Origin of the sequence: Flavobacterium salilacus subsp. salilacus, assembly GCF_004634195.1 — a bacterium.
GTDB lineage: Bacteria > Bacteroidota > Bacteroidia > Flavobacteriales > Flavobacteriaceae > Flavobacterium > Flavobacterium salilacus.
In genome coordinates this window covers 57,672-152,130 of sequence record NZ_SKBP01000007.1, presented here as the reverse complement: position 1 = coordinate 152,130, position 94,459 = coordinate 57,672, and the positions used below count along the sequence as shown (strand labels likewise).

Annotated in this window: 77 protein-coding genes and 1 pseudogene; 35 read left to right on the top strand and 43 right to left on the bottom strand. The window is 39.8% G+C overall.

Annotation, left to right across the window (positions count from 1 at the left end):
* The coding region (locus E0W68_RS10125; protein ID WP_135219313.1) for a choice-of-anchor L domain-containing protein at positions 1-6,059 on the bottom strand (6,059 nt) is incomplete at its 3' end.
* A gap of 443 nt (positions 6,060-6,502) precedes the next feature.
* On the opposite strand from E0W68_RS10125, the gene E0W68_RS10120 reads away from it, so the two are divergent.
* Both E0W68_RS10120 and E0W68_RS10115 read left to right on the top strand, forming a co-directional pair.
* Positions 6,503-7,765, top strand: a complete 1,263-nt coding sequence (locus tag E0W68_RS10120; protein ID WP_135219312.1) for a putative DNA modification/repair radical SAM protein — start codon at positions 6,503-6,505, stop codon at positions 7,763-7,765.
* Between the two features lie 2 nt (positions 7,766-7,767).
* A complete protein-coding gene (locus tag E0W68_RS10115; RefSeq protein ID WP_135219311.1) occupies positions 7,768-8,544 on the top strand; it encodes a TIGR03915 family putative DNA repair protein in 777 nt (258 codons plus the stop codon).
* Positions 8,545-8,713: 169 nt separating this feature from the next.
* Here the strand turns inward: E0W68_RS10115 and E0W68_RS10110 are convergent, their stop codons facing one another.
* Complete coding sequence (locus E0W68_RS10110) at positions 8,714-10,351, bottom strand: hypothetical protein (RefSeq protein ID WP_135219310.1); 1,638 nt, start codon at positions 10,349-10,351, stop codon at positions 8,714-8,716.
* A 223-nt stretch (positions 10,352-10,574) separates the two neighbouring features.
* On the opposite strand from E0W68_RS10110, the gene E0W68_RS10105 reads away from it, so the two are divergent.
* Positions 10,575-11,051 carry a DUF1572 family protein gene (locus E0W68_RS10105; RefSeq protein WP_135219309.1) on the top strand — a complete coding sequence of 159 codons (477 nt, stop codon included), beginning with the start codon at positions 10,575-10,577 and terminating at the stop codon, positions 11,049-11,051.
* A gap of 3 nt (positions 11,052-11,054) precedes the next feature.
* Here the strand turns inward: E0W68_RS10105 and E0W68_RS10100 are convergent, their stop codons facing one another.
* A complete protein-coding gene (locus tag E0W68_RS10100) occupies positions 11,055-12,053 on the bottom strand; it encodes a sterol desaturase family protein (RefSeq protein WP_135219308.1) in 999 nt (332 codons plus the stop codon).
* Between the two features lie 195 nt (positions 12,054-12,248).
* Between E0W68_RS10100 and mce the strand changes: the two genes are divergently transcribed.
* The 4 genes from mce to E0W68_RS10080 all read left to right on the top strand — a co-directional run bounded on the left by mce (position 12,249) and on the right by E0W68_RS10080 (position 15,935).
* Positions 12,249-12,650 (top strand): methylmalonyl-CoA epimerase, encoded by a 402-nt coding sequence (mce, locus tag E0W68_RS10095; RefSeq protein WP_135219307.1) that lies wholly within the window; start codon positions 12,249-12,251, stop codon positions 12,648-12,650.
* Positions 12,651-12,728: 78 nt separating this feature from the next.
* Positions 12,729-13,121 carry a 30S ribosome-binding factor RbfA gene (rbfA, locus tag E0W68_RS10090; RefSeq protein ID WP_135219306.1) on the top strand — a complete coding sequence of 131 codons (393 nt, stop codon included), beginning with the start codon at positions 12,729-12,731 and terminating at the stop codon, positions 13,119-13,121.
* Between the two features lie 9 nt (positions 13,122-13,130).
* On the top strand, positions 13,131-14,336 hold the full coding sequence (locus E0W68_RS10085; RefSeq protein ID WP_135219305.1) for an ABC transporter permease: 1,206 nt from the start codon (positions 13,131-13,133) through the stop codon (positions 14,334-14,336).
* A 186-nt stretch (positions 14,337-14,522) separates the two neighbouring features.
* On the top strand, positions 14,523-15,935 hold the full coding sequence (locus tag E0W68_RS10080; RefSeq protein ID WP_135219304.1) for an MATE family efflux transporter: 1,413 nt from the start codon (positions 14,523-14,525) through the stop codon (positions 15,933-15,935).
* A 16-nt stretch (positions 15,936-15,951) separates the two neighbouring features.
* Here E0W68_RS10080 and E0W68_RS10075 read toward each other — a convergent pair whose 3' ends face one another.
* From E0W68_RS10075 to dusB, 3 genes are all read right to left on the bottom strand, one after another.
* Positions 15,952-16,440: a hypothetical protein gene (locus E0W68_RS10075; protein ID WP_135219303.1), complete on the bottom strand. Its 489-nt coding sequence runs from the start codon at positions 16,438-16,440 to the stop codon at positions 15,952-15,954.
* Positions 16,441-17,757, bottom strand: a complete 1,317-nt coding sequence (locus tag E0W68_RS10070) for an AAA family ATPase (RefSeq protein WP_135219302.1) — start codon at positions 17,755-17,757, stop codon at positions 16,441-16,443. It abuts the gene before it with no gap.
* 73 nt (positions 17,758-17,830) lie between these two features.
* On the bottom strand, positions 17,831-18,823 hold the full coding sequence (dusB, locus tag E0W68_RS10065; RefSeq protein WP_135219317.1) for a tRNA dihydrouridine synthase DusB: 993 nt from the start codon (positions 18,821-18,823) through the stop codon (positions 17,831-17,833).
* Positions 18,824-19,198: 375 nt separating this feature from the next.
* Between dusB and lepA the strand changes: the two genes are divergently transcribed.
* From lepA to thiL, 4 genes are all read left to right on the top strand, one after another.
* Positions 19,199-20,995 carry a translation elongation factor 4 gene (lepA, locus tag E0W68_RS10060; protein ID WP_135219301.1) on the top strand — a complete coding sequence of 599 codons (1,797 nt, stop codon included), beginning with the start codon at positions 19,199-19,201 and terminating at the stop codon, positions 20,993-20,995.
* 629 nt (positions 20,996-21,624) lie between these two features.
* Entirely contained in the window at positions 21,625-23,121 is a 1,497-nt protein-coding gene (locus E0W68_RS10055; RefSeq protein ID WP_135219300.1) for a hypothetical protein, read from the top strand.
* Between the two features lie 185 nt (positions 23,122-23,306).
* Positions 23,307-24,035, top strand: coding sequence for a YoaK family protein (locus tag E0W68_RS10050; RefSeq protein WP_135219299.1), 729 nt, complete (start codon positions 23,307-23,309; stop codon positions 24,033-24,035).
* 97 nt (positions 24,036-24,132) lie between these two features.
* A complete protein-coding gene (thiL, locus tag E0W68_RS10045; RefSeq protein WP_135219298.1) occupies positions 24,133-25,185 on the top strand; it encodes a thiamine-phosphate kinase in 1,053 nt (350 codons plus the stop codon).
* A 69-nt stretch (positions 25,186-25,254) separates the two neighbouring features.
* Here the strand turns inward: thiL and E0W68_RS10040 are convergent, their stop codons facing one another.
* From E0W68_RS10040 to E0W68_RS10030, 3 genes are all read right to left on the bottom strand, one after another.
* On the bottom strand, positions 25,255-26,007 hold the full coding sequence (locus tag E0W68_RS10040; RefSeq protein WP_135219297.1) for a hypothetical protein: 753 nt from the start codon (positions 26,005-26,007) through the stop codon (positions 25,255-25,257).
* 327 nt (positions 26,008-26,334) lie between these two features.
* The gene (locus E0W68_RS10035) at positions 26,335-26,997 is read right to left on the bottom strand and encodes an energy transducer TonB (protein WP_135219296.1); all 663 of its coding nucleotides are present in this window, start codon (positions 26,995-26,997) and stop codon (positions 26,335-26,337) included.
* A gap of 123 nt (positions 26,998-27,120) precedes the next feature.
* Entirely contained in the window at positions 27,121-28,662 is a 1,542-nt protein-coding gene (locus E0W68_RS10030; protein WP_135219295.1) for a glycine--tRNA ligase, read from the bottom strand.
* 188 nt (positions 28,663-28,850) lie between these two features.
* Here E0W68_RS10030 and E0W68_RS10025 point away from each other — a divergent pair, with 188 nt between their 5' ends.
* Together E0W68_RS10025 and E0W68_RS10020 are read left to right on the top strand one after the other, a co-directional pair.
* Positions 28,851-29,534: a ComF family protein gene (locus E0W68_RS10025; RefSeq protein ID WP_135219294.1), complete on the top strand. Its 684-nt coding sequence runs from the start codon at positions 28,851-28,853 to the stop codon at positions 29,532-29,534.
* Positions 29,535-29,620: 86 nt separating this feature from the next.
* Positions 29,621-31,243 carry an Ig-like domain-containing protein gene (locus E0W68_RS10020; RefSeq protein WP_135219293.1) on the top strand — a complete coding sequence of 541 codons (1,623 nt, stop codon included), beginning with the start codon at positions 29,621-29,623 and terminating at the stop codon, positions 31,241-31,243.
* On the opposite strand, the gene E0W68_RS10015 is transcribed toward E0W68_RS10020, so the two are convergent.
* Entirely contained in the window at positions 31,227-32,000 is a 774-nt protein-coding gene (locus E0W68_RS10015) for an amidohydrolase (RefSeq protein ID WP_135219292.1), read from the bottom strand. The genes E0W68_RS10020 and E0W68_RS10015 overlap by 17 nt on opposite strands.
* Positions 32,001-32,041: 41 nt before the next feature.
* Between E0W68_RS10015 and E0W68_RS10010 the strand changes: the two genes are divergently transcribed.
* Complete coding sequence (locus E0W68_RS10010) at positions 32,042-34,195, top strand: KAP family P-loop NTPase fold protein (RefSeq protein ID WP_135219291.1); 2,154 nt, start codon at positions 32,042-32,044, stop codon at positions 34,193-34,195.
* A gap of 57 nt (positions 34,196-34,252) precedes the next feature.
* Here the strand turns inward: E0W68_RS10010 and E0W68_RS10005 are convergent, their stop codons facing one another.
* From E0W68_RS10005 to E0W68_RS09990, 4 genes are all read right to left on the bottom strand, one after another.
* Positions 34,253-34,996: a succinate dehydrogenase/fumarate reductase iron-sulfur subunit gene (locus tag E0W68_RS10005; protein ID WP_135219290.1), complete on the bottom strand. Its 744-nt coding sequence runs from the start codon at positions 34,994-34,996 to the stop codon at positions 34,253-34,255.
* A 75-nt stretch (positions 34,997-35,071) separates the two neighbouring features.
* Positions 35,072-37,072: a fumarate reductase/succinate dehydrogenase flavoprotein subunit gene (locus E0W68_RS10000; RefSeq protein ID WP_135219289.1), complete on the bottom strand. Its 2,001-nt coding sequence runs from the start codon at positions 37,070-37,072 to the stop codon at positions 35,072-35,074.
* Between the two features lie 4 nt (positions 37,073-37,076).
* Positions 37,077-37,919, bottom strand: coding sequence for a succinate dehydrogenase cytochrome b subunit (locus E0W68_RS09995; protein ID WP_135219288.1), 843 nt, complete (start codon positions 37,917-37,919; stop codon positions 37,077-37,079).
* 165 nt (positions 37,920-38,084) lie between these two features.
* Positions 38,085-38,936, bottom strand: a complete 852-nt coding sequence (locus tag E0W68_RS09990; RefSeq protein ID WP_135219287.1) for a ChaN family lipoprotein — start codon at positions 38,934-38,936, stop codon at positions 38,085-38,087.
* A 177-nt stretch (positions 38,937-39,113) separates the two neighbouring features.
* Here E0W68_RS09990 and E0W68_RS09985 point away from each other — a divergent pair, with 177 nt between their 5' ends.
* Positions 39,114-40,475, top strand: coding sequence for a hydroxymethylglutaryl-CoA synthase family protein (locus E0W68_RS09985; RefSeq protein ID WP_135219286.1), 1,362 nt, complete (start codon positions 39,114-39,116; stop codon positions 40,473-40,475).
* Positions 40,476-40,478: 3 nt separating this feature from the next.
* On the opposite strand, the gene E0W68_RS09980 is transcribed toward E0W68_RS09985, so the two are convergent.
* Positions 40,479-40,892, bottom strand: a complete 414-nt coding sequence (locus E0W68_RS09980; protein WP_135219285.1) for a hypothetical protein — start codon at positions 40,890-40,892, stop codon at positions 40,479-40,481.
* 155 nt (positions 40,893-41,047) lie between these two features.
* Between E0W68_RS09980 and E0W68_RS09975 the strand changes: the two genes are divergently transcribed.
* The 3 genes from E0W68_RS09975 to E0W68_RS09965 all read left to right on the top strand — a co-directional run bounded on the left by E0W68_RS09975 (position 41,048) and on the right by E0W68_RS09965 (position 44,167).
* Positions 41,048-42,340 carry an aminopeptidase P family protein gene (locus tag E0W68_RS09975; RefSeq protein WP_135219284.1) on the top strand — a complete coding sequence of 431 codons (1,293 nt, stop codon included), beginning with the start codon at positions 41,048-41,050 and terminating at the stop codon, positions 42,338-42,340.
* Between the two features lie 349 nt (positions 42,341-42,689).
* On the top strand, positions 42,690-43,154 hold the full coding sequence (locus tag E0W68_RS09970) for a DUF305 domain-containing protein (protein WP_135219283.1): 465 nt from the start codon (positions 42,690-42,692) through the stop codon (positions 43,152-43,154).
* A gap of 233 nt (positions 43,155-43,387) precedes the next feature.
* Entirely contained in the window at positions 43,388-44,167 is a 780-nt protein-coding gene (locus tag E0W68_RS09965) for an alpha/beta fold hydrolase (protein ID WP_135219282.1), read from the top strand.
* A gap of 80 nt (positions 44,168-44,247) precedes the next feature.
* Here the strand turns inward: E0W68_RS09965 and E0W68_RS09960 are convergent, their stop codons facing one another.
* The 11 genes from E0W68_RS09960 to E0W68_RS09910 all read right to left on the bottom strand — a co-directional run bounded on the left by E0W68_RS09960 (position 44,248) and on the right by E0W68_RS09910 (position 57,032).
* Positions 44,248-44,631: a hypothetical protein gene (locus E0W68_RS09960; RefSeq protein ID WP_135219281.1), complete on the bottom strand. Its 384-nt coding sequence runs from the start codon at positions 44,629-44,631 to the stop codon at positions 44,248-44,250.
* A gap of 56 nt (positions 44,632-44,687) precedes the next feature.
* Positions 44,688-45,122 (bottom strand): hypothetical protein, encoded by a 435-nt coding sequence (locus E0W68_RS09955; protein WP_135219280.1) that lies wholly within the window; start codon positions 45,120-45,122, stop codon positions 44,688-44,690.
* Between the two features lie 56 nt (positions 45,123-45,178).
* Positions 45,179-45,622, bottom strand: a complete 444-nt coding sequence (locus E0W68_RS09950; RefSeq protein ID WP_135219279.1) for a DUF5004 domain-containing protein — start codon at positions 45,620-45,622, stop codon at positions 45,179-45,181.
* A gap of 64 nt (positions 45,623-45,686) precedes the next feature.
* On the bottom strand, positions 45,687-46,148 hold the full coding sequence (locus E0W68_RS09945) for a hypothetical protein (RefSeq protein ID WP_135219278.1): 462 nt from the start codon (positions 46,146-46,148) through the stop codon (positions 45,687-45,689).
* A 60-nt stretch (positions 46,149-46,208) separates the two neighbouring features.
* Positions 46,209-46,910, bottom strand: coding sequence for a hypothetical protein (locus tag E0W68_RS09940; protein ID WP_135219277.1), 702 nt, complete (start codon positions 46,908-46,910; stop codon positions 46,209-46,211).
* An 86-nt stretch (positions 46,911-46,996) separates the two neighbouring features.
* Positions 46,997-47,749: a hypothetical protein gene (locus tag E0W68_RS09935; protein WP_135219276.1), complete on the bottom strand. Its 753-nt coding sequence runs from the start codon at positions 47,747-47,749 to the stop codon at positions 46,997-46,999.
* Positions 47,750-47,858: 109 nt separating this feature from the next.
* On the bottom strand, positions 47,859-50,630 hold the full coding sequence (locus E0W68_RS09930) for a PD-(D/E)XK nuclease family protein (protein ID WP_135219275.1): 2,772 nt from the start codon (positions 50,628-50,630) through the stop codon (positions 47,859-47,861).
* A 44-nt stretch (positions 50,631-50,674) separates the two neighbouring features.
* Positions 50,675-50,944, bottom strand: coding sequence for a hypothetical protein (locus E0W68_RS09925; RefSeq protein WP_135219274.1), 270 nt, complete (start codon positions 50,942-50,944; stop codon positions 50,675-50,677).
* A gap of 121 nt (positions 50,945-51,065) precedes the next feature.
* Positions 51,066-52,463: an OmpA family protein gene (locus E0W68_RS09920; RefSeq protein ID WP_135219273.1), complete on the bottom strand. Its 1,398-nt coding sequence runs from the start codon at positions 52,461-52,463 to the stop codon at positions 51,066-51,068.
* A gap of 112 nt (positions 52,464-52,575) precedes the next feature.
* Positions 52,576-53,769, bottom strand: coding sequence for a glycine C-acetyltransferase (kbl, locus tag E0W68_RS09915; RefSeq protein ID WP_135219272.1), 1,194 nt, complete (start codon positions 53,767-53,769; stop codon positions 52,576-52,578).
* A 125-nt stretch (positions 53,770-53,894) separates the two neighbouring features.
* Positions 53,895-57,032, bottom strand: coding sequence for a UvrD-helicase domain-containing protein (locus E0W68_RS09910; protein WP_135219271.1), 3,138 nt, complete (start codon positions 57,030-57,032; stop codon positions 53,895-53,897).
* 121 nt (positions 57,033-57,153) lie between these two features.
* Here E0W68_RS09910 and E0W68_RS09905 point away from each other — a divergent pair, with 121 nt between their 5' ends.
* A complete protein-coding gene (locus E0W68_RS09905) occupies positions 57,154-57,762 on the top strand; it encodes a superoxide dismutase (protein WP_135219270.1) in 609 nt (202 codons plus the stop codon).
* A gap of 921 nt (positions 57,763-58,683) precedes the next feature.
* On the opposite strand, the gene E0W68_RS09900 is transcribed toward E0W68_RS09905, so the two are convergent.
* The 11 genes from E0W68_RS09900 to E0W68_RS09855 all read right to left on the bottom strand — a co-directional run bounded on the left by E0W68_RS09900 (position 58,684) and on the right by E0W68_RS09855 (position 70,763).
* Positions 58,684-59,559 (bottom strand): cation diffusion facilitator family transporter, encoded by an 876-nt coding sequence (locus tag E0W68_RS09900; RefSeq protein WP_135219269.1) that lies wholly within the window; start codon positions 59,557-59,559, stop codon positions 58,684-58,686.
* Between the two features lie 434 nt (positions 59,560-59,993).
* On the bottom strand, positions 59,994-61,892 hold the full coding sequence (locus tag E0W68_RS09895; RefSeq protein ID WP_135219268.1) for an amidophosphoribosyltransferase: 1,899 nt from the start codon (positions 61,890-61,892) through the stop codon (positions 59,994-59,996).
* 64 nt (positions 61,893-61,956) lie between these two features.
* Complete coding sequence (locus E0W68_RS09890) at positions 61,957-62,892, bottom strand: PfkB family carbohydrate kinase (RefSeq protein WP_135219267.1); 936 nt, start codon at positions 62,890-62,892, stop codon at positions 61,957-61,959.
* Positions 62,893-63,686: 794 nt separating this feature from the next.
* Positions 63,687-64,034: a hypothetical protein gene (locus E0W68_RS09885; RefSeq protein ID WP_135219266.1), complete on the bottom strand. Its 348-nt coding sequence runs from the start codon at positions 64,032-64,034 to the stop codon at positions 63,687-63,689.
* A gap of 519 nt (positions 64,035-64,553) precedes the next feature.
* Complete coding sequence (locus E0W68_RS13995; RefSeq protein ID WP_255508586.1) at positions 64,554-64,685, bottom strand: hypothetical protein; 132 nt, start codon at positions 64,683-64,685, stop codon at positions 64,554-64,556.
* Positions 64,686-64,703: 18 nt separating this feature from the next.
* Positions 64,704-66,110: a hypothetical protein gene (locus tag E0W68_RS09880; protein ID WP_135219265.1), complete on the bottom strand. Its 1,407-nt coding sequence runs from the start codon at positions 66,108-66,110 to the stop codon at positions 64,704-64,706.
* A 166-nt stretch (positions 66,111-66,276) separates the two neighbouring features.
* Positions 66,277-67,707, bottom strand: a complete 1,431-nt coding sequence (pyk, locus tag E0W68_RS09875) for a pyruvate kinase (RefSeq protein ID WP_135219264.1) — start codon at positions 67,705-67,707, stop codon at positions 66,277-66,279.
* A 4-nt stretch (positions 67,708-67,711) separates the two neighbouring features.
* Positions 67,712-68,203 (bottom strand): IPExxxVDY family protein, encoded by a 492-nt coding sequence (locus tag E0W68_RS09870; protein ID WP_135219263.1) that lies wholly within the window; start codon positions 68,201-68,203, stop codon positions 67,712-67,714.
* 113 nt (positions 68,204-68,316) lie between these two features.
* Positions 68,317-69,060, bottom strand: a complete 744-nt coding sequence (rnc, locus tag E0W68_RS09865) for a ribonuclease III (protein ID WP_135219262.1) — start codon at positions 69,058-69,060, stop codon at positions 68,317-68,319.
* Positions 69,061-69,069: 9 nt separating this feature from the next.
* A complete protein-coding gene (fabF, locus tag E0W68_RS09860) occupies positions 69,070-70,323 on the bottom strand; it encodes a beta-ketoacyl-ACP synthase II (RefSeq protein ID WP_135219261.1) in 1,254 nt (417 codons plus the stop codon).
* Between the two features lie 203 nt (positions 70,324-70,526).
* Entirely contained in the window at positions 70,527-70,763 is a 237-nt protein-coding gene (locus tag E0W68_RS09855) for an acyl carrier protein (protein ID WP_026980165.1), read from the bottom strand.
* A gap of 176 nt (positions 70,764-70,939) precedes the next feature.
* On the opposite strand from E0W68_RS09855, the gene purN reads away from it, so the two are divergent.
* From purN to E0W68_RS09830, 5 genes are all read left to right on the top strand, one after another.
* Positions 70,940-71,509 (top strand): phosphoribosylglycinamide formyltransferase, encoded by a 570-nt coding sequence (purN, locus tag E0W68_RS09850; protein WP_135219260.1) that lies wholly within the window; start codon positions 70,940-70,942, stop codon positions 71,507-71,509.
* 6 nt (positions 71,510-71,515) lie between these two features.
* The gene (locus E0W68_RS09845) at positions 71,516-72,121 is read left to right on the top strand and encodes a hypothetical protein (RefSeq protein WP_135219259.1); all 606 of its coding nucleotides are present in this window, start codon (positions 71,516-71,518) and stop codon (positions 72,119-72,121) included.
* A gap of 3 nt (positions 72,122-72,124) precedes the next feature.
* Entirely contained in the window at positions 72,125-72,604 is a 480-nt protein-coding gene (gene rnhA, locus E0W68_RS09840; protein ID WP_135219258.1) for a ribonuclease HI, read from the top strand.
* Between the two features lie 132 nt (positions 72,605-72,736).
* Entirely contained in the window at positions 72,737-73,504 is a 768-nt protein-coding gene (locus E0W68_RS09835; RefSeq protein WP_135219257.1) for a Bax inhibitor-1/YccA family protein, read from the top strand.
* A gap of 36 nt (positions 73,505-73,540) precedes the next feature.
* Complete coding sequence (locus E0W68_RS09830) at positions 73,541-73,999, top strand: hypothetical protein (protein WP_135219256.1); 459 nt, start codon at positions 73,541-73,543, stop codon at positions 73,997-73,999.
* A 54-nt stretch (positions 74,000-74,053) separates the two neighbouring features.
* On the opposite strand, the gene dinB is transcribed toward E0W68_RS09830, so the two are convergent.
* Complete coding sequence (dinB, locus tag E0W68_RS09825) at positions 74,054-75,148, bottom strand: DNA polymerase IV (RefSeq protein WP_135219255.1); 1,095 nt, start codon at positions 75,146-75,148, stop codon at positions 74,054-74,056.
* Between the two features lie 326 nt (positions 75,149-75,474).
* Here dinB and E0W68_RS09820 point away from each other — a divergent pair, with 326 nt between their 5' ends.
* From E0W68_RS09820 to E0W68_RS09780, 9 genes are all read left to right on the top strand, one after another.
* The gene (locus tag E0W68_RS09820; protein WP_135219254.1) at positions 75,475-78,108 is read left to right on the top strand and encodes a TonB-dependent receptor; all 2,634 of its coding nucleotides are present in this window, start codon (positions 75,475-75,477) and stop codon (positions 78,106-78,108) included.
* 154 nt (positions 78,109-78,262) lie between these two features.
* Positions 78,263-78,703 carry a hypothetical protein gene (locus E0W68_RS09815; RefSeq protein ID WP_135219253.1) on the top strand — a complete coding sequence of 147 codons (441 nt, stop codon included), beginning with the start codon at positions 78,263-78,265 and terminating at the stop codon, positions 78,701-78,703.
* Positions 78,704-78,739: 36 nt separating this feature from the next.
* On the top strand, positions 78,740-79,156 hold the full coding sequence (locus tag E0W68_RS09810) for a septal ring lytic transglycosylase RlpA family protein (protein ID WP_135219252.1): 417 nt from the start codon (positions 78,740-78,742) through the stop codon (positions 79,154-79,156).
* Positions 79,157-79,164: 8 nt separating this feature from the next.
* Positions 79,165-79,563 (top strand): septal ring lytic transglycosylase RlpA family protein, encoded by a 399-nt coding sequence (locus E0W68_RS09805; RefSeq protein ID WP_135219251.1) that lies wholly within the window; start codon positions 79,165-79,167, stop codon positions 79,561-79,563.
* A 205-nt stretch (positions 79,564-79,768) separates the two neighbouring features.
* On the top strand, positions 79,769-80,290 hold the full coding sequence (locus E0W68_RS09800; RefSeq protein ID WP_135219250.1) for a GbsR/MarR family transcriptional regulator: 522 nt from the start codon (positions 79,769-79,771) through the stop codon (positions 80,288-80,290).
* A 3-nt stretch (positions 80,291-80,293) separates the two neighbouring features.
* Positions 80,294-81,433, top strand: a complete 1,140-nt coding sequence (locus E0W68_RS09795) for an efflux RND transporter periplasmic adaptor subunit (protein ID WP_135219249.1) — start codon at positions 80,294-80,296, stop codon at positions 81,431-81,433.
* A 9-nt stretch (positions 81,434-81,442) separates the two neighbouring features.
* A complete protein-coding gene (locus E0W68_RS09790; protein WP_135219248.1) occupies positions 81,443-84,592 on the top strand; it encodes an efflux RND transporter permease subunit in 3,150 nt (1,049 codons plus the stop codon).
* A gap of 10 nt (positions 84,593-84,602) precedes the next feature.
* Positions 84,603-86,003, top strand: coding sequence for an efflux transporter outer membrane subunit (locus E0W68_RS09785; protein ID WP_135219247.1), 1,401 nt, complete (start codon positions 84,603-84,605; stop codon positions 86,001-86,003).
* A 150-nt stretch (positions 86,004-86,153) separates the two neighbouring features.
* Entirely contained in the window at positions 86,154-86,624 is a 471-nt protein-coding gene (locus E0W68_RS09780; RefSeq protein ID WP_135219246.1) for a CHAP domain-containing protein, read from the top strand.
* Positions 86,625-86,681: 57 nt separating this feature from the next.
* Here E0W68_RS09780 and E0W68_RS09775 read toward each other — a convergent pair whose 3' ends face one another.
* Positions 86,682-87,005: a hypothetical protein gene (locus E0W68_RS09775; protein WP_135219245.1), complete on the bottom strand. Its 324-nt coding sequence runs from the start codon at positions 87,003-87,005 to the stop codon at positions 86,682-86,684.
* A 123-nt stretch (positions 87,006-87,128) separates the two neighbouring features.
* On the opposite strand from E0W68_RS09775, the gene E0W68_RS09770 reads away from it, so the two are divergent.
* Positions 87,129-88,181, top strand: a complete 1,053-nt coding sequence (locus tag E0W68_RS09770; protein WP_135219244.1) for a PA0069 family radical SAM protein — start codon at positions 87,129-87,131, stop codon at positions 88,179-88,181.
* A 399-nt stretch (positions 88,182-88,580) separates the two neighbouring features.
* Here the strand turns inward: E0W68_RS09770 and E0W68_RS09765 are convergent.
* A pseudogene (locus E0W68_RS09765) lies at positions 88,581-89,546 on the bottom strand (YpdA family putative bacillithiol disulfide reductase).
* Positions 89,546-90,016, bottom strand: a complete 471-nt coding sequence (locus E0W68_RS09760; protein WP_135219243.1) for a CYTH domain-containing protein — start codon at positions 90,014-90,016, stop codon at positions 89,546-89,548. The pseudogene E0W68_RS09765 and the gene E0W68_RS09760 overlap by 1 nt, the downstream one beginning before the upstream one ends.
* Positions 90,017-90,104: 88 nt before the next feature.
* On the opposite strand from E0W68_RS09760, the gene E0W68_RS09755 reads away from it, so the two are divergent.
* The gene (locus tag E0W68_RS09755; protein ID WP_135219242.1) at positions 90,105-91,235 is read left to right on the top strand and encodes a hypothetical protein; all 1,131 of its coding nucleotides are present in this window, start codon (positions 90,105-90,107) and stop codon (positions 91,233-91,235) included.
* 336 nt (positions 91,236-91,571) lie between these two features.
* Here the strand turns inward: E0W68_RS09755 and pgi are convergent, their stop codons facing one another.
* Both pgi and E0W68_RS09745 read right to left on the bottom strand, forming a co-directional pair.
* On the bottom strand, positions 91,572-93,215 hold the full coding sequence (pgi, locus tag E0W68_RS09750) for a glucose-6-phosphate isomerase (RefSeq protein WP_135219241.1): 1,644 nt from the start codon (positions 93,213-93,215) through the stop codon (positions 91,572-91,574).
* A gap of 2 nt (positions 93,216-93,217) precedes the next feature.
* The gene (locus E0W68_RS09745) at positions 93,218-94,450 is read right to left on the bottom strand and encodes a peptidoglycan DD-metalloendopeptidase family protein (protein ID WP_135219240.1); all 1,233 of its coding nucleotides are present in this window, start codon (positions 94,448-94,450) and stop codon (positions 93,218-93,220) included.
* Positions 94,451-94,459: the final 9 nt, after the last annotated feature.

The following is a 94,459-nucleotide window of genomic DNA, read 5'->3' as shown; positions in this document are numbered from 1 at the left end:
TCTTGTTCATCGCCCGGGTTGTTGATGTCGCACAGGGTGTAGGGTGCGGGGTTGTTGACTACGGGCAGCGGGTTGACGATGAGTTCCAGCAGCACGATGTCGTAACAGCCGGTGGCGTTGTTGGTTACGCGTACGTAGATAGTGGCGGTAGGGCTGCTGTAGTTGGCAGGCGTAGTTATAGCTGCTGTACCTGCTTCGGCGGCAGCTAGTGTTTCGTGATAGGTAACTGTAAACAGAGCAGGGCTCATACCGTCAAGTACTTCTTCGTCTTTTGTAGTAAGGTCAAAGATGGTCAGACCATCGGTATCATCAATACCTGCATCGCACAGGGCGTAGTCCTGGGGTGTAGCAGCCTGAGGACGTGGGTTTACAATTAAATCTAACTCTACAATTGTATAACATGTAGATACTATATCGGATTGTAGCCTTATATATACTGTTTGGTTGTTTGCCACAATATTAGCATAAGCCGTTGTATTTCCTATAGGTGCGTTATTAAACTCAGCATCTATAAGTGTTTCGTGTACTGTTGCCAAAACGTTTGCCTGCCCTCCCAAAGCAACTTGTATAGATGGAACGAGGTTAAATATACCATGTCCTAAATCATCTATTCCGCAAGTTGTAATTGGTTCCGGCTGTACAAATGTTGGCGGATAAACAACGGTAACCTCAAAATCGCTTTCGGCTGTACAAACAGGAACTGTATTAGTTTCTGCATATATGTATATTGTGCTTGTTGTGGTTATTTCGGTACCTGCAGGCAGCAATGTACCTGTACCTCCCGGAGCAGTGAAATAGTTGCCTACTGCCAACGGAGGCAACACGTAAGCTTCGCAAGCTGCAAAATCTTCAATTTCAGGAACGTAAACAGAGTTTACTGTTATGATGAAGCTTCGCTCATCTGAACAGGTAACAAAGGCATCTCCTGTAGCTTCATAAATGTATATTTCCTGTGTTGATGTTATAAGATCTCCTGCATTTAGCATTGTGCCTGTTCCGGCAGGGCCTGTATAATAATTTCCTACGGTAAGCTGGGGCAGCACATATTGAAAACATACTGATTCGCTTACGGGGGCAGCATCTACTGTTGGGGTATCGAATACTGTAATTATAAATTCGTTTTCGTCATTACAGTTTACCCTTCCTCCCAACTCGGCATATACATATAGTGTTTGTGATGCTGTTATAACATCGCCTGCTTCAAATAATACCTGACCGGGTACATCAGGACCTCCCGGCAATGTGTAATAGTCACTTATTTCAAGCTCAGGAAGTGTATAACTGTCACAAACAGATATTGCTCCATTTTCAGGATCTTCTGCTGTTATGGTATATATATCTATATCAAAGCTATTTTCGGCAGAACAATTTGGTGTTGTACCCGACTCTGCATAAATATACATTGTCATGGACTCTGTAATTACATCGCCTGCAAAATACTGCTGCTGACCGGGAACATCAGGACCTCCCGGCAATGCATAATAGTCTCCCACAATAAGCTCATCCAGTACATACTCGTCACATCTTTCTACTGTAGAACGTGCATCAGGAATTGGTGTATAGTTAACTACTACTTCAAAACTATCCTGTGCAGTACAGTTTGGATTCGTGCCTGTTTCGGCATACACGTAAACTGTTTGTGTGCTGGTTATTAATTCACCTGCGTTAAGTAATGTACCTTCGCCATCGGGCTGTGTATAATAATTTCCTACTAAAATTTCAGGTAGCTCATAAAAATCACATACCGGGTCTAATACCGGCACCGGAGCTAATATGGGCGACTGATTTACTGTTACTGTAAAGAAGTTATTATCAGTACAGTTAGGCACTGTCTCAATTTCTATATACACATAGATATCTTGAGTAGATGTTATTACATCGCCGGCATTAAGCTGAAAACCGGTTCCTGCAGGACCTGTATAATAGTTTCCTACCGGAAGCTCGGGAAGCACATAGCTATCACAAACTGTTGAGCTAACGGGTGCTTGCGGATTAATAAATACTGAGAACATATGCTCTGCAGCACAGTTAGGAGTACCTCCTGTTTCAGCATAAACATAGATATCCATATCAGCACTTATTACCTGACCTGCAAATAGCTGAGTACCTGTCCCTCCGGTACCGGTATAATAGTCGCCTATTGTTAAAGCCGGCAGGGTATAAGTTCCGCACGAACCTACGTTGGCAGGCGTATCTATAGCCGGTGCAGGCTTAATGGTTACGGTAAAACTTTCTTCATCCGTACATACAGGCAACGTATTTGTTGTTGCATATATATAAACAGTTTCGTCAGTATCTATAAGATCGCCTGCTTCATATTGTACCTGACCCGGTACATCAGGACCTCCCGACAGCATGAAATAATTGCCTATTTCCAGTTCAGGAAGTACATAGCCACCACACACTAACTGGTCAGCAGGGTCATCTATATCAAGGTCATTAATTGTAATGATGAAAGAATTATTTTCAAAACAGTTCGGTACCGAATTATTTTCAGCATATACATACAATGTTGTACTTGTACTTATAATATCACCGGCATTAAGCATTGTCCCTGTTCCGTTCGGTCCGGTATAATAATCTCCATTGGTTAACGGCGGTAATTGATATTCAACACACGATGTAACATTTACCGGATCGTCTGCTACAGGCTCTTGGGTAATAGTAACGGTAAAGCTGTCATCGTCTGTACAGTTGGCACCATCGGTAACAGCAACATAGGTATAAATAGTTTGTGTGCTTGTTATAGTTGTACCTTCATTTAAAACAGTACCGCCACCGGCAGGTGCTGTACGATATTCTCCTAAAGGTAATTCAGGAAGCGTATAGCTACCGCACGCATTAACATCTGCAGGGGCTGTCGAACCGTCTATTATAGTTATATTAATGCTCCTCTGCCTGGTACAACCTTCAGGCGATACTGCGTAAACATATACTAACTGGCTGGAAGTAATAGCGGTTCCCGCAGGCAGTAATGTACCATTACCATTGTTACCTGTATAATAATTAGCATATGACGGAAGGATATCCGGCAAGGCATAACTTGTACAGGCAACAACAGGCGAAGTAAAATCTAAAAAAGGAGCCGGATTAATAACAACCTCAAAACTATCTTCGGCAGTACATACCGGTGTGGTATTAGACTCTACATATACATATATAGTTTGGCTTGATGTAATATTTGCACCCGGTGTCAGCTGCGTACCTGTACCTCCCGGACCTGTAAAATAGTCGCCTATAGGTAATGAAGGTAATACATAACTTATACACTCTTCCACATCATCAGGAGCAAGGGCATCTAAATCTATAATGTTTACCACAAAACTTCTTTGTCTGGTACAACCTTCGGGCGATACAGCATATGCATATACTGTTTGTGTTGCAGTTATAACAGTGCCTGCCGGCAATACTGTACCTGTACCGTTAGTGCCCGTATAATAATCAGCGTAAGACGGAAGGATATCCGGCAGTGTATAACTTGTACACGCCGTTACAGCAGGAATAGCTGCAAGTACAGGAAATGGGTTTATGGTTACCGAAAAGTCTTCCTGATCGTTACATGCCGGATTGGTAGGGCTAACGGCATATATATAAATAGTTTGAGAAGTTGTAATTGGTGTTGATACAGGTAGCAGAGTGCCTGTACCATTAGGACCGGTATAGTAGTTTTGACCCGCAGGTAATGCCGGCAATACATAGTTACCACAACGGGTAACGTCTGCCACATCATTTACTTGTATGTTATTTATTGTAATAGTAAAACTTTCCTCTGAGCTACAATCAGGATTGGCAGCATCTACACTGTAAATATAAAGTGTTTGGCTTGTGCTTATTACAGCTCCAGCAGCTATTTGTGTGCCTGTACCTCCTGTGCCTGTATAGTAGCTTTGTCCGGCAGGTAATGCCGGTAATGTATAAGGGCTGCATTCATTTACATCCGCAGGGTCGGTTATAACCGGAGGGTTGGTAATGGTAACCGTAAAGTTATTATTTTCAGTACACGATGCCGCAGCCGGTATATAGAAATATATAACCTGAGTAGCGGTAATTGCAGTACCTCCTGCAATTTCTCCGCCTGTACCGCCGGGACCGTTATAGTAAAACTGTCCGTCGGGCAATACCGGAAGAGTATATGCTCCGCAAGAGGAAACATCCTCAGGTGCTGTAGCCGAAGTAATAATCTCAATGTTGAAGTTTACCTGATTTGCACAGTTTGTAGTACCCTGTGTGTTTACAGCATATATGTAAAGCGTTTGTGATGTTGTTATTTCATCTCCGGCATTCAGCATAGTACCTGTACCGCCTATACCTGTATAATAGTTACCTACAGCAAGCGCAGGCAATGTATAAGTATTACAAGCCTGTACATCGTCAGGGGTTGTTAATACCGGAAGCGGCACAACAATAATTTCGAAGGATGTTAATGTATAACAGTTGGGGTCAAAATTACGTTGTACTCTTGCATATATGGTTTGGCTACCGCTTGTGTAGCTTGATGGTATATCTATAGGATCTGAACCGTCTTCAGCGGCAGCCATAGAGGTGAAGTATAATATTGTGTTTTCGTTTACCGGCTGTGAACCCAATATTGTTCCGTTTTGCAATGATAGGTTGAAGATTGCTTCTCCTGAACCTTCCGCATTTTCACATAAAATAAGGTTATTAGGTTGTGTAGCCACAGGCGCAGGCGCAGTAAGCAACTCAAAAGAAACTACATCATAACAGTTACTGTTATGGCTTTTAACCCTTACCCATATTGTTTCGTTACCCGGACCTGTGTATGTATTGCCTAAGGGCAATACATTATTTTCGGCATTGGCTTGTGTGGCATGGTAAGATACTACTGTAGCAGGATTAAGCCCTTGTTTAACTACAGGTGTGTTTTGTGCAAGGTTGTAGGTATAGCTACCGGAACCATCCTCGCAAGCATAAATATCATTCGGAATGTTGGCTACAATCGGTGGTGCATATTCTATTTCAATATCCTGTGTAACGGTACAGTTAATATCATTTCTTGTTACAGTAACGGTATATGTACCGGGTTGGTTATCGGTTATAACCGCACCTCCGGGTATGTTGATGTCATTTCTTGTCCATGCAAATGTATATAGAGCCTCGTTTGGTTCCAATCCTGTATCAAGGGTAAAAGTATCGCCTTCGCACAATGCGGTATTATTTACTAATGTAAGGTCTAACCCCAACAGTTCCTGACCTAAGTTGAAACCGCCCTGCGGGAAAAATACAGCCGAGTCATATTCACCATCTGTATTATCAGCCCCGCCATCATCAGCAATAACTATCTTTAAATGGTAGGTATTTCCGGGTATAAGTGTTGCCGAAGCATTCATCAATACACTACGCCCTTCATAATTAATAGGTGCTGTGGCAGCATTACCTCCTCCGTAAAAAGCTCCGAAGTATTCGGGGTTTACAGACGGACAGGCTGAGTTGTTTATCTCGTCTTTAATTGTATTTATAGATATTGGCTGCCCTGTTACCGGTATTAAAGCTACGTTTTGGGGTGCTCCGCCTCCAGTAACATCGGTAAGCAACATGGCAAAACCATCGTTAGACTCACACTGGTATGTACCATATTCTTCTGATGCAAAAATATAATCAATAGAAAAAGTTGCTGTTGCCGGAATAAAATCAAACTCAAGTACAGTGGCATTCTTAGAATTTATGGAAATTTCGGCATTTATTGCGGCATCTCCTGCCCATGCCGGCGAAGAGAAGCTGGACGTATTAGTATTAGGTCCTTGTGCTGCTAAAGCATTCCCTGATGTTAACACCACACCTCCTGTAAAAGGAAAAGCAGCATTGGAATTCGTAAACGTACCTATACCATTACCCTGAGAGTAACCAAAATCAGTACCTGTACTTTTTGTAACATTAGAAATTTGCGCCAAGCAGGCATCGTCTGCATTCAATAAAACATTGGTAACTAACTGCGTGTTAGCAGCAGGATTGTTTGTAGGATGTGGCGTGACCACAATTCCCTGCGAAAAAACGTTTATTGATACTACCAATAAAGCAAAAAGGAGTAAATTCTTTTTCATAAATTTAAGTTATACACCATTTATATAATATTGGAAAGCAGTATTTACCACTTTCCCCCCGAACGTTAAAAACTTAATTTACAGGTTTTTAAATAAACCGCAAATATAAAACTTATCCTTCAATTTTACATCTCAATATAATTATTGAGTATATTGAACCTATTTAACTAACACTTCATACATTTTCGATATAATTATGCTTTTTTATTATAATTATATAACAATTCTCTTATCTAAACGATAGATTTTCAGCGCACATAACGTTTTATTTTTATATACTACAGGTAAAATCACCTGTCGAAACAAGGCAACGTCTGTTAAAATCGACCATGTGCTAAATAAAACAGCTAAATAACAAAAAACCCCCATCATATAAATTTATCAAATCATTAAGTTATAATTAATTAAGATTATTTTCTTATTTTTGAAGAAAATAATAATATATGTCAGAAAGGATAAGGGAAAAACTGAGCATATTGGCAGATGCAGCAAAGTATGATGTATCATGTTCAAGCAGTGGCGGCAACCGAAAAAACACTAATAAAGGTATAGGCGACAGCAGTAGCAGCGGTATTTGCCATACCTATACCGAAGACGGGCGATGCGTGTCATTGCTCAAAATTTTGCTTACTAACCATTGCATATACGACTGTGCTTTTTGCGTATCGCGAAAAAGCAATGATGTAAAACGTGCTGCTTTTACGGTAGATGAAGTGGTGGAGCTTACCATGAGTTTTTACCGTCGTAATTATATAGAAGGACTCTTTTTAAGTTCGGGTATTTTTAAAAATGCCGATTTTACTATGGAGCGACTGGTGCGCATTGTTAAGAAATTGCGTACTGAAGAACGGTTTAACGGCTACATCCACCTAAAAACCATACCCGGCGCGAGCGAAGAATTGCTTACGGAAGCAGGGTTGTATGCCGACCGAATGAGTATTAACCTCGAAATGCCTACCGAGAGCGGACTAAAACTATTAGCTCCTGATAAATCGCATGAGGATGTAAAAAAACCACTGGGTTTTATACAAAACACCATTACGCAATATAAAGAGGAGAAAAAAACAGGGCTTATAAAAAGCATCCCCAAGTTTGTACCCGCAGGGCAAAGCACCCAAATGGTTATTGGTGCTACGCCCGAAAGTGATATGGAAATTATGTACAGTGCCGCACAGTACTACAGCAATTTTAACTTAAAGCGGGTGTATTACTCAGGCTACATACCCATAAGTTATGATACCCGAATGCCCGTAATAGGCAGCCAGCCACCCTTACTACGGGAAAACAGGCTATATCAAACCGATTGGCTTATGCGGTTTTACGGGTTTAACGTACAGGAATTGCTGAATCCGAAAAACCCGCACCTTGATACGGATATTGACCCGAAGCTAAGCTGGGCACTGCGCAATATGGAACATTTTCCTATAGATATTAATACTGCCGATTATAAAATGATTTTGCGCATACCGGGTGTGGGCGTTCGGTCGGCACAAAAAATAGTGCAGGCACGCAAGTTTGGCAAACTACGCAGCCACCAGCTTCAAAAAATAGGTGTTGCCTATAACCGCGCCAAACACTTTATACGCTGTGCCGACAGCCCCTACCTACTGCATGAACCTGATGCCCCGCATGTAAAAAACCTCATCCTGGCAGAAAGCAGCAGTAAGTACTTAAAGACAGCCCAAAACCAGTTAAGCCTTTTTTAAATATGGTTACGTATGTTTTTGACGGTTCGCTGGAAGGGCTGCTTACAGCTATTTTTGAGTTTTATGAGCAAAAGCCCGACACAATACAGCTTGTGTGGCAAAAGCTGCACCAGCCTGCCATGCTGGAGGAAACCGTTATTATTGTAAACGACGAGGCAAAAGCAAAGCGTGTTTGGAAAGGGCTGCAACAAAAGCTATCGCCCGAATGGTTAAAACAGTTTTATACGGCATACTTATCAGAGCAGCCACAAACTTTTCAGGATTTGTTTCATTTTGCCTGTTATATTTTTGATAATCCAAAGGGTTCCGAGAAAAACTTTGGCAACCCGCATGTTATAGCCGTATCTAAAATGGTAAAAAAAGTAGGCAGGGAACGCCACCGCATGAAGGCTTTTATCCGATTTCAGAAAACAGCCGACGGGATGTATTATGCTCCTGTAGAACCCGACTTTAATGTGCTGCCATTGATTGTTTATTTTTTTAAAAACCGCTATGCCGACCAGCAATGGATTATATATGATGTGAAGCGCAAATATGGGCTGTATTATAACCTGCACACTGTTACCGAAATTACTTATGAATTTGTATCAGCGATAGACACGAATAAAGTTAACCTGCCACAGGAACTGACTGATAGTGGTGAGGAACTTGCCTCACTACTTTGGAAAGATTACTTTAACAGTACAAATATTCCGGCACGTAAAAACATGAAACTGCACATACAGCACGTACCCAAACGCTATTGGAAATACCTGAATGAAAAGGATGGGAAAAATTAACAGGAAAGGGGCTGCCTCAAAAGTGCTTAAACAAGTATTTTTGTCATTCTGACGAAGGAAGAATCTTTTGTTTATCAAACAATTGAGATTCTTCACTTCATTACATTGCGTTCAGAATGACACTTTTGAGACAACCCCCTTCGTGTTATAGAACTTAAGTTAATCCGTTCTATTCAAAATCAAGCCATTCTATAGCTTCCAGTTTATCAGAACGCACAGGTCTGTCGTTACCTTCAATGCCTAATTCTTTATATACTTCTTTAATAGGCTCTTCTAATAGCCCTAACGATTTAGCCTTGTTAAGTGTATCATTAAGCCTTTCTTTTTCCTTAATGTTTCTGTATGCAAAAACTGTCGATTGTGCCTGTAGTGTAGGATCTACATTCTCAGGCTCCTCTACCCTTATGCGTAGAGCCTGTGGCTCAAAATCCGTAGGGTCTAAATTTGAAATCTTAGTTTTTAGTGTTTCGATGGTCTTATTAATCTCACTAAATGTGTTCTGATTTATATTTTGAGGCACGGGCAGCAATTTAATTAAATCGCTGTCATTAATACCTATACCCGAAATTTCGTACTCAACATTACCTAAGTTCAACTCAGCAATAGCCCCTATGTTGGCAAAGCTGATATCAGTACCAAATTCTGTATTGGAAATTTTCATAATAATACGAATACCCACACCGTAGCGTGTTTCTATAACTTTGCTGCCCGGTTCAGGGTTATCATTCGTATCCATATAATGCACAATACGCCTGCCCAAAGTATAGGTATTAAACGCTGATGAGGCATTGAGCATGGCTCCTATTTTAATTTCGGAGGAATAGTTAGCACTGATTTCGAAATTTTCATCTTCCAGTACTTTTGCTGCCTGTGCCCAGTCAGCAGGAACAGGGTGTGGCTTATACACACTGTCTTCGCTAAGGGTGTAGGTATATGCCGAGTCTATTTCAACCCAGGTACTGTCGATAGTATTTTCTACTTTATTATATTGACCCGAAATCCACTTGGCAGCATCCTGCCTTTGTGTAATCGATGGGGTAACATAGGCATCCTTAATACCAAAATAACTGTACATAAACTGGATTACATTATCGTTTATATTCAGGTTTTTTTGTTGGTACAGTTTTATACAATCTGATAAACTTTTGTTGGATGCAATACAGTGGCTCGCAAAATAAATGGATACCGTGTGCGATTTATCAGGAACTATTTGTGTATTCTTTATTATCTCTATCGGGTATAGCGCAGCCTGTGTCATGTCGCCGATATGCTCTTTAGCCTTTGCAAAAAAATCCTGAATTTTAATAAAGATATCGTTTGTAAAATCGCCTTCCTGTTTTGGCAAGTACTGCGTTAACTCAGGAGTTAAAACACCATATACCGAAATTTTATAGGCTACTTTAGAGAGGTCTAAAGCTCCTGCGGCGGCCACAACACCATAATTGGCATTTATCTTGGTTTCTACATCTTTAACTTCCAGTGTTAAGGCAAAGCCTATACCGTATCTTCTTAAAGCCAGTACTTCGCCATTATTACCCATTAACGGTTTATAACGGTTAGACATTAATGCTGCCATGTAGTAGGTTTTCAGCGATTTAATTTTAGAGTTAGAGTTTACAAACCCTCCAAAACTAAACTCTGAACTGGCATCGATGCTTGCTATTTTCTGCTCAACTTTAAACTCCGTCAGTTTGTCATCAGTATCGGCAACTCCGGTTTCCAGTTCCGCTGCAATTTCCTGAAATACATTATTGTCTAAACTTTTATTTACAATCCCGGCTATGGATATCGATTCAGCTTTTTTCATGATTTTTAGTTGTTATGATTTTTAGAGGTACTAAGTAAGTGATTTTAAAAACAATAAAAATACCCACAAACAGGTATTTGCTAACAATTTACATAAATTTAAAGATAGGCAAATGGAGGAATCGTTAAAATCATCGAAAAAACTTATTACATTTATCCTGCTATGCCCGATGGCATTTATCTATTATCAGCATCTGTATAAAAAAGAGTGATATACTAAAGTTATGGGAAACAAACACGAACTGGCAAAACGTTTCAGAGAGGTAATTTTGAACGGAACGTGGGTGGCAAATACAAATTATAAAGACCAGTTAGCCACCCTTAATTGGGAGGTTGCAGTCACTAAGCATCAATCGCTCAATACTATTGCCGTTTTGGCACAGCATATACATTATTATATAAAAGGTGTAAGTAACGTATTTAAAGGAGGGAATCTGGAAATACGGGATAAATACAGTTTTGATTTCCCTCCTGTTGAATCGCAGGTGCAATGGGAAACTTTCCTAACCAAATTTTGGCAGGATGCAGAGGAGTTTGCTCTTTTAATTGAACAAATGCCAGAAGAGAAACTGCATGAAAAATTTGTGGATGAAAAATACGGAACATACCAAAGAAACATTGATGGAATGATTGAGCACTGCTACTACCATTTAGGGCAAATAGTACTACTCAAAAAAATTTTAGTACAACAGATCAATTAATTATTATACTCTAACGGAGTTATGCTCCGGCTGTGGTACTTTCAGCTTAATATCAGCTTCTTTTTTTACCTGTTTTATCGGGTTGTTTCCCTTTCGTAACGCTTCGCGCATTTGTTTTACCGTTTTAGTACTGCCATCGTGGCTCCAGCCGGGCGGACCAAAAACATACATAAACTTGTGTTTCCAGTTTTTAGATTTTTTCATATCCCGCCAGATATTAACATACTCATGGGTTAGTATGGTATAGGGGTTATATGAATCAGGTGGCGAGGTTACTCCAAACTCAATATCCACATCATCATCATAATCTTTCCACGTCCCGAATATCTTGTCAAAAATATTAAGGAACCCCCCATGATTCTTATCCATATACTCTAAGTTTTTAGAGTGGTGTACCTGGTGCATTTTGTGAGTATTAAATATTTTTTCTGCAAAACCCAATTTTGGAACATATAATGAATGAAGCTGAAATTGCCATAACGACTCTATACCCAAACATACCAAAAGCATTTCGGGCGGAAAACCTATGGCAACAATCCATATATAAAACAACGGTTTGTAAAACAAAGTAAACCACCCATTGCGCACCGCAGTTCCTAAATTGAATTTATGGGAAGAATGATGCACGATATGGGCTGCCCAAAAAAACCGAACCATGTGGTTTTGCCTATGAAACCAATAGTAACTGAAATCATCGGCAAGCTGGCACAGCAGCCATATATACCAGGCATACCCAAAAGATTCCCAACCAAATATGTTGGTACGAACCCCATTTACTACAGGGTTAAAAATATCATATACAAAGGTAAAAACAACAATAGCCGTAACCGTTTTAAGCAAAGCGGCAAGCACAGCCGAGCCCAACCCTATGCTAAGGCTGGAAGCAAGATCCTTCCAGTTATAAAGACTTTTTCGGGTTGTAAGTTTACTATAGCTGAGTTCGAGGAGTATTAAGCCCAAAAAGCATGGCACCCCATATACCAACGGGTTAGTGAAATTCATTAAAACATTAATTATTAGCGAATTATAGCAATTTTAATAAAATTAAGGTTTTAAAAACGGCTTAGCGGATATATACGAAAGGTTTAGGATAAGTTTAACGAGGACACGCAGAATCTTTTACTAATAGTTTTTGTACCGTTCCTGCTGTAAATGGTAAAATCACTATTTTTACAAACCGCATACAAAATAACATTTATGAGAAAAATAGAACACATAGGCATTGCCGTAAAAGACCTCGAAGCATCCAACCGTTTATTCGAAAAACTATTGGGTACACCCGCCTATAAAATGGAAGAAGTAGCCAGCGAAGGGGTAAAAACCTCTTTTTTTATGAACGGACCCAACAAAATAGAACTGCTGGAAGCTACTAACCCCGATAGTCCTATTGCCAAATTTTTAGAGAAAAAAGGCGAGGGCATACACCATATAGCCTTTGATGTAGAAGATATTGTTGCCGAAATAGCCCGCCTTAAAAATGAAGGCTTTACCGTGCTGAACGAAACCCCGAAAAAAGGAGCAGATAACAAACTGGTAGCTTTCCTGCACCCAAAAGGCACAAATGGTGTGCTGGTAGAACTGTGTCAGGAAATAGTCTGAGTGATATATTGCAGTCACGTGTGCAACTTTGCACAGCGAACTGTAAACCCGAAACCATAAATTGAGTACTTTTGCACTATGGAAACAAACAGGCAGAAAAAAATAGGCACACTGCTGCAAAAGGATTTAGTAGATATCCTTCAGGGCGAGGTGCGCAAAAACAACATTAGCAACCTCATCATATCAATATCAAAAGTAAACGTTACCAGCGACCTTTCTATAGCAAAGGTATATCTCAGCATTTTCCCTACCGATAAAGGAGCTGAACTGCTGGCAGCAATACGGTCTAACACGCCGCTCATAAAACACGACCTTTCGCAACGCGTAAAAATGCAATTGCGCAAAGTGCCGAACCTTATTTTTTATATCGACGACACACTCGACCAGATAGAAAAAATAGACAACGAGCTAAAAGGCGAAAACAACCCTATTACCAACCCGGAATTGCTGGACAGACGCAAAAAATCATAACAACCCAATTTGAGCTTCTCCCTATACATAGCCAGACGATACACTATAAGCAGGAGTAAAAGCTCTGCGGTAAATATTATTACCGCCATTGCGGCATTGGGCATTATAGCCAGTACCGCAGCACTGTTTATAATAATGTCGGCATTTAGCGGACTGCGGGAGTTTACCGTATCCTTTACCAACGCTACCGACCCGGAACTAAGGGTTGCCCCCGCGTTGGGAAAATCGTTTACCATATCGGCACAGCAGGAACAGGAGCTGAAAAAAACGGCAGGAATAACCCACTACACCAAGATAGCCGAAGAGCGCGTACTTTTTTATTATGACGGTAAAGAACAGGTCGCCTACCTGAAAGGTGTTGACAGTATATATACTGACGTAAACCCCATTAAAGAAAAGGTAATACAAGGCAACTGGCTGCAACCCGAAACCAGCCAGGTAGTGATAGGCTATGGCATTATGTCGAAACTGTCTATGGGGTTATTCGACTTCAATAATGCATTGGAGGTATATGTACCCAAACCGGGTAAAGGACTTATAAAGTCGCCCGAAGACGGTTTCAAAAAAGCTACGCTTATACCCATAGGCATATACTCTGTAAACGATGATGTGGACAGCAAATATGTATTTGCCGATCTTGGGCTTACACAGGAATTATTGCAGTTTAAACCGGAACAAATAACGGCAATAGAACTGAAACTTACTCCCGGTGCTAATGAGGAAACGGTAAGAGAAAAGCTAAACACCATATTTAAAGGAAAAATAGCCATTAAAAACCGAATACAGCTAAACGCTTCACTCTACAAAATGCTGAATGCCGAAAATTTGGTTACCTACCTGTTTTGTTCACTGGTAGTGGTAATGACACTGTTTTGCCTTGCCGGCGCACTCATCATGCTGATACTGGACAAACGCGAAAACATAAAAACACTCTACAGCCTGGGTACAACCGTAACCGAGCTGCGCAACATCTTTTTATATCAAGGTATATTTATTACCACACTTGGGGTACTCATAGGGCTTGCCATAAGCGTTAGTGTGGTACTGGCACAACAGCATTACAGCCTTATTATGCTTACTGATACTCTTGCCTACCCGGTACAGTTTACTTTTGTTAATATACTCATAGTCATAGCCACTATATACACACTGGGCATACTCGCCTCCTGGCTTGCTGCCAACCGCGTGAATAACAAATTGCTTGAAAATTCATAGAACTTTTAGATTGATTTTTATATTTTCTTATATTTTTGCAGTCATATACTTCCGAATTATGATAGTTTTTGCTGTCCGTACCCGATAATGTAAGGACAAACACTTTTCGCAAAAAACAAGTAGGCATTATCTTTTATTGCCTGTTATACTATTATTAATTTTTTTCAATCAACATACCAACAAAAAATGGCACAAATTATACAGGGGAAAAGTACGTTTTCCCGATTTTTCACCTTACTGAAACAGTCGCTTACAGGCGGCAATATCGATTTTACACAAGGAAGCATTCGCAGGGCGGTACTATTGCTGGCTATACCCATGATGCTCGAAATGATGATGGAATCAGTATTTGCACTGGTCGATCTTTATTTTGTGGGGCATCTGGAAAACAGCAGTTTTGCAGTACAAACCGTAGGGCTTACCGAGTCGGTACTTACTATTATATATTCCATAGCCATAGGGATGAGCATGGCTGCCACGGCAGTAGTGGCGCGCCGTGTGGGCGAAAAAAATCCTGAAGCGGCAGCACGCGCCGGCATGCAGGCTATAATAGTAGCCGTAGCCGTAAACGCCGTTATTGCTTTTTTCGGGTTTATATATGCTACCGATATTTTACTGTTGATGGGTTCATCGCAAGCATCGGCAGAGTTTGGAACTGACTTTGTCCAGATAATGATGGGTGGCAGTTTTGTTATTATGCTGCTGTTCCTCTTCAATGGTATATTTCGCGGGGCGGGTAATGCTGCCATAGCCATGAAAAGCCTTTGGATAGCCAATATTTGCAACATTATACTATGCCCTATCTTTATTAATGTACTGGGCTACGGGCTTACGGGTGCTGCTATTGCAACCACCATAGGGCGGGGTATTGGCGTAAGCTATCAGCTCCATAACCTGTTTAACGGCAAAGGCATGCTCAAGGTTGCAGCTTCCTACTTCCTTCCGCATTGGGAACAAATAAAAGCATTGGTAAAAATTGCTGCTCCGGGTGTAATGCAGTTTGTAATTGCATCGTGCAGTTGGATATTTTTGGCGCAATTAGTGGCAACTACGGGTGGCGATGAAGGCTCGGCTGGCTACCAGAGTGCCTTGCGCATTATGATGTTTTTCCTGCTGCCCGCATGGGGGCTAAGTAATGCTGCTGCCACACTGGTAGGGCAAAACCTTGGTGCAAAACAGGTAGATCGTGCCGAACGTTCGGTATTTGTAACGGCAAAATATAACATTATTTATATGGCTTCTATAACAGGGATAACTTTCCTTGCTGCCGAGCCTATTATGTGGTTTTTTACCAACAATGCCCACGTGCACGATATAGCCGTACAGGCTATTAAAATATTGAGTGTGGCTTTTGTGTTTTATGGTGCAGGTATGGTACTGATAAACGCCTTTAACGGGGCGGGCGATACCAAAACGCCTACACGCATTAACTTCTTTGGGTTCTGGCTGTTCCAGATACCGCTTGCCTATATGCTGGCAAAGGTTTTTGAGCTTGGTCCTGTAGGAGTTTTTATAGCCATTCCGGTTTCGGAAACCGCTATTACGATAGCGAGTATTATCCTTTTCAGAAGGGGAAAATGGAAAGAAGTCGAGGTTTAAATAAGCAATTTCAAGCTTAAGAGAAAAAATCTGTTTTTAATTCCGTGACATCTTTCACAAGATAATTCTTGGGCATTCTTAAATTTCTATAGAACAGGCTTCTTGCCTGTTCTTTTTGATTAGATTGAAATATAAAAAGGTACTCTGAGTTAAGTTCAACTTTACCTTTTAGTGTTGTTATAGAGCCTTCTACCTTATGTATTAAGTCTACTTTACTAATATTTGTAATCTTTTTATAATTAAAACGTAACTCGGCTAAAACATATTTTTCAGAAGGTGAAGAGATTCCAAAACTAAAATCCATTGAACTCCTTTCATTTCTTTTCTCCTTTTTAGCAAAATACGTTTCAACATGATCCATATTTACTACTAAATGTTCTGTATCAGTAAAAGGATTAGCCCCTTTTAAGCCTTCATTTACAAGTAATTTTTCTATTTTTATTAGAGAATTACTACATTCCATGATAAAAGGATGGGCTTCAGTTATATTTTTACAATATTTCATTTATATCCCATATTTATTAATTCTATCTAATGCAATATTAAAAGACTCAAATATAGGCTCAATGTCAGTTCCTAAATGAATATAATCATATTGGTACTCTTTTTCTTCTGTTTTAGCAATATAAAAGTTAACCTCATCGAGTATACCTTCTTTTTCGGAAATAGATTTTATTGCACTTACCATATCAGGATTATGACTTGGAATAAAAAATTTAACTCCTATTTCTTTATTCAAAAGAACTATCAATCTAGCATATTCAATAATCCATTGGGGATGAAGATGAGATTCAGGCTCATCTATGATTAATAGCGTTTTATCTGTTAAGCTACCATTCTTTAATAGTAATTGGATAATTCCAAATGACTTGATACCTGTAGCACAATCTAATAAATTATAAATAGAACCATCTGCCCTCTTATAAAAAAAATCACTGATAGAAAAATCATTATCTTCTATAGAAATGTCTCCTTTTATTATTTCCTTACTAATAAGTTGAGAAATTTGAGAGTTATTAAGTTTTCCTTTTTTTCTCAACAACTCATTTAAATCTTCCCAATATTCATTATCAGAGCTGCTACCTATTACCATTGGTGTGTCTATATAAATAGCATTTTGTATAGAATAAGGAATTGCAAGTCGGTCTTTATCAGATGAAAATATTGTTTCTCCATATTCCTGAACTTCAAACTTTTCAGGCAAATTTACTATACCAAAAACTGTTTCTAATTCATCAATGAATAATGAACTGGGTCTAAATTTCTTTTTATTAAAAGCATCATCGAAAATAGATTTAACGAGATCAATGATTTTTTGAAACTGTAACTCTGTATTCTCTGATTCTATCGATATATTATTATCGTCTAAAATATCCTTTAAAATAAACTTAAACCTTGTCAACCTAGTAAAACTCTTTATATTTCTATGTTGAGTATCTTCAGAGTAAAAAATTCTATATACTTTATCTAATACAGACACCCATTTATTCATGCGTTCTTCTGTTAGCATATTTCCTTGAAATAGTGAATAATAATCTCTTATAAGTTGTTCTTCTTCTAATTCATTTTCTTTAGAAGAATGACGCTCAAAAGCAATTATTTCCAAAAAACGGCTTACATCCCTTAACTTATCCTCTAAATCCTTACTAATAAGGTTGTTATAATTTGATACTGTTTTATATAAATAATATAAAAGTTTAGACATAGTACTTTTACCACTCCCATTCTCACCTGCTACAACAGTAATTCCATCAATAATTATATCTGCTTTATTTATTGCTCTAAAATTATGTGTCTGTATTTTTATCTGTGAGGTTTTCATGTAAAATTGTAGAATAAATGTTCAAATATTCGTGTAAATATACAACTATTATAATTTGAGGTATTAATTTTATTTAAACTGTTTGGGTATTGCTAAACTTCTCCAATACCTCATCCATTACCGCATATACATCGGCGGGGTTATCCAGCGTTACCATACGTTGTCGGTATTCTTTAAAGTGCGGTATGCCTTTAAAGTAGTTGGTATAATGCCTGCGGGTTTCTACCACACCTACGCGTTCGCCTTTCCAGTCTATCGACCATGTGAGGTGGTTGCGGGCTGCCTCTACCCTATCCTCTATAGTTGGGGCAGGCAGGTGTTCGCCTGTGGCAAAAAAGTGTTTTATCTCGTTAAATATCCAAGGGTAGCCTATGGCAGCACGCCCTATCATGATACCGTCCAGTCCGTATTTGTTTTTATATTCTAATGCTTTTTCGGGGCTGTCTATATCGCCATTACCAAAAACAGGCATAGTTATGCGCGGGTTATTCTTTACTCGGGCAATAGGTTCCCAGTCGGCTTCACCCTTATACATTTGCGCACGTGTACGCCCGTGTATTGTTAGTGCCTTTATGCCTACATCCTGTAATCGTTCGGCAACCTCATCGATGTTAATCGAATTTTCGTCCCAACCCAGTCGGGTTTTTACCGTTACCGGAAGGTGAGTACTATCTACCACCGCCTTAGTAAGGCGCACCATAAGGTCGATATCCTTTAGCACCCCTGCGCCTGCGCCTTTGCACACCACTTTTTTTACGGGGCAGCCAAAGTTGATATCTACAATATCGGGGTTTACGGCTTCGACTATTTTTGCCGAGAGCGCCATTGCCTCTTCATCACCGCCAAATATCTGTATGCCCACAGGGCGTTCATAGTCAAAAATATCCAGTTTTTGTCGGCTTTTCATCGCATCACGAATTAATCCTTCCGACGAAATGAACTCGCTGTACATAAGGTCGGCACCATGCAGCTTGCACAACCTGCGAAACGGCGGGTCGCTCACATCCTCCATTGGTGCAAGCAACAACGGAAAATCGGGCAATTCTATATTTCCTATCCTGATCATCTCTTTCATTTTGTGCAAAATTACAATATTTTACAATAGTAGTATTTACCATTGCCAAACGGCTATACTATTTTTCGATAATTGTATCGATTAATACAATAGGATAATCGTAAAAATCAATTTTATTGCACCTACATTTGCAGTGTAAGAAAGACAATACATCTGAATCCAATAAACAAAATTAATTTTTTTACTTTCTATTTTTTTTACGAAACACTTGTTCCCCCAACAAGTGTTTTTTTATGCCTTATCATTAAATTTTTTATTGCGCTAAAGGCTGCTTTGTAACTCACTAACTTTAACTATATTTGCCGATTAATTGGCTCCCTTTAGCATAGCCGCTTCGGGCATGCCCGCAACTGATAAACGACGAAGATGAAGAACATAAGGAATTTTTGCATTATTGCCCATATCGACCACGGTAAAAGTACCCTGGCGGACAGGCTGCTGGATGCCACACAAACGGTAACCGCGCGCGAACAACAGGCGCAGCTTCTGGACAATATGGATTTGGAGCGTGAGCGTGGTATTACCATAAAAAGCCATGCCATACAGATGGATTACATGCACAATGGTGAAAAATATACCCTTAACCTTATAGACACTCCGGGACACGTAGATTTCTCTTACGAGGTATCGCGCTCTATAGCAGCTTGCGAAGGCGCGCTGCTTATAGTAGATGCCGCACAAAGCATACAGGCACAAACCATAAGCAACCTGTACCTTGCGCTGGAAAACGACCTTGAAATTATACCCGTACTTAACAAAATAGACTTGCCAAGTGCCAACCCCGAAGAGGTGAGCGATGATATTGTCGAACTGTTGGGCTGCGATTATGAAGACATTATACCCGCCAGTGGTAAAACAGGGCTGGGTGTAGATAAAATACTGGAGGCCATCATCAACCGAATTCCGCCACCAAAGGGTGTGGAAGACGAGCCGTTACAGGCTTTGATATTCGACTCGGTATATAACCCGTTTCGAGGCATCGAAGTTATATTCAGGGTTATAAACGGCTCGATAACCAAAGGGCAGAAAATTAAGTTCATGGCTACGGGCAACGAGTATTTTGCTGACGAGGTAGGAACATTGAAACTAAACCAAGTACCCAAACAGGAAATAAAAACCGGCGATGTGGGTTACCTTATATCCGGTATAAAAGAAGCTCGCGAGGTAAAAGTGGGCGACACGATTACCGATGCCAAAACGCCTACTCAAAACATGATTGGCGGTTTCGAAAATGTAAAACCAATGGTATTTGCAGGTATTTACCCTGTAGATACTGAGGATTATGAAGAGCTGCGCAACTCGATGGAGAAATTGCAGCTTAACGATGCCTCGTTGGTATTTGCGCCCGAAAGCTCGGCAGCGTTGGGCTTTGGTTTCCGTTGCGGATTTTTGGGAATGCTGCACATGGAGATTATTCAGGAGCGACTGGAGCGCGAGTTTGACATGACGGTTATTACTACCGTACCCAACGTGTCGTACCATGCCTATACCAAAAAAGATCCTGACACGATTATTATAGTAAACAACCCAAGCGACTTGCCTGAGCCAAGCAAAATGGACCATGTGGAAGAGCCGTACATCAAGGCAACCATAATTACCAAAAGTGATTTTGTGGGGCAGGTAATGAGCCTGTGTATCGAAAAGCGCGGTATTATTACCAACCAAACCTACCTTACGCCCGAGCGTGTTGAGCTTACGTTTGATATGCCCCTTGCCGAAATTGTATTTGACTTTTATGACCGACTGAAAACGGTATCGAAAGGGTATGCTTCGTTTGACTACTCGCCTATAGGGATGCGTACGTCTAACCTTGTGAAGGTTGATATACTGCTAAACGCCCAGCCTGTGGATGCGCTTTCGGCACTGATACATGCTGATAATGCTTACCACATTGGTAAAAAAATGTGCGAAAAGCTAAAGGAGCTTATACCGCGCCAGCAGTTCGATATTCCTATTCAGGCAGCTATCGGGGTTAAGGTTATCAGCCGAGAAACTATTAAAGCACTCCGTAAAGACGTTACCGCAAAATGTTATGGTGGCGATATATCGCGTAAGCGTAAACTACTGGAAAAACAGAAAAAAGGTAAAAAACGTATGCGCCAAGTGGGTAACGTAGAGATACCGCAGGAGGCATTTATGGCGGTGCTTAAGCTTAACGACTAAGCCCTGCCCCTCCCAGCCTCCCCATAAGGGAGGAGTAAGCCCCACCCAGCCTCCCCAAAGGGGAGGAGTAGAAAAAAGATAATAGATTTTAGATAATAGAACCCGTGCAGATGTGCCGGGTTTTTTGTTATATTGCGCTTATGGACAAAGGAGCAGATATAGCATTAGGATGTATTCCCACAATCATAGTAGTTTGGCTATTATCTCTATTAATTAACTTCTATGATCATATATATATTTTCATTTTAATTTCATTGCTTTTATGCCTAAAGGTGGGAATATTTTTAATTAAAAAGGAAGGCTATAAGAATATTGGCATTGGAGTTATTGTTGGACTTATATCCTACTACTTTTTTCTGTTGATGTTTTATTATATGATGCTAGGTCCAATGTAAAAATATTTACTTACATACAAGGGTGGCTTTTCATTTCTGGCACATAGCCCCACCCTCCCTCCTCAAAGGGGAGGAGTAAGTATAAAGAATTAAGATTTTAGATAATAGAACCCGATACTGATGTATCGGGTTTTTTGTTAAAAACACAAAAGAACTCTTGTTAAATAAATTTTAAATATGTTAATTTTTTCACTACATTGGTAATCAAATTACTAAACATTTAAATTTTATATAATGGGAATATTCGGAAGTGAAAAAACTGACAAAAAAATCGTATCATTAGAAAATAAAATCGAAAAACTAGCTAAAGACGATATTCATTTTTTAAATAAACTTAAAGAACTACAAAACTCCATTACCGAAGCTGAAAAACGCTCTCCTGATTATGAAAGAGAAGCTAAACAAGCTTCTAAGAAAACTTCTGAATACAGAAATAAAGCCTTAGAAACGCAAGAAGAAGCCTCATCTATACTTGAAAATATTAATGGTCAAAAAGAAGAAATCTCAAACATAAAAAATGAATTATCAACTCTTAAAAATGATATAGAGGAAGAAATTATAGACGTTCGAGAACGAAAACAAGAAATTTATGATGCAAAAAGCGATATTCTTAGTAAAATCGATTTAATTGAAGAAAGAATAGAACAGATAACTCAAATTTTTAACAAGTATCCAGATTTATCAAGCAGTTTAGAAAATTTAGAAAATTTCACTACTCAAGTTGAAGAAAATCAAAATAAATCAAACCAATTATTACGAGGTATTACTTCCAGAAAAAATGAAATAGATAATATATATCGAGAAATATCTGGCTTTGAGCAAGAAAATGAAGAAACAGGTGAAACATCACACATTCCGGGAATTAAGGATGAGTTGGAAGAAACCTATACAGAACTTGAAATCAAATCTAACTCTTTAACAAAACAAATATCTTTAATTGAAAAAACAACAAGTGATAATTATGAAGCCTTTATTAAATCTAGTGCAGAGAAGAATCTTAAATTAGAAAATGAATGGAAAGAAAAGCATTCTGAAATCAATGATAAAATAAAGAAGTTGCTTCCAAACGCTTTAACTGCTGGATTAAGTTATGCTTTCTCCAAGAAAAAAGAAGATGAAGATTCAAGCTATGAAAAACACAAGAAACAGTTTGGAAACGGTATAATTGGACTTGTTCTTGTTTCTTCTATCCCATTTATTTTGAGTATCGTTTTTTTGAATCAGAATAAAACGTTAGATGATGTGATAGACCGAATACCTCGTATTGTTTTAGCCATAATACCTCTATATCTTCCTGTTCTGTGGCTTGCATTTTCTTCCAACAAAAAAATGAATTTATCCAAAAGATTAATTGAAGAATATTCTCACAAAGAAGTTTTAAGTAAAACTTTTGAAGGTTTATCTTCCCAAATAAACGACCTAGATGATAATCCTATATCTAATGAATTAAGAATAAAATTACTTCAAGACTTCATGCAAGTTTATTCTGAAAATCCAGGTAAATTAATATCAAATTACGAAAAATCGGATCATCCTATAATGGATGTTTTGGAACAAAGCCATAAATTAGAATCTGCGGTAGAAAGACTCAAAAAACTTCCTGGGATTGATAAAGTAACTAGAGTTTTAGAAAAGAAGTCTGAAAAAATATTAGATAAAGGAGAAGAGATGGTAGAACGAGGTTTAGAAAACATGGAGAAACTCGAAAATAATGAAGATGAGGATGTATAATAATATAGTTTCAATAAAATTTATAGATCCAAAAACTACTAAACAAAGATTGCCACGCTCCGTTGCACTACGCTCGCAATGACAGAGTGCAAGAGTAAAACTATTGCATTACAAAAATATAGTATAAAACCCCTACATAGTACAACCAAATCCGGTAACTTTGTTATAGTTTTTACCCTACACCAATGCTCAGAAACAGAGGCAATAAAAGAGCGTATCGGCACAACTTCAGGCTTGCTGCAATACTATCGTTTGTGGCAGGTATTGTTAATATATGCGGGCTGCTGGCATTAAACACGCTCACGACCAACTTAACGGGGCATTTTGCGTTTTTTTCGGAAGCCTTTATCAACAATAATTATAAAATAGCCGTAATAAGCATTTTCTATGTAGTATGTTTTCTGGCAGGTTCGTTTATTTCGAACCTTACCGTTGAACTCGTTTCCCGAAAAAAACCATCATTAGCCTATGCCGTACCCATAATCATTGAAATACTGATTATTGCCGGAGTAGCTCTTTTTATAAACCCCAAAGCACTGCAACACCCCGAATATGTTGCTGCCATACTGCTTTTTGCAATGGGGCTGCAAAATTCGCTGGTTACAAAAGTTTCACAATCCGTAGTCAGGACAACGCATTTAACAGGCTTGTTTACCGACTTGGGTATCGAACTGTCGCAACTATTTTTTTATAAAGAAAAACGCGAACTGCAACAGCTTAAACGGGGTATTTATCTAAAGCTTTCTATTATCCTGTTTTTCTTTGCCGGCGGAATTGCAGGGGGCTTGCTGTATAAAGAAACAGCGCTAAAAACATTGCTTGTTGCCTGCTGCTTTTTAATACTCGCATTGCTGTATGACAGTTTGTTACTGCGCTATTACTCCTTGAAACATAAAATAACCCACAAACCCTAAGCGTTTTAAACTTTACGAGTTTATGACTTTATGACTTTCTAACTAAGTTGTACCTTTGCCTTTTACAACTTTATAAACTTTACGACTTTCGACTGCTATGTTAGAAGATAAAAACCAAGAACGCACCAGCCTTTCCAGCTTGGGCGAGTTCGGACTGATAGACCACCTTACCAAAGATATCGAGATAAACCAGCCCACCACCCTGAAAGGTATTGGCGATGATGCTGCCGTGCTGGACTTTAAAGACAAGCGCACGGTAGTAAGCACCGATATGCTGGTAGAGGGTGTACACTTTGACCTTGCCTATATGCCCCTAAAACATTTGGGCTACAAAGCGGTAGTAGTAAACCTGTCGGACATTTGCGCCATGAACGCCAAGCCTACACAAATAACAGTAAGCATAGCCGTATCCAACCGTTTTCCGCTGGAAGCATTGGAGGAGTTGTATAGCGGTATCCGTCATGCGGCAAAAGTATATGAAGTGGATATTGTGGGGGGCGACACGACCTCATCGCAAAAAGGGATGATAATCTCGATAACTGCCATTGGCGAAGCCGAAGAAGATGATATTACCTACCGTGTGGGTGCGGGCAGTACCGACCTGCTTGTGGTGAGTGGCGACGTGGGCGCAGCCTATATGGGACTTCAGGTATTGGAGCGCGAAAAAGAGGTGTTTAAAGTAAACCCGAACAATCAGCCCGACCTTGATGCGTACACGTACCTGATAGAACGCCAGCTAAAACCCGAAGCACGCAAGGATGTAAAAGAGCTGCTGAAAGCGTTGGAAATACAACCTACGGCGATGATTGATATTTCTGACGGGTTATCGTCAGAGATATTGCACCTGTGCAAGCACAGCAATGTGGGCTGTAACCTGTATGAAGATAAAATTCCTGTTGACCCGCAACTGATAAACGTATGCGAGGAGTTTAATATAGATATTACTACCGTTGCCCTAAACGGTGGCGAAGATTATGAGCTGCTGTTTACCATAAAAATGGAGGATTTTGAGAAAATTAAGGCGAACCCTAATTTTACCATCATCGGGCACATGACGCAGGAAAGCGAAGGCGCACACCTGATAACCCGCGCTAACACCAAAATTGCGCTTAAAGCGCGCGGTTGGGATGCTATAAGTATGGAAGAATAGTTTTAAAACTCAGCTAAAATTAAAAAAGCTCCCGATTGGGAGTTTTTTTAATTTTTATGCTATTCCGCTTTACTGTTTGTATGTATAAGCAGCAGTATAAGTATATATATCGTTATACCTGTCTTTCTCTGTAATTTCAACAATTACAGGATAGTTGTCGCTGTTGTATTGATATACAGCCGTCACCTGACCGGTAACCTCGTTAGTATCTTCATCGCGAATAATCACTTTTGAAGGATTATTTACCGGTAAAAGTTTTTTAGCGAGTACAATTTCTTCTGCCTGTGGTGTCATGCTAAAGTTAAGCTCTACATTATCAAGCACATCAATAATACCGGCAGCCTCAAGCGTATAAAAATAAGGGTTCGGCTTAGCGTCATAAGTAATGGTTGCCGTGTATGAAGCATAGATACTTCCATCATAATCTCTTTCAAAAAGTCTCAGCTTTGTTGGGTTACCGGCATTGTCATATTCCAATACCTCGCCCACTTCATACCCGTCATATACTGTATTCATAACATCATTCACGATAAGGTTATCACCGGATCCTGTTATAGTAGTAAGCTCTCCGCCTTCGTAGCTGAAAAGATTGGTTTCCGTACCATCAGATGCCGTGTTTACAGTGCCGTCTGCATTGTAGGTTACAATTAGTGTTTCGGTTTGTAAAGATTCTTCGTTAGCTGTTGCTACTACTTTGGTAATATAACGCTTGGCAGTATCGCCGTTTACTCCGTTAAAATTGTCCGAAGAGTCATCATCGCTGCAACCTGTAAAAGCTAAAAACGATAGTACGGCAAGAGCCGAAAGGAGTTTATTTTTCATAGAAATAAGTAATTTTTATTTTACATTAAGTGGGTGCGAATATAGTATATCTTTCTGTTATAAATGAGAGCAAAAGCTAATTTATATTCTGTAAAAAAGAGGCTGTCTCAAAAGTGTCATTCTGAACGGAATGTAATGGAGTGAAGAATCTCAATCGTTTAATAAACAAGAGATTCTTCCTTCGTCAGAATGACAAAAATGCTTGTATAAGCACTTTTGAGAAAGCCCTTTTTATTGTGCTTTTATCGGGAAATTGCTCGGTTGTAGCTTCTCGTGATGGCGTGGGGCATGTAGTGTGAGTTTAGTCTAACTCTCTAATGGTTAATCCTAATTTATAGTTATCGGAATAATATAAGGACATTTTACAAAAGCTCCCGCCTGATGCCCCGGCTGCCATCTGGGCAGGATGCTTACCAGCCTTTTGGCTTCTTCATTCAGTTTGGGGTTGGTACTTTCTATAACTTCAATTTCTGAAGTTTCCCCGATGGCATCTATAACAAACTTTACTTTGATCTTACCCTTGTTGTTTTTAATTGACTTGCGGTTTACATTTTCACCTATAAATTTATACATCTCAGCTTGCCCTCCATAATACATAGGCATTATCTGACCTGAATCAGAAAAGTATTTCATGACGCTGCTTTCTATCTCATTACCGTCAATATCTACCAATGCTCGTCTTCCGTCGGGGCTTCTGTAATAGTCGGCTATATACGTTTTACCATCTTTATAAATTTCAAATCCATCTTCATAAGTGTAAACGGCTATAAGTGTATCGCCTTTATAGTATTTTGTAGGGGCAACGGGAATACCGTTTTCAAATTCTGTAACAATCATAAGTTGTTTTTCCTCATCATACAATTTCCACACTCCGGTAGGTTGATGATTTTCGTCTAACGCATTAATTTTTTCGCCTTTATATTCAATTACATTTTGAGCTATCGAAAATGTACTCAGGAATGTAAGCGCAATTACAATTAGTGTTTTCATAGGTTAATTTTTGGGTATATACTTAACGTTATTGAAGGCAAATATATCTGATTTATATTAACAAAAAAGCGGTTAAGAAAAATATTCTTAACCGCTTTGTATATAGTTTTATAATCTTTTTTATTACATCTTCATTAACCATTTCCTTACGGAAACCTCTTCGTTGATTATTCCTCTCAGTTCAGATATGGCAACTCTGTCTTGTTTCATACTATCACGATGGCGAATAGTTACCGTTTGGTCTTCCAGCGTTTGGTGGTCAACGGTAATGCAGAAAGGCGTACCCAACGCATCCTGCCTGCGGTAACGGCGACCTACAGCATCTTTCTCGTCATAAGCCACGTTAAAGTCCCATTTCAGGTCTTCAATAATTTCGCGTGCTACTTCGGGCAGTCCGTCTTTTTTAACCAATGGCAGTACCGCAGCTTTGGTTGGGGCTAATACAGCCGGAAGACTCAACACAGTACGCTCGGAGCCATCTTCCAGTGTTTCTTCTTTTAATGAAGAGGCGAATACTGCAAGGAACATCCTGTCCAGCCCTACAGAGGTTTCTACTACATAAGGTACATAGTTTTGGTTCAGTTCAGTATCAAAAAACTGTAGTTTTTTACCACTATGCTCCTCGTGTGCTTTCAGGTCAAAATCCGTACGGGAGTGGATACCCTCAAGCTCTTTAAACCCGAACGGGAAGTTAAACTCAATATCGGCAGCGGCATTGGCATAGTGTGCCAGTTTATCGTGGTCGTGAAAACGGTAATTTTCCTTACCAAGTCCTAACGACATGTGCCATTTCAGGCGGGTTTCTTTCCAGTACTCATACCATTTCATTTCATCGCCGGGACGTACAAAAAACTGCATTTCCATTTGTTCAAACTCCCGCATACGGAAGATGAACTGACGCGCTACAATTTCATTACGGAACGCTTTACCGGTTTGTGCAATACCAAACGGAATTTTCATCCTGCCTGTTTTTTGCACATTCAGGAAGTTTACAAATATACCTTGTGCCGTTTCGGGGCGCAGGTACAAATCCATAGCGTGTGCTGCCTCAGCACCCAGCTTTGTACCAAACATCAGGTTAAACTGGCGCACCTCTGTCCAGTTCTTGCTACCCGTGTCAGGGTCAGCAATTTCCAGCTCTTCAATCAGGGCTTTCACATCAGCAAGGTTCTCTGTTTCCAGCGAGTGTCCCATACGTTTCAGTATTTCCTCTCTTTTAGAGAGGTAGCCCACTACCCTTTCGTTAGTAGTAACAAACTCTTCTTCGTTAAAGGCTTCACCAAAACGTTTTTGGGCTTTTTCTATTTCTTTTTGGGCTTTAATGTTCAGCTTCTCGGCATAATCCTCAATAAGCACATCTGCCCTGTATCTTTTTTTGCTGTCTTTATTGTCTATCAACGGGTCGTTAAACGCATCTACGTGACCGGATGCCTTCCACGTGGTAGGGTGCATAAATATAGCGGCATCTATACCCACTATGTTTTCGTGCATTTGCACCATTGCTTTCCACCAGTACTCGCGGATGTTCTTTTTCAACTCGGCGCCGTTCTGCCCATAGTCATACACTGCGCTCAATCCGTCATATATTTCGCTGGATGGGAATATATACCCGTATTCTTTTGCGTGCGAAATTACATTCTTAAAAATATCTTCTTGTTTTGCCATGATGCAAAAATATAAAAAGCGATTATATATCATAGCAGTAAATCAGTAGAAAAAAGTAAAAGCAGTATCTTTTTACAGGATTTATAGCATTCTCAAAATACTGTTGGGAGAGCTTAAAAATATTCAATTAAAAAACCTGATAAATCGTGTTTTTTATATCTTTAAAACCGCTAAATAATTACTTTATTATGCTAAAAAGCCTTGCCAACATACTCTTCCCGAAAACCTGCCCCGGTTGCAGCAACATTTTACTGGAAAATGAATATACAGTATGTATTGCCTGTATGCACAATATGCCTTATACCCAACATCATTTATCAGCAGAAAACGAAACTTTTAAGCGGTTTTACGGCAGGCTGCCACTGGAGCACGCTTCGGCGTTACTGTATTTTCATAAACAGGGATTGGTACAACAGCTTATTCACAACCTCAAGTACAAAGGGCAGCAGGACATTGGTAAACTCATGGGACAATGGTATGCTCAGGAACTAAAGGGTGTACCCGCACTGCAATCGGTTACCGATGTGATACCCGTACCGCTACACCCTAAAAAGCTTCGCGAACGCGGGTACAATCAGGTTGCCGAATTTGGTAAGGCTTTAGCCGAAGGGCTGAATGTAAACTATAACGAAGATATACTGCTGCGTACTACCTACAACAAAACGCAAACCAAAAAGAACCTCGCGGCAAGGGCAGCCATTATAGGCAGTGCTTTTGATGTTGACTTTACCGATGCCGACAGCGGTAAACACTTTTTGCTTATAGACGACGTTATCACTACAGGAGCAACGCTGGAGTCGTGCGGAAAGGCTTTGCTGAAAGTCCCCGACAGCAAACTGAGCATTGTAACTATTGCCTATGCACATTCCTAACCCCTCTCCGAAAGAGAAGGGAAAGTGTAAAAAAATTTTAATTAAACTGAATATAATCGTTATTTTGTGCAGTTAAAGAATATACCATGCTGAAGAACCGATTTCTGCTTTATATATTATTTATTGCCCTGTCGCTAACAGGTTGTGCCAAAAGAGGCTCTATAACAGGCGGTTCGATGGATACTATTGCACCGGTGCTGGTAAGCAGCTCGCCACGCAACATGAGTACCCAGTTTAACGGTACTGAAATACGTGTCGATTTTAACGAGTACATCAAAATAAAGGATGTAAACAAACAGCTCATTATTTCGCCGCCTATGGAAAACCAACCCCTTATTACCCCCACAGGCAGCGCAAGTAAATATATCCGTATAAAAATAAAGGACACACTGCAACCCAACACTACCTACAGTTTTAACTTTGGGCAAAGCATTACCGATAATAATGAGGGTAACCCCTACTCGCAGTTTAAATTTGTATTCTCGACAGGAACATACATTGACTCGCTCACACTGGGCGGAAAAATTAAGGATGCCTTTAGCCAAAAAACTGATAATTTTGTTACCCTAATGTTATATGAGGATAACGAAACGTATAACGACTCTACCGTGTTTAAAGAGCGTCCGCGTTACGTTACCAATACCCTCGACAGTATGACGATGTATTCGTTAGAAAACCTTAAAGAAGGCAGGTATCGCTTGTTTGCAATAAAAGATGATAACAATAACTACCGTTATGACCCAAAGAGCGACAAAATTGCTTTTCTGCCCTATACTATAACCGTACCTAACGATACATTGTATCAGTTAGAATTATTTAAGGAAAAATTACCCTTTAACGCCAAAAAGCCGAAACAGGAAAACGCTAACAGGCTCATTGCCGGGTATGAAGGAACAGCAATAGGAAAAGACATTAAAATAAAAGTAGCCAATGCCGCTACCAACGAAGCTATAGAAACCCTAACTACCAACGTGAAGGATAAAGACTCGGTACAGGTATGGTTGCCCCGCAACATTACAGCCGATTCGCTTAGCGTGAATATGGCTTACCGCGACTCGATAAAGGATTTTGTTATTAAATTTAAAGAAATGAAGGCTGCCGACTCGCTTTTGGTAACTGCCGTACAAAAGGGCGGACTACATTTTCGTGAAAAGTTTACCCTGAATACCACGACACCCTTAACCGCTATAGACAGTACCAAAATAAGCCTTATCCGTAAAGACTCTACCGCTGTGCCCTACACCTATGTGTATGACGATTTTAAGCAGGAACTGGTATTTGATTTTGAAAAGGAAGAAGACCAAAAATACGCCTTTACGCTGATGCCGGGTGCGCTGCGCGATTTTTATGAAAAAGAAAATGACACGCTCACTTACAACCTCAGCACCCGAAGTTTGAACGACTACGGAAACCTGCGAATAAAGCTGGCAAACGTAAACCGATTCCCCCTGATATTACAGGTATTAAACGCCAGCGAGGAAGTAAAAGCCGAATATTATTCGGAAGGCGAAACGCAAATAAACTTTGATGCCATGCTGCCCGACCAGTATATACTGCGCGTAATTTATGATGATAACGGCAATGGCGAGTGGGATACGGGCAATTACCTCGAAAAAAAGCAACCGGAACAGGTTATTTACAGAAAAGGCGAGCCTATAAAACTACTTGCCTTATGGGATGTAAACGAGGAGTTTAACCTTGGAGGGTAAAACTATCCCTGTCATGAAGAAACCCGAACTTTTTACGGGCTTTGTCCAGCTCGGTTTTGTCCAGTTCAACAGTCAAAACATCTTCGTAGGCAAAAGGCTCTAACAAGTAGTCGCCTAAACCATCTACCACTTGCGAGTGACCGCTGTAATTGTGCCCGTTATTGTCCTGCCCTATACGGTTTACGCCTGCTGTATAACACATATTTTCAATGGCGCGCGCTTTTAGTAAAGCATCCCAAGCCTGTATGCGCACTTGCGGCCAGTTTGCCACATACAGCAACAAATCAAAATCTACCGTATTACGAGAGAAAACAGGAAACCGAAGGTCATAACACACCAGCGGGCATATCTTCCAGCCTTTGTATGCTATAACAAGCCTGTCGCTGCCTGCGGTATAATGCTTCTCCTCGCCCGCAAGGGTAAACAGGTGGCGTTTGTCATACGTTGTATAACTCCCGTCAGGATACACAAATAACAACCTATTGTAATAGTTACCGTTTTCGGCAATAACCAAACTCCCCGTTATGGCGCAGTCTTTCGCTACCGCCATTTCCTGCATCCACTGTACCGATTTGCCGCTCATGGTTTCGGCTACGCCTTCGGGCTGCATGGTAAACCCTGTGGCAAACATTTCGGGTAGCAGTATCAGGTCGGTACTTTCTATACTGTTTATCTTTTCGGTAAAGTTGTCGCGGTTCGCTTGATGGTTTTCCCAAGTGAGGGAGGTTTGTATCAGGGAGGTTTTTAATATACTCATGGCAAGATTTTATTTTATAAATTTAGCTAAAATAAAATCCAATGACAAAAAAGGAATACCTACTAAACGATTCTCCTATATCATCAATAGAAGAGGACATTTTTAACTTTAGCCACTATGCCGAAAAAGTAAATACAATAATTCAGAAAAATACGGAAAATCCTGAATGTATCGTAATTGGTATTCAGGGTAAATGGGGTGACGGGAAAACCTCATTCATGAATTTGATCAAAAACAAATTAGCAGAGTTTGAAGACGAAGAGGGTAATAAAAGAATTTTAAAATATGAATTTAACCCTTGGCGTTACTCTACTGAGGATGAAATGCTATTTGATTTTTTTGATGGACTATCTAAAAAATTACTCCTTGATAAAAAAGATAATTTTAAAAAGGCTGGTAGATACATTCGAAAGTTTAGTCGTTATATGAAAGCCATTAAACTATCCGCCTCGATAGGGGCGATGAGTAATAATGCTAAAATTACTTTTGAGCCTCATAGAATTCTGGAAGCCTTAGGCGAAGATCTGGAAGGAGAAAAGCCAACTCTTGAAGATATCAAAGAAAAAATAGATAGTGAATTGGAAAAGTCTGACTATAAAATTGCTGTTTATGTTGATGATATTGACCGCCTTGATAAAGATGAAATATACACCCTCCTAAAAATAATAAAACTAAACGCTAACTTTAAAAACCTTATTTACATTATAACGCTTGACCCTGAACAGGTTGCAAAAGCAATACACCATAGGTATGGAACAGACAAGCAAGACGGTAAGCTGTTTCTTGAGAAAATTATAAACATACCCATAGTATTACCCAAAATTGAAAAAGAGGATTTACAGTTGTTTTTCGAAATGAAATTTAAACATACTACTTCTTTGCTTAATTTTCTAGATAAGGAAGATGAATATAAAGACATTTTACACAATTATAATAATCTCTCCTTTAAAAGTCCTAGAGAAGTACTTCGTTTATTAAATAGCTTTTTTATAAGTGCTTTTGCTATTGGAGAAGAAGTTAACTTGAGAGATTTATTCTTACTTGAATATTTGAAAATAACTGATGAAGAATGTTATAATGAAATCAAAAAATATGACTATCAATCTTCGGTTATTTTGTCCTCATTTATACAAATAATTGATTTTAATGACGAATTTGAATCGTCAGAACCAATTAAGGGTTATCGAAAAATATTGGACGAGAAACATAAAAGTTCAATGAAAATAATTGATTTACTTTTTCCATCAATAGATAGTATGGAAAGAGGTACATTATCTGAAAATAAAGACAAAGTATCGAGTGAACTAAGAATTAACTCAGCAAACCATTTCGAAAAGTACTTTTCATACCATACAGAAAGAAAGATATCTCAAGCTAAAGTAAAATCTTTGTTCAAGTTTATTAAAGAAGATAATGAACAAGAGTCTTTAGAGGTATTAGAGCAGTTAATACAAAAAAATCCCATTCACACATTTACATTCCGATTAGAAGATATAATTTCCAATACTGAAAAAATCAACGAAAGAAATAAATTACTTTTATTTCTGGCAAAGCATAATATTGTAATTCCCACTACTGGAGACAACAGAATTATAGAAAACAGTAGAGAACGAATATTCAATAAAATTGCTAAAGTATTGGATAGGGATTCGGCAAATGACAATGCTGAAATTGCAACTAAAATTGGAAAACAATTAGATTTAAAGACTTTATGTCGTTATGTATTGCATTTCGATAAAGATACACCCTATAATAATGAGCTGTATGCAATAATAGTTCAAAAACTAAAAGAAGAAAAAAGTGACACCCCTTTTTATGAAAATCCTGAAAACCGAGAGAACGGAATGATTATATATGCTTGGAGCTTTAGTGACAAAGAAGAGTTTAACTCCTTTATTGAAGAAAGTGTCTCTAAAGAAAATATAATGCTATTAATTAGAAATTTTGCTCCATACTGGAATAACACTCATTTTGGAGCTTTATCAGAAGATAGTTATGATAATCTAAAAGCAAGACTTGATGTTGATTTTGTATATCGAAAATTATTAGAATTTTATCCTGAATACATACCAAATAGTAAAGGAATCAATTCACATCCTGACTCAGATATACATTATTCTTCAGAAGAAGAAAATGCTTTACAATTTATTTATTGGTATAGAAAAGATAAAGAGGAAGAAGAGCCAAAGAACTAAACAAACAAGCGCATCCTGTTCAGGATGCGCTTTTTAAATATAAAAAGTTATTCTTTCTTATTTAAGGCTTGCAAACAGGTATTCCCTGTTCATACGGGCAATGTTTTCAAGCGAAATACCTTTAGGGCATTCTACCTCACAGGCACCGGTATTGGTACAGTTACCAAAGCCTTCTTCGTCCATTTTTTTAACCATGTTAAGTACACGCTCGGTAGCTTCTATCCTGCCTTGGGGTAACAGTGCAAACTGCGATACTTTAGCCGAAACGAAAAGCATAGCCGAAGCATTTTTACAGCTTGCCACACATGCACCGCAACCAATACAGGTAGCAGCATCAAAAGCAAGGTCGGCATTGTGTTTTTGGATCGGGATAGCGTTGGCATCCTGCGTATTACCTGATGTGTTTACCGATATAAAACCACCGGCTTGCTGTATCCTGTCAAAAGCAGACCTGTTTACAACCAAGTCTTTTATTACAGGAAATGCCTTAGCGCGGAAAGGCTCTATGTAAATAGTATCGCCGTCTTTAAACTTCCTCATGTGAAGCTGACAGGTGGTTATACCCCTGTCCGGTCCGTGAGGTTCACCATTAATGTGAAGCGAACACATACCGCAAATACCTTCACGGCAGTCGTGGTCAAAAGCAACAGGGTCTTCTCCTTTATTGTTCAGATCTTCGTTTAAAACATCGAGCATTTCAAGGAAAGACATATCCGGAGAAACATCGCTGATGTTATAATCAACCATTCTCCCTGCATCTTTTGCGTCTTTCTGACGCCATATTTTTAATTTAAGATTCATCTTTTATCAGTATTAAGTATTAAGTATTGAGTATCAAGATTTATATCTAACATCTCAATGCTCTGTACTAAAATCTTATTTATAACTACGTTGTACCAGTTTAACATTATCAAAAACAAGTTGTTCTTTATGAAGCACTGCCTCGCTTGGCTTGCCTTTATATTCCCAAGCAGCTACATAGGCAAAGTTTTCGTCATCACGTTGTGCCTCTCCTTCTTCGGTTTGGTACTCTTCTCTGAAGTGACCTCCGCACGATTCGTTTCTGTGCAGCGCATCTTTGGCAAACAGTTCTCCCAGTTCCAGGAAATCGGCAACTCGCATTGCTTTTTCAAGCTCTTGGTTAAAGCTGTCCATAGTGCCCGGTACTTTTACATCTCTGTAAAATTCTTCGCGCAATGCTGCTATTTCGTTAATGGCTTCGTTAAGCCCTTGAGCATTACGTGCCATACCTACTTTATCCCACATAATTTTGCCTAAACGCCTGTGGAAATGGTCAACTGTATGTGTACCTTTATTATTAATGAAACGCTCAAGCTGTGTCCTTACGTTATTTTCTGCCTCTTCAAATTCGGGCAAATCGGTAGGTATTTTACCTGTACGGATATCTTTTGCCAGGTAATCGCCTATGGTGTAAGGCAATACAAAGTAACCGTCGGCAAGCCCCTGCATTAATGCCGAAGCACCAAGACGGTTAGCTCCGTGGTCGGAGAAGTTTGCTTCGCCAATGGCGTAACAACCTTCTATCGTAGTCATAAGGTTATAATCTACCCAAACGCCGCCCATAGTGTAATGTACCGCAGGGTATATCATCATTGGGGTTTGGTATGGGTTTTCATCTACAATTTTTTCATACATCTGGAACAGGTTACCGTATTTGTTTTCAATAACTTCTGTACCCAGTTTTTTAACCAAAGCTGCATCACTGTCATCAAAACCTTTTATTCTTGCCTGCTCTTTACCATAACGCATTATAGCTGATGCAAAGTCAAGATAAACGGCTTCGCCTGTTTTGTTTACACCATAGCCGGCATCACATCTTTCTTTTGCCGCGCGCGATGCAACATCACGGGGCACAAGGTTACCAAATGATGGATATCTTCTTTCCAGGTAATAATCTCTGTCTTCTTCGGCAAGTTGTGTCGGTTTCAATCTGCCTTCACGTATTGCCTGTGCATCTTCCAGTTTTGCAGGAACCCATATACGTCCGTCATTACGTAACGACTCTGACATCAGGGTTAGTTTTGACTGGTGGTCGCCCGATACCGGAATACAGGTTGGGTGAATTTGGGTATAACATGGGTTGGCAAAAAATGCTCCTTTTTTATGTACTTTCCAAGCTGCGGTAGCGTTACTGCCCATAGCGTTGGTAGATAGGAAGAATACGTTACCGTAACCTCCTGATGCGATTACTACAGCGTGTGCCGAGTGGCGCTCAAGCTCACCCGTTACAAGATTACGTGCTATAATACCTCTTGCTTTGCCGTTTACTACAACAAGATCGAGCATTTCGTGGCGGTTATACATTTGTATCTTTCCACGACCTATCTGGCGGTTCATTGCTGAGTATGCTCCTAACAGTAATTGCTGCCCGGTTTGTCCTTTTGCATAAAACGTACGTGATACCAGTGTACCTCCGAAGGAGCGGTTATCCAATAGTCCGCCGTACTCTCTTGCCAATGGCACACCTTGTGCCACACACTGGTCGATAATATTAGCCGAAACTTCGGCAAGGCGGTGTACGTTTGCCTCACGAGCGCGATAGTCACCTCCTTTTACAGTATCGTAAAATAACCTGAAGGTAGAGTCACCGTCACCCTGATAGTTTTTGGCTGCGTTTATACCTCCTTGTGCAGCGATTGAGTGCGCACGACGCGGAGAATCCTGAAAACAAAATGCCTTAACGTTATATCCCAGCTCGGCAAGTGTTGCCGCAGCAGAGCCTCCCGCAAGCCCCGTACCTACAATAATAACATCTATATTACGCTTGTTGGCAGGGTTTACAAGGTTAATGTGGTCTTTATAATCGGTCCATTTATCAGAAATGGGTCCGTTTGGTATTTTAGAATCTAAAGCCATAATACTATACTTTTAGTATGAAATGAATGTATAACGGAATGATGGCGAACAGTAGTGGTACTACTATTGAGAAAGCCTTTCCGAAATTTCTAATAAATGGTGAGTGCTTAGGGCTGTTTACTCCCATAGACTGAAACGCACTGCCAAAACCATGATACAGGTGAAAACCCAGTACCACCATAGCCAGCGCATACAGTATAGAAGCTATTAAACCGTAATCGGGATTTTTAAAGAACGCTACTGTAATTTTGTATAAATCTTTATAGCCTTCATTTATTTTTACGCCTGCCGCAGCATCATAAAATTCTGTTCGGTTTTTTATCTCTATAACATTTTGATCTACTCTCGATTTTGGCAAATAATCGCCATTGGTAGTAAGATAAAACTCCATATCAGTACCGCCGGCATTAATGGTAACGGTTTGTAAAGGCATTTTTTCGTCAAAATGCATCTTTGCCCAAAAGTTTACCATGTGTGTAACGATAAATACTAATATAAGCGTACCTAAAACAGCCATGTTTCGCGATGCCCATATTGTATTGGCAGAAGGATTGTTTTTTACATAACCCTTTGGTCTTGCCTTACGGTTTTGTACGGTAAGCACTATCCCGTCAACAGCATGGAACAGAATTGAAAAATAAGTTAGGTATGATAGTATTTTTACCGCAGGATTGCTTGTCATAAAAAGCGCATACTGGTTAAAGTGAAGCGCAGCATCCTTACTGCCGGAAAGTAACTGTAAGTTACCCAATAAGTGCCCTACAAGAAAAAGACACAAAAATAAACCTGTCAAAGCCATCCAGTATTTTTTACCCAGAGAAGACTTTAATAGTGCAGATTTTGCCATAGTGTTTGTTTAAAATAAATAAGTTTCTTAAAAATTTAAACAAAAATAAAGCTAAAACCCAATTGCTACAACCATTTCGCACTAATTTATAATCAATATAAAATAGTGGCTTTATAGCGTAAAAATTATGTGTTTTTTGTATTATTATGAGGTACCGGCTGATAACTAATACGTCTTGGTCATATCCTCATCTATTACCAGTATAAAATCGGCTTTTTGCAAATGCTCTTTTTCCAGCTTGTCCACGTCTTTTTGCGATACCGCTGCAATAGTAATAATTTTAACTTCGGGCTTTTCTCGCTTTAAGTACCAGTTAATCCCTTCAAAATTATCGCTGTGGTAGGTACCGTTGTAGTGGATGAATACTTTGCCCGGCTGTAGGTTTTTCGCTATAAAGTAGCCCATGGTAGCATCTTTTACCGCCTGCGCTTTCGGCAGGTTATCGCCACCGTGACCGCCCATCATTTCCAGCATTTTTACATAGCCCGGCAATGTAGCGTCATACGCTATCGGTAGCGGGGCTATCCAGCTTTTTTCCTCATCCGTAAGGGCATCAAGCTCGCCAAAGCCTTTTTTATATACCATGCTGGCATAGCGGCGGGGCACATTGGTAGCAATAAACGGTATATTATTTTCTTTGGCAAAATCTACCAAAGGCTTATAGTCTGTTTTATAATTATTCCAAAGGCGCGCCACAGTATCAAACGCTTTTTGGTCTATTTCGCCTTTCAGGTATTGGTTCAATTCATCCTGATTGTCGGCTTCTATCATTTCCGCACCCATTACCAATCCTTTTTGTGCGCTTAAATCTTTAGTCAGCTCAAGCTCCAACCAGTGGTTTATGGAGTTATCATGATGTTCGCCAAAAAACACCACATCTGCCTTGGCAGCAGTTTTCAGCAGTTCTTTATACGTGGTTTTTTTACCTTTTTGCGTGTACAGTTGGTAGGGCTGTTTGTCCTGGGCGTTTGTAATGGTGATTGTAAAAAATGCAATGAGTATATAGTACAGTTTCATTAGAATATAAAAATGGTTTATTGCCTGCTAAAATAACCATAAACGGGCAGACTGCATTGTCGATATAAAAAAATTAAACCCTTATTTTTTTCACATTGGTAAAAATGCACCCCAAAGTCAGTTTTGTCATGTTTGTATAGCGATATGTGCTTAATTTTATGCTTTAAAAGTAGTGGAATGAAAACCGGAATAGACGCTATAGCCTTTGACGTGGCTAAACTGCACCTGCCTATAAAAACCCTTGCCGAAGCCCGAAATATTGAACCCGACAAACTGGAAAAAGGGTTAGGATTACTGAAAATGACATTGCCCGACATCCATCAGGATGCCGTAGTATTCGGGGCAAATGCACTTACCAAACTTATACAACAAAACAATGTAAACCTTGCCGACATAGCCCGTATATATGTAGGTACAGAAAGCGGAATAGACAGTGCAAAACCTATAGGTTCTTATCTTTTAGGACTGATGGAACAACGGTATGGCGAGGGTAGCTTGAGCCATTGCGATGTTGTGGATATGACTTTTGCCTGCATCGGCGGGGTAGATGCCCTGCAAAACTGCCTTGACTATGTACGGTTGAATCCCGACAAAAAAGCCATTGTAGTAACTACTGATATTGCCAAGTACGATTTAGCATCGACGGGAGAATATACGCAAGGTGCGGGCGCGCTTGCCCTGTTGGTAACTGCTAACCCTCGTATCATGACACTTAGTAACTCATGGGCAGTGAGTACCAAAGGGGTGTTCGACTTCTTTAAGCCTTACCGCACCCTGAGCAAATGGCACATTATGGGCAACGATTTTAACGACCCTTGGTTCGGGCATTTGGAACGTGTACTCGAAATTCACAAAGACCAGCCGGTTTTTGACGGGCAATACAGCAACCAGTGCTATACCGACCGTACCCGCGAAGCCTACTTCCGGTTTAAAGAGCTTACCAACACACAAGGCTCGCTTTACCAAAGCTGGGAGAGTATTATTATGCACCTGCCCTATGCCTACCAGGCCCGCAGAATGTTTGCCGAACTTTTTGCGCTTGACGCTGAAATGCCGTTACTTACGGGCAATGAAGAAAACGCTGACTATCAGGCTAAAATAAAAGAGATAAGTAAAAGCGAAGCGTATAAAAATTTTGTAACCCAAAAATTACAGCCTACCGAAGTAGCCTCGTCACTCATAGGCAACCTTTATACCGGCTCTATATTTATGGGATTACTGAGTGCGCTAACCCAACATGTCCTAAAGGGTAATGACCTGATTGGTAAAAAGTTTGGATTCCTTGCCTATGGCAGTGGTTCAAAATCAAAAGTATTTGAAGGCACATTACAACAAGGCTGGGCAGAGGCAGCACACAAAGCACAGCTTTTTGAAACCCTGCAACAAAGCCATGAAATAGATTTTGACACTTACCTAAAGCTGTATAAAAAAGAACAACGCACCGGTATACAGCAACCTAAAAACGAATGGGTTTTAGAATATATAGAAAAAGAAGCACCTAACCTATATGGGGCAAGGTATTATAAATGGGTAGAATAAGGCTTAAATACCCGCTATTGACCTGTACATGTTTTTATTGCTGATGGCAAGAGTGTATGTCCCTGCTTTAAAACAGGCATCGCCATCACTATCAAGGGCTATTAATAAAGTATCGCCAATATCTGCTGAAGCCCTGTCATAATCAAATTTCAGCTTTAAGGCATTGCCCTGAAAATTGTACGTTCCGCAGTAGTAGGTAACAAATACCCCGAAAACATTATTTCGGTATATAAATGTTCCGTTTTTGCGCAATACAAGGTAATTATCTCCAAATTTACCCGTATGCTTTGCAGTAATGGTATGTTTAGAAAATCTGTTGAAAAAATCATCATTACGAGCCTGTCTATGCTCTTTGGGCATCAAAGCGCAACTTTGCATGAGTACTACCAAACAAAGAAATACCATTTTTTTCCACATAATCAATGATTTAGCATAAAGCTAATATACGTTTTTTATAAATTAATTGGAATTAATTTATCTTCAAAATCATTATTCATAAAATCACTATGGTTAATATACCATAAGTTAATAATATTCTCACTAATTTTGAAATTCAATACAAAAACATCATTATGAAATACCATCAGATAGACCGTAACCTGTTCATTAAAAACCGTAAAAAATTTACGGCTGCAATGCAACCCAACAGCGTAGCGGTATTTAACTCTAACGATATTTACCCCATTAGTGCCGACAGCACCATGCCTTTTCAGCAGCACCGCGATATTCTTTACCTGAGCGGGGTTGACCAGGAAGAAAGTATCTTGCTATTGTGCCCTGATGCACCTTACGAACACCTGCGCGAAATACTTTTTTTGCGTGAAACCAACGAGCATATTGCCGTTTGGGAAGGCGAGAAACTAACCAAAGAGCGTGCATTTGAAGTATCGGGTATAAAAAATGTACAGTGGGTAAAGGATTTCAAGAAAACTCTTTTTGAAGTGATGACCTACTGCGACACAATGTACATTAATACTAACGAGCATTACCGATCGGCAGTGGAAACCGAAACCCGCGAAGCCCGTTTTATAAAATGGTGGAAAGAACAATATCCTGCCCATAAGGTAGCCAAAAGCAACCCGATACTGCAACGCATCCGCAGCATAAAAGAGAGCGAGGAGCTTGACCTGATACAAAAAGCCTGCGATATTACCGAAAAAGGTTTCCGCAGGATTTTACCGTTTGTAAAGCCGGGCGTTATGGAATATGAAATTGAAGCCGAATTGATTCACGAGTTTGTGCGCAACCGCTCCAAAGGGTTTGCCTATACGCCTATTATCGCTTCGGGCAGCAATGCCAATGTGCTGCATTATATAGAAAATAACCAACAATGCAATGAGGGCGACCTTATCCTGTTTGACGTAGGTGCGGAGTATGCCAACTACTCCAGCGATATGAGCCGTACCATACCCGTATCGGGGAGGTTTACCAAAAGGCAAAAAGAGGTGTACAATGCCGTACTGCGCGTAAAGAACGAAGCCACCAAAATGCTTGTTCCGGGTGTGCTATGGAAAGAATACCACGTGGAAGTAGGTAAGCTCATGACATCGGAACTTCTTGGTCTTGGATTACTCGACAAAGCCGACGTGCAAAACGAAAACCCCGACTGGCCTGCCTATAAAAAATATTTTATGCACGGCACATCGCACCACATGGGGCTGGATACGCACGACTACGGACTGCTGCATAAACCTATGGAAGCCAACATGGTGTTTACCGTAGAGCCGGGTATATACATCCCTGCCGAAGGTTTCGGAATCCGTTTGGAAGATGATGTGGTGGTACAGGAAAGCGGCGAGCCGTTTAACCTGATGCGCAACATCCCTATAGAGGCTGATGAAATTGAAGCATTGATGAACGCGTAAGTCATAAAGTTTATAAAGTCGAAAGTCTTAAAGTTGAAAATTGTATGCCCGCTGATATTCCCCTCCTTTGGAGGGATGTCCGAAAGGACGGGGTGGTTATAACGGAGCAATCCATACAAAAGGCTCTGTCTCAAAAGTGCTTAAACAAGTATTTTTGTCATTCTGACGAAGGAAGAATCTGTTAATTATTAAACAAATAAAGATTTTTCACTTCATTACATTGCATTCAGAATGACACTTTTGAGACAGGGCTTTTTCATATCTTAATTTTATTACAAAAAACAGAGGTAAACTTGTAAAGGCACACCGAAAGAGGTAAATTTATGTGACAACCATAAAAGCCACTGCAATGAAAACCTATTCTTACCTGAAATTTTTCCTGATGATGCTGGTATCATACGCCATTATGTATGCCGTTATGTTTTTAAACGTTTTCCATACCAACCATATCTACCTGAGCACTACCCGCGCCTATATGGCATTCCTTATGGTGTGCCCTATGGCAATATCCATGTTGCTGTTTATGTGGAAAATGTACCCTAACCGAAAAGTAAACTACGGTATTATAAGCGGTTCGGCATTAATTTTTATATTTTGCCTTTTCGGGCTGCGCCAACAAATACCCATTGGAGATGAACAGTGGATGAAAGCCATGATTCCGCACCACTCCTCGGCGATACTTACCAGCACACGTGCAAACATAAGCGACCCCGAAGCCCGCAGGCTTGCCACTGATATTATTGAAACCCAAAAACGTGAAATAGCCGAAATGAAAGCCATGCTGAAACGACTGGAAGCGGCAGCTGAAGAGTAGTTTCAGTAGGTAAGCATAGTACGCTATCCCCTCCTTTGGAGGGGTGTCCGGAAGGACGGGGTGGTTATAACGAAACAATTGATATTAAAAAAAGCTTATCCAATGGGTAAGCTTTTTTGTTGTATACATAAATTATTTAACAATACAGCATTGTAGCTCTTAGTAAGATGCTTTAATTTTGTAGCTGCTTCGGCTGCGCTCAGCATGACAGTATAACTTTATAAACTTTCGACTTGCTTTTAAGCTACAAAAACACAAGCATCAACTATACCGATACAGGCAAAGGCGCAGCCATAGTGCTGCTGCATGGGTTTCTCGAAAACCAAACCATGTGGAACGGCTTTATACCCGAACTCAGCAAAAAATACCGCGTGATAACCATAGACCACCTGGGGCACGGGCAAACGGGCTGCATAGGCTACATCCACACTATGGAGGACATGGCAGATGCTGTGCATGCCGTGTTGCACGAACTGCGCATCCGCAAGGTAATCTTGATGGGGCACTCTATGGGTGGGTATGTGTCGCTCGCTTTCGCCGAGCTGTACCCCGATATGGTAAAGGGTATGGTGTTGCAAAACTCTACCGCACGCCCCGACAGCGACGAACGCAAGCTGAACCGCGACCGCGCCATAAATGCCGTAAAGAAAGATTATACCGGTTTTGTGCGCCTTGCCATAGCCAACCTGTTTAGCGAAGATAACCGCGAACGCCTGACGCCCGAAATTGAAGCCCTGCGCAACGAAGCGTTAAAAACACCAGTACAAGGCATTATAGCAGCACTGGAAGGGATGAAAGTGCGCAACGACCGCGAAGTAATACTGCATTTTGTGCCCTTTCCTATTATGCTGGTGCTGGGCAAAAAAGACCAAAGCCTGCCCTATGACGAACACATAACGCAAACGGAAGGCACCAATGTAAAACTGATTACTTACCCCGACGGGCACATGAGCCACATCGAAAATCGTGAGGACTACTTAAAACAACTGCTTGAGTTTTTTAAGCATTGTTAGAGGTCATTACTTCGTCAGTTCGGGCTTTACCCTCGTGCATGAATAAACATGGCGAAGGCAACCTTAAACTTCATACAAGATTACATTATAGTGTTTGAATTTCCGTCAAGCTCTTTCTGCTTGTTCTGATTTTTGCGAGTTTCGTCTAGACAACATTTATTAAATTCTGTAGTGCAGGGTTTCAGTGCTTTATCCCTAATTAACCTTGCTCTCGCACATGCATTTTTATACTCTTCGCGTGTAATAGAGTCTGCTTTTAGTTTATCTGCTGATTTCTCAACAGTTTTTGCATACTTGTAATATATAGAGTCAGTACATTTAAGGTATTTCTTTTTACACTCAGGGCAACCTTCTTGTTCAGGTTGAAATTCATTACTAAAAGTTATTGCTTTCTCAGTATTAGCTGAGAACGAAAATAGTATTAGGAAAGAAACCCCTAACAGGGATAATAGTAATTTTTTCATAATTAATTATAGCTTTCAATAAAAAAGAGCAGCTTTAAAACTGCTCTTTAATCGCATTATTGTTTTTCCAAAACAACAAAGAAACCCATATCAAAATCATCAATCACAGTTCCATCTATATTAATCAACAAAGAGGATAGTTTAATCTTATTCTTTCCCGCATCCGACACAGAAAATTTTATATTATCCTTTCCTGTAGTTAAACTGATTATATTATTACGATATACCCAAGTTCCTTCTTCTTCATGTTGTCTGTCTGGACAAATACTCCTTTTCAGATAAGTGCCGTCAGTGTTAAAAAAGAATATATCTCCATTAGACAAGCTATCATTACAATTAACAATTATATCCTCGACAGGCGAATTTTTGGTCTTTCTGCCTTGTACCTCCTTCCATTTTCCGACAATATCTTCGGCTTCTATTAATCGTTTAACTTGTGTACAGCTAATTGCAATTGCTGCAAAAAATAATAGCATTAGAACTTTTTTCATAATAAATTATAGTTTTTAATAAAAAAGAGCAGTTTTAAAACTGCTCTTTAATCACATTATTGTTTTTCTAAAACAACATAGTATCCATCTATATAGTCAATTATGTTTGCATCTTTTCTAAATAATACAAAGGAAAACTTAATTTGATTTTTACCTTGATCTGATACAGAATATTTATATTCTATCTCTTCATTTGATGCATTAATTTTTAAAACAAGAATATTATCACTATATGACCATCTCCCTCTTTCTTCGGATTTCGCGTCAGGGCAAATAGCTTTTTGCAAATATGTACCGTCTGAATTAAATGTGTAAACAGATCCCTTAGTCAAACCATCATTACTACAATCAGATATTTTTTCAACTGGTGTGTTTTTAGTTTTTCTAACTTGTATTTCCTTCCACTCACCGAGAATATCGTCTTTTTCAATTACCCGTTTCCCTTGTGTACAGCTAATTGCAATTGCTACAAAAAATAATAGCATTAGAACTTTTTTCATAATAAATCCTAGTCTTTAATTTTAATTAATAAAAGAGCAGCCTTTGATCTGCTCTTTTATTACATTATTGTTTTTCTAAGATTATGTAAGATCCCCTATCAAAATCATCATGGATATTTCCATCAACTTGAGAAGATAAAACATATAATTTAATTTTATTGTTACCCTCATTAGAAACAGAATATTTCGCATTATAATCGGTGAAATCCCCTTGATTTAAATCACTTATGTTTTGAGTTAGGCTAAGTATATTATTGTGATATACCCACTTCCCTTTTTCTTCCGGCTGCTTATCAGGACAAATACTCTTAAGTAAAAAAGTACCATCAGAATTAAAAATGAATATAGACCCATTAGACGAATTATCTTCGCAATTAGTTGATATGTCTTTCAAAGGAGAGTTTTTAGTTGCTCTCCCTTGTACTTCCTTCCATTTTCCGATAATATCCTCGGCTTCTATTAATCGTTTACCTGTTGTACAACCAAATAACGATAACGCAAAAATAAATAATACTATTTTTTTCATAATATATTGTAGCTTTTAAAATCAAATATTAGGTAAAAACTTATCCTTTGATTATATTATTTATGCCGCCTCACAACAGGCTTCAAAATGTATAGAACACATTTTAACTGATCTAATCATATCATAATATGCATTATCTGTAGAAAGTGTATATCCCCTTTGATTAGAATAATTAAAAACTCCTCCACCTTCAGTAAAACTCTGACTCGCCTGTTGCATGGCAGTCCCATACTCACTATTAGCTATACTTACACAGTTATTATAAGCTTTTACACACCCACTGCAACGGGTAGGTACAGGCTGCAATTCGTCCAGTATCGGTATTAAAGCACCAGGTGCAGCTCCAGCTAAGTATTCATGAAAAGTAAGATTAGCTTCTATTGCTGCAATACCTAAAGCTACTACATCTTCATGCTTATCTACAGCCTCTTGATAATTCTGAAAACCTGTTTGAGTAATATTATTCTGAATCCAAGTAAGCATTTTATTTTCTGAATCCATCTCACTATCAGGAATATTATCTCCTAATTTTTCATAAAAAGCAACTCTTGAATTATCATAGTCGATATAGCTTTGAGAATTAATCATTTCGACATATAGCTGTTTTAAAACTGGATCAATAGTGCTTTTGGGCATTAATTGATCTTGAGTCATCGAATTTGTAACTATTGACGTATCATCATATTTTATAGACTCTTGTGTATCACTTGAACACGATGTTAGGAATACAATTCCTAACAGGAATAAAAATAATTTTTTCATAATTTGTTGGGTTTAAGTAATTATTTAGTATCTGCTTTCTTTCTCTGTAATGGTATCAACTGTTGCTGAACTATCATATGCATAAATTAGTTGCCTTCACAACAATCCTTCCTGCCTTCATGACACTTTCTAAGTGCCTTATCTCTTGCTAAACCTGCTTCAGTACAAGCTTTATATAAATCTGACTTTGAAATATTCCCTAATTTGCGTTGGTCACATGCCTTTTCCACAGCTGCTGTATAGGCACTATGTGCTACTTTAGAACAAGAATTGAATTGAGCCTGACACTCTTCACAAGATAAAGGGGTAGGCTCTACTTCTTCTATTACTAACAGTAATGTACCTGGTGCAGTCCCGGCTAAGTAGTCAAAAAATGTATAATTAGTATCAAATGCAATAGTAGATAAAGCCTCTACATCATCCCATTTGTCCACTGCTTCCTGATAGTTTAGAAAACCTGTTTGTGTAATATTATTTTGAACCCAGCCAAGCATTTTACTGCTTGAACTCATTTCACTATCAGGAATCTGGTCTCCCAGCTTGTCATTAAATGTAATTACGGCATTGTTAAAAGCTATATAACTTTGAGAATTTATCATGTCGATATATAGCTGTTTTAAAACAGGATCGGCAGATGCACTTTTTAACATTGGAGTTGATGTTGTTGAATTTACATCTGCAGATGTATCATTAAATGTTGTAGTTTCTTGTGTGTCGTTAGAACACGAAATTAGGAAAGTAATTCCTAACAGGAATAAAAATAATTTTTTCATAATTTGTTGGATGTATTTATTACTGCCTACCTTCAGATATTTAATGTCATTGTGTCGGCTTTTCATGACGTTATTATAGCTATAAGTAATACGAAAATAAAACTTTTATTAATAACGCGAACTTTTTAATGTTATTATTTTGTTATTACGATTAATTTTTGTTCTGCTTAAATGTCTAAACAACCTCCTCAAACGGTACTTCGGCATTAAGTATTTCGTTGATGAGGATAACTAACTGCGACTTGTAATCTTCCAAAAGTCCAGTATCTACAATGTCGAGTACAGGAGCATTCCGTTCCGCGCCCTCTTTAAAACTAAAATTCATAAAGCCGCTTTTCATATTTTTAAACGATATAATACCCGCTTCCATCTCCATACCGTTGGCGTTTGGCTCATACATAAACACATACGTCAGTAGCTGTATTATTTTGTCGTGTTTTATATCGGCGGTAAGCCCTTCCCAGGTTTTCAGTACTAAGTTGTACTTATCTACTTTACCCGTTTTATAATCTATAATCCTTATCTTACCATTGCGCTGTTCTATACGGTCTATATTTCCTGCTATTTTTACGGCATAGGGCAGCCTGTCGTCTTCCAGCCAACGTTCGTAAGGCTCTTCCAAGGCAAGTACTTTTACAGCATCATCATTTTTAAGGCTTTGCTTTTCCTGCTTTAGCAGGTTGTGCACGTTGCGCTTTGCCACTTCAAAAGCCAGCAGATTGCGTCCCTTTTTAATTTCGCCCTCTTTGTACTCGGCTGTAAACTGTTTCATAACCTCCTCATCGGCTATTGCCGCCATAGCTTCAATGTCCTGTACGGTAAGAAACTTATTGATGTAAGGTTTGTAAAGTGCTTCGAGCGCACCGTGTATAATAGTCCCCAGTGTGTTAAGAGCAATGCTCTCCTCTACCTCATCCACTTCATAAATGCGCAGTACGCGCTGGTAGTAAAACTGCATGGGGTTACGAATGTACCCCGTTAATGCCGATGGCGAAAAGCCCTTGCCTGTAGCAATTTCTTTTAAACGCTCCTGTACTTGGGCAGACTTTGGCACTACCATAGGCTCGTATGCCTTTTGGGGCAGATTGGCATTATAAATAACGCTTTGCAGGTTATGGCTTGGCTTTTTTTCAATTTCCAGTTGGGTAAGGAAACGGCTTCGCTCCCCTGCATCCAACCCTTCGCTTTCGGTATTGTACAACAGGTAAATGTTCTTGGCACGCATCAACAAGTGGTAAAAGTGGTAGCTGTATATGGCATCTTTTTCCTTATAAGTAGGCAAGCCAAGCTCACGCTTTACATCATAAGGTATAAACGAATTTTGGGTTTTCCCTGCGGGGAATTTCCCTTCGTTCATCGAAGTGATAATCACATTATCAAAATCAAGCACACGGCTTTCCAACACGCCCATTACTTGCAATCCCGATAAGGGTTCGCCTTCAAAAGATACTTCTGCCAAATCGACTACCTGCTTGTAAACCGATTGCAGTATGGCAAGGTTGTTCATTTGCGGATGTTGCTCGTAGTAATTGATGAGCTTGTTAATCACTTTGAATATGGAGTACAGGAAGGCTTTGGTTATCTTGTCTTCTTCATCATCGTTACTCAAAAACGATTTAAGCATAACAAGGATACGGGAAAGCCTTTGCAAAACATCGCCTGCATTGGTATCCCATCGTTCAAACAGTAAATTAAACAGTTCCGAAGGATTGCCTTGTATTTCAAAAAGCTTATTGAGCGAAAAGAAGGTAATGTTATTCCGGTTTATGGTATCTACCAGTTTTGATGCTCCCAAGTAGGGTTCTACCAACGGATGGTTCAATACATCCAGCACCTCGCGGTAGTATAGTGTGTAGCTTGTTTCGCTGCGGTTCAGCGCGTTGGTGTGCATTTTAAACAGCTTTTGCACCAGTATTTGCGCGGGGTTGTTACGGCTGCTGTAGCCCATAGTAATGTTGAGCGCACCCACGCTGTTGGGCAGGCTGTACAGCATGGGCACAAGCATATTTTCTTCGCCCAGTACCAATGCGGTTTTATCGAGGGTTTGCCCGCTTTGCTGTATTTGTTCTACAATTTTGCCTGCTATTTTTGCCTGTCCCACCGTTTTGGGTGTGCCTATTATCTGTATGTTCTTTTCTTCGCTAAAAGCATCGCTTATCCATTCAAAAGGCTGTACGGTAAACTGTTTCCACTCTTTTTGGAAGCGACGAATAAACAGCCCCGCATCGTGGTAGGGATCGTTAAGAAACGTACGGTCGATATCCCAATATATGCTTGCCTTACCATCGGTCATCAGGTGTTGTATAATATGTTCTTCGGCAGCATTAAGGGCATTAAAGCCGGCAAAAATGAGCCTGTCTTTTTTAAACGATTTTGAGAAGTGGCTGATGTTAGCAACAGCCTCCCTGTAAATAAGCCCCTGATAGCCTGCTCCTTTTTCTTTTAAGTGACGGTACAATGTGTCGTAATACTTGGGCAGTAATGCCCAAAACTCCAGATAATTTTTTATCATCTCGGTTTGGCTCTCTAAATCGAGCGACCAGTGCTTGATGTCCTCAATGTCTTTCAGGTACGAAAAAACGTGTTCGGGTGGCAGCAGGTAACGGTCTATTTCGTTAAAATCCTGCAATAGTGTTTTTGCCCAGTTGGCAAAACTTTCAAAGGGTTGTTGTTTTTCTTTTGGCGTAAGCTCCAGGTATATAGTGTAGAACTCAAACAGCAGCTCTATAGTGTCGATACTGCGAATGCCCGCAACGTCCTGCACAAAATCTTCTATACTGATAATTTCGGGAGCAAACACGGTAGTATCAAGCTGTCTTTTTAATGCTTCTATTAAAAATATTCTTGCTCTTTTATTGGGTAATACTATGGTTATACCCGAAAGCGTATTGCCGTAATTACTCAGTATTTGTGAGCTGAGTTTATCTAAAAAGGTTTCATTTAGCATATTGTAAAAATAATAAAACTCTTACCAAGCCTTATACAATCAAATTATTTTTTAGAACCTCTGGAAGCCAAAAAGCCCCAACCGCCTGAACCTAATAAAAATCCGAAAGCATACCATGCTCCGTTGTTATTAGGGGCGAAAACAGCTACATCATCATATAACAACATACCTACCAAACCTATGGGAGATATAATACCATGCAGCAAACCGCTCCAAAAGCCATATTGTTCTTCACTTGGGAAGTCGCAATGGGCTGTGTGGGCGCATGAAACCAATAAAAACAGCAATGCTAAGAGTAAGATAATTTTTTTCATGATTTTTAGTTTTATGATTGATTTAAAGCAAAATACCGCTATACAAGTTTACACAATTTATCTCATAAAAAATGCCCCCGCATTGCGGAGGCATCTTTCAATTTATTTTGAGTTGTAAAAATTACTCTTTTATAAGCTTAACTTCTACTCTTCTGTTTTGTGCTTTACCGGCAGCTGTTTTGTTTGATGCAATTGGTTTAGTTTCACCAAAACCTGATGACATCAATCTGTCTTTAGCAATTCCGTTTTCTACAAGGAAGTTAACTACAGCAGCAGCTCTGTTTTCTGATAGCGTTTGGTTAAGTTCGTTACTACCGTCGCTGTCTGTGTGACCTTCGATGCTGAATCTTGCTTGTGGGTATTCTTTAAAGATTTCTTTCATGTTTTGAAGCACAGGAAGTGTTTCATCTTTGAAAGAAGATTTACCACTGTTGAAAAGGATTGTTCTTGCGTACTCGTTAAGTTTTTTCATAACCTCATCGGTTACTTCAGGACAACCACGATTTGCAGTAGTACCTTTTACATCCGGGCAAAGGTCATCTTTGTCAAGTACACCGTCACCGTCAGTATCCGGCCATGGGCATCCATTATTAGCTCTCGGACCTGAAACTTCAGGACAGTTGTCATCAGCGTCAGTTATACCGTCGCCATCTGTATCAGGACAACCTTTCATGCTTGCAAGACCTGCAACATCCGGGCAGTTATCATCTTTGTCAGCGATACCGTCGCCATCTGTATCAGGACATCCTTGGAACTCAGGAAGACCTGCCTCGTTAGGACATAAATCGTCTTTGTCAGGAATACCGTCTAAGTCAGTATCAGGACATCCTTGGAACTGAGCAAGACCCGGTTCTTCCGGACATAAATCATCTTTGTCATAAATACCGTCTTTATCAGTATCTTTTCCGCCAAATTTGAAAATTACACCTGCAAAGTGCTGTATGTGTCTTGGCACGTTAGCTTCTGCTTGTTCTTCAAAAGTATGCTTGTATATAGATTGTAATGAAAGCCCCATGTTTTTAGCAAACCAAAACGTTACGCCTACGCCTCCGTTTAATGTACCATTACCTTTATCATCTATCCATGTATAACCACCACCTAAGTTAAGGCTTGGATCGAACCAACTGGTTCCTATAGCGTTCATAAAGCTGTAACGGATAGTAGCATCAGCAGCATAATAGGTAAGATCGCCCGGATTACTAACACTATAGTTTTGTGTACCCGGCTCACGAGATACTAATTTGTCTATTTGGTTTACAGAACCTGTAAGCCCTACAGAGAAGTTATTCCCTACGTTTCTTGACAATGTTACGTAAGAAACTGAAGGTATAATATTCCAGTGCTCTTTTGCTTTAAAATAACCACTAAACTGGTCACCAAACTCTGATGCAGAACCAAAACGGTTACTTACTGCATTGGCACCAAACGAAATGGCCCACGGATTGTTATCGTCCTGCGCATGGGCACTCAATCCCAATGCCATAAGAGCAGCAACGAATAGTTTGTTAAGATGTTTCATACTTTTTTATTTTAATTACATATAGGATTACATGCATACAAATGTAATCTGTTAAAAGATAATGGCAAAACGATTTATTAAAAATTATCCTACTAAACGGCTTAAATTGTAGTTAAATAATCGTTAATGCTTTCCCAACTTCTGTAAATGAAGCAATTGCCTTGTCTAAATGTGCCTGTGTATGGGCTGCCGAAAGCTGCACACGGATACGTGCTTTGTCTTTCGGAACAACAGGAAAAAAGAAGCCTATTACATATATTCCTTTCTTCAACAACTCATCTGCCATTACCTGAGAAAGTTTAGCATCATACAACATTACGGGCACAATAGCCGAGTCGCCGTCTATAATATCAAAACCTGCTTTTTTCATACCCTCTTTAAAATAGTTGGTATTCCATTCCAGTTTATCCCTCAACGAAGTATCTTTTTCCAGCAATTCAAACACCTTTATAGATGCACCTACTATAGCGGGGGCAAGCGAGTTCGAGAAAAGGTAGGGGCGCGAGCGTTGCCTTAACATCTCGATAATTTCTTTTTTACCTGTAGTATAGCCTCCCATTGCTCCGCCAAGGGCTTTGCCCAGTGTTCCTGTAATGATATCTACCCTGCCCATAACGTTTTTGGCTTCCAGCGTGCCTTTGCCTGTTGCGCCTATAAAACCGGCTGCGTGGCATTCGTCAACCATTACCATTGCATCATACTTATCGGCAAGGTCGCATATTTTATCAAGCGGGGCTACAAGCCCGTCCATAGAGAAAACACCATCGGTTACGATGATTTTAAAACGCCTGCCTTCTTCGTTAGCTTTTATAAGTTGCTCTTCAAGCTCCTGCATATTGCTGTTTTCATAACGGTAGCGTGCTGCTTTACACAGGCGCACGCCATCGATAATAGAGGCGTGGTTAAGACTGTCGGAAATTATGGCATCTTCTGCGCCAAGCAGCGGCTCAAACACTCCTCCGTTAGCATCAAATGCTGCTGCATACAGTATCGTATCTTCCGTACCGTAGAAATCGGCTATTTTTTGTTCCAGTTCTTTATGAATGTCTTGCGTACCGCAGATGAATCGTACGGATGACATACCGAAGCCGTGTGAGTCCAAAGTATCTTTGGCTGCCTGAATTACTTCGGGGTGCGATGACAGCCCCAAGTAGTTATTGGCACAAAAGTTAAGCACCTTGCTGCCATCGGTAAGTGTAATCTCGGCATCTTGTGGTGATGCAATAATGCGTTCTTTTTTATAAAGCCCGTTTTCTTTTATCGTTTCCAGCTCTTCAGCCAGATACTCTTTAATTTTTCCGTACATATTATATATAGTTTGTTTGTTGTTGTTCTGCCTCTCCCCCAACCCCTCTCCAAAAGAGAGGGGAGCAGGGCTTAATTATTTTTTGTCAGGCAAATATACATAAAGCTGTATTCCCCCTTTGGGGGTTAGGGGGCTAAATTTACCACATTTATTTCCTCTCCTATATATACGAGTGTTTTTTTAGCTACCTGTAAGCCCATTTGTTGTAATGCTTCGTCATAACTATTTAATTGCTTTTCATATTGGGGTAAATGAGTGCCTGTTTTATAATCTAACAAGTAGGCTTTACCGTTGCTTACTGTTACCCTGTCGGGCTTTATGGTTGGCATACCTAACCCTATTATACGCTGCTCGTTATATACTACCGCATCGGGCATAAAAAATATTGCCAGTTCCGGGTGGTGTATTATCTGTTTAAGTGTTTGGGTTACTTCCTCTTTTTGTCCTTGCGTTATCAACCCCGATTCTGTTGCTTTTATTACGGCAAGCGGTATGTCATCGGCAGTTTTTACAAATGCGAGTATTTCGTGCATTACATTTCCAAATTCTATGGCTTTTAGTTGGGTACTGCCCCACATCAGGGCTTCGCGCTTGGCTATTTTTACGGCACGCGGGTTCAGGCGTTGTTGTACTACCTGTATGGTGGGTTGTTGCTGTGTTTCTTCATCAGGTACGGATATTCGTTTGGGGGCGCCAAATTCATATTCGTTCTTGTTGTTGTCATAAATACCTTTGCTTTGCAGGAATTTTATGAAGAATGACGACATATTATCGGTAAGCTCGCCATTAGCTTTAGTATTTCGTGCCGATATAATATACAACTGTTCTTCGGCACGGGTAAGGGCTACATAGAGTATATTGATGTTATCCAGCAGTTCTTCCTGCTCCTTAATAGTATAGAGTGCTGCACCACGCTCGCCATAATCGGCTACGCTTTTGTTACGGTCTATCAATGCTTTTTCGAACCCAAAGGTTTCATCTTCCAGCTCCAGCCACATTTTGCTGCGCGGCGCGCGGGCATAATCTTCTTCGGCAAAGGGTAATATCACTACGGGAAACTCCAGTCCTTTTGCCTTATGTATGGTCATGATACGAACGGCATCGTTACCTTCGGGCGAGGGTATGCTGAATTTAGAGCCGTTGGTATCCCAATAGGTTAAAAAATCGGATATGCCGGACTGGGTGCGGATGTCGCGCTCTAATACCAAATCCAAGAAATACTGCACGTAGCTCTGGTTGGCTTTTTCTTTTATAAAGGCATCTACTATGGTTTCTACGGCTTCGTATAATGATTTTTTACGGCATCCTTTAAAAGAGATGTGTATATCGTAGGTGTTCAGCCATTTTTCCAGAGCTTCTTCGGTGGGCTGCTCCATGCCTTCGGCTATAAAGTGGTGTATGGCTTCGCCCATTTGGCGGCTGTTTGCCACAAAGTATAAAAAGTGGGCTTTTGCTTCTTTGTTTTCATTGCTCTTTAAGTAGCGCAGCAGGTTTACTATCAGCTTTACTTCGGTGGCATTTTCTATCAACAGCGTTTCGGATGACAGTATGGGTATGCCCTGCTCGGTAAGGTAGTTTGCCAGCAGTACGCCGGGTTGTCGCTTTCGCGTGAGCAATACCATATCTTTATACATAAAGCCTTGTGCTTTTACTTTGTGTATTGTGGCGAGTGTGGCTTCGAGGTACAGCTCGTCTCGATTTGGGGTATCTTCATCTGTAGCATCTGCTTCGGGTACAAAAACAATGTTTGCATACCCGCCTTGCTTGGGGTTATATAGCTGCCTGCTGTTGCGGTACATAGAGCTGTAATCTTCATTTAGAAACTCGTTTGACAACAGCGAAAAAAAATCGTTATTAAAATCAATAATCGTGTCGTAACTTCTGTAATTGGTTTCTAAGTTTATTACTCCTTTATCAGGATTTGAGAAGGGGTTTAAGCCTTTGCTCAAATCGATAAACTGCTCTGCCTTACCGCCACGCCAGCGGTATATGGATTGCTTGGGGTCGCCCACCAGCATTAGCGAGCCTTTTATACCCATATCTTCGGATGCCAATGCATTGTCTATAAGCGGTATCAGGTTTTGCCATTGCATTTGGCTGGTATCCTGAAACTCATCGATAAAAAAGTGGCGGTATCGCTCGCCCAGTCGCTCATATATAAAGGGGGCGGGCTGGTTTTGTATTTCTTTATGGATTATGGCATTAAACTCGGATATAGAGAGTACATTTTGGTCTTTTTGTATGCGCTCCAGTTCCTGCCCTATGGAGTTGAGTAAGGATAGCGGTGTTATATTTTTAAGGAACGCCTCATAAAAGTTTTTCTTTTCGTAGTTTTTATATACTAATTTAAGGAGTTGTAAAAGTTGTGGTTTAATGCCCTCTGCAGCGTTTGGGTTTTTTGCGGTTTTATTAATGCTTATATCTTCCGGCTCGTAGTACTTTTTATTACTGTAATTTAAAGTTCCATCGGCTATACTTGCTATATGTTTCATAAAATGGGCATTTATCCATTTTGGGTCTATACCCTCCTGTTCCAACAGGGCATTAAGCTGATGCCCCAGCGTTATGCATTCTGCCTCCAGTTGCGCTACGGCCTGCTGCAGTTTTACTTTTACCGTTGTAAACTCTTCTATTGTTTTTTCTTTAAACTGGTTTAGTTCATTACGGTTGTTTTCGTTTATCAGGAGCTTGCCGGTTTCAAAAAGTTCGTAGGTAACATCCCAGCTTTTATCGTTATCGGTTTTATCGAGAGAGAAATCAACAAGCAAATTGGTTAATTCTTCATTTTCGCCTGCTTTGGCAATAATGGCATCTACGGCTTCTTTTAACAAATTTTCGGTTTCGAGCGAAACATCAAACGATACCGAGAGGTTCAGATCGTGCGCAAAGGCACGGATAACTTTGTGGGTAAACCTATCGATGGTAGAAATATCAAACGAGGCATAATTGTGTATGATGTGTTTGATTATTGCTTTGGATTTGTCTTTTATTGTGGCAGGCGACAGCCGGGTTTCTGCGGATAAAACTTGCATTAGCGCTGCGCCTTTTTCCGAAGGTTCGTCTTTAGCAAAGTCCGAAAGGTTAAAAATTATTCGGCTTTTCATCTCTTCCACAGCTTTATTGGTAAAGGTTATGGCAAGTATTTTTCGGTAAGCATCATCGGCAGTGGCAAGAAGCACTATCTTTAAGTACTCTTTTACAAGCATGTAGGTTTTGCCCGATCCTGCCGAAGCGTTATATATAGAAAATGCAGTTTTATTCACCTTATTTTATGATATTTAATATTTCGTAAGAGAAATTATAACAAAATCTTATTTCTTTTTAGAGCATAAATCTCTAAATTTGGATTAAATTTAATACTAATCTTTTAAAACCACACATACCATGGCTTTTGAATTACCTAAACTTCCTTATGCGTATGATGCTCTTGAGCCTCATATTGATGCCCGTACGATGGAAATACACCACACGAAGCACCATAACGCTTATACTACTAACCTTAATAATGCGATAGCGGGTACTGACCTTGAGGGTAAAACTATTGATAATATACTTATAAACCTTGACCCGGCAAATACTGCTGTGCGAAATAACGGCGGAGGGTTTTATAACCATAACCTGTTTTGGCAGGTAATGTCGCCAAATGGTGGCGGACAGCCACAGGGTGACCTTGAAGAGGCTATTGATAAAGCTTTCGGGTCGTTTGATGAGTTTAAAGCTAAGTTTTCCAAAGCGGCAGCCACACAGTTTGGCTCAGGATGGGCATGGCTATGCGTACACAAAGGCGGTAAGCTGGAAATTTGTGCTACTCCTAACCAAGACAATCCGCTGATGCCCGAAACAGGGTGCGGAGGAACGCCAATACTGGGTCTTGACGTTTGGGAGCATGCTTACTATTTAAACTATCAAAACAAACGTCCTGATTATATTGATGCTTTCTTTAATGTTATTAACTGGGAAGAAGTAGCAAGACGTTATGCTATGGATAAATAAACAGGTAGAAATTTTTTATAAAAAGCGGATGCTCCTTAAAAAGGCATCCGCTTTTTTGATTGATCCTGAAATGTAATATAAAAATAAAAGCGGAAACTGTCGTCTCCGCTTCCGCCCCCAAAAAATACCGTAAAAATTAATTTACTATACATTTTAGGTGCAAAAATATTCTATTATAATTTATAACACAATTATTTATTTAAAATATTAATTTTAAAATTTAATATTTATATATTTAATGCGCTTTTTAACAAAAAACATGCTGAAAGTATTGAGAGTAAAACTTAACGTTATTAAATATATAATGCTAAAAAATAGTCTGCTCCGGGTAAATTTTGAATTGTAGGAAAAAGAATAAAAAAAAGCGGGAAGTAAAATTCCCGCTTTTTTGCCCCCAAAATACCGTAAAAATTAATTTACTATTGCTATTTGATGCCAAAGGTAAGGTAACATGCCTCCCTATAACAACTCTTTTAGATGAAAAGGGTAAATAATCGATTAGCTGCAATTTGTAGTTTTGTACCTGAAAAACTATAGGAAATATAGGCACAAAAAAAAAGCGAAAACTTTAAAGTTTCGCTTTTTGCCCCCAAAATACCGTAAAATTAATTTACTATTGCTATTTGATGTCAAATGTAGGGCAAGACCCCTGTTGACACCAACTCTTTTAGATGAAAAGGACAAAAAATCGATTAACTGCAGTTTGTAGCTTTATAACGGAAAAACAACAGGAAGTATAGGCACAAAAAAAAAGCGAAAACTTTAAAGTTTCGCTTTTTGCCCCCAAAATACCGTAAAAATTAATTTACTATTGCTATTTGATGTCAAATGTAAGGTAAGACCCCTGTTGATACCAACTCTTTTAGATGAAAAGGGTAAAAACCCGATTAACTGCATTATTATCCAATCGGGACTACAGTATTAAAGAGTGTCAGGCTCTATATGAATAAGAACATTCCCAAACTCAGGAAATTCAATCCTTAACCCGTCCTGTAGGTTATGTGCCAGTTCATGCCCGTGCCTTACGGTAATGTTGCCATCAACAACGGCATGAAGATCTACATGATACTGCATACCTGCTTTACGAACGTAGCATTTTTCTGTAGCCACTATGCCATCTACCTCTTTTGCCACTTTCCTTATATTAGCAATAACATCGTCATACAAATGTTCGTCCATAATTTCGCCCAGCGCAGGCCTGAATATCTTATAGGCATTATACAATATAAATCCTGAAGCAAATAGTGCAGCCCAATCGTCGGCAGTTTCATACCCATCACCAAAAATTACGGCAATGGCAATACCCAAAAATGCGGCTACCGATGTTATAGCATCACTGCGGTGGTGCCAGGCATCTGCCTTTAGTGCCGAGCTGTTTGACTGTAGTGCTTTTCGCATTACAATTCTAAAAGATATTTCTTTCCAGATAATAAGCCCTCCCAGAAAAATAAGTGTCCACGGTTTAGGAGGCTCATGGGGTGTAGTTACATTTATAATACTCTCATAGGCAATAACCACTGCCGATATTATTAAAAATCCTACTACTATAAAGGTTATAAGGGGTTCGGCACGCCCATGCCCGTACGGGTGATTTTTATCGGGAGGTCTGTTGGTATATTTTAAGCCGAATAGTACCAGAAATGACGAAAAGATATCGGTAGTTGACTCTATAGCATCAGCTATCAAGGCATACGAATTGCCAAAAACTCCGGCTAAAGCCTTTACAGCAGCTAAAACAATATTTGTAGCAATACTAAAGTAAGTGGCTTTAACGGCTGTTTGGTGATTGTTGTTCATGCCTGCAAAAGTATAAATAACTTTACAGAGAAGGTTTAACTTTACAAAACCTTTGTAAAACAAGGAAGCGGAAACTATAGTTCCCGCTTCCTCTCCCCAAAAATATCGTAAAAATTAATTTTTACTTGCTATTTGAAAGCAAATATAAATTATGGTTGAATACCTTGCAACACCTATCGATAAAAAGTATAAAAAAACGTTAAAATGAGTTATTAAATAATTATCTGCTCATTATTATATTGTTATACCCGCAAGAAGCAGATGGCTTAGGTATATAACAAAAGAAAGCGGAAACGTTCGGTTTCCGCTTTCTTGCCCCCAAAAATACCATAAAATTAATTTACTAATGCTATTTTGATTAAATGTACAAAAAACACCACAAAACAATAAACAAAATGGATGAAATGCTATAAAAATCGATGAAATACATAATTTTAATAGGCGCGGGCATCGTTACCCTCATAAAAATTGATAAAGGCACGATTGACTACCCTATTACCGCCCGGCGTAGGATAATCTCCCGTAAAGTACCAGTCGCCCAGATTTTTAGGGCAGGCTTTATGCAAATTCTCAACGTTTTGAAATATTATTTTAACTTCGGCTTTTATATCGTCCGCTTTCAGCAATTCTGCTATCTTATCCGAAATTTCCTCATCTGTAAACGGGGCATAAAAATCTTTCACATAGTTTACTACATCAGCATCAGCCGTGTTTTCCTGTGCTTTCGATTTTTGATATACCTCATCTACTATATGCTGCATGCCACGCTCTTTCAGCAGGGCAAGCGCTGCCTGAAATGCCACTAAGCCTTCCAGTTTTGCCATATCAATACCATAACAATCTGGATAACGTATTTGCGGAGCAGATGATACTACCACAATACGTTTCGGGTTTAGCCTGTCCATCATTTTAATGATACTCTTTTTCAGTGTAGTACCGCGCACAATACTGTCATCAATAATAACAAGATTGTCTTCGGGCTTTATTACTCCATAGGTAACGTCATACACGTGTGCCACAAGGTCGTCGCGGCTGCTGTCTTCTGTAATAAAAGTGCGCAGCTTGGCATCCTTAATGGCTATTTTTTCGGTACGTATTTTTACCGAAAGTAACTCTTTCAGCGTTTCCTCTGTCAGTGTATGCCTGTTTTGCAGTATATGATTGTTTTTTCTTTGGTTCAGGAAATCCTGCGCAGCCTCTACCATCCCAAAAAAGGATGTTTCGGCAGTATTGGGTATATAGCTGAAAACACTGTTATCAGTATCATTATTTATAGCCTTTAGCACCTGTGGCAGTATGAGCCTGCCCAGCTCTTTGCGCTCGCGGTATATCTCGGCATCGCTGCCTCGCGAAAAGTAAATACGTTCAAACGAACAGGCTTTTTTAGTGGTGGAGGGGATAATTTCTTTTACTGATACATTACCGCCTTTTTTAATAATAATGGCATGTCCCGGCTCAAGTTCTTTCACATCTTCAAACTGTACGTTGAAAACTGTTTGTATAACCGGTCTTTCGGATGCCACTACGGCAATCTCATCATCCTGATAGTAGTATGCGGGGCGAATGCCCGCAGGGTCGCGAAACACAAAGCTGTCGCCATGCCCAAAAAGCCCTGCCATGGCATAACCGCCATCCCATTGCTTGGAGGCGCGCCTTAGTATGCGGGCTACATTGAGCCTCTCGGATATTATAGCCGATGCTTCCTGCTTACTGTATCCTTCATTTTTACAATCTTGGTATAACTCGGCAACTTCATCATCCAGAAAATGACCTATTTTTTCCATTACCGTTACGGTATCGGCAAGTTCTTTTGGGTGCTGCCCCAGTTCTACAAGGCTTTCAAAAAGTTCCTTTACATTTGTCATGTTAAAGTTACCTGCCACAATAAGGTTGCGATGCATCCAGTTGTTTTGCCTTAAAAACGGGTGAACGCTCTCGATACTGTTTTTGCCAAAGGTACCGTAGCGCACGTGTCCTAAATATACTTCGCCCACATAGGGCACTTCATTTTTCAGTAAAGCCGTATCTTCATTATATTCGGGGTGTGCGGCAAGCTCATCACTTATCCGGCTGTTTATTTGGGTAAAAATATCCTGTATGGGCTGCTGCTGGTTGGAGCGCACCCTACTGATGTAGCGTTGCCCCGGCTGTACATCCATTTTAATACTGGCAAAACCGGCACCATCCTGCCCGCGGTTGTGCTGCTTTTCCATCAGCAAATACATTTTTTGTATGCCGTAAAAAGCTGAACCGTATTTTTGTTTATAATAGTCTAAAGGCTTTAACAGCCTTAAAAGCGCAATGCCGCATTCGTGTTTAATAGCGTCGCTCATAAATTATACTCCTTCCTGTTGTGTTGTTGTTTATTAAAAAAAGCCCCGTAATGAGGCTCTGGTATTATTCTTCATCTTCCAGCAAAATATCAAACTGGGTTAGTGCTTTAAATTGTTGTAAGCGTTCCAGCACCTCTTCTTTTGTGAGGTTTATCATTCGTTCGGCTCCAAATTTTTCTACACAAAACGATGCCATGTTTGAGCCATATATAATGGCGTTTTTCATGTTCTCGAAGGAGATGTTTTCGCTTTGGGTTATATATCCTGCAAATCCTCCTGCAAAGGTATCGCCTGCTCCTGTAGGGTCAAACACTTCCTCCAGCGGTAATGCGGGTGCAAAAAACACTTCTTTTTTATGGAATAGTAATGCGCCGTGTTCTCCTTTTTTTATCACTACATATTCAGGACCCATTTGGCGTATTTTGGCTGCTGCCTTTACTAAGGAGTATTCTCCTGATAGCTGGCGTGCCTCTTCGTCATTTATGGTAATAACATCTACTCTTTTTATTACTTCGAGTAGTTCGGGCAGTGCGCAGTTCATCCAAAAGTTCATGGTGTCGAGCACTATCAGTTTTGGCTGTTTTTCCATTTGATCGAGCACACTCATTTGCGTAAGCGGGTGCAGGTTGCCCAGCAGTACTACATCGGCATCTTTATAATGCTGGGGTACTACGGGTTTAAAATCGGCAAGAACATTAAGCTGCGTGTCCAGCGTGTCGCGCGAGTTAAGGTCGTTATGGTAACGCCCGCTCCAAAAAAAGGTTTTACCGCCTTTTACTACTTCCAGCCCTGTAATATCGATATTTCTTTCGGTAAGCAGGTCGATGTATTCCTGCGGAAAATCTTCGCCTACTACTGATACTATTGCCTGTTGCAGTTTAAAAAATGATGCCGAAAGCCCTATGTAGGTGCCTGCTCCTCCTAAAATTTTATCGGTTTTTCCAAAAGGTGTTTCGATGGCATCAAAGGCTACCGTTCCTACAATCAGTAATTTATTCATAATACGGGTTGAAATTTGAAGCTGCAAAGATACTTGATAAGTTACAATTTACAAAACGAATAGCTTTTATTGGCAATACTATAAGACTGTATAGAAAAATAGGCTGCCTAAAATTTAGACAGCCTTGTATTACTGGTAAAACGCTTCAATTTTGTATATCGGTTATCTTTTCTTTATCGCTTTCTTTATAAGAAAGTATATAAGGTATAATTACTTTTCCCTTTTTAATTCTTTAATCTTTAGTTTAAGATATTTTCTTACTAATAAATATAAATCTGCAACTATTGTTAACAGGATTATATATAGTATCGAAGGTAATAGTGTTATAATAATTTCTCCCATAATTTATCGTATTTAGTTTTCATTGTTTTCATACTATGCAATTATTATTAAAAACAAAAAGCAGCCATTAATGACTGCTTCTTGTTTTTAATATTAGTTTTAGGGCAAGTTTAATTATAACAAATATTACCATAAAATATAATAAGTAAATACTTAGAGTAAAATAGTTTGCTACATAATATGTATCGCCGATATTAATAAAAAATACTTCTTCTTTAAAAATAAAGCCGAGCGTTACAGCAATAACAGCGATTATCACTAAGAATATAATTGACTTAATTTTCATATAGTAAAATTATTTTCATCCAAAAAAAACGCATTATAAAGAGTAAAATTTCCCATCCTTATATCATTAAAATTCAAATCAGGTATAATTGTGCTGATTAATTTTTCAGGAAACGGATTAAACATCATTTTATATCTAACTATTGATTCAATTATCAACAAAAGAATCATTGAATACAAAATTCAAGTTCGAGTTCTCCTTTTGAAGCTCTATAAGTATTGAAATTATATAATACTGGATACTTACCATAATAGTCAGCACTAAAAGTTGTATCTATATTACCAGTAAAGTATTTTTTATATCCATTATCAATAGAAATGTATAGTGTATCATTAACGTTTCCTTTCAGTTTAATATATTTTGTAGTATAATTTTCTTTTGATTTAGGAAACAGCGTGTCTGTAATTTCGTCATCGAAATTAGTAATTTTGTATGTTTTAACTATTTTGCCATCAGAGCAGGATGCAAAGAGGACACTAATAAATAGTAACAGGTTTATATAAATAGTTTTCAAAATAATTATTTTAGTTTGTTGGTATTAATTGAGAACTATAAGTAGCTTTACAATCAGTAGAACTCAAGTTTGATAGGTACCTCAAGTTCCCATTTTGATGCCAATCATATATATTATCTACTATGTTCGATAAATTTGAGAATGCAGCAATATTCCTGCCCTGTAGATTATTATACATATCTCTACTTCCTTTAAACAAAGTAAGATATTAAAAAGCAGCCACTAAATAATAGCAGCTACTTTTTTGGTTAGACTTTATAGTTTTCTTCACGAGAAAGTAAACAAGATATATTATCTTTCCCTTTTTAATTTCTCAATCTTTAATTTAAGATATTTTCTTACTAATAAGTATAAATCTGCAACTATTGTTATACAGATTATATATATTATCGTCGGTATAAATAATAAAAAAACTTCTCCCATAATTTATAGTATTTTAATTAGCACTTTCTAACTATGCATAAAAATTTAGACAGCCTCTTTTTCGTATGAAAAATTGACGTTTAATTACTTCTACCCTTACAACTTCTTATTCGCTTTTATTATTATCCTAACAACTAAATATGCAAGATATATAAGCCCAATAATTAACAGCAATACAACAAATTGCCATATAAACAACCATATACTAACATCTTCTACTTCTTTCATACTTCTTAGTTTAAATAATTAGTCAAAAAAATTATCTTGTAATGTTACAATACCCGACGCAGCACCTGTTTCAATATTAATTTTCAGTTGATAATTCATAGTTTCAGGCACAGTAGCATCTAAACCTAAAACACTCAATCCATATTTCATATCACCATTAATATTTATTGTAACAATTCCATTAGCAACAGAATGCTCATATGCTATTATCTCAAATTCAGTGGCAAATTCAACAGGTCTTATTTTTGGTGTTATGCTTACAATACTATATTCCTGAGTTGGTGTTTTAAGTTTTGATTTTACTGTTAATTCTAACTTGAATAAAATAATATCTTTAAACTCTGCTGTAAACTTAGTTATTTTAGTTGGTTTATCAGGATCTGGGTTTAATATTGAATCGTCATCCAGCGTCTCAGATTCAAAAGTAGGAATTTCATTAATCAAGTCTATTAAATCATCTTCAGAATCAATCTGTATTGTAATTTCTGAACCATGATTATCAAATGACCATTCTCCAGAACCAATAATATCATTAAGTAAATCTTCCGCTAATATAGAAGGGTTAAGCTGTACTGGTTGTGTAACAATTGTCTGCCCCTCTACAAAACTATAATCTGAACCCGATTGAGGACCACCAGAGCCGTTTCCGCCATTTCCATTCCCTCCTGAACCTCCGGTTCCACCTCCAGAGCCAGTTCCCCCGCCTCCGCCTCCGGTACTGCCACCGCTTCCGCCGGAGCCATTTCCTCCCGAACCGCTTCCGCCTCCATCATCACAACCTACATATACATAGCTCAATGTTGATTCCTCAATAACCCATGTACTGCCTCCTACCTGGCAATTAGGGTTTCCGGGTTCATGTTCATTCCCCGCTTCGCATCGCCATTTCCCTACATAGTTTTGTACTGCATCAAAACAACTAATGTTAACCAATCCTCCTCCGTTTCCTGATACAAGAGGAACTATTTGTGTTTTGGAAAGTATGGTTTCAGCAGGTAGTTTATCCAATTCGGCAAGTTCTACGGTGGTAAAATCATACTTGAAATAATATCCGTTATACTCCCCGTCAGCAGGGCGATATTCTAAAACTATATTTTCAATTTCGTTACTTGTTCTAACATCTCTGCGGGTGTTAAAAGTAAAGGTATGTTTCCCATCATACTCTGCATAGAGTGCTACCTCATCTTCGATATAAAGGTCAGGGTCAATATTTTCTTTCAATCGTGTTAACTCTTGGTTTACAACCGCTGAATTAGGATAGTTTTCTTTGTTTAGCTTTTTGTAAACAATTTCACTTGCCGGGAGCGATTTTGGTTTCACACCAAATTGTCGGGCTTCGGGGGTTGCATCATCATTATCTGACGAACAAGAAAAAAACAATAATGCTGCCATGCCTAAAAGCACAGATAATAGGAGTTTTTTCATACTGTTTATTAATTTTAAATATTGGATTGCTAAATGTAAAAAATTTATACACAAATAAAAATATAATTTACGAAAATAAATATACCCAACAATAGGTATATTTGTTATAAAAAAAACAGCCACCCAAAAGGCGGCTGCTTCATAAAAAAATATCTAACTAACCCAATTACTCTATTTCACTAACTCTCAGGGTGTTTACCATACCTTTATCGGCTACGGGCATAGCCACAAGGTTGATGAGCATATCGCCTTTTTCTACATATCCTTTTTCAAGTGCCATGGCGTTTACATCTTCTACCGTTTCATCGGTACTGCGAAGCTCGTTATAATAAAAAGCGTTTACACCCCATAGCAGGCTAAGTTGCGACAGTATGTTTCTGTTGGATGTAAATACCAGTATGTGCGACTGTGGTCTCCATGCCGATATTTGGAACGCGGTATATCCGCTATTGGTGAGCGTGCTGATGGCTTTTGCATTAATTACATTTGCCATTTGTGCTGCGTGGTAGCATATTGATTTGGTAATGAAACGCTTGGTGCGCACCTTTGGGGTGTCTTGCGGTACGTGAATCATCGGAGAGTCTTCAACCGCCTCGATAATTTGCGTCATTTTCTCAATTACCTGTACGGGGTAGTTTCCTACCGATGTTTCGCCTGACAGCATTACGGCATCCGCACCGTCCATAACCGAGTTGGCTACGTCGTTTACCTCTGCCCTTGTTGGGGTAAGGCTGGTAATCATGGTTTCCATCATTTGTGTTGCCACAATTACAGGTATTCTGGCCGTTTTGGCGCGGTGTATTAGTTTCTTCTGGATAAGGGGTACTTCCTGTGCAGGTACTTCTACACCAAGGTCACCCCTTGCTACCATAAGCCCGTCGCAAAATGCTACAATTTTGTCGATGTTTTCTACCGCTTCGGGTTTTTCTATTTTAGCTATAATCGGAATTTTATGGTCGGCATGCTCTGCAATAAGGTCTTGCAGCTCCTCAAGGTCTTTTGATGTTCTTACAAACGAAAGGGCTATCCAGTCTACCCCTGCCTGTATGGCAAATTTGGCGTCTTTAATATCTTTTTTGGTAAGCGCGGGTAACGACAGTTTTGTGTTTGGCAGGTTTACTCCTTTTTTAGATTTTAAAGGGCCGCCTTGTATTACTACTGCTTTTACCTCTGTTGTTCCGTTTGTTTCCAGTACTTCAAATATAAGTTTACCGTCGTCAAGCAAAACTCTTTCGCCTGGATTTACATCTCGGGGAAATTCTTTGTAGTTCATATAAACCTTTTCGGCAGTACCGGGTACATCTTCTGCGGTTTGAAAGGTAATAATATCGCCGGGAGCTACCACCACGTCTTCTTTCATTACTCCAACGCGCAGCTTAGGGCCCTGCAAGTCGCCAAGTATAGAGGTGTTATAGCCAAACTCTTCGTTAAGGCTTCTTATTATTTGTATGCGCTCTGTTACATCAGTATAATCAGCATGCGAAAAGTTAATCCTGAATACATTTACACCGGCATCAATCATGTCTTTAATTACTTCCCTGGTGCTGCAGGCAGGACCTAATGTGGCTACAATTTTGGTTTTCTTTCTTGTCGGCATTCTATTAAAAAATTAAATTGTTTTTAGATTTGAGTTTATTATGTTCAATTGTGTAGGCTGTAGCAATATGCTTTATGCCCAGTAGTTTGTTAACTACGGCATCGGGCACAAAAAAAGAGGGTATATTTTCTACTTTAAGTATATAATCTACCTTCTTTAGTTCGGGCAGCAAATAGCTGCTGGTTGTTATATCTATTTCGGCTTCGCTAAATAATGATATTGTTTCATTTTGCTGTTGTGAAACAGCCCTACTGCTTTTATTTTGTATAAGGTTCCAAGTGGTATCAGTATCGGCATCTTCAAAAATAAACCTGGAAAAGCAGCTTTCTGTTTTGGCTGATTTTACGCTTATATCCTTACGGCTTTTTTCGAGCAGTATATTTAAATTTTGATTTATAAAATAGGCAAGCCTATAATCTTCTGTCGAAGAATGTATGGCAATCAATTCATAATCAATAGTTACAAAATCGTCGATTTGTAGTTTGTGAATAGCCATTTCATATCCAAATAAGCCGTAAATATAGCATATATAAATAATAAAAAACAGTGTAAAAATTAAGTTTACGATAAATTAATCACGAAAACGTTTTAGTTAGCCGTAAAGTTCATTTATTTTTTGTTAATTTTTTCCTGAAATGCAAAATATGCTCTTTGAGAGGCTTTTTCTTCTGATTTTTTCTTTGAGGTAGCGCGTGCTTTTGATACTATTTTGCCGTCTATTTTCAGTCGTACCCCAAAATACTTTTGTCCTTCCACACCATTATCTTCATATACTTCAAAATAGAATTTCTTTTTTTCTTTCTGGCACCACTCTATAAGCAGGCTTTTGTAGCTTATAACCTTGCCTTCCAGCTTGGGTATATCTACATAAGGAATTATTACTTTTTTGTATATAAATTTTTCGCAGTAGGCAAAGCCCCTGTCCAGATATATAGCGCCTATAAAGGCCTCGAAAAGGTTGCCGTATATGTTTTCGCCAAAATGCTGTGCAGATACTTTGCTCTCTACCCATTGTATAAGGTTTAGGTCGCGCCCAAGCTCGTTAAGGTGTTCACGACTCACTATTTTAGATCGCATTTTGGTAAGGTAGCCCTCATCGCCCGTAGGTACTTCGGTAAAAAGGTGGGCAGCTATAACCGAGCCAAGCATGGCATCGCCCAAAAACTCAAGTCGTTCATAATTTACGGGGTTACCGTTATTATCAACTTTATTAGAAGAGCGGTGAGTAAAGGCTCTGCGGTAGTGTGCCAGGTTTATAGGATTAAAACCCAGCAGCTTTTTCATTTCGTCAAAAAAAATCCCGTCTTCCGGAGAGCGACGGGATTGGTTGAATATTTTTTTTATTACGCCCATAACCTGTCGTTACAGTTCGAGTTTTTTTACCAGCACACAAGCATTGTGCCCGCCAAACCCAAATGTATTGCTCATAACCACATTCATATCTCGTTTTTGAGCCGTGTTAAATGTAAAGTTTAATCGGGCATCAATATTTTCGTCATCAGTAAAGTGGTTTATGGTAGGGGGTACAATACCGTGTTTTATAGAGAGTATTGAAGCAATAGTTTCTATAGCTCCTGCCGCGCCCAGCAAATGCCCCGTCATACTCTTGGTCGAGTTAAGGTTAAGGGTATAAGCATGCTCGCCAAATACTTCCAGTATTGCCTTAGATTCGGCAATATCGCCCAGCGGTGTCGATGTACCGTGCATATTTACACCATCTACATCCTGCGGAGTAAGCCCGGCATCGCGCAAGCAGTTAATCATTACATTTTTAGCACCCAGCCCCTCAGGGTGTGGTGCGGTAATGTGGTGGGCATCGGCACTCATACCGCCACCGCCTATCTCGCAGTATATGGTTGCTCCTCTGGCTATGGCATGTTCATACTCTTCAAGTATTAATGAGCCTGCGCCTTCGCCCAGTACAAAGCCCTCGCGGTCTTTATCCATAGGTCGGGATGCCGTAGCGGGGTCGTCATTACGGGTAGATAGGGCATGCATGGCGTTAAAACCACCCATACCGGCTATAGTTACCGCTGCCTCGCTGCCGCCGGTTACCATAACATCGGCATGACCCAGGCGTATATAGTTAAAGGCATCTATAAGCGCATTTGTAGAGGATGCACAAGCCGAAACGGTTGTAAAGTTTGGACCTCTGAAACCATATTTTATAGAAATATGCCCTCCGGCAATATCGGCTATCATTTTTGGGATAAAGAAGGGGTTAAATTTTGGGACACCGTTACCGTTAGCCCACCCGATGACTTCTTCCTGAAAAGTTTCGAGCCCGCCTATACCGGAACCCCAGATAACGCCTACCCTGTCTTTATCAAGTTTTTCAAAATCAAATTGGGCATCTTTAACGGCTTCGTCAGTAGCAACTATTGCATACTGTGCATAACGATCCATTTTTCTTGCTTCTTTTCTGTCTATAAAATCTTCAACGTTGAAATTTTTTACTTCGCAGGCAAATTTGGTTTTGAAGTTAGTAGTATCAAAATAAGTAATAGGTGCTGCACCGCTTTTACCGGTAATAAGCCCTTGCCAGTATTCCTGTACCGTATTGCCTATTGGGGTAAGTGCGCCCAGACCTGTTACTACAACTCTTCTTAATTTCATAAAGTAAATTTTATAGTTTCAATTTATAGAACAATACCCATGTATCTCTTTAATCGTGTAGTAAGAAACATGGGCATCTGTAATATTTATGAATGTCTTTACTAAGGTAAAAGCCGTTCATTTGTTTTTTAAAGCGGCACGCTCTAAAGTGCAATAAATAATAACATCCATGTAATTATAGCTACATGGATGTTAGGTATTTATTACTTTTTTGCTTCTTCTATGTAAGAAATAGCCTGACCAACAGTAGAGATGTTCTCAGCCTGATCGTCCGGAATTTGAATATCGAATTCTTTTTCAAACTCCATAATAAGCTCAACAGTGTCTAGAGAGTCTGCCCCTAAATCATTTGTGAAGCTCGCTTCTGAAACAACTTCGTTTTCGTCAACACCTAATTTGTCTACGATAATCGCTTTTACTCTTGATGCAATGTCTGACATAATCTTTAATTTTAGAATTTAAATTGAATGGCAAAAATAAAAAACTTTATTTTAAAACAACGTTTTCCCTCGAAAATGTGAGTACTAAAATAAAAAATAAATTTTACAAATATGGCAATGCCTCGTGTTTTTGCAGATTATTATTCTTTTTTTTGCAATATAAAACCATACTATTAATGAAAAAAACAATTCTCTTTGCTTCTGGTGGCGGTTCTAATGCTCAGCAAATAATGAACTATGCGAAGCAAAAAGGCTGTTATACCATAGCTGCCGTTTTTACCAACAACCCCAACGCGGGGGTTGTAGAAAAGGCAAAAAGTAATGAGATACCCACCATAATTTTTACCCGCGAGGAGCTAAATAACGGTTGGGTATTGCAAAAAGTAAACGAAATAAACCCCGACCTTATCGTACTGGCGGGTTTTTTATGGAAATTTCCGAGCAGTATTATAGCTGCCTACCCGCAAAAAGTGATAAACATACACCCGGCATTGTTGCCCAACTATGGCGGTAAGGGTATGTATGGCATGCATGTGCACCGCGCCGTGTATGAAAACAGGGAGGCAGCAAGCGGTATTACCATACACTATGTAAATGATAATTATGATGAGGGTAACATTATACTGCAAAAGAGTGTGGATATACAGGAATGTGCAACGCCCGAAGCCGTAGCCCAAAAAGTACTGGAGCTGGAGCACGAGCATTTGCCGAAGGTTATAGAGGAACTTTTAAATACTAAAACATAAGAACAGATGAAGCAATTTTTACTATTACTGTGCCTAACGGTTTTTACACTAGCAAACTCGCAGGAAAAAATAGAACTTTATGCATTTGGATTTTCAATGGAAGCACCCAAAGAGTGGTTTACTCAGGAAAGTGAAGATGACTTGAGAGAGAATCTAAACCGTTTAGACCTTACACCAGAGCTAAAGGATGTATTTCTTAAAAACCTGAGCGAAAAAGGAACTTATATGGCTTTTTATAAATATGATTTTAAAAAGTACAGCGGTATTATTCCAACCATAAATCTTATTATAAAAAAGATAAACGGAAAAAACTATGAGCATTTTAAAAAAGTACTCGAAGCTACAGAAAAAAAATACCCTGAGATTATAAAGAATTATAAAACCGTATCGATAAAAGATATAATGATTTCGGGAAATAAAGCTATACAAATAGTAAACACATACAATATAGCAGATGCCACAGGTAGGGAAGCTGACTTAAGAAGTATTTCAACTTATTTCTATCGCGGAAACTATTATATTAAACTCATACTTATTGAGGAGATAGGCAAAGAGAATAACACCGAAGTTTATGAAACAGTTTTAAAGAGTATTGACTTAACAATAGATTAAGAAATGTCCCACACCGTACACATATATACTGATGGCGCAGCCAAGGGTAACCCCGGGCCGGGAGGTTATGGCGTGGTTATGGAACTCGTGGGGCAGCCCTATCGCAAAGAGTTTTACGAAGGTTTCAGGCTTACTACCAACAACCGTATGGAACTGCTGGCGGTAATAGTGGGACTTGAAAAACTGAAAAACCCCGATACTGCCGTACTGGTAGTAAGCGACAGCAAGTATGTGGTAGATGCCGTTACCAAAGGATGGGTGTTTAACTGGGAAAAAAAAGGTTTTAAGGACAAGAAAAATCCTGACTTGTGGCAACGCTTCCTTAAAATTTACCGTAAGCACAAGGTAGATTTTAAATGGATAAAAGGGCATAACAACCACCCGCAAAATGAGCGTTGCGACCAGCTTGCTGTTATGGCAGCCACCCAACCCAACCTGAATGTAGATGCTTATTATGAAAATGAGGGCGCGAAACTGCTTTAACAACAATTACTTAGTCTTATCTGCACATATTCAAAATATAGTGCATATTAATAAATCATTCAATCGGGCATACTTTTTGATTAATACACCAAAATAAATTATATTTGAATCCCTATTCTAATTATTAAACACATGGAATTAAAATCGAACAATCCTTTATTAAACAACAAGGCTTACAAAGCCGGTGCTACTACTGTATATGACACCGATGGTCGCCCTGTTGAAATTATAGACTATAACAACACCATGTCGGTACAAGGTGCTATAAATAAAAGCTTGCTTACACTAATATTACTGGTAAGTGCCGCATTTGTAGTATGGAACTTGGCATACATGGGTGTAAACATATTTCCGTTCATAATAGGCGGAGCCATTACAGCTTTTATTGTAGCCATAATAGCCATGCGAAAACCTGATTATGCCCATTACTTAGTGCCTGCCTATGCAGTGCTTGAAGGGGTATTTGTAGGCGGTATCTCTGTTTTTTTCGAAGCCATGTATCCCGGTATTGTGCTGGAGGCTGTGGGTGGCACTTTTGTAACGGCATTGGTGTGCTTCCTGCTGTACCGATTTAAAGTAGTAAAAGTTACAGAGCAATTCAAATCAGTAGTAATAGCATCTACACTTGCTATTGGTACATACTACCTTATCTCTATTGTGTTATCTATGTTTGGCGTTCAAATGTTTCACCATGATAATTCGTTAATGAGTATCGGTTTTAGCGTATTTGTTATTGTTATTGCAGCTTTAAACCTTTTTATGGATTTCGACCTTATAGAACAGGGCGCAAAACGCAGGTTGCCCAAAAACATGGAGTGGGTAAGTGCTATGGCGCTAATGCTTACGCTGGTATGGCTGTACCTTGAATTTTTAAGATTACTGTCTAAATTAAAAGACTAAATAGAAAAATTATTAATATTTATTAATCCAACTAACATGAAAAATCTAATTGCTTCTCTAATTTTGATTATGTCTTTAACTTCCTGTGGTGAAACAAAGAAAGACCCTGATTTAATTATTGATATCACTAAAATTGCAGGACAAGAAAAAGAGGAAGTAGAAAAAATACTTGGGTCACCAAATAATACTGAATCAGTTAGCCCCAGTAATACTCCTTGTAAAGAAATACCATGTGAAAAATGTTTCTACAAGAATGATAAATTTGAAATAGTTTATATTAACGGAAAAGCAGATTGGATAACTATAAATAATGTTTCCGATTATGAATTAGACAAAAACACTCTTCAATCAATTGGACTTCCTTTAGTAGAACCTGAATCAACTCAGCCTAATTCTCTATATTGGCAGTATATTGAAAATGTAAAAGAAATCAATGTTGTAGGAAACGGTAACGGTATGTTAGATTATATTTATATTAAATCAACAACAAAATAAACTAAATGTACATAGTAAAATGAAGTAGCTGCCTTATGGCAGCTTTTTTTATGCTTAAAAATCAAATTGCAACTGTACCGCAACCGCTTTCTTTTCACCCTTAGCCGTATCAATATTAAGGTTGGAGAGCGATATGCCCAGCAAGCGTACTGACTCTTTTATTCGCTCCTGATACAGCAACTCTTTTACCATTTCCAGCATCAGGTTTTTATCATTTATATAATAAGGCAGTGTTTTGCTTCGGGTTTGCACCGTAAAGTCGCTGTACTTTATTTTCAGTGTTATGGTTTTGCCTGCTATCTTCTTTTTCTTTAGCCTGCGTTCCAGTTCTTCCGCAATATGCACCAGCTTTTCTTCCATAAACACTTCAGACACGAGGTTTTCAAAAAAAGTATGCTCTGTACCCACACTTTTTGCAATCCTGTCGGGCTTTACCTCACTGTTGTGTATGCCCCGCACCACATGGTAGTAGTACCCGCCCGATTTGCCAAAATGCTGCACCAGGTAATCTTCGGTTTTTGCCTTCAGGTCTTTTCCGGTAAAAATACCCAACTGATACATTTTTTGGGTGGTTACCTTGCCCACACCATAAAACTTGCCTATGGGCAGCTCTTCCAGAAAAGTAAGCACCTCATCGGGGTTTACCGTTTTTTGTCCGTTGGGCTTGTTATAGTCACTCGCCACTTTGGCAATAAATTTATTGATGGATATCCCTGCCGAAGCCGTTAAGCCCGTTTCGTCAAAAATGCGTTGCCTTATTTCGCGGGCTATCATGGTAGCGCTGGGGTTGCCTTTTTTGTTTTGGGTTATATCCAGGTAGGCTTCATCTAACGACAGGGGTTCGACCAAATCAGTATATTCAAAAAATATTTTGCGAATGCTTTGCGATATCTCACGATAGCGTTCAAAACGGGGTTTTACAAATATAAGCTCAGGGCATCTTTTTTTGGCAAGATACCCGCTCATAGCGCTGCGCACGCCATATTTTCGGGCTTCATAGCTGGCTGCCGCTACTACTCCCCTTTTTTCGCCACCGCCCACAACTAAGGGTTTTCCTCGCAGTTGGGGGTTATCCCTTTGTTCTACAGAGGCATAAAAAGCATCCATATCAATATGGATTATTTTACGTTGGGATAACTGCGTTTCCATACCACAAAAATACTGTAATATTTAATAGTATAACCCTAAGGTGCCTTGTATAAATATACAGATACCGGGGGTTATTATAGCGACCTAAAAAAACAATGCACGCATATAAATTATATGCTTTTTTACCAAGAACAGTACATTAAAAATAGGTTAAAAAAAACAAATTTTAACATTTCTGAATATAGCATACACAGGCTAATTCTTAAAAGAAATGCACCCTTAAAGTCAACTTTCTGTAAACTGCATTCTTCTTAATATTAACATAACTTTTTGATGTGTATAATGGTCGATTTTTGGCTAATAACCTAAATTCAATGCTCAAAACAATGAAAAACATTACACAACTTTTATTCATTTTTTCAGCCATGCTTGTATCGTCCTTTGCATGGGCTCAGGAAACAATTACCGGTACTGTTACCGACGGGCAAATGCCATTGCCTGCTGCCAGTGTTACCGTAAAGGGTACTGCCGACAGCGCGTCTGCCGATATTAATGGTGTGTTTACGCTAACTACAAGCACTACATCGGGCGAACTGGTAGTTTCTTACCTTGGTTTTCAAAGCCAAACTATTCCTTTTACAATTACTCCGGGTCAAACGCTTGACATGGGCACTGTTGCACTAACAGAAGATGCTGAAGAGCTTGAGGCTGTAGTGATAGTGGGTCGTGGGGTAATTGACCTTGAGCAGGACAGGAAAACGCCTGTTGCGGTATCAACTATCAGCAGAAGAGAAATTCAGCAAAAATCAGGTCAGAACGACTTTACTGAGGTAATGAAAAATACACCTTCGGTATATATTGCCAGTCAGGCAGGCGGTTTTGGTGATACGCAAATGTACACACGTGGTTTTAACCAAACCAATACTGCTTTCCTGCTTAACGGTCAGCCGATAAACGGTATGGAAGATGGTAATATGTACTGGTCTAACTGGAGCGGTATGACGGATATTGCCAACTCTGTACAGGTACAAAGAGGTCTTGGTTCGTCTAAACTTGCCATATCATCGGTAGGTGGTACTATAAATATTGTAACGAAGGCTACTGATATGCAAAGAGGTGGTTTTGCACAGTCTATGATAGGTAACGACAACTACCAGAAAACTACACTTGCCTACAGCACCGGTATGATGGAAAACGGTTTTGGTGTGAGTGCTATGCTTACTAAATGGAGTGGCGACGGTTACAACCGCGGTACCTATGGTGAGGGTTATAACTATTTCCTTTCTTTCGGGTATAAGCCAAACGAAAAACACCTTTTCAATCTTCTTGTGTTTGGTGCGCCACAGCTACACGACCAAAACTTTACTAAAAGAATATCTGATTTCCAGAGATATGGCAGAAAGTATAACAACAACTATGGTTTTCTTGACGGAGATTACCTGAGCGAAAGAAGAAATTACTACCACAAGCCTGTGGCTAACCTTAACTGGGATTTTACCATCAACAGCGATATGGAGCTTTCTACAGTACTTTACGCTTCTTGGGGTCGTGGTGGCGGAACAGGTAACTGGGGTAACGGAAAAGAAACTACCAGCGATGGACATATAGACTTTGAAACTATCAGAGATAACAATATGGCACTTCCCGGCGGTATAGGTACCCTTAGCAGAGATGAAGGTGAGAAAGCTTATGCCATCCGTAACTCTGTTAACAACCACGCATGGTATGGTTTGGTAACTAACTTTAACCACAAAATAAGCGAAAACCTTAGCTACAATGCGGGTCTTGATATAAGAACGTACAAAGGTACACACTACAGAGAGATATCTAACTTTTTAGGTCTTAACGGTTTTGAAGTAAACGATAATGCACAATATCCTGACGGTTATATAGTAACTGATCAGTTTAGCGCAAACCCTTGGAGTGCGTTTACCAACAATCCTGACGATAACCAAAAAGTAAATTATGACTATGACGAAAGAATCAGCTACGGCGGTATCTTCGGGCAGATAGAATATGCTACTACCGATTTCTCTGCATTCGCTCAAGGATCAGTATCTACACAATCACACATCCGTTGGGACAGGTTTGGTTATGTAGCTGCCGAAGAAGAGTCTGACAAAGTAAACAACACAGGTTACAATATTAAAGCCGGTGGTAGTTATAACATTACAGAGCAACACACCGTTTTTGTTAATGCCGGTTACTACTCTAAGCAACCTTACCACGATAACATTTACCTGAACTTTGGTAACGATGTTAACCCACTTACTGAAAACGAAAAAATTACAGGTTTTGAAGCAGGATACCGTTTCAGAAGCTCATTTATAGACATTGATCTTGATGCTTACAGCACAAGCTGGAAAGACAGGGTAACTACAGAGTCTGATTTTTCAGATAATGATGATGTATTATACATCAACAACTCCGGTGTGAGCCAGCTTCACCAAGGTTTAGAGCTTAGCTTTACAGCAAGACCGCTTAAAGCTCTTGACGTAAAAGGTTTTGCATCTCTTGGTAACTGGGAATATGATGATGATGTATATGTAAGAGTATTTGACGAAAACCAAAATCTTGTTGCCGATGGTCAGTACACAATGGATGATGAGCCTGTAGTAGGCGAGCAGGTTATAGAGGTTGACGGCGGTAAAGTAGGCGGTGGTGCACAAACTACAGTAGGTCTTGGCGCTATATACAAAATTACACCTAACTTCTCTATTGATTCTGACTGGAGAACGTATGACAACCTTTATGCAATAGCGGTTACTAAAGATAACGTAGAGTTGCCGTCATACGACATTGTTGATGCGGGTCTTACTTACAACATGAAATTTGCAAAAAGCGCATTAACATTCCGTGTTAACGTAAATAACGTATTTGATGAAGTATATCTTTCTCAGTTAACTTCTGCAAACCCTGTAGAAGAAGGTGATACTACCTACAAAGGTGTTAACGTAAACAACTTTGGTTACTTTGGTAACGGACGTACGTGGAACTTCAGCATGAAGTTTAAATTCTAGAATAGTTTTTATTTTCATATAGGTTAGTTTTAGTATAAGCCCCGCGTGAACATTGCGGGGCTTATTTTTTTCGAGGCATATAACCATTTATCTGTCAATCATAGGGTAAAATGTTTATTTTTGCATAAAACCAATCCTAAAAAGTTTTAAAACTATGTACGCTACCCTTCAGGAACTACACTCTTATATCGCCTTTGCCGTGCTTGGGCTTTTATTAATTGCTGCCCTAAACGCTTTTGCAGGGCTTAGTGCCAAAAGACCTTTTCTTAAAAAAGACAGGCAAATAGCCCTTATTGCCCTTGCATTTGCACACACACAGTTAGTTTTAGGATTAACGCTGCTGTTTACATCTCCTTATTTTGAAGCCGTAAAAGCATCAGGAATGGGAGCTGCAATGAAAGACAGCACCCTGAGGCTGTATGTGGTAGAGCATCCGCTAACCAACATAATAGCACTTGTAATAATAACTATAGGCTGGTCGGCTCATAAAAAAGCAACCGAAAGCAGCGCGAAGTTCAAAAAAATAGCCTATCTATATGCCATAGGGCTTGTATTACTGCTTAGCAGGATACCGTGGAGCGCATGGTTAAACTAATATAGTACAGCCAGTTACAGGGCTTTCCTTATCTTTATGAAAAAAAGTATTATACTCTTGGCGGCAAGCCTGATGCTCATGGCTATTACAGGTTTTACTACCGTGTATAACAACCGTCATCAACCGGGAGATACCGAAGAGGTAAAGCTGAAACAATATAAGCAAAACGTAGTTGCCACCTATTATGCCGATAAATTTAACGGCAGAAAAACCAGCAGTGGCGAACGTTTTGACAATACTAAATATACCGCTGCTCACAAAACCCTGCCCTTTGGCACTATGGTGCGCGTTACCAACCGAACCAATGGCAAGTGGGTAGATGTGAGGGTAAACGACAGAGGGCCGTATAGCAAAAAACTGGAAATAGACATTACCAAAAAAGCCTTTACCACAATAGCCAGTAAAAATGCGGGGATAATAAAGGTTAACTTAGAAATCATCGAAAACAAATAAACACATCAATGGCAAAACGCATTTTTATACTTTTTGTATCCGCCATGCTCCTGGCAGCCTGTTCCTCATCAAAAAAAATAACAACATCAAAATCATCAGGCTCCTATAGCTCATACGACAACAAAGCAGTAGCCTGTTATTATGCCGATAAGTTTAACGGCAGGAAAACCGCCAGTGGCGAAAAATTCAGCAACAGCAAATATACCGCTGCACATAAAAAACTACCCTTTGGCACTATGGTAAAAGTTACTAACAAAGCCAACGGAAAATCAGTAGTCGTAAAAATAAACGACAGAGGACCTTTTACCAAAGGGCGCGATATAGACCTCTCCAAAAAAGCATGGATGGAAATTACCCACGATAAAAACAAAGGCATGCTGGATGTAACTATGGAAGTTGCCAAATAGCAAACAGATACTCAAAAAAATATCAATCCTCTAACAGTGCTGTTAGAGGATTTTTTTGTTAAAACCATCCCGGAGAGTAAAACCCGAAACGAAAACGATGTAGTAAAATACATCGGTTTTATTAACTAATATTTAACGTTTATTTCGGTTCGGTTTTAACCGAACCAATCGAACTAATACATATCTTTGTCCAAAATTTTAGAAGATGGATGAGGATAAAAGAGAAAAAGAGGAAATTATAGAATTATTCGGGGTACACTTCGAAACCCATTATAACCTGCCGCCACTGGCTTCCAGGATATTAGGAACGCTTATTATAGACAGTTGTAAAGCGGGAATTACATTTGAAGAACTTACAGAGCGTACAGGGGCAAGTAAAAGCTCTGTATCTACCAGCCTGAACCTACTGCTAAAAATGGGAAAGATAGTGTACTACACCGTACCATGTGACAGAAGAAAATACTTTAAACCATCGCCATTAAGCGAACGGTTTTCGAGCTACATCAAAATGATTGATTTCGAAAAGAAAATAGTAGAGCGCATGATAGCCTACCGTAAAAAAACTGCCGAATGCCCCGCAGAACAATGTAACCTAAAAACCGCAACAGCTTATAAAGAACACCTATTGGAAATAGAGCAATTAATGATAAAAACAATAGAAATGTTTAAAAAGACAGAAACAGACATAGATAACAACAATAATAACCACAACAAGCATAATAATTAACAAATGAAAAAGAGATCTTTCTTAAGCGCAATAGCAGCCTTACTAATCGTTTCGGCATGTGGCAAAAAAGAGCAACAAGCTCCGCAGGCACAAGGCCCCATACCTTTCCCTGTGCAAACCATAGCACCACAAGATGCTGTAATATATGAAGAATATACCGCTAACCTTGAAGGGCAACAAAACGTAGAAATTCGCCCGAAAGTAGATGGATTTATCCAAAAAATTTATGTAACCGAAGGACAGCAGGTAAAAAAAGGACAACTATTATTTAAAATAGAAACCCAAAGCCTGAACGAAGATGCAGCAGCGGCAAAAGCCAATGTAAATGCGGCACAGGTAGAGGTTGACAGGCTAAAACCACTGGTAGAGCGTAACATAATCAGTAACGTACAGCTCGAAACCGCAAAGGCAAAACTGGCACAGGCAAAAGCAGCCTACAGCAGCGTGGCTACCAATGCCGGCTATGGCACTATAACATCACCCGTAAACGGTGTAGTAGGAAGCCTGCCTTACAGAGAAGGAAGCCTTGTGAGCGCAGGCGATGAAATGCCATTAACCACAGTATCTGACAGTAAGATAATGCACGCCTATTTTTCTATGAACGAAAAGCAGATGCTCAACTTTACCCGCAACTTTAACGGTAACACACTGGAAGCAAAACTAAAAAACACACCGGGAGTATCATTACTACTGGTAGATGGCAGCGAGTACACCGAAAAAGGGAAAATAATAACCGTAAACGGATTAGTAAACCCCACCACAGGTACTACCGAGTTTAAAGCCGCATTTCCTAACCCCGATGCCATACTGCGAAGTGGCGGCAGCGGTATAGTGCGCCTGCCTGTACAAAAAGATGCAGCCATATTAGTGCCCCAAAATGCTGTAATAGACATGCAGGGCAAAAAAATGCTGTATGTAGTAGATAAAACAAACAAAGTTACGCCGCGTATCATAGAAACAAGCACCACATCCGGTAAAGATTTTATAGTAACCGGCGGACTGGAGCAGGGCGAAGTAATAGTAACCGCAGGAGCTACAAAACTGAAAGAAGGTCAGGAAATAGTACCTCAAAACAGCAACAATCAGGAAACACCCGCTAAAGAAGTAGCTGCCAAAGAAACAACCGATACAACAAAAAAATAAATCTGAAAGATGTTAAAAACCTTTATAGAAAGACCGGTACTCTCTACCGTTATTTCGATATTAATAACGATATTGGGAGTATTAGGGCTTATGTCGCTCCCTGTAGAGCAATATCCCGAAATTGCTCCGCCTACGGTACAGGTAACCTCTACCTACACCGGGGCTAATGCCGAAACAGTACTAAACAGCGTAATTGTTCCGCTGGAAGAAGAGATAAACGGGGTGGAAGGAATGACGTATATGACCTCTACCGCATCCAATGACGGTGTGGGTACTATAAACGTATTCTTCGAACTGGGCGTAAACCCTGATATTGCTGCCGTAAACGTACAAAACAGGGTAGCACGCGCCACCAGCAAGCTGCCCGAAGCCGTAGTACAAACAGGAGTAACTACCGCAAAAACCCAAACAAGTGCCCTTATGTTCCTTTCGCTGTACTCTACCAATAAAGAGTATGACGGAACATTTGTACAAAACTTTGCCAAGATAAACCTTGTCCCAAAGCTACAGCGTGTAAAAGGTGTGGGGCAGGTAAACGTATTTGGTGGTAAAGACTACTCCATGCGTATATGGATAGACCCCGAAAAAATGGCATCATACAACCTTACCCCTGCTGATATACAAACCGCACTGCGAGAGCAAAACGTAGAGGCAGCCCCGGGTAAATTCGGAGAAAATGCCGATGGAGTTTATGAATATGTAATAAAATACAAAGGTCGCCTTAACCAAGTAGAAGAGTATGAGAATATTGTAATAAAAGCTACGGGCAACGGTAACTTTTTGCACCTGAAAGATGTTGCTACCATAGAGCTTGGCGCGTTTAACTACGGGCAAAAAAACTACGGTATGGGCAACGAGGGTGTTGCCATAGGTATCTTCCAAACATCAGGCTCTAATGCTAACGATATTATTGAAGAGGTTATAAGTATATTAGAAGAAGCTAAACCATCATTCCCAAAAGGGATAGAATATGTAATACCGTTTAACACCAAAACATTCCTGGATGCCTCTATAGATAAAGTAACCTCTACATTAATAGAAGCCTTTATACTGGTATTTATAGTAGTATTCCTGTTCCTTCAGGATGTGCGCTCTACCCTTATTCCCGCTATTGCAGTGCCGGTGGCAATTATAGGTACATTCTTCTTCCTTAATGCCTTTGGCTTCTCTATCAACCTGCTCACACTCTTTGCTATGGTACTCGCCATTGGTATTGTGGTAGATGATGCCATTGTGGTTGTAGAGGCAGTGCACGCCAAGCTGGACGAGGGCGAAAAATCGGCAAAGAAAGCAACCCTTTCGGCAATGAGCGAAATAACAGGAGCTATTGTTTCCATTACCTTAGTAATGTCGGCAGTATTCATACCGGTATCCTTCCTAAAAGGACCATCGGGGGTATTCTATCAGCAGTTTGCCCTAACCCTTGCGGTTGCAATTCTTATCTCGGCAGTTAATGCATTAACACTGAGCCCTGCGCTTTGTGCCCTGTTATTAAAACCTCATGACGACGATCATGGTAAAAAGAAAAATATAAAAGACCGTTTCTTTACTGCCTTCAATACCGGCTTCAATGCCATGAACCGAAAATATACCGGCTCACTTGGCGTATTGGTAAAAAGAAAATGGATTACCGTTGTTGCCCTTATCGGGTTTACAGGCATAACCTACTACCTGTTTACCACCACACCGTCAGGGTTTATACCTAATGAAGACAGGGGTATTATTATGGCAGATATAACCCTGCCACCGGGAACAACATTAGAGAAAACAGAAGAATCAGTAAAACAACTTGACTCGATACTACAATCGATGCCAATGGTAGAAGCCCGTATGAACATTGTGGGTTTCAGTTTGCTGAACCGCATCAACGGAGGTTCGTATGCCTTTACCGTTATCAGGCTGAAAGACTGGTCGGAACGTACTGAGCCCAACCAATCGGTAGATGCCATAGTGGGCGAGCTTTTTGCCCGAACGGCAGCCTTTAAAGACTCCCGAATGCTGTTCTTTACACCACCAAGCGTACAAGGTTTTGGTAGTGCCGACGGTTTCGAATTTAAAATAGAAGACAAAGGCGATGATGACTGGGCTACGGTAAGCCAGGTGTCCAACGAGTTTCTTGCCGCGCTGTCGCAACGCCCCGAAGTACAATATGCCATTACCAACTTTAACCCTAACTTCCCGCAATATCAAATGGATATTAATGTGGAAAGGGCTAAAGATGCAGGCGTATCCGTAAGCGACATCTTTAATACCATGCAGGGTTACTACGGTGGTTTATATACTACCGACTTTAACCGCTTTGGTAAACAGTTCCGTGTAATGATACAGGCGAAGCCTGAAAACAGGGCTGACGAACGCTCTATAAACGATGTGTATGTGCGTAACGCAGGCGGAGAAATGGTGGCAATAAGCCAGTTTGTTGATTTCAAAAAAATATACGGCCCCGAGGCAGTATCACGTTTCAACCTGCTGAAAGCCGTTAACGTAAACGGTAAAGCAAACCCGGGCTATAGTAGTGGCGACGCTATTAAGGCTATACAGGAGGTTGCAGCACAACACCTGCCCAACAACTATACTTACGAGTTTAGTGGTATGACACGTGAGGAAATCCTTGCGGGCAACCAGGCAGCAGGCGTATTCCTGTTAAGTTTAATATTTGTGTACTTCCTGCTTAGTGCGCAGTACGAGAGTTATGTAGTACCGCTGGCAGTACTGCTATCATTACCCGTGGGTATAGCCGGAGCTATCGGCTTTGTAAAACTTGCCGGACTGGAAAACAACATTTACTTCCAGGTAGCCTTGATAATGCTTATAGGACTCCTCGCCAAGAATGCCATACTTATCGTAGAGTTTGCCATACAGCGAAGGCGACACGGCATGAGCCTGGCACAATCGGCCATAGAGGGTGCAAGAGCCCGTTTACGACCTATCCTTATGACATCGTTTGCCTTTATTCTGGGACTATTACCCCTGGCACTGGCAACAGGTGTAGGTGCTGTGGGTAACCGTTCTATCGGTATGGGAGCCGTAGGCGGTATGCTTATCGGTACACTGTTCGGAGTATTTGTAACCCCTGTACTGTTTGTCATATTCCAAGGGCTGCAAGAAAGAATATCAGGCAAGCGTAAAGAAGAAGAAACTGAAAACACGGCAGCATAAAAACAGAAATATGAAATTTGTAAAAACAACATATAGAATAATAGCGGTAACGGGTGTAGCCTTGCTCATGCAATCGTGCTTTAGCGCAAAAACCTACAAAAGACCCGATGTACAGGCAGAAAACCTGTACCGTACCGAAGTAATGGCGAAAGACAGTACCTCGATGGCAGATGTAACTTGGGAAAAAATGTTTACCGACCCTGTACTGCAAAAGCACATCAACAAAGGGTTGCAAAGCAACTTTGATATACGTGTGGCACTGCAAAACATTACCGCTGCAAATGCTTACTTAAAGCAGGCAAAAGTGGGCTACTTCCCTACCCTTTCGGCTAAAAGTACCTGGACACACCAGGAGTTTGCCAAAAACAGCCAGTTTGGTAGCCTGTTTAGTAACTTAGACCAATATGAGCTAAGCGGAAGCCTGTCATGGGAAGCCGACATTTGGGGTAAAATACGCAGCAACAAGCGTGCGGCAAGTGCCTCATACCTGCAAACTATTGCAGCAAACCAGGCGGTAAAAACACAGGTAATAACAAGCATAGCCGCTACCTACTACCAGTTGCTTTCGCTTGATGCGCAACTTGAAATAGCCGAAAAAACACTTAACAACCGAAATGAAAGTGTTGAAACCATACTGGCATTAAAAGAAGCAGGCAGCGTAAACGAAGTGGGTGTAAAACAAACCGAAGCCCAAAAATACAGTACAGAGCTTATTATAGAGGACCTGAAGAACAATATTGTACTGATGGAAAACTACATGAGCCTGCTGCTTGGCGAAGCCCCGCACGAAATAGAGCGCACCACGCTTGCCGAGCAAGAGCTTAACCCCGAAATAAAACTGGGTTACTCCGCATCGTTATTACGTAATCGCCCCGATGTTGTGGCTGCCGAATACGGGTTGGTAAATGCTTTTGAACTTACCAATGTGGCGCGCAGCAACTTTTACCCCTCGTTTACGGTAACGGCTTCGGGCGGATTGCAGAGTATAGAGCTTAAAGAATGGTTTAGTGCCAACTCTGTTTTTGCTAACGTTATTACAGGGCTTACACAGCCTATATTCAACGGCAGGCAAATACGCACACAATATGAGGTTCAAAAAACGGCTCAAGAGCAAGCCTATATTCAATTTGAGCAAACACTGGTAACGGCAGGTAAAGAGGTGAGCGATGCGCTTGCCAACTATACCAACGAAACCAAAAAACTGACCATACGCGAAAAGCAGGTAGATGCACTGGTGAAGGCTGCCGATTATTCGGATGAATTATTGGACTATGGTTTGGTAAACTACCTTGAGGTACTTACCGCCAAAGACAACGCCCTAAACAGCGAACTGAGCCTTATCGATAATAAATACCAACAATATCAAGCCATCATCAACTTATATAAAGCTCTTGGCGGCGGATGGCAGTAACGATAATTTTTTAGAGGATTAATTGTTTTGTTTATGTTTGAAACCCCGATACAGGAAATTACTGTGTCGGGGTTTTTATTTTTTGATATTTTGAAAAAGTTTTTCTCCTATATTTGATTTATGAATTTAATCCACTAAAAACTAAACAATATGGAACAGAGTAAAGGACAAAAAGTAGTAGAAGTTGCCCAAAAAGAAGTAGGCACGGTAGAAAGCCCCAAAAACAGCAACAAAACCAAATATGGCAAGTGGTTTGGGTTCGACGGCGTGGCGTGGTGCGGCATGTTTTGCAGTTGGGTATATGCCGAAGCCGGAGTGCAACTACCCAAAATAGGTTTCCTGAAAGGATTTGCAGGCTGCCAGACAGCCGTAGCCCATTTTAAAAAAACAAAAGAAATAACGAACACCCCGCAAGCGGGCGACCTTGTTTTTTTCGACTGGAACGGCGATAAAAGATATGACCATGTAGGCATATTTGTAGAATGGAGAGAACAAGGAAAAACCTTTAGCACCATTGAAGGAAATACATCCTTTTCAAACCAGAGCAACGGTGGCGAGGTTATGAGCAGGGCACGCAGCGCGGTAAACGTTATTTTTGTACACCCTACGGTTCTTGATTAAAGCATAAAAACTAACTCCATTTTACAAAAGAAGCTCCGCACCTGTTTGCGGAGTTTTTTATATAATGCCAAAAAGAAAATGTATAATAAGCACGATAATAAAAATACCTACTACCATTGCAATCATACTCTGCCCCTCTGTTTTTTCGCCAACTAATTTTCCGTTTTTGCGAAGCTGTATTTTTATACCTATAACATTCCAAAACAAAAAAGAGGTAAGCACCTCATAGGTATCATTTTCAAAAGTAAACTCGTGGCGTGTACCAAAAATGGAATATTTTTCTGAAACAGACTTGCCGTTTACCACAACTATTTCTTTTCCCAAATTAGTATTATAAACAGTAACGTTAGTATCCTCTATAATAAAATCGGCTGTAGTCATAATAATGCTATTAATCGCTCAAATATAATAAAAAGTAAAAAAAGCAATCTGATTATTTTCATTTTTATATAAGATTATTTTCTTATAAATAATTATCTTGCACCCATAAAAAGGAGCAGGATTATGAAAAAGGAAAACATAAAAGGACAAGGAGCAGTACACAATGTACACAACCATTTCGAGAAAAACCGCTACGAGCAAAGCATCTATCAGGATGATTATGAGGAGGAAATAGCCAAAACACAGGTTATAGAGGTACACCCCAAAACCATAGTAAACAAAGTAAAAAGCCCCGACCTGCACATGGCATACTCCATGAACCCCTACCAGGGGTGCGAACATGGCTGTGCCTACTGCTATGCCCGCCCCACGCACGAATACTGGGGTTACAGCGCAGGCGTAGAATTTGAACGGGTAATACTCGCCAAAAAAAATGCCCCCGAACTGCTGGAACAATTCTTTAAAAAACGGGGTTACGTACCCGAATCTATTTTACTGTCGGGTAATACCGATTGCTACCAGCCCGTAGAGCGCAAACTGCAAATAACCCGCAGGCTGCTACAGGTATTCTTGGAATACAGGCATCCTGTAAACGTACTCACCAAAAATGCACTTGTAACCCGCGATATTGATATACTTGCCCAACTTGCCGAAAAAAACCTGGTAACCGTATCGCTAAGCATACCCACCATAAACGAAGACCTGAGACGAAAACTGGAACCCAGAACCTCATCCGTAAACACAAAACTCAAAGCAATAGAAACCCTTAGCGAGAACGGCATACCCGTACACATTATGGCAGCACCCATGATACCGGGACTCAACACTATGGAGATACTGCCCATAGTAAAAACCATTGCCGAAAAAGGGGCGTTAGGATGTAGTTATACCCTGGTGCGCCTTAACGATACGGTAGAACCTGTTTTTAAAGACTGGCTTGCCGAGCACTATCCCGACAGGCAGGACAAGGTGCTGCACCAGATAGCATCGATGCACGGGGGCAAGCTGGGTGAAAAAAGTGTGGCAAAACGCAAGGTGGGCGAAGGCAACATTGCCGATATGATACATACTACCTTTAAAATAGCCCGACAAAAGTATTTTGCCGATAAAGAGTTACCCAAACTTAACTTCGGGCTTTTTGACGGTACAAAAGGGGAGCAGTTGCGATTGTTTTAAGTCCCCAAACCCCCAAAGGAGGAATTATTAGTCATTGCGAGGAGGCACAACAAAGCAATCTATTCCAGATTGCCACGCTCTGTTTCACTACGCTAAAAATGACACCGTACTATAAACTGTTACTGCAAACTGCTAATGATTATATCCGCTTGTATCCGCCCAATCTGTGTCATCCGCGTTCCATAACTATAAACTGAAACTACTACTGAAAACTAAATACTGCGACTGAGTACTGATTATATCCGCTTGTATCCGCCCAATCTGTGTCATCCGCGTTCCATTAACCGCAAACTGGAACTGAAAACTAAATACTGGGACTGAGTACTGATTACATCCGCTTTTATCCGCCTAATCTGTGTCATCCGCGTTCCATAACTATAAACTGCTACTGTAAACTGTTTACTTAGAAAGTATATCCTCCACAATCATATCAGCATGTACACGGCTGTTCTCTATAAACCACTTGTGCGTTTCCAGTCCGCCGCACACTACTCCGGCAAGATACAGCCCCTGCACATTCGTTTCCATAGTGTCAGTATTAAATTCGGGGATGCGGTTAATGCCCGAAGCTATATTTACGCCTGATTGTTTTAAAAAGTCAATATCAGGGCGGTAACCCGTCATGGCAAGTACAAAATCGTTCTCAACCGTAATATTTCCGTCAGGCGTTTTTATATCTGCCGAATGTTCGTGTATTGCTGTTACTTCCGAATGGAAATAAGCCTTAATACTCCCCTCCGCTATGCGGTTTTCAATGTCGGGTTTAATCCAGTACTTCACGCGGTCGTTAATCTCCCCTTTTCGGATAACCATAGTTACCTCTGCCCCTTTGTGCCAGCACTCCAAAGCAGCATCTACCGATGAGTTATTTGCCCCGATAACCAGCACTTTCCTAAAGGCATACTCGTGCGCCTCGCGGTAGTAGTGGCGAACTTTGGGCAGGTTTTCGCCCGATACATCAATATATACGGGAATATCATAAAAACCTGTGGCAATTATTACATTCTTAGCCGTATAATTCTGCTTGTCAGATGTTACTATAAACGCCCCGTTTTCCTGTTTCTGTATGCTGTTTACCTTTTAATACAGGTGTATGTTCAGCTTAAAATGACTGTGAATGTTACGGTAGTACTCCAAAGCCTCCTGCCTGCCCGGTTTGGGCGCAATACAGCTAAAAGGCACATTGCCAATCTCCAAACGGTCGGCAGTGGAGAAAAACGTCATATACAGCGGATAATTATAAAGGCTGTTTACCAATGCCCCTTTTTCGAGCACCAAATAGTTCAATCCTTTTTGCTGTGCTGCTATGGCACACGCCATGCCTATAGGCCCTCCGCCTGTTATTATTACATCATACATATTCATCATTTCCATGTAGTAAAGGGGTTACGGCTCAGGTAGGCGTTATAGTAACGTTCATCGCCCGTTACCTCCTGCCCCAGCCATGCGGGTTTTGCAAAAGCCTCGTTTTCATCTTCCAGTTCTACTTCGGCTATAACCAGTCCTCTGTTTTCGCCAAAAAACTCATCTACTTCAAAGGTATGCCTGCCTGCTTTTACTTCATAACGCATCTTGTCTATTGCTCCTTTTTCGCAAAGCGTAAGCAACTCTTGCGCTTCGAGAACCGAGATTTCCACTTCCCACTCCATACGGGTAGTACCGCTCTCGTTACCCATGCCTTTTATGGTAAGATAACCCTTATCGCCTTTTATGCGAACGCGAACGGTGCGCTCCGGGTGGGAGTTGAGATAGCCCTGACTGATACGGGTTTGGGCAAAAGCCTCTTGTTTGTAGTTGTTATTTAGCACTAAAAACTTGCGTTCTATTTCGGTCATAATGTATTGCAGAATTGTATAGGCAAGGTACGGATTTTATAGGTTTTATAAGCAGAGTTTGTATATTTACTACTATCAATTATCAGTTATGAAAAAATTACTGTTTCTATTTTTACTATTCTCAATACAGGTTTATTCTCAGTCAGATGAAACGGTTGTATATGGCAGAATAGAGTCAAAGTATGATGAAATAAAGCTTAAATCAGTTATAGCGATGCGTATCAGATATTATACGCAGGATAATTCATATTATACTTTTGCAGATGTAGAAAAGGATGGCAATTATTCCAGGAAGCTTCCTCACAATGTCAGAGTTCTTATAGCTCCCAACTACCATAACTATCATGCAGATACTATAGAAGTGTATACCGGCTTGAAAGACAGTATCCGGGTAGATTTTATTTTAAAACCGAAAAAATACATATATACTCAGACTAAAGCAATTCAGGATATTGAAAAAGGTTTAGTCCAGCTCATCACCTTTGATACTTTGGAGTATGAATGGTCTCGTAAAGTCGATTTAAAAAAGAAACTCGGATTTGACTATTTACTATTAAAAGAACCGAAAGATGATGATTTTTATGATGAAATGGCTATTTATAATCAACAGACCGAAGCTTTTCTTTCAGAACAAAAACCTGACTGGGAATACAATTTATCAATACTGCGTGACAGTATTATACATCTGGAAGCCGATCAATATGGAGAAAATCATATTATCAATATTAAAAAATTAAAAGTCCCTGCAAAGGAAAAACTTCCTGAAGAGATGAAAAAGCGAATTGAAGCACGCTATAATGAATATGTTAATGTAAAAGATAACTCTGTATATAAGCCGTTAGATAAAAAGCACATGCTAAAAATAATTCTCACCGAAAAAGATTATAATAAAATGAGCCTTGTTCTTGATAAGCTATCGGAAGAGTATGATGTAATGATTCCTGAACTGATACAGCTCCTCACTGATAAAAAGGAAATCGGTATAGAAAATTTTCAAGGTATAATTGTTGATCGGCAAAATGGTCCATTGACGTTTCACTGCTGCATACCCATACCCTTCTCAAGAGATGATTTATATACTGTTGCCGGCAGAGCTAACTATTTATTGAAGATAATTACCACGGAAGACCATGGAAACATATATCCTGACACCAATGAAGAATATTTGAAAAAAATTCAAAACCGTTGGGCATATTGGCTTTTACAATTACAGGAATAAAACTGACACTGATTGTCATTGCGAGGAAGCACGACGAAGCAATCTTTATTTAGATTGTCACGCTCCGTTGCACTGCGCTCGCAATGACATAGAAAATCAATTGCACTCTTCTATGATGATGAAATCCTGCAAGGTTTCCAAAACCTTGTAGGTATAAATAACTAAAAATACTTGTAATATATCTCTTTAATACTCTGACAAAGATTGCCGCGTCCCATTGCATTACACTCGCAATGACAAAAAACACCTGTAAAGTTAAAACCTTACAGGTGCTATATTAATGCCTATTCACTCTTGGCTATTGCCTTTTTATTCCCCCTTCGGGGGTTAGGGGGCTTATCTTTTCGCTAAAAAAGCCTTTAGCAATGCCGTAGTACTGCTATCATGCTGTTGTACTTCGCCTGAGTTGATTTCTCCTAAAATAGAGTTGGCAAGCTGTTTGCCCAGCTCTACACCCCACTGGTCGTAGCTGAATATATTCCAGATAACACCCTGTACAAATATTTTATGTTCGTATAATGCTACTAATGAGCCTAACGTTTCCGGCGTCAGCTTGTCTATCAATAATGTATTGGTAGGTTTGTTACCTCGGAATACTTTAAACGGAAGCAGATAATCGGCTTCTTCGCCTGTTATGCCTTTTGCATCAAACTCTGCTTTTACCTGCGCTTTGGTTTTACCGTTTAGCAAGGCTTCGGTTTGTGCAAAAAAGTTCGACATCAATTTATCATGATGATCCTGGTTACCGTGCAACGGTTTAATGAAACCAATAAAATCAGTCGGGATTAACTTCGTCCCTTGGTGTATCAACTGGAAAAAGGCGTGCTGTGAGTTCGTGCCCGGCTCGCCCCAAATAATAGTACCCGTTTGGTAGTTCACAGGGTTACCGTCGCGCCCCACGCTCTTACCGTTACTCTCCATAATACCCTGTTGCAGGTAGGGAGCCAATTTTTGCAGGTACTGGGTGTACGGAATCAACGCTTCACTCTCGGCACCGAAAAAGTTGTTGTACCAAATGCTTAACAGCCCCAGTACAACCGGTATATTCTGCTCGTGCGGGGCAGTACGGAAATGCTCGTCCATTTCGTGTGCGCCCTGCAACAATTTATCAAAATTATCATAGCCTACCGCCAATGCGATAGAAAGCCCAACGGCACTCCATAAGGAGAAACGTCCGCCAACCCAATCCCACATCGGGAAAACATTATCCGGGTTTATACCAAACTCGGTTACGTTTTTCAGGTTGGTGCTTACTGCTACAAAGTGCTTCGCTACATCCTCCTGAGATGCCGATTGTAAAAACCATTCTCTTACCGTATTAGCGTTACTCAGTGTTTCCTGTGTGGTAAAGGTTTTAGATACTATTACAAAAAGCGTAGTTTCGGGGTTCAAGCCTTTTAGCTTTTCCATCACATGATCGCCATCCACGTTGGATATAAAGCGTACTTCAAGCTGGTTTTGGTAGTAAGCCAAAGCTTCCACCACCATAGCAGGACCCAAGTCGCTGCCACCTATGCCTATGTTTACCACATGGGTAAAGGCTCTGCCGGTATAACCTTTTCGGCTACCGCTTATTACCTCATCGGTAAATTGTTTTATTTTGTTTTTAACGGCATATACTTCGGGCATTACGTTTTGCCCGTCCACCATTACCTCAGCCGACTGTGGTGCGCGCAGTGCCGTGTGCAGTACTGCCCTGTTTTCGGTACGGTTTATGGCTTCGCCCCCAAAGTAGCTTTCTACAGCTCCTGCAAGGTTTACCTCTTTGGCAAGGTCTTGCAGCAGGTCAAGCGTTTTTTGGTTTACAATGTTTTTAGAATAGTCCACTAAAAAATTATTCCACGTAATGTGGAATTTTTCGCTCCTGCTGCTATCGGCAGCAAACATATCCTGCATGGATGCATATTGCATATCGGCAAAATGTGCTCTTAATTCCTGCCATGCGGCAGTACCGGAAGGGTTGGTGTTTTCGAGTGCCATAGTTACTTATTAAATGTGATGTTAGAGATGCTGTCTAATTCTTTTTTTAATGGCGTCATGTGCTCTATAAACTTGGGCTTGTACTTATCTGCCATAGGTTGTGATGTGGGTAGTTTTTGCTTAAGGGCATCTACCTGTACCCCGTTTTTCCAAAAGCGGTAGCACACGTGCGGCCCTGTGGCAAGCCCGGTACTGCCTACCAGCCCTATTACATCGCCTTGGTTTACATGCTGCCCCCTGCGCACTTTTATCTTGCTCATGTGCAGGTATTGGGTGGTATAGGTACTGTTGTGCCTTACTTTTACATAGTTACCGTTGCCGGAGGTATAGCCTGCTGCTATAACGGTGCCCGATGCGGTAGTCATTATAGGTGTGCCTGTGGGCGCAGCATAATCTGTACCGTTATGGGCTTTCCAGCGTTTTTGTACGGGGTGAAATCTTTTTGGAGAAAATCGTGAACTGATACGGCTGAACTTGAGGGGGGCTTTAAGGAACATGCTCTTTAGCACCTTGCCTTCTTCGTCATAATAATCGGCTCGTTTTGCAGTAGGTTCTTGTTTAAAAGGGAATGCGTATTTCTTGTCGCCTTTGGTTTCAAAATAGGCTGCTTCTATGCTTTCCAGCCCTCCGTATATGGTATCGCTTATAAAACGTTCGTTAATGGTTACGGCAAATTTATCGCCTTTTTGGAGTTTAAAGAAGTCGATAGACCATGCATATATTTCCGAAAGCTCATGGGTTAGCGCCGGGCTTGAACCCAGTTTTTGTACTGTTGCAGATAGTGAGCCTTCTATCTCGGCAGCTATTACCCTACGCTTTATGGTGAGCGGACGGGTTTTTTTATAGGCTTTGGCTATAGAGTCGCGCAAATCGACTACATAGTAGCTAAGCCTGTCTGCCTGATAGATGAATACTTCTAAGCTATCGGGTTTTTGTTTGTTTTTAAGTAATGTATAGGGTTTGCCTATTCGGATGTCTCTCAGGTTAAAACTATCGCGTATGGCTTGGGTAATATTATGCACATCAGTAACCGAGTAACCTTGTTTTTGCAGTAATCCGCCAAAGGTATCACCGCTTTGTATGGTGTCGTTCACTACCGTAAAATCGTCCAGCACAAAACCAAATTCTTTTTTTACGGTTTTTTTCTTGGCAATGGGTTGTTGTTTATCTTGTTTTTCCTCGTTATTACAGGCTATTAAAGTAAATAATAGTATTATGATGGTTAAATATCTCAATGTCGGCTT

Bases quoted from the DNA above. Each gene is read 5' to 3' on its own strand.
- E0W68_RS10120 (WP_135219312.1), top strand. From the start codon at position 6,503: ATGTCAGAAAGGATAAGGGAAAAACTGAGCATATTGGCAGATGCAGCA.
- E0W68_RS10115 (WP_135219311.1), top strand. From the start codon at position 7,768: ATGGTTACGTATGTTTTTGACGGTTCGCTGGAAGGGCTGCTTACAGCT.
- E0W68_RS10110 (WP_135219310.1), bottom strand. From the start codon at position 10,351: ATGAAAAAAGCTGAATCGATATCCATAGCCGGGATTGTAAATAAAAGT.
- E0W68_RS10105 (WP_135219309.1), top strand. From the start codon at position 10,575: ATGGGAAACAAACACGAACTGGCAAAACGTTTCAGAGAGGTAATTTTG.
- E0W68_RS10100 (WP_135219308.1), bottom strand. From the start codon at position 12,053: ATGAATTTCACTAACCCGTTGGTATATGGGGTGCCATGCTTTTTGGGC.
- mce (WP_135219307.1), top strand. From the start codon at position 12,249: ATGAGAAAAATAGAACACATAGGCATTGCCGTAAAAGACCTCGAAGCA.
- rbfA (WP_135219306.1), top strand. From the start codon at position 12,729: ATGGAAACAAACAGGCAGAAAAAAATAGGCACACTGCTGCAAAAGGAT.
- E0W68_RS10080 (WP_135219304.1), top strand. From the start codon at position 14,523: ATGGCACAAATTATACAGGGGAAAAGTACGTTTTCCCGATTTTTCACC.
- E0W68_RS10075 (WP_135219303.1), bottom strand. From the start codon at position 16,440: ATGAAATATTGTAAAAATATAACTGAAGCCCATCCTTTTATCATGGAA.
- E0W68_RS10070 (WP_135219302.1), bottom strand. From the start codon at position 17,757: ATGAAAACCTCACAGATAAAAATACAGACACATAATTTTAGAGCAATA.
- dusB (WP_135219317.1), bottom strand. From the start codon at position 18,823: ATGATCAGGATAGGAAATATAGAATTGCCCGATTTTCCGTTGTTGCTT.
- lepA (WP_135219301.1), top strand. From the start codon at position 19,199: ATGAAGAACATAAGGAATTTTTGCATTATTGCCCATATCGACCACGGT.
- E0W68_RS10055 (WP_135219300.1), top strand. From the start codon at position 21,625: ATGGGAATATTCGGAAGTGAAAAAACTGACAAAAAAATCGTATCATTA.
- E0W68_RS10050 (WP_135219299.1), top strand. From the start codon at position 23,307: ATGCTCAGAAACAGAGGCAATAAAAGAGCGTATCGGCACAACTTCAGG.
- thiL (WP_135219298.1), top strand. From the start codon at position 24,133: ATGTTAGAAGATAAAAACCAAGAACGCACCAGCCTTTCCAGCTTGGGC.
- E0W68_RS10040 (WP_135219297.1), bottom strand. From the start codon at position 26,007: ATGAAAAATAAACTCCTTTCGGCTCTTGCCGTACTATCGTTTTTAGCT.
- E0W68_RS10035 (WP_135219296.1), bottom strand. From the start codon at position 26,997: ATGAAAACACTAATTGTAATTGCGCTTACATTCCTGAGTACATTTTCG.
- E0W68_RS10030 (WP_135219295.1), bottom strand. From the start codon at position 28,662: ATGGCAAAACAAGAAGATATTTTTAAGAATGTAATTTCGCACGCAAAA.
- E0W68_RS10025 (WP_135219294.1), top strand. From the start codon at position 28,851: ATGCTAAAAAGCCTTGCCAACATACTCTTCCCGAAAACCTGCCCCGGT.
- E0W68_RS10020 (WP_135219293.1), top strand. From the start codon at position 29,621: ATGCTGAAGAACCGATTTCTGCTTTATATATTATTTATTGCCCTGTCG.
- E0W68_RS10015 (WP_135219292.1), bottom strand. From the start codon at position 32,000: ATGAGTATATTAAAAACCTCCCTGATACAAACCTCCCTCACTTGGGAA.
- E0W68_RS10010 (WP_135219291.1), top strand. From the start codon at position 32,042: ATGACAAAAAAGGAATACCTACTAAACGATTCTCCTATATCATCAATA.
- E0W68_RS10005 (WP_135219290.1), bottom strand. From the start codon at position 34,996: ATGAATCTTAAATTAAAAATATGGCGTCAGAAAGACGCAAAAGATGCA.
- E0W68_RS10000 (WP_135219289.1), bottom strand. From the start codon at position 37,072: ATGGCTTTAGATTCTAAAATACCAAACGGACCCATTTCTGATAAATGG.
- E0W68_RS09995 (WP_135219288.1), bottom strand. From the start codon at position 37,919: ATGGCAAAATCTGCACTATTAAAGTCTTCTCTGGGTAAAAAATACTGG.
- E0W68_RS09990 (WP_135219287.1), bottom strand. From the start codon at position 38,936: ATGAAACTGTACTATATACTCATTGCATTTTTTACAATCACCATTACA.
- E0W68_RS09985 (WP_135219286.1), top strand. From the start codon at position 39,114: ATGAAAACCGGAATAGACGCTATAGCCTTTGACGTGGCTAAACTGCAC.
- E0W68_RS09980 (WP_135219285.1), bottom strand. From the start codon at position 40,892: ATGTGGAAAAAAATGGTATTTCTTTGTTTGGTAGTACTCATGCAAAGT.
- E0W68_RS09975 (WP_135219284.1), top strand. From the start codon at position 41,048: ATGAAATACCATCAGATAGACCGTAACCTGTTCATTAAAAACCGTAAA.
- E0W68_RS09970 (WP_135219283.1), top strand. From the start codon at position 42,690: ATGAAAACCTATTCTTACCTGAAATTTTTCCTGATGATGCTGGTATCA.
- E0W68_RS09960 (WP_135219281.1), bottom strand. From the start codon at position 44,631: ATGAAAAAATTACTATTATCCCTGTTAGGGGTTTCTTTCCTAATACTA.
- E0W68_RS09955 (WP_135219280.1), bottom strand. From the start codon at position 45,122: ATGAAAAAAGTTCTAATGCTATTATTTTTTGCAGCAATTGCAATTAGC.
- E0W68_RS09950 (WP_135219279.1), bottom strand. From the start codon at position 45,622: ATGAAAAAAGTTCTAATGCTATTATTTTTTGTAGCAATTGCAATTAGC.
- E0W68_RS09945 (WP_135219278.1), bottom strand. From the start codon at position 46,148: ATGAAAAAAATAGTATTATTTATTTTTGCGTTATCGTTATTTGGTTGT.
- E0W68_RS09940 (WP_135219277.1), bottom strand. From the start codon at position 46,910: ATGAAAAAATTATTTTTATTCCTGTTAGGAATTGTATTCCTAACATCG.
- E0W68_RS09935 (WP_135219276.1), bottom strand. From the start codon at position 47,749: ATGAAAAGCCGACACAATGACATTAAATATCTGAAGGTAGGCAGTAAT.
- E0W68_RS09930 (WP_135219275.1), bottom strand. From the start codon at position 50,630: ATGCTAAATGAAACCTTTTTAGATAAACTCAGCTCACAAATACTGAGT.
- E0W68_RS09925 (WP_135219274.1), bottom strand. From the start codon at position 50,944: ATGAAAAAAATTATCTTACTCTTAGCATTGCTGTTTTTATTGGTTTCA.
- E0W68_RS09920 (WP_135219273.1), bottom strand. From the start codon at position 52,463: ATGAAACATCTTAACAAACTATTCGTTGCTGCTCTTATGGCATTGGGA.
- kbl (WP_135219272.1), bottom strand. From the start codon at position 53,769: ATGTACGGAAAAATTAAAGAGTATCTGGCTGAAGAGCTGGAAACGATA.
- E0W68_RS09905 (WP_135219270.1), top strand. From the start codon at position 57,154: ATGGCTTTTGAATTACCTAAACTTCCTTATGCGTATGATGCTCTTGAG.
- E0W68_RS09900 (WP_135219269.1), bottom strand. From the start codon at position 59,559: ATGAACAACAATCACCAAACAGCCGTTAAAGCCACTTACTTTAGTATT.
- E0W68_RS09895 (WP_135219268.1), bottom strand. From the start codon at position 61,892: ATGAGCGACGCTATTAAACACGAATGCGGCATTGCGCTTTTAAGGCTG.
- E0W68_RS09890 (WP_135219267.1), bottom strand. From the start codon at position 62,892: ATGAATAAATTACTGATTGTAGGAACGGTAGCCTTTGATGCCATCGAA.
- E0W68_RS13995 (WP_255508586.1), bottom strand. From the start codon at position 64,685: ATGAAAGAAGTAGAAGATGTTAGTATATGGTTGTTTATATGGCAATTT.
- E0W68_RS09880 (WP_135219265.1), bottom strand. From the start codon at position 66,110: ATGAAAAAACTCCTATTATCTGTGCTTTTAGGCATGGCAGCATTATTG.
- pyk (WP_135219264.1), bottom strand. From the start codon at position 67,707: ATGCCGACAAGAAAGAAAACCAAAATTGTAGCCACATTAGGTCCTGCC.
- E0W68_RS09870 (WP_135219263.1), bottom strand. From the start codon at position 68,203: ATGGCTATTCACAAACTACAAATCGACGATTTTGTAACTATTGATTAT.
- rnc (WP_135219262.1), bottom strand. From the start codon at position 69,060: ATGGGCGTAATAAAAAAAATATTCAACCAATCCCGTCGCTCTCCGGAA.
- fabF (WP_135219261.1), bottom strand. From the start codon at position 70,323: ATGAAATTAAGAAGAGTTGTAGTAACAGGTCTGGGCGCACTTACCCCA.
- E0W68_RS09855 (WP_026980165.1), bottom strand. From the start codon at position 70,763: ATGTCAGACATTGCATCAAGAGTAAAAGCGATTATCGTAGACAAATTA.
- purN (WP_135219260.1), top strand. From the start codon at position 70,940: ATGAAAAAAACAATTCTCTTTGCTTCTGGTGGCGGTTCTAATGCTCAG.
- E0W68_RS09845 (WP_135219259.1), top strand. From the start codon at position 71,516: ATGAAGCAATTTTTACTATTACTGTGCCTAACGGTTTTTACACTAGCA.
- rnhA (WP_135219258.1), top strand. From the start codon at position 72,125: ATGTCCCACACCGTACACATATATACTGATGGCGCAGCCAAGGGTAAC.
- E0W68_RS09835 (WP_135219257.1), top strand. From the start codon at position 72,737: ATGGAATTAAAATCGAACAATCCTTTATTAAACAACAAGGCTTACAAA.
- E0W68_RS09830 (WP_135219256.1), top strand. From the start codon at position 73,541: ATGAAAAATCTAATTGCTTCTCTAATTTTGATTATGTCTTTAACTTCC.
- dinB (WP_135219255.1), bottom strand. From the start codon at position 75,148: ATGGAAACGCAGTTATCCCAACGTAAAATAATCCATATTGATATGGAT.
- E0W68_RS09820 (WP_135219254.1), top strand. From the start codon at position 75,475: ATGAAAAACATTACACAACTTTTATTCATTTTTTCAGCCATGCTTGTA.
- E0W68_RS09815 (WP_135219253.1), top strand. From the start codon at position 78,263: ATGTACGCTACCCTTCAGGAACTACACTCTTATATCGCCTTTGCCGTG.
- E0W68_RS09810 (WP_135219252.1), top strand. From the start codon at position 78,740: ATGAAAAAAAGTATTATACTCTTGGCGGCAAGCCTGATGCTCATGGCT.
- E0W68_RS09805 (WP_135219251.1), top strand. From the start codon at position 79,165: ATGGCAAAACGCATTTTTATACTTTTTGTATCCGCCATGCTCCTGGCA.
- E0W68_RS09800 (WP_135219250.1), top strand. From the start codon at position 79,769: ATGGATGAGGATAAAAGAGAAAAAGAGGAAATTATAGAATTATTCGGG.
- E0W68_RS09795 (WP_135219249.1), top strand. From the start codon at position 80,294: ATGAAAAAGAGATCTTTCTTAAGCGCAATAGCAGCCTTACTAATCGTT.
- E0W68_RS09790 (WP_135219248.1), top strand. From the start codon at position 81,443: ATGTTAAAAACCTTTATAGAAAGACCGGTACTCTCTACCGTTATTTCG.
- E0W68_RS09785 (WP_135219247.1), top strand. From the start codon at position 84,603: ATGAAATTTGTAAAAACAACATATAGAATAATAGCGGTAACGGGTGTA.
- E0W68_RS09780 (WP_135219246.1), top strand. From the start codon at position 86,154: ATGGAACAGAGTAAAGGACAAAAAGTAGTAGAAGTTGCCCAAAAAGAA.
- E0W68_RS09775 (WP_135219245.1), bottom strand. From the start codon at position 87,005: ATGACTACAGCCGATTTTATTATAGAGGATACTAACGTTACTGTTTAT.
- E0W68_RS09770 (WP_135219244.1), top strand. From the start codon at position 87,129: ATGAAAAAGGAAAACATAAAAGGACAAGGAGCAGTACACAATGTACAC.
- E0W68_RS09760 (WP_135219243.1), bottom strand. From the start codon at position 90,016: ATGACCGAAATAGAACGCAAGTTTTTAGTGCTAAATAACAACTACAAA.
- E0W68_RS09755 (WP_135219242.1), top strand. From the start codon at position 90,105: ATGAAAAAATTACTGTTTCTATTTTTACTATTCTCAATACAGGTTTAT.
- pgi (WP_135219241.1), bottom strand. From the start codon at position 93,215: ATGGCACTCGAAAACACCAACCCTTCCGGTACTGCCGCATGGCAGGAA.